The 115,343-nt window shown below is 40.0% G+C and carries 97 protein-coding genes and 1 tRNA gene (1 of these 98 cut by a window edge); 30 read left to right on the forward strand and 68 right to left on the reverse strand.

The features are described 5' to 3' along the window. Positions 1–39 precede the first annotated feature (39 nt). Complete coding sequence (locus tag ABJD64_RS02220; protein WP_348176963.1) at positions 40–1,446, reverse strand: MATE family efflux transporter; 1,407 nt, start codon at positions 1,444–1,446, stop codon at positions 40–42. Positions 1,447–1,751: 305 nt separating this feature from the next. Between ABJD64_RS02220 and ABJD64_RS02225 the strand changes: the two genes are divergently transcribed. Continuing rightward, positions 1,752–2,162 (forward strand): hypothetical protein, encoded by a 411-nt coding sequence (locus tag ABJD64_RS02225; protein WP_348176965.1) that lies wholly within the window; start codon positions 1,752–1,754, stop codon positions 2,160–2,162. 39 nt (positions 2,163–2,201) lie between these two features. Here ABJD64_RS02225 and ABJD64_RS02230 read toward each other — a convergent pair whose 3' ends face one another. From ABJD64_RS02230 to ruvB, 3 genes are all read right to left on the reverse strand, one after another. Continuing rightward, on the reverse strand, positions 2,202–4,244 hold the full coding sequence (locus ABJD64_RS02230; protein WP_348176967.1) for a M3 family metallopeptidase: 2,043 nt from the start codon (positions 4,242–4,244) through the stop codon (positions 2,202–2,204). 82 nt (positions 4,245–4,326) lie between these two features. Beyond that, positions 4,327–5,256, reverse strand: a complete 930-nt coding sequence (gene queG / locus ABJD64_RS02235; protein ID WP_348176969.1) for a tRNA epoxyqueuosine(34) reductase QueG — start codon at positions 5,254–5,256, stop codon at positions 4,327–4,329. Positions 5,257–5,259: 3 nt separating this feature from the next. Beyond that, positions 5,260–6,288, reverse strand: a complete 1,029-nt coding sequence (gene ruvB / locus ABJD64_RS02240; protein WP_348176971.1) for a Holliday junction branch migration DNA helicase RuvB — start codon at positions 6,286–6,288, stop codon at positions 5,260–5,262. Between the two features lie 116 nt (positions 6,289–6,404). On the opposite strand from ruvB, the gene ABJD64_RS02245 reads away from it, so the two are divergent. From ABJD64_RS02245 to ABJD64_RS02255, 3 genes are read left to right on the forward strand one after another with little or no spacing between them, the layout of a single operon-like run. Beyond that, positions 6,405–7,421, forward strand: coding sequence for an FAD:protein FMN transferase (locus ABJD64_RS02245; protein ID WP_348176972.1), 1,017 nt, complete (start codon positions 6,405–6,407; stop codon positions 7,419–7,421). Between the two features lie 54 nt (positions 7,422–7,475). Then, complete coding sequence (locus ABJD64_RS02250) at positions 7,476–8,210, forward strand: class I SAM-dependent methyltransferase (RefSeq protein WP_348176974.1); 735 nt, start codon at positions 7,476–7,478, stop codon at positions 8,208–8,210. 1 nt (position 8,211) lies between these two features. Beyond that, positions 8,212–8,958 carry a ZIP family metal transporter gene (locus tag ABJD64_RS02255; RefSeq protein WP_348176975.1) on the forward strand — a complete coding sequence of 249 codons (747 nt, stop codon included), beginning with the start codon at positions 8,212–8,214 and terminating at the stop codon, positions 8,956–8,958. Here the strand turns inward: ABJD64_RS02255 and ABJD64_RS02260 are convergent. Together ABJD64_RS02260 and ABJD64_RS02265 are read right to left on the reverse strand one after the other, a co-directional pair. Next, a complete protein-coding gene (locus tag ABJD64_RS02260) occupies positions 8,955–9,479 on the reverse strand; it encodes a hypothetical protein (RefSeq protein WP_348176977.1) in 525 nt (174 codons plus the stop codon). The genes ABJD64_RS02255 and ABJD64_RS02260 overlap by 4 nt on opposite strands. Before the next feature lie 409 nt (positions 9,480–9,888). Then, the gene (locus tag ABJD64_RS02265) at positions 9,889–12,879 is read right to left on the reverse strand and encodes a tetratricopeptide repeat protein (protein WP_348176979.1); all 2,991 of its coding nucleotides are present in this window, start codon (positions 12,877–12,879) and stop codon (positions 9,889–9,891) included. 362 nt (positions 12,880–13,241) lie between these two features. On the opposite strand from ABJD64_RS02265, the gene hisG reads away from it, so the two are divergent. The 9 genes from hisG (at position 13,242) to ABJD64_RS02310 (ending at position 21,000) form a co-directional block, all read left to right on the forward strand. Beyond that, positions 13,242–14,099 carry an ATP phosphoribosyltransferase gene (gene hisG / locus ABJD64_RS02270; RefSeq protein ID WP_348176981.1) on the forward strand — a complete coding sequence of 286 codons (858 nt, stop codon included), beginning with the start codon at positions 13,242–13,244 and terminating at the stop codon, positions 14,097–14,099. After that, positions 14,096–15,376, forward strand: coding sequence for a histidinol dehydrogenase (gene hisD, locus ABJD64_RS02275; protein ID WP_348176983.1), 1,281 nt, complete (start codon positions 14,096–14,098; stop codon positions 15,374–15,376). The genes hisG and hisD overlap by 4 nt, the downstream gene beginning before the upstream one ends. A 2-nt stretch (positions 15,377–15,378) precedes the next feature. Continuing rightward, positions 15,379–16,425 (forward strand): histidinol-phosphate transaminase, encoded by a 1,047-nt coding sequence (gene hisC, locus ABJD64_RS02280; protein ID WP_348176984.1) that lies wholly within the window; start codon positions 15,379–15,381, stop codon positions 16,423–16,425. Further along, a complete protein-coding gene (hisB, locus tag ABJD64_RS02285; protein WP_348176986.1) occupies positions 16,422–17,555 on the forward strand; it encodes a bifunctional histidinol-phosphatase/imidazoleglycerol-phosphate dehydratase HisB in 1,134 nt (377 codons plus the stop codon). The genes hisC and hisB overlap by 4 nt, the downstream gene beginning before the upstream one ends. Continuing rightward, the gene (hisH, locus tag ABJD64_RS02290; RefSeq protein ID WP_348176988.1) at positions 17,552–18,139 is read left to right on the forward strand and encodes an imidazole glycerol phosphate synthase subunit HisH; all 588 of its coding nucleotides are present in this window, start codon (positions 17,552–17,554) and stop codon (positions 18,137–18,139) included. Before hisB ends, hisH begins: the two co-directional genes overlap by 4 nt. Before the next feature lie 122 nt (positions 18,140–18,261). Then, positions 18,262–18,981: a 1-(5-phosphoribosyl)-5-[(5-phosphoribosylamino)methylideneamino]imidazole-4-carboxamide isomerase gene (gene hisA / locus ABJD64_RS02295; RefSeq protein WP_348176990.1), complete on the forward strand. Its 720-nt coding sequence runs from the start codon at positions 18,262–18,264 to the stop codon at positions 18,979–18,981. Then, a complete protein-coding gene (hisF, locus tag ABJD64_RS02300) occupies positions 18,971–19,726 on the forward strand; it encodes an imidazole glycerol phosphate synthase subunit HisF (RefSeq protein WP_348176992.1) in 756 nt (251 codons plus the stop codon). Before hisA ends, hisF begins: the two co-directional genes overlap by 11 nt. A 68-nt stretch (positions 19,727–19,794) precedes the next feature. Then, positions 19,795–20,385, forward strand: coding sequence for a bifunctional phosphoribosyl-AMP cyclohydrolase/phosphoribosyl-ATP diphosphatase HisIE (gene hisIE / locus ABJD64_RS02305; RefSeq protein WP_348176994.1), 591 nt, complete (start codon positions 19,795–19,797; stop codon positions 20,383–20,385). A gap of 123 nt (positions 20,386–20,508) precedes the next feature. After that, the gene (locus ABJD64_RS02310) at positions 20,509–21,000 is read left to right on the forward strand and encodes a nuclear transport factor 2 family protein (protein ID WP_348176996.1); all 492 of its coding nucleotides are present in this window, start codon (positions 20,509–20,511) and stop codon (positions 20,998–21,000) included. Between the two features lie 131 nt (positions 21,001–21,131). Here the strand turns inward: ABJD64_RS02310 and ABJD64_RS02315 are convergent, their stop codons facing one another. The 5 genes from ABJD64_RS02315 to ABJD64_RS02335 all read right to left on the reverse strand — a co-directional run bounded on the left by ABJD64_RS02315 (position 21,132) and on the right by ABJD64_RS02335 (position 28,901). Beyond that, positions 21,132–21,578 (reverse strand): GreA/GreB family elongation factor, encoded by a 447-nt coding sequence (locus tag ABJD64_RS02315; protein WP_348176998.1) that lies wholly within the window; start codon positions 21,576–21,578, stop codon positions 21,132–21,134. Beyond that, positions 21,578–22,600 (reverse strand): hypothetical protein, encoded by a 1,023-nt coding sequence (locus ABJD64_RS02320; RefSeq protein ID WP_348177000.1) that lies wholly within the window; start codon positions 22,598–22,600, stop codon positions 21,578–21,580. Before ABJD64_RS02320 ends, ABJD64_RS02315 begins: the two co-directional genes overlap by 1 nt. Then, a complete protein-coding gene (locus tag ABJD64_RS02325; protein WP_348177002.1) occupies positions 22,597–23,997 on the reverse strand; it encodes an aminopeptidase P family protein in 1,401 nt (466 codons plus the stop codon). The genes ABJD64_RS02320 and ABJD64_RS02325 overlap by 4 nt, the downstream gene beginning before the upstream one ends. 131 nt (positions 23,998–24,128) lie before the next feature. Next, positions 24,129–25,604, reverse strand: coding sequence for a SusD/RagB family nutrient-binding outer membrane lipoprotein (locus ABJD64_RS02330; RefSeq protein WP_348177004.1), 1,476 nt, complete (start codon positions 25,602–25,604; stop codon positions 24,129–24,131). Positions 25,605–25,631: 27 nt separating this feature from the next. Beyond that, entirely contained in the window at positions 25,632–28,901 is a 3,270-nt protein-coding gene (locus tag ABJD64_RS02335; RefSeq protein ID WP_348177006.1) for a SusC/RagA family TonB-linked outer membrane protein, read from the reverse strand. 480 nt (positions 28,902–29,381) lie between these two features. Here ABJD64_RS02335 and ABJD64_RS02340 point away from each other — a divergent pair, with 480 nt between their 5' ends. Next, positions 29,382–31,799 (forward strand): FtsX-like permease family protein, encoded by a 2,418-nt coding sequence (locus tag ABJD64_RS02340; protein WP_348177008.1) that lies wholly within the window; start codon positions 29,382–29,384, stop codon positions 31,797–31,799. 69 nt (positions 31,800–31,868) lie between these two features. On the opposite strand, the gene ABJD64_RS02345 is transcribed toward ABJD64_RS02340, so the two are convergent. The 8 genes from ABJD64_RS02345 to ABJD64_RS02380 form a co-directional block, all read right to left on the reverse strand. Further along, positions 31,869–32,924, reverse strand: coding sequence for a proline racemase family protein (locus ABJD64_RS02345; protein ID WP_348177010.1), 1,056 nt, complete (start codon positions 32,922–32,924; stop codon positions 31,869–31,871). A gap of 10 nt (positions 32,925–32,934) precedes the next feature. Then, the gene (locus ABJD64_RS02350) at positions 32,935–34,179 is read right to left on the reverse strand and encodes an FAD-dependent oxidoreductase (RefSeq protein WP_348177012.1); all 1,245 of its coding nucleotides are present in this window, start codon (positions 34,177–34,179) and stop codon (positions 32,935–32,937) included. Positions 34,180–34,238: 59 nt separating this feature from the next. After that, on the reverse strand, positions 34,239–34,601 hold the full coding sequence (locus ABJD64_RS02355; RefSeq protein ID WP_348177014.1) for a four helix bundle protein: 363 nt from the start codon (positions 34,599–34,601) through the stop codon (positions 34,239–34,241). Positions 34,602–34,666: 65 nt separating this feature from the next. Continuing rightward, the gene (locus ABJD64_RS02360; RefSeq protein WP_348177016.1) at positions 34,667–35,668 is read right to left on the reverse strand and encodes a 4-hydroxyproline epimerase; all 1,002 of its coding nucleotides are present in this window, start codon (positions 35,666–35,668) and stop codon (positions 34,667–34,669) included. Positions 35,669–35,720: 52 nt separating this feature from the next. Next, positions 35,721–36,683: an ornithine cyclodeaminase family protein gene (locus ABJD64_RS02365; protein WP_348177018.1), complete on the reverse strand. Its 963-nt coding sequence runs from the start codon at positions 36,681–36,683 to the stop codon at positions 35,721–35,723. Between the two features lie 43 nt (positions 36,684–36,726). Then, a complete protein-coding gene (locus ABJD64_RS02370; protein WP_348177020.1) occupies positions 36,727–38,472 on the reverse strand; it encodes a DUF885 domain-containing protein in 1,746 nt (581 codons plus the stop codon). Further along, positions 38,469–40,049 (reverse strand): aldehyde dehydrogenase (NADP(+)), encoded by a 1,581-nt coding sequence (locus ABJD64_RS02375; RefSeq protein WP_348177022.1) that lies wholly within the window; start codon positions 40,047–40,049, stop codon positions 38,469–38,471. The genes ABJD64_RS02370 and ABJD64_RS02375 overlap by 4 nt, the downstream gene beginning before the upstream one ends. A 127-nt stretch (positions 40,050–40,176) precedes the next feature. Then, positions 40,177–41,097 carry a dihydrodipicolinate synthase family protein gene (locus tag ABJD64_RS02380; RefSeq protein ID WP_348177024.1) on the reverse strand — a complete coding sequence of 307 codons (921 nt, stop codon included), beginning with the start codon at positions 41,095–41,097 and terminating at the stop codon, positions 40,177–40,179. Positions 41,098–41,383: 286 nt separating this feature from the next. On the opposite strand from ABJD64_RS02380, the gene ABJD64_RS02385 reads away from it, so the two are divergent. Together ABJD64_RS02385 and ABJD64_RS02390 are read left to right on the forward strand one after the other, a co-directional pair. Next, positions 41,384–42,262, forward strand: a complete 879-nt coding sequence (locus ABJD64_RS02385) for an AraC family transcriptional regulator (protein ID WP_348177026.1) — start codon at positions 41,384–41,386, stop codon at positions 42,260–42,262. An 8-nt stretch (positions 42,263–42,270) separates the two neighbouring features. After that, positions 42,271–43,545, forward strand: coding sequence for a S28 family serine protease (locus tag ABJD64_RS02390; protein WP_348177028.1), 1,275 nt, complete (start codon positions 42,271–42,273; stop codon positions 43,543–43,545). Positions 43,546–43,934: 389 nt separating this feature from the next. Here ABJD64_RS02390 and ABJD64_RS02395 read toward each other — a convergent pair whose 3' ends face one another. Both ABJD64_RS02395 and ABJD64_RS02400 read right to left on the reverse strand, forming a co-directional pair. Then, positions 43,935–47,210 carry a glycosyl hydrolase gene (locus ABJD64_RS02395; RefSeq protein WP_348177031.1) on the reverse strand — a complete coding sequence of 1,092 codons (3,276 nt, stop codon included), beginning with the start codon at positions 47,208–47,210 and terminating at the stop codon, positions 43,935–43,937. A gap of 258 nt (positions 47,211–47,468) precedes the next feature. Continuing rightward, positions 47,469–47,684: a helix-turn-helix domain-containing protein gene (locus ABJD64_RS02400; protein ID WP_348177033.1), complete on the reverse strand. Its 216-nt coding sequence runs from the start codon at positions 47,682–47,684 to the stop codon at positions 47,469–47,471. A gap of 135 nt (positions 47,685–47,819) precedes the next feature. Here ABJD64_RS02400 and ABJD64_RS02405 point away from each other — a divergent pair, with 135 nt between their 5' ends. Both ABJD64_RS02405 and ABJD64_RS02410 read left to right on the forward strand, forming a co-directional pair. Next, positions 47,820–47,999 (forward strand): hypothetical protein, encoded by a 180-nt coding sequence (locus ABJD64_RS02405; protein WP_348177035.1) that lies wholly within the window; start codon positions 47,820–47,822, stop codon positions 47,997–47,999. Between the two features lies 1 nt (position 48,000). Beyond that, positions 48,001–48,180 carry a hypothetical protein gene (locus ABJD64_RS02410; RefSeq protein ID WP_348177037.1) on the forward strand — a complete coding sequence of 60 codons (180 nt, stop codon included), beginning with the start codon at positions 48,001–48,003 and terminating at the stop codon, positions 48,178–48,180. A gap of 206 nt (positions 48,181–48,386) precedes the next feature. Here the strand turns inward: ABJD64_RS02410 and ABJD64_RS02415 are convergent, their stop codons facing one another. From ABJD64_RS02415 to ABJD64_RS02430, 4 genes are all read right to left on the reverse strand, one after another. Next, positions 48,387–49,670: a hypothetical protein gene (locus ABJD64_RS02415; protein ID WP_348195235.1), complete on the reverse strand. Its 1,284-nt coding sequence runs from the start codon at positions 49,668–49,670 to the stop codon at positions 48,387–48,389. Between the two features lie 220 nt (positions 49,671–49,890). Then, positions 49,891–49,965: transfer RNA gene (locus tag ABJD64_RS02420), tRNA-Val, on the reverse strand. 89 nt (positions 49,966–50,054) lie between these two features. Then, positions 50,055–50,297, reverse strand: a complete 243-nt coding sequence (locus tag ABJD64_RS02425) for a hypothetical protein (protein WP_348177041.1) — start codon at positions 50,295–50,297, stop codon at positions 50,055–50,057. Positions 50,298–50,339: 42 nt separating this feature from the next. Then, positions 50,340–51,113 (reverse strand): class I SAM-dependent methyltransferase, encoded by a 774-nt coding sequence (locus ABJD64_RS02430; RefSeq protein WP_348177043.1) that lies wholly within the window; start codon positions 51,111–51,113, stop codon positions 50,340–50,342. Between the two features lie 77 nt (positions 51,114–51,190). On the opposite strand from ABJD64_RS02430, the gene ABJD64_RS02435 reads away from it, so the two are divergent. Further along, entirely contained in the window at positions 51,191–52,375 is a 1,185-nt protein-coding gene (locus tag ABJD64_RS02435; RefSeq protein ID WP_348177045.1) for a GWxTD domain-containing protein, read from the forward strand. Next, positions 52,354–53,133, forward strand: coding sequence for a 23S rRNA (guanosine(2251)-2'-O)-methyltransferase RlmB (gene rlmB, locus ABJD64_RS02440; RefSeq protein ID WP_348177047.1), 780 nt, complete (start codon positions 52,354–52,356; stop codon positions 53,131–53,133). Before ABJD64_RS02435 ends, rlmB begins: the two co-directional genes overlap by 22 nt. A gap of 1 nt (position 53,134) precedes the next feature. On the opposite strand, the gene ABJD64_RS02445 is transcribed toward rlmB, so the two are convergent. Next, positions 53,135–54,208: a mannose-1-phosphate guanylyltransferase gene (locus ABJD64_RS02445; RefSeq protein ID WP_348177049.1), complete on the reverse strand. Its 1,074-nt coding sequence runs from the start codon at positions 54,206–54,208 to the stop codon at positions 53,135–53,137. Between the two features lie 235 nt (positions 54,209–54,443). Here ABJD64_RS02445 and recQ point away from each other — a divergent pair, with 235 nt between their 5' ends. The 4 genes from recQ (at position 54,444) to ABJD64_RS02465 (ending at position 59,742) form a co-directional block, all read left to right on the forward strand. After that, positions 54,444–56,633 carry a DNA helicase RecQ gene (gene recQ, locus ABJD64_RS02450; RefSeq protein ID WP_348177051.1) on the forward strand — a complete coding sequence of 730 codons (2,190 nt, stop codon included), beginning with the start codon at positions 54,444–54,446 and terminating at the stop codon, positions 56,631–56,633. Between the two features lie 80 nt (positions 56,634–56,713). Beyond that, positions 56,714–57,991, forward strand: a complete 1,278-nt coding sequence (purD, locus tag ABJD64_RS02455; protein ID WP_348177053.1) for a phosphoribosylamine--glycine ligase — start codon at positions 56,714–56,716, stop codon at positions 57,989–57,991. A 91-nt stretch (positions 57,992–58,082) separates the two neighbouring features. Next, positions 58,083–59,252, forward strand: coding sequence for a regulatory iron-sulfur-containing complex subunit RicT (gene ricT, locus ABJD64_RS02460; protein WP_348177055.1), 1,170 nt, complete (start codon positions 58,083–58,085; stop codon positions 59,250–59,252). Between the two features lie 4 nt (positions 59,253–59,256). Next, positions 59,257–59,742: a gliding motility lipoprotein GldH gene (locus tag ABJD64_RS02465; RefSeq protein WP_348177057.1), complete on the forward strand. Its 486-nt coding sequence runs from the start codon at positions 59,257–59,259 to the stop codon at positions 59,740–59,742. A 2-nt stretch (positions 59,743–59,744) separates the two neighbouring features. On the opposite strand, the gene ABJD64_RS02470 is transcribed toward ABJD64_RS02465, so the two are convergent. Then, positions 59,745–63,770, reverse strand: a complete 4,026-nt coding sequence (locus tag ABJD64_RS02470; RefSeq protein WP_348177059.1) for an AAA domain-containing protein — start codon at positions 63,768–63,770, stop codon at positions 59,745–59,747. A 146-nt stretch (positions 63,771–63,916) separates the two neighbouring features. Next, positions 63,917–64,888 carry a helix-hairpin-helix domain-containing protein gene (locus tag ABJD64_RS02475; protein ID WP_348177061.1) on the reverse strand — a complete coding sequence of 324 codons (972 nt, stop codon included), beginning with the start codon at positions 64,886–64,888 and terminating at the stop codon, positions 63,917–63,919. A 49-nt stretch (positions 64,889–64,937) separates the two neighbouring features. On the opposite strand from ABJD64_RS02475, the gene ABJD64_RS02480 reads away from it, so the two are divergent. Further along, on the forward strand, positions 64,938–65,543 hold the full coding sequence (locus ABJD64_RS02480) for a peroxidase-related enzyme (RefSeq protein WP_348177063.1): 606 nt from the start codon (positions 64,938–64,940) through the stop codon (positions 65,541–65,543). Here ABJD64_RS02480 and ABJD64_RS02485 read toward each other — a convergent pair. Both ABJD64_RS02485 and prfA read right to left on the reverse strand, forming a co-directional pair. Beyond that, entirely contained in the window at positions 65,540–66,943 is a 1,404-nt protein-coding gene (locus ABJD64_RS02485) for a hypothetical protein (protein ID WP_348196014.1), read from the reverse strand. The genes ABJD64_RS02480 and ABJD64_RS02485 overlap by 4 nt on opposite strands. A 2-nt stretch (positions 66,944–66,945) precedes the next feature. After that, positions 66,946–68,016 (reverse strand): peptide chain release factor 1, encoded by a 1,071-nt coding sequence (prfA, locus tag ABJD64_RS02490; protein ID WP_348177066.1) that lies wholly within the window; start codon positions 68,014–68,016, stop codon positions 66,946–66,948. Positions 68,017–68,170: 154 nt separating this feature from the next. On the opposite strand from prfA, the gene ABJD64_RS02495 reads away from it, so the two are divergent. Then, positions 68,171–68,719, forward strand: a complete 549-nt coding sequence (locus ABJD64_RS02495; RefSeq protein ID WP_348177068.1) for a hypothetical protein — start codon at positions 68,171–68,173, stop codon at positions 68,717–68,719. Here ABJD64_RS02495 and ABJD64_RS02500 read toward each other — a convergent pair. The 3 genes from ABJD64_RS02500 to pheS all read right to left on the reverse strand — a co-directional run bounded on the left by ABJD64_RS02500 (position 68,716) and on the right by pheS (position 72,638). Continuing rightward, a complete protein-coding gene (locus ABJD64_RS02500) occupies positions 68,716–69,579 on the reverse strand; it encodes a universal stress protein (RefSeq protein ID WP_348177070.1) in 864 nt (287 codons plus the stop codon). The two genes, ABJD64_RS02495 and ABJD64_RS02500, sit on opposite strands and share 4 nt — an antisense overlap. A 112-nt stretch (positions 69,580–69,691) precedes the next feature. Continuing rightward, entirely contained in the window at positions 69,692–71,563 is a 1,872-nt protein-coding gene (gene asnB, locus ABJD64_RS02505) for an asparagine synthase (glutamine-hydrolyzing) (protein WP_348177072.1), read from the reverse strand. 49 nt (positions 71,564–71,612) lie between these two features. Next, positions 71,613–72,638: a phenylalanine--tRNA ligase subunit alpha gene (pheS, locus tag ABJD64_RS02510; protein WP_348177073.1), complete on the reverse strand. Its 1,026-nt coding sequence runs from the start codon at positions 72,636–72,638 to the stop codon at positions 71,613–71,615. Between the two features lie 218 nt (positions 72,639–72,856). Between pheS and ABJD64_RS02515 the strand changes: the two genes are divergently transcribed. Continuing rightward, a complete protein-coding gene (locus tag ABJD64_RS02515; RefSeq protein ID WP_348177075.1) occupies positions 72,857–73,828 on the forward strand; it encodes a spondin domain-containing protein in 972 nt (323 codons plus the stop codon). A 9-nt stretch (positions 73,829–73,837) separates the two neighbouring features. Here the strand turns inward: ABJD64_RS02515 and ABJD64_RS02520 are convergent, their stop codons facing one another. The 33 genes from ABJD64_RS02520 to ABJD64_RS02680 form a co-directional block, all read right to left on the reverse strand. Then, positions 73,838–75,229: an undecaprenyl-phosphate glucose phosphotransferase gene (locus tag ABJD64_RS02520; RefSeq protein ID WP_348177077.1), complete on the reverse strand. Its 1,392-nt coding sequence runs from the start codon at positions 75,227–75,229 to the stop codon at positions 73,838–73,840. 217 nt (positions 75,230–75,446) lie between these two features. After that, a complete protein-coding gene (locus tag ABJD64_RS02525; RefSeq protein WP_348177079.1) occupies positions 75,447–76,418 on the reverse strand; it encodes an SDR family oxidoreductase in 972 nt (323 codons plus the stop codon). Continuing rightward, a complete protein-coding gene (locus ABJD64_RS02530) occupies positions 76,415–77,359 on the reverse strand; it encodes a glycosyltransferase (RefSeq protein WP_348177081.1) in 945 nt (314 codons plus the stop codon). Before ABJD64_RS02530 ends, ABJD64_RS02525 begins: the two co-directional genes overlap by 4 nt. Positions 77,360–78,385: 1,026 nt before the next feature. Continuing rightward, entirely contained in the window at positions 78,386–79,624 is a 1,239-nt protein-coding gene (locus ABJD64_RS02535; protein ID WP_348177083.1) for a glycosyltransferase family 4 protein, read from the reverse strand. Between the two features lie 30 nt (positions 79,625–79,654). Further along, complete coding sequence (locus tag ABJD64_RS02540; RefSeq protein ID WP_348177085.1) at positions 79,655–80,161, reverse strand: serine acetyltransferase; 507 nt, start codon at positions 80,159–80,161, stop codon at positions 79,655–79,657. Further along, on the reverse strand, positions 80,162–81,580 hold the full coding sequence (locus ABJD64_RS02545; RefSeq protein ID WP_348177087.1) for a hypothetical protein: 1,419 nt from the start codon (positions 81,578–81,580) through the stop codon (positions 80,162–80,164). Next, the gene (locus ABJD64_RS02550; protein ID WP_348195239.1) at positions 81,580–82,266 is read right to left on the reverse strand and encodes a DUF6418 domain-containing protein; all 687 of its coding nucleotides are present in this window, start codon (positions 82,264–82,266) and stop codon (positions 81,580–81,582) included. Before ABJD64_RS02550 ends, ABJD64_RS02545 begins: the two co-directional genes overlap by 1 nt. 625 nt (positions 82,267–82,891) lie before the next feature. After that, on the reverse strand, positions 82,892–84,406 hold the full coding sequence (locus ABJD64_RS02555; RefSeq protein WP_348177091.1) for a polysaccharide biosynthesis C-terminal domain-containing protein: 1,515 nt from the start codon (positions 84,404–84,406) through the stop codon (positions 82,892–82,894). 20 nt (positions 84,407–84,426) lie between these two features. Next, positions 84,427–85,503 carry a CDP-glycerol glycerophosphotransferase family protein gene (locus tag ABJD64_RS02560; RefSeq protein WP_348177093.1) on the reverse strand — a complete coding sequence of 359 codons (1,077 nt, stop codon included), beginning with the start codon at positions 85,501–85,503 and terminating at the stop codon, positions 84,427–84,429. 168 nt (positions 85,504–85,671) lie between these two features. After that, a complete protein-coding gene (gene pseI, locus ABJD64_RS02565) occupies positions 85,672–86,736 on the reverse strand; it encodes a pseudaminic acid synthase (protein ID WP_348177095.1) in 1,065 nt (354 codons plus the stop codon). Further along, on the reverse strand, positions 86,711–87,607 hold the full coding sequence (locus ABJD64_RS02570) for a methionyl-tRNA formyltransferase (protein WP_348177097.1): 897 nt from the start codon (positions 87,605–87,607) through the stop codon (positions 86,711–86,713). Before ABJD64_RS02570 ends, pseI begins: the two co-directional genes overlap by 26 nt. After that, a complete protein-coding gene (pseG, locus tag ABJD64_RS02575; protein ID WP_348177099.1) occupies positions 87,583–88,623 on the reverse strand; it encodes a UDP-2,4-diacetamido-2,4,6-trideoxy-beta-L-altropyranose hydrolase in 1,041 nt (346 codons plus the stop codon). The genes ABJD64_RS02570 and pseG overlap by 25 nt, the downstream gene beginning before the upstream one ends. Then, entirely contained in the window at positions 88,620–89,930 is a 1,311-nt protein-coding gene (locus ABJD64_RS02580) for an aminotransferase class III-fold pyridoxal phosphate-dependent enzyme (protein WP_348177101.1), read from the reverse strand. The genes pseG and ABJD64_RS02580 overlap by 4 nt, the downstream gene beginning before the upstream one ends. Before the next feature lies 1 nt (position 89,931). After that, on the reverse strand, positions 89,932–90,702 hold the full coding sequence (locus ABJD64_RS02585; RefSeq protein WP_348177103.1) for a glycosyltransferase family protein: 771 nt from the start codon (positions 90,700–90,702) through the stop codon (positions 89,932–89,934). Next, on the reverse strand, positions 90,684–91,562 hold the full coding sequence (locus ABJD64_RS02590) for an aldo/keto reductase (RefSeq protein ID WP_348177105.1): 879 nt from the start codon (positions 91,560–91,562) through the stop codon (positions 90,684–90,686). Before ABJD64_RS02590 ends, ABJD64_RS02585 begins: the two co-directional genes overlap by 19 nt. Further along, the gene (locus tag ABJD64_RS02595) at positions 91,549–92,088 is read right to left on the reverse strand and encodes a GNAT family protein (protein ID WP_348177107.1); all 540 of its coding nucleotides are present in this window, start codon (positions 92,086–92,088) and stop codon (positions 91,549–91,551) included. The genes ABJD64_RS02590 and ABJD64_RS02595 overlap by 14 nt, the downstream gene beginning before the upstream one ends. A gap of 243 nt (positions 92,089–92,331) precedes the next feature. After that, positions 92,332–92,997 (reverse strand): class I SAM-dependent methyltransferase, encoded by a 666-nt coding sequence (locus ABJD64_RS02600; RefSeq protein ID WP_348177109.1) that lies wholly within the window; start codon positions 92,995–92,997, stop codon positions 92,332–92,334. A gap of 2 nt (positions 92,998–92,999) precedes the next feature. Further along, a complete protein-coding gene (pseC, locus tag ABJD64_RS02605; protein ID WP_348177111.1) occupies positions 93,000–94,196 on the reverse strand; it encodes a UDP-4-amino-4,6-dideoxy-N-acetyl-beta-L-altrosamine transaminase in 1,197 nt (398 codons plus the stop codon). Positions 94,197–94,200: 4 nt separating this feature from the next. After that, positions 94,201–95,205 (reverse strand): UDP-N-acetylglucosamine 4,6-dehydratase (inverting), encoded by a 1,005-nt coding sequence (pseB, locus tag ABJD64_RS02610; RefSeq protein WP_348177113.1) that lies wholly within the window; start codon positions 95,203–95,205, stop codon positions 94,201–94,203. Position 95,206: 1 nt separating this feature from the next. Further along, complete coding sequence (locus ABJD64_RS02615) at positions 95,207–96,319, reverse strand: Wzz/FepE/Etk N-terminal domain-containing protein (protein ID WP_348177115.1); 1,113 nt, start codon at positions 96,317–96,319, stop codon at positions 95,207–95,209. Between the two features lie 197 nt (positions 96,320–96,516). Then, complete coding sequence (locus tag ABJD64_RS02620) at positions 96,517–99,060, reverse strand: SLBB domain-containing protein (protein WP_348177117.1); 2,544 nt, start codon at positions 99,058–99,060, stop codon at positions 96,517–96,519. A 34-nt stretch (positions 99,061–99,094) separates the two neighbouring features. Then, the gene (gene cysQ / locus ABJD64_RS02625; RefSeq protein ID WP_348177119.1) at positions 99,095–99,868 is read right to left on the reverse strand and encodes a 3'(2'),5'-bisphosphate nucleotidase CysQ; all 774 of its coding nucleotides are present in this window, start codon (positions 99,866–99,868) and stop codon (positions 99,095–99,097) included. A gap of 54 nt (positions 99,869–99,922) precedes the next feature. Beyond that, positions 99,923–101,203 carry a GTP-binding protein gene (locus tag ABJD64_RS02630; RefSeq protein WP_348177121.1) on the reverse strand — a complete coding sequence of 427 codons (1,281 nt, stop codon included), beginning with the start codon at positions 101,201–101,203 and terminating at the stop codon, positions 99,923–99,925. Positions 101,204–101,314: 111 nt separating this feature from the next. Then, positions 101,315–102,220, reverse strand: coding sequence for a sulfate adenylyltransferase subunit CysD (gene cysD / locus ABJD64_RS02635; RefSeq protein WP_348177123.1), 906 nt, complete (start codon positions 102,218–102,220; stop codon positions 101,315–101,317). 3 nt (positions 102,221–102,223) lie between these two features. Beyond that, positions 102,224–102,811, reverse strand: coding sequence for an adenylyl-sulfate kinase (gene cysC, locus ABJD64_RS02640; RefSeq protein ID WP_348177125.1), 588 nt, complete (start codon positions 102,809–102,811; stop codon positions 102,224–102,226). Then, complete coding sequence (locus ABJD64_RS02645) at positions 102,808–103,242, reverse strand: DUF2061 domain-containing protein (RefSeq protein WP_348177127.1); 435 nt, start codon at positions 103,240–103,242, stop codon at positions 102,808–102,810. Before ABJD64_RS02645 ends, cysC begins: the two co-directional genes overlap by 4 nt. A gap of 323 nt (positions 103,243–103,565) precedes the next feature. Then, positions 103,566–104,816, reverse strand: a complete 1,251-nt coding sequence (locus ABJD64_RS02650) for a nucleotide sugar dehydrogenase (protein ID WP_348177129.1) — start codon at positions 104,814–104,816, stop codon at positions 103,566–103,568. Positions 104,817–104,894: 78 nt separating this feature from the next. Beyond that, positions 104,895–105,839, reverse strand: a complete 945-nt coding sequence (locus ABJD64_RS02655; RefSeq protein WP_348177131.1) for a UDP-glucuronic acid decarboxylase family protein — start codon at positions 105,837–105,839, stop codon at positions 104,895–104,897. Then, positions 105,839–106,396 carry a dTDP-4-dehydrorhamnose 3,5-epimerase gene (gene rfbC, locus ABJD64_RS02660; protein WP_348177133.1) on the reverse strand — a complete coding sequence of 186 codons (558 nt, stop codon included), beginning with the start codon at positions 106,394–106,396 and terminating at the stop codon, positions 105,839–105,841. The genes ABJD64_RS02655 and rfbC overlap by 1 nt, the downstream gene beginning before the upstream one ends. Positions 106,397–106,400: 4 nt before the next feature. Further along, complete coding sequence (gene rfbA, locus ABJD64_RS02665) at positions 106,401–107,261, reverse strand: glucose-1-phosphate thymidylyltransferase RfbA (RefSeq protein WP_348177135.1); 861 nt, start codon at positions 107,259–107,261, stop codon at positions 106,401–106,403. Next, the gene (rfbB, locus tag ABJD64_RS02670) at positions 107,258–108,319 is read right to left on the reverse strand and encodes a dTDP-glucose 4,6-dehydratase (protein WP_348177137.1); all 1,062 of its coding nucleotides are present in this window, start codon (positions 108,317–108,319) and stop codon (positions 107,258–107,260) included. Before rfbB ends, rfbA begins: the two co-directional genes overlap by 4 nt. A 285-nt stretch (positions 108,320–108,604) precedes the next feature. Then, the gene (locus ABJD64_RS02675) at positions 108,605–109,081 is read right to left on the reverse strand and encodes a DUF4920 domain-containing protein (protein WP_348177139.1); all 477 of its coding nucleotides are present in this window, start codon (positions 109,079–109,081) and stop codon (positions 108,605–108,607) included. Further along, positions 109,078–110,184 (reverse strand): glycoside hydrolase family 3 N-terminal domain-containing protein, encoded by a 1,107-nt coding sequence (locus tag ABJD64_RS02680; protein ID WP_348177141.1) that lies wholly within the window; start codon positions 110,182–110,184, stop codon positions 109,078–109,080. The genes ABJD64_RS02675 and ABJD64_RS02680 overlap by 4 nt, the downstream gene beginning before the upstream one ends. 126 nt (positions 110,185–110,310) lie before the next feature. Here ABJD64_RS02680 and dxs point away from each other — a divergent pair, with 126 nt between their 5' ends. From dxs to ABJD64_RS02695, 3 genes are all read left to right on the forward strand, one after another. Next, positions 110,311–112,224 (forward strand): 1-deoxy-D-xylulose-5-phosphate synthase, encoded by a 1,914-nt coding sequence (gene dxs / locus ABJD64_RS02685; RefSeq protein WP_348177143.1) that lies wholly within the window; start codon positions 110,311–110,313, stop codon positions 112,222–112,224. Between the two features lie 396 nt (positions 112,225–112,620). Then, complete coding sequence (locus tag ABJD64_RS02690; protein WP_348177146.1) at positions 112,621–114,018, forward strand: transporter substrate-binding domain-containing protein; 1,398 nt, start codon at positions 112,621–112,623, stop codon at positions 114,016–114,018. Between the two features lie 89 nt (positions 114,019–114,107). Then, complete coding sequence (locus ABJD64_RS02695; protein WP_348177148.1) at positions 114,108–114,554, forward strand: hypothetical protein; 447 nt, start codon at positions 114,108–114,110, stop codon at positions 114,552–114,554. Here the strand turns inward: ABJD64_RS02695 and ABJD64_RS02700 are convergent. After that, positions 114,551–114,796 carry a hypothetical protein gene (locus tag ABJD64_RS02700; RefSeq protein ID WP_348177150.1) on the reverse strand — a complete coding sequence of 82 codons (246 nt, stop codon included), beginning with the start codon at positions 114,794–114,796 and terminating at the stop codon, positions 114,551–114,553. The genes ABJD64_RS02695 and ABJD64_RS02700 overlap by 4 nt on opposite strands. 30 nt (positions 114,797–114,826) lie before the next feature. Then, a protein-coding gene (locus tag ABJD64_RS02705) for an alpha/beta fold hydrolase (protein ID WP_348177152.1) crosses the window boundary here: on the reverse strand, positions 114,827–115,343 show its 3' portion. 320 nt of this gene lie beyond the right edge of the window; 517 of the gene's 837 nt are visible here — the last part of the coding sequence; the start codon falls outside the window, past its right edge; it ends in the stop codon at positions 114,827–114,829.

Genomic DNA, 115,343 nt, shown 5'->3' on the forward strand with positions numbered 1-115,343 from the left:
AAGTTCAAAACTTTGGAAGCGTTTTTCATTTTATGATTCTTAAACTTTTACCAGCTTCCACTTGCCTAATCTAAACCAATAGATACAGGCCGCAGCGTGAAGCGCAAAAGCTATTGCTACCGAAATCATTGCACCTAGAAATCCATATTCCAAGTGAATGGCCAATGCATAGGCCAAAGGAATCTGAATAAACCAGAAGAATATGATATTCATTACCACTGGTGTTTTGGTATCACCGGCACCATTGAAACCTTGGCTGATCACCATGCCGTAAGCAAACGTGATGTAGCCTACACAAATTACCCGCAAGGCCAGAGCCCCATAATCTCTCACCACAGTTTCATCTGAAAATAGTCCGACAAATTCGTGTGCGAACCAGAAGAATATGATGGATACAACAAACAAGAAGGCTGTATTCAGATGCGCTGTTTTCCACACTGAGCTTTCCGCCCTTTCTGGTTTTTTTGCGCCCAAATTCTGACCCACAAGTGTCGCCGCTGCATTGGCCATTCCCCATGAAGGCAAAATGGTGAATACGATGATTCTAAAAGCAATCGTATAACCTGCCAGTGCAGCACTTCCAAATTCGGAAATAATCCTTACCAGGAATATCCAGCTAGCAGACTCGATCAAAAACTGACCCATGCCTCCCGCGGCAATGTTAAAAATACTACGAACAGTATTCCATCTGATTTTCACATTTTCGATCGTCAATTTTATAATCCGTTCCCCACCGAATAGCCCAAGCAGCTGATAAAATACACCTACAGAACGTCCGATAGTAGTGGCTATCGCTGCGCCTTCGACTCCAAAGCCAGGAATTGGCCCCAAGCCAAAAATGAATAAAGGATCAAGAACGATGTTGAGCCCATTGGCAATCCAAAGTGAGCGCATGGCCATAGAAGCGTCTCCTGCACCTCGATATATACCATTGATAAGGAACAGGAGCATGATACTGGCATTTCCGCCTAACATAACTCGTGTGTAACCAGCTCCTTGAGCAATTAATTGCTCCGAACCACCCATGATTCGCAGGATGTCCTCGGCGAAAATAATACCGAAAATACTTATTACAACTGATAGTGAAGCAGCAATCAATATAGCTTGAAAAGCTGCATTTCCTGCTCGTTTAGGGTCTTTTTCGCCAATACGTCGTGCTACTACTGCAGTTGCGGCCATACTCAGACCAATGGCGATAGAGTACACAATCATGACTACAGATTCAGTAAGACCCACGGTAGCTATGGCATCCACGCTTACCTTGGCAACGAAAAAGACATCAACCACGGCAAATAAAGATTCCATGATCATTTCCAGCACCATAGGCACAGACAATAGAAATATCGCCTTGTTGATGCTACCGGTAGTGAATTCTGTTTCTTCGCCTTTTAGAGCAATAAGAAAATATTTATAACCTTTTCGAAGGTTTTTGAGCAAACTTGTCATTATTAAAGAAGTAAAGTGTTGATTAAAAGAAAATTAGCTGGGGTCTAAGTGGCCTTAGACTAAGGTGCAAGCCGGTGCGGCTATAAACGCTATGGTTTTCTTTTGTAACTTCATGATGGTGCTAAGGTAAATCTAATTTTGTTTAATCCAACTATTTGAATTTATTTTTGTTCTGTTACAACCACTTAATGACAAAATGTGTTTAAATGATAAGATGAATTCGACAGGTAAAATAATCGACTAAATTAAGTGTATGATTATGCCATGGAGATTCTAGGTAACGAGTAAAAATCAAATTAGACTACATGAAAATTTTAGGTTTTGCATTTCTAATCTTGGCTATTGCAGGCTGTAATGATCCTGGTCTGGATTGCTGTGCAGGACCAACGGAGGTTAGCCTTGGTGAGCCATTTTCAATTACAGAGGGAGAAACGGTTGATGTAGCAGCATCCATAGTTAATATTAAATTCACCCAATTGGTTAGCGATTCACTTTGCCCGGAAGATGTGGAATGTGTGACCCAGGGTACTTTAGCCATAGTGATCAACATAAATGGTACGGACAAAAATCTCTCAATCGGAGATGCAAATAATCCTCAGACAGAATACAAGGAATACATCATTGAACTACAAAAACTTATTTACCCGACCAGTCAAGATGAAAAAGCCAACATTAACTCGACCTACGCTGTTCAGATGACAATCACCAGACAATAGCTGTACAAAACCACCCTCAACGAGTTTGCAATTACCTTTTTATCTCAACCCACTTCTTTCCAATAGTGCATCAACAGTTGGTTCCTGACCTCTGAATCGCTTGTACAATTCCATAGGATGCTCACTTCCTCCCTTCGATAATATATTCTCTTTAAAGGAATCAGCTGTGGCTTTGTCGAATAGTCCACGCTCCTTAAAAACAGAAAATGCATCGGCATCTAATACCTCAGCCCATTTATAACTATAGTAGCCAGCAGCGTATCCACCCTGAAAAATGTGACTGAACTGGGTACTCATGCATACACCTGGAATAGGGTTGAATAACTCCGTTTTTTTCATTGCTTCTTGTTCGAAGGCCGCTACATCAGAGACAGCAATATCGTCGTGGGTCAAAGAATGCCAGGCGATATCCATCAAACCAAAACTGATTTGTCGTACGGTCTGATAAGCTTCATGATAATTAGATGAGGCTTTAATCTTTTGTATTAAGTTCTCTGGTATAGACTCGCCGGTTTCATAATGCATAGCGAACAGATCCAGGCACTCTTTTTCCATGAGCCAATTTTCAAGAATCTGAGAAGGTAATTCTACAAAGTCCCAGTATACACTTGTTCCGCTCAAGGAATTATACTTTCCATTTGCCAGCATTCCATGGAGGGCATGACCAAATTCGTGAAACAGTGTTTCAACTTCGTTGTAGGTAAGTAGCGATGGTTTAGATTCAGTTGGAGGGGTAAAATTACAGACGATTGAGACTATCGGTCTTTGGTCTGTTTCGTTTTTCCACTGACCTCGGTATGAGGTCATCCAGGCTCCTCCTCTTTTGCCTGGTCTCGGGAAGAAGTCTGCGTAGAAGATCGCAATATGTTTGCCTGATTGGTCTTCAACTTCATAGGCCTGCACATCTTTATGGTATACAGGAATTTCGTCATTCTTTTTAAAAGATAGACCGTACAATTTTTTAGCTACTTGAAAAATACCTTCTACCGCCTTTTCCATTCGAAAATAGGGTCGTAGCATTTCATCATCCAACTGATACTTTTCATTCTTCAGTTTTTGAGAATAAAACGCCCAGTCCCATCGCTCCAGCTCTATATCGTCGCCAAGCTGTTTTACATAGTCTTTGAGCTCTTCTACCTCTTTTTTAGCCTTTGGTAATGCCTTTTCTAAAAGGTCATTAAGAAAGTCAAGTACCTTTTTTGGCTTTTCAGCCATTCGTTCTTCGAGTACATAGTCTGCGTAGGTATTGTACCCTAGCAATTCGGCTATTTCGTATCTAAGTTTAATTATTTCTTTTACGATTTGCTGATTGTCTAAATCATCTCCTTTAAATGCCTTAGACATGTACGCCCTATACATTTTTTCTCTGAGGCCACGATTTTCTGCATATTCCATAAAAGGGAGAAAACTAGGAGCCTGTAAGGTAAAGAGCCACATACCCTTATGACCCTTTTCTTCTGCTGCAAGTGCAGCGGCATCAATAGCTCCTTCCGGTAATCCAGCTAAGTCCGCCTCATTTTCCAGTATAAGCTCGTAGCTATTGGTTTCGGCCAATACATTTTCACCAAATTTAAGCGAGGCCATAGCCAGGGAGTTGGATAGTTCTCTGTATTTCTTTTTGTCCGCTTCATTGAGATTAGCTCCACTCCTGACGAAACCTAAATAAGTCTTTCTCAGGAGCATTTGATCTTCTTGGTCCAGGTTCAAAGTGGATTTGCTATCATAAACAATCTTTACCCTTTCAAACAATTTGGCATTTTGCATGATTTCATTTCCAAATTCTGTGAGCAATGGAGAAAGCTCGTTGGCCAGGGCTTGCATCTTATCTGAGGTTTCGGCAGAATTGAGATTAAAGAATATTTCTGCTGCCTGATCTAAATCTCTGCCGCCTCTTTCTAGTGCAACTATTGTGTTTTCAAAATCTGGCGTATCCTCTGCCTCGGCAATAGCCTTGATCTCGCTGCGAGATTTTTCAATTAGCTTCTCTATTCCAGGCTTATAATGTTCTAACAGGATTTGCGAAAATGGGGGAACGCCAAAAGGAGTGTCAAAGGATTGTAATAGTGGATTGTTATCGGCCATAGAATTTCAATTAAGCGTCGGCAAAAATATATGAATATAGAATCAAAACTGGTACGATAAAGATCAAATAGATGTTTGATCTTTATTCACTTTTTCGAAGAAACTCAAGATTTCTTTTTAAACCGGAGTACTTAGTTCTTTTTACTGCCGATCCTTTGAAAATTTCTCTGAATAGCTCTTCGGTCATTTCTTCCCAATCCGAAGATTTCATTTCTCCCAGTCTTTCATGAGGAGTAAAATCGGGCACTTGATGGGGCTTCGAAAATCTATTCCATGGGCATACATCCTGACAAATATCACAACCAAATGCCCAGCCTTCCATCTGACCTTTGAATGAGGTGGGAATTTCATTTTTCAACTCTATAGTGAGGTAAGAAATACATTTACTTCCATCCACCACATAAGGAGCCGGAATGGCATCGGTAGGACAGGCATCCATGCAGCTGGTGCAAGTACCGCAGTAGTCTTTAATCGGTCCATCATAGTCGAGCTCAACGTCGAGGATAATTTCAGCCAAAAAGAAAAACGATCCCATTGAGCGGTTGATTAGCAATGAGTTTTTACCAACCCAGCCTAACCCAGCCTTAGCCGCCCAGGCTCGTTCGTGCACAGGTGCAGAGTCTACAAATACTCTGGCATTCACCTCCCCAATTTCTGCTGTAATGTTCTGTAAGATTGTTTTGAGCTTGGGCTTAATAATGTAGTGATAGTCCTTGCCAAAGGCATACTTCGCGATTTTTACCTCATTGCCTTTATTGACATCTTCCTTAGGATAATAGTTATAGAGAAGCGAAATGACGGATTTCGCGCCATCTACCAACTTAGTAGGGTCCAAGCGTTTATCGAAGTGATTAGCCATATAAGTCATCTCCCCGTGCATGCCTTGATTCAGCCATTTTTCCAGACGCGGAGCTTCCTCCTCTAAATATTCTGCTTTGGCAATACCGCAGAATTGAAAGCCCTCTTCTGCAGATTTTTTTTTAATGAGTTGTGTGAGTTTGGAATGCTCCACCAGTTATTCAAACAAAGTTCCGGTTCTTGACGGTGGTACGATTTTCAGATGCTTGTAAGCCAACTCAGTAGCTTGTCGGCCTCTGCTTGTACGCTTCAGAAAGCCTTCCTGAATCAGAAAGGGTTCATAGACTTCTTCGATGGTATCCGCTTCTTCGCCACAGGCTGTTGCTATTGTAGAAATGCCAACAGGCCCTCCCTTGAATTTGTTAATAATGGTCGACAAGATACGGTTGTCCATTTCATCGAGTCCATTGGCATCCACATCTAAGGCTTCTAGGGAGAATTGGGTGATGTCTTTGGTGATTGTTCCATCGCCTTTGATCTGTGCAAAGTCACGAGTCCTACGCAACAGATTATTCGCTATCCTTGGTGTACCTCTACTTCTTCTGGCCAATTCCGTTGCTGCATTCTCTTCAATTTGCATGTTCAAAATACCAGAGGATCTTTTTACAATCGTAGAGAGTAATTTGGAATCATAATATTCCAGCCTGGCATTGATACCAAACCGCGCTCGAAGCGGTGAAGTCAGCAGGCCTGACCTTGTCGTTGCACCGATGAGGGTAAATGGATTGAGGCCAATTTGTACTGATCGGGCATTGGGTCCTGAATCCAGCATGATGTCTATTTTGTAATCTTCCATAGCTGAGTAGAGATACTCTTCAACTACAGCATTGAGTCTATGTATTTCGTCGATAAAGAGGACGTCATTGGGTTCCAGGTTGGTCAGCAGACCGGCCAGATCACCAGGTTTGTCTAGAACCGGGCCTGACGTCACTTTAATGTTGGATTCTAATTCATTGGAAATAATATGGGAAAGCGTGGTTTTGCCCAGCCCAGGAGGGCCATGAAGTAAAACATGGTCTAAGGGCTCTGATCTTTGTTTGGCCGCCTGTACGAAGACTTTGATGTTTTCAACTACCTTATGCTGACCGGTAAAATCATTGAAAGATAGCGGTCGTAGGGCTTTTTCAAACTCTACTTCTTCGGAGTTCATCCCCTCATCATCCGCGTTCAAATAATCTTCCCTCATCGTACTCAAAAATTTTTACTAAAATAAGGTATTCGGCGCATTCTGACTGAAATGATGGTTCAAAATGGATCGTTTGATATAAATAATCTTTCTTTGCCTCCGGAAAAAAAGAAACCATGCAGAAAAGAAGAATATTACTGGTCGTTCTTGCAGTTGGAATTTTGATTGTTTATCGACAAATCAATCCTATTGAAACTCAAGTGCTTCAACATCTTAAGGGAACAACCATGGGGACAATTCCCTATTCTATTAAGTACCTGGCCGGTGAGGAGGAAATTTACCAATCTGAAATAGATTCGATTCTGGTGGCTTTCAACCAATCTCTGTCCACATACATCCCTGATTCGGAAATTTCCAAATTCAATCAGGAGGATACCATCATCTTTGAAAAGAATCTCTTCTACCCTGTACTCGAAATGAGCCAGGAGATGTTCGAAAATAGTGAAGGAGCCTATGATCCAACCATTGGGCCATTGGTAAATGCCTGGGGATTCGGCCCAAAAAAGAAATCTGTTTTAGATAGTGCGTTCGTTGACTCGCTGCTACAAATTGTTGGTTTTGAGCGAGTTGTATTTGACAAAACTTCAGCGATCAAACCAGCAAATACATATTTAGATTTTAGTGCCTCAGCTAAAGGTTATGCGTTGGATGTCATTGCTCATTTTTTGCATGGCAATGACATATCCAATTATATGATTGAAATTGGCGGAGAGGTAAGGTGTCAAGGCCAAAATATCAACAACAATGTTTGGAAGATTGGAATAGAAGAACCGAATATGAACCAAGTTGGAGGCAATCCTTTCGCTACCGTGTTTGTAAAAAACAGATCACTCGCGACCTCCGGTAATTACAGAAATTATTATAAGGAAAATGGTAGAATTATCGCGCATACCATTAGCCCTTTTACCGGCTACCCGATTTCACATTCGTTATTAAGTGCCTCCATATTTGCCCCCAATTGTACTCTGGCTGATGGATATGCTACCGCATGTATGGTCATGGGATTGGAAAAATCTATCCGCATGATTGAAAGGTTGAATGGCGTAGACGCTTTTTTTATCTATTCGGGTGAAGACGGCACGTTGAAGTCATATACTACGGCAGGTATCGAATCTCAGATTGAGGTTCTCTAGTTGCCATCACATTATCCCTTATTTTAGCATTTATGTATAAGTAATTGCATTTGCATGTCAAAAAAACAATGGTTCGATGAATGGTTCAATACCATCTACTACCACATTTTGTACAAACACAGAGATTATGAGGAGGCGGCCAAATTTTTGGATCACTTGATCAACTATTTTAAGATCGTGCCTAACGCTAAGATTCTGGATTTAGCTTGCGGAAAAGGCAGGCACTCAATTTACCTAAATAAGAAAGGCTTTGACGTAACGGGCGTAGATCTGTCGGAAGAGAATATAAAATTTGCTAGCACCAAACAGAACGCATCATTACACTTTGCCGTTCACGACATGCGGCACGTTTATGCAGACGGGGTGTTTGATTACGTCTTCAATCTATTTACCAGTTTTGGTTACTTCGATTCCAAGGAAGAAAATTTGAATGTGATAGATGCTACCATCAAATCCCTTAAGCCAAAAGGAAAATTTTTATTGGATTTTTTAAACCCATATGTGGTAGTGAATAATCTCGTTCATGAAGAGGACAAAACCATCGAAAATATTCACTTTCGAATTGAAAGGAAATATACGGAAGATGAATTTCTTTTAAAGAATATCGCAGTCGATGATCACGGTCAACACTACGAATTTCAAGAAAAAGTTAAGGCTATCAGAAGAACAGATTTTTTAGCGTACTTTGATAAAATCAATTTGAAGGTAATAGATATATTTGGCGACTATGAACTTTCCGAATATCGAAAAGAAGAATCTCAACGACTTATTTTTGTTTTAGAAAAATAGCATGATAATCAATTCCATCATTTTGTTTCTTTCTGCCATGATAGGTGGATTGTATGCGTTGAAGGTGACAAAGACAAAAGAGTCACAGGTCAAAAGCATATTGGTTTTTGCAGGATCTTTTTTGTTTTCGATTACCATAGTACATATTCTTCCGGAGCTTTTTGAAACCCACAAAGACCAGTTTTATATTGGTATATTCATTCTTATTGGGTTTTTCTTTCAGCAGATTCTGGAGTACTTCACCAGTGGAGTAGAACATGGGCATATGCATGTTCACAAACATGGTAATGAACATTCGGCCTGGTCGGGCTTTTCTTTGATGGTGGCGCTATGTATTCATGCATTTTTGGAAGGTACCATATTGGCTCATCCGGATGTCATTCATGGTGCACACAGTCAAGGCACATTACTTACAGGAGTAGTATTGCATAAGATTCCTGCTGCATTAGCGCTGATGACGGTACTCTCATGCCACTATAACCAGAAAAAAAGGCAGATGATCTTGTTGCTCATCTTCGCGTTGGCGTCCCCTTTTGGCGTTCTTGCCGGACATTGGTTGGAGCCGGCGGGCCTTATCAGCGAAGAAGGCATGGTCATGCTATTTGCGTTTGTGGCTGGCAATTTCTTGCATATTTCCACAACCATCTTCATCGAATCGAGTCCTGAACACCAGTGGAACTCCAAAAAATTGATCATTAGTTTACTTGGAGCAGGATTGGCTATTTTGTCTGAATCCTTTTTTAGTTAAAAGAGGTAAGAAACCCCAAAAGAAAGAGTGATAGGTGTAATGCCTTCGCCCGTTAGGAAATCAGTTCGAAATTTAAGCGGGATGAACAGTTGATCAGAAACAGGAATTTTGTAGCCAACACCGATTGCTGCGGTAAACACTGAAAATTCATCAAATGAATTGTTTCCCAATCCCCCTTCCAAAAAACCATATTCTCCAAATTTGTATCTTGCCAGGAGCATGACACGTGTAGCAGAAAAGTGAAGTTCTTGAACGCCAGAACTAAAAGGACTTTGGCGTGTGAGCCAGAAGTATTCAAGATAGCCCACCTCGGCACCTACAGCAAGGTCATCATTGAGATCATAAATGCCTTGAACGTATCCACCATAGGCCACTTGTCCCCAGTCTTCAAGGGACTGTTCAAACCATTTTTCTACGTCCATAGCAGAGTAGCCTACTGTCGCATACGCTTCGAGGCTTATTTGAGAGTGAACCGTTAAAGTTGAAAAGATCAGTAGTAAAGTGTATAATAACTTCTTCATGGTTTTAATTATTTAGTTGCAAGATTCTACGGTTACGTTTCGAAACTGAAAACTTATACAACAGTCCCCAGAGCATGCCAAGTCGCTTGAAGGATAGACCAGGTCACAATACCCTTGCTTCGAGAGGCCTTCTTTAATATCCTCAGTGAAAACGGATTCGGAGGTTAAAGATTCCCAACTTCCAAAAGAAGAACTTGAACAGGAGGTTCTTCTTTTCTCGTATGAGCACTCGAAGCATTCATTTTCTTCGTCCTCGGTACAACTAACCAATAAAAATAGCACAAACAGAATGAGCAGTGGTGAATAAATAGGTTTCATAGGTGTAGTTTTTTAGTGAAGGTATCCCCTTAAATTTCAAACCAATAACACACAGGTTTCAACCTTTAGCACTCAGGTAACATGTCATTTTTTAACCGCTTTTGAGCAGTTCATTGGGCAGAATGCCAAAGTGACTTTTGAAACTTTTTGAGAAATAGGATAGATTTTGAAACCCAACCGTGTACGCCACTTCTGAAACTGTGGCCGCCTGCTTGTTCAAGATTGACCAGGCCAGTTTTAACCTAAATATCCGAATCATTTCAGAAACGGATAAACCAGTAATGGATTTGACCTTACGATACAATTGTACACGACTCAAATTCATTTCTGCCGCCAGCTGTTCTACCGAGAATTCTTCATTCTTAAGGTTGTCAGAAATATAATTATTCATTTTTGACATGAACATATCATCACTCGAGAAGACGCCGTCGATTGATGGTTCGCTCACCAGCTGATGTTTCAGGTATTGGTGTACATTTTTTAGCTTTTGAAGGACATTTTGTACTTTGAACTTAAGTTCCAGGGAGTCAAACGGTTTCATCAAATAGTCTATTGCGCCAGCTTCCAACCCTTCTATTTTATCTTCCCGCTCTACCCTGGCGGTAAGCATGATGAAAGGAATATGATTTGTGATCTCATCTCCCTTAATTCTTTTGCATAATTCGAAACCGTTCATTTCAGGCATCATCAGATCACTGATGATCAAATCAGGCATGTGCTCTTTAGCAAGGCTAAATCCACTACTGCCATTATCCGCTTCCAAATAGTCATAAATGTTTCCCAAGGAATATTTGATATAGTTTCTTAGTTCGTGATGATCCTCCACGATCAGTAAGACAGGTCTTTCTACCAGGAGTTCTGGTTCAAGTTCAAAGGCCTCTTCGTTGGACGTAAGGTTTATGGTGGGAGCAGCTGACAGTGAATCTTGAATATTAGAAGAGCGTACTATTTGTAAAGGCAATCTTACTTTAAACGTGCTGCCTGAGCCAAATTGACTTTCCAGCCCAATAGTTCCGTTCATCAGATTCGTCAATTCACTTGTGAGCGATAGACCAATTCCGGTCCCCAATTGATTGTCGGATTTTACATTTTCGGATTGAAAAAACCTCTCAAAAACTCTTTCTTGGTCCTTTTCCTTTATTCCAACACCGCTGTCCTGCACCTTTATTGAAAGGTGAGAGTTTTGTTTATCAAAATGAATTTCAACCAGAATACGCCCGCCGGAAGGAGTGAATTTGAAAGCATTGGAAATTAAGTTGTACAAAACGATTTCAATTTTTTCGGGGTCTGCTTCACAGTTCACGTCCAGGCCATCTAGCTGGTATTCATAATTTATGTTTTTGTTTTCTGCCATCGAAGTGAATGACATCACGATTGGTTGAATAAAGTGGGCCAAAACGGACTCCTCGGTTTGTAATGATAATTTACCTACTTCAAGTTTAGAAAGACTAAGAAGCTGATCTATCAGCCGCTGCAATTTGAGTGCATTGTGTTTTGCGAGTGACAGCACTTTTTTGTCATTCCCTTTAAGTCTGGAGATCAGATCTGACAATGGACCTATAATCAGGGTAAGAGGTGTGCGAAACTCGTGAGTAACATTTGCGAAAAATTTGGATCTTATTTTTTGAGTTTCTCTTAATTCTTTTGAGATCAACTCTTTAGATCTGATTTTGAGTTTATAGGTATAGATAATGAAGAATAAAATTAGCAGGAGTAAGACCACCCCTGCCAAGTACAAACTTCTTTGTCTGGATTGACTTTCGAGAAGCACTTCTTTTAGCTTGTTTTCATTGTCGAGTTCTGAGATGCGTTTATCTTTTTCCAGCGACTCATATTTTTCTTTCAATTCTGCGATGTGCTGAACCTTTTGAACGCTAAATATACTGTCCTGAAAGGCCTGACTTATTTTGTAATAATAAAGAGCAGAGTCCGCTTGACCATTTGATTCAAAAATTTCGGAGAGTGCTATCGTTGTCAATTCCATAGATTCTTTCGATCTTATTGACCGAGCCATTTGGTAAGCTTCTCTGGCATAGGAAAGGGCATCTTTCCATATGGCCAGGCTATTAGATATGCGTGCTTGTTGTACCAATGAAACAATCAGGTCTTCCTTGTTTTCAAGGTCTCTGCGTATGGTTAGTGCTTGTTGAGAATAGGAGCTTGCCTGTTTATGTTCTTTTTTGTTTAGATATAATACAGACAGATCATGATAGATAGCACCTATATTTTTTTGATCTCCCAGTTCGACGTACTGGCTCAAGGCCAGATGGAAATGGGTATCAGCAGAATCCAACAGCTTCAATCTGTAGTAGGTATTTCCCAAATTCAGGTAGGCGCTAGCGAGAATCCTCTTATTTCCAAGTGTTTTCTTTATTTCAAGGCTTTCATTTAGATAGGCCAATGCCTGTTTGTAGTCTCCAAGTTGCTCATAAACAATGCCTAGATTGTTCAAAGAACCTGAGATACCTTTCGTGTCATTCAATCCTTTTCTAAATGTCAGGCTCTTTAGGTGATTGGCTATACTGCTATCATATTGTGCCTTGTTGTACCACGTGAGGCCAATATTGTTATAATAATTTCCCTGGAGAAGACTATCATTGATTTCTCGTGCAATTGTTAACGCTGATTGATAATAAAATAAGGAGCTGTCATATTGAGCCTGTCTTCTAAAAAGTACCCCAAGATTATTATAAGACTGAGATACCAGTTTTAATACACCAAGTTCCTTTCTAATGTTTAGGCTTGCCAAATAGTGATGCCGAGCCGAGTCGTATGCACCTCTATTTTGAAAATAGACGCCAATGATATCGTGCGATTTGGATTCATGTGTTTTAAATCCGTAAGCATCGGAAATTTCAATAATTCTTTTCGAAAGCGCGTAAGCTGTTTCCGGGTAGTTGTAAACGAAGTAAATCGCATCCTTGATCAAGTTCTTGATATCATCTTCTTCATTAGCGGTGGCAATTTTTGACTGTATGGTGTCAGGAAGTACCTTGGATTGAGAATAACACCAGGAACACCCGGTAAGAGTGAAAAACGCTATCAATAATGTAAGTCGCAACAAGGTGTTCGTTGAAAACAAGTTGACCAAATTTGAGAATCCTGTTTGGATAAATAGCTAATCTAATTTATACAAATAATACAACTTATTTTGCATTAAGTACAATTTAATACAATAGACACTCCATCTTATACACTCATCTTGCCTTCAGCGAATTAAAAAATAGTTTTTTTCTTTCCTTGTTTTCCACAATTCCTGTCTATGTTTGCATCTCAATACAAGAAAATCATGAACATCAATAGGCAACATCATCACCATCATATGATCGCACAGACGAGGTGATATTGCTGTTTCTATAAAAATATCGAATCCCGTCTGAGTTAAATTGGACGGGATTTTTTTATGCCCAAATTCAGTTTACTCAGGCACTAACAAAATAAAAGATGAGTAAACTTAAAATTGCAGTTCAAAAATCAGGAAGGTTAAATGAAGACTCTATCAGTCTGCTCAAGAACTGTGGAATCCATATCGACAATGGCAAAGACCAGCTCAAAGCCAGTGCCTCCAATTACCCGCTTGAAGTCCTATATCTGAGAAACGGAGATATACCTCAGTATGTAGAAGATGGAGTAGCAGATTTAGCCATTGTTGGTGAGAATCTCCTTGTTGAAAGTCAGAATGATATAGAAATCGTAAGAAAACTGGGATTCTCAAAATGTAAGCTCTCCTTAGCAGTACCTAAAGATGTGCAGTACGATGGGGTGCAATTCTTCGACGGGAAGAAAATTGCTACTTCCTACCCCAATACGCTTAATCAGTATCTTAAAAAAAATAACGTTAACGCCGAAATTCACCTCATCAAGGGTTCCGTCGAGATAGCTCCTAATATTGGTTTGGCGGAAGGTATTTGTGACTTGGTGAGCTCCGGAAGTACACTTTTCAAGAACGGGTTAAAAGAAACAGATACTATTCTTACCTCAGAAGCTTGTCTGGTCAAAAGTAAAAAGTTAAACGCTGAGCAAAATGCTCTGTTAGACACCTTATTGTTTCGACTTGATGCAGTTCAGAAGGGAAAGAAGTCAAAGTATGTTCTTATGAATGTACCCAATGATAAGCTAAAAGTGGTAATAAAACTATTGCCTGGTATGCGAAGCCCAACTGTACTTCCGTTGGCCGAAGAGGGCTGGAGTTCTGTGCATTCTGTGATTGAGGAGGGTAAATTTTGGGAGGTCATTGACCAGCTTAAGGCCGCCGGGGCCGAAGGATTGTTGATTGTTCCAATTGAAAAAATGGTACTATGATTTTAGTTAAAAACCCTAAAAGAAAAGAATGGGAAAAGCTCACTCGCAGACCTGCGCTGAAACAACAAAATTTGGATCAGTTGGTCGATGAAGTTTTTCAGGCCATTCGGGAAGAAGGAGATCGGGCGGTACTGTCTTATACCAAAATATTCGACAAGGCCGAAGTTTCAGGCCTGAAGGCCACCTTGGACGAAATTGACGTGGCTTGCGATAAAGTTTCTGAAGATCTGAAAGCGGCCATTCGCCTAGCAGCTGACAATATTGAAAAATTTCACAGGGCACAGACCTCTCCTGTGATTGAGGTAGAAACCATGCCTGGTGTAAGGTGCTGGCAAGAGACTCGTGCCATAGAAAGAGTGGGAATCTACATTCCTGGTGGTACGGCACCCTTGTTTTCCACCGTGTTGATGTTGGCAATCCCAGCACAAATTGCTGGCTGCAAAGAGATTGTTTTGTGTACTCCGCCAGATAAGAATGGACAGATCCACCCTGCGATATTGTTTGCTGCACGACATGCTGGAATCACACAAATCTTTAAGGCGGGAGGAATTCAGGCTATTGGCTCCATGACGTTTGGAACCGCGAGTATTCCCAAAGTCAACAAAATTTTTGGTCCGGGCAATCAATACGTGACCGCTGCTAAACAAAGGGCGACCCAATTGGGTGTTGCTATTGACATGCCAGCCGGCCCTTCAGAGCTTCTCGTTTTGGCTGATGAAACAGCCAGCCCTGAGTTTGTTGTTTCAGATCTTTTATCGCAAGCTGAGCATGGTGTGGACAGTCAGGTGATTTGTGTGTTGAAATCTGTCGGTCTGATACCAAAAATCCAAGAGGAATTGTTAAATCAGCTACCCACATTGCCTCGAAAAGAAATAGCCAGAAAAGCGATTGAAAACTCGAAGTTGATCCTAATAGAAGACGATCAGGACTGCCTGGATTTTATCAATGAATATGCGCCGGAGCATTTTATTTTATGTGTAGAAAATGAAAGCTTTTACCTCAATGGATTAGTGAACGCAGGTTCGGTTTTTATTGGAAACTATACCCCAGAGAGCGCCGGAGACTATGCATCCGGGACCAATCATACACTTCCTACAAATGGATTTGCTAAATCATTTAGCGGAGTGAATCTTGATGCTTTTTCCAAGAAAATCACCTTTCAGAAAATCTCTAAAGAAGGGATTAAGCGGATAGGGCCTGCCATAGAATTTATGGCAGAGGCTGAACAGCTGAAAGCGCACAAACTGGCAGTAACAAAACGCCTGGCTAAATTATAGTTATGGATTTTACTAGACTTGTAAGACAGAATATACTGAACTTGAAGCCATACAGTTCTGCTAGAGATGAATTTGATCATGTCGCAGAAGTGTATCTGGATGCCAACGAAAACCCATTTGATAATGGTGTCAACCGATACCCGGACCCCTATCAAAAGGCCGTCAGGGTGCGCCTAAGTGAAATCAAGAATATACCGGTTGAGAATATCCTATTGGGCAATGGCAGTGATGAGGTTTTGGACCTGATTTACAGAGCGTTTTGCGAACCGGGATTGGACAATGTTATTTCACATAATCCCAGTTATGGCATGTATCCTGTATTGTCGGGGATCAATAATGTTGAACTTCGTAAGGTTGATTTAGAAAAAGATTTTAAGCTTAATGCGCAAACGATGATTGACGCTTCGGACGAAAATACCAAGCTGTTTTTTATCTGTTCGCCCAACAACCCATCCGGAAATATTTTGGCCAAAGAAGAGGTCAAAAAGATATTGGACCTTGATCAAGGACTGGTAGTAATTGATGAAGCTTATATCGACTTTGCGGATGCGGATTCATGGTTGACAGAGTTGAATAGTTACCCGAACTTGATCGTTTGTCAGACCTTATCTAAAGCCTGGGGAATGGCAGGATTGCGAGTGGGTATGTGTTTTGCCGCTAAAGAAATAATTAGCGTACTCAATGCCATCAAGCCACCTTATAATATCAATGAACTTTCTCAACAGGCAGCTTTAAAAGCATTGAATAATGTTAAAGCCTTTCAGGCAAACTTAAAAGTTATATTGGACGAGAAACAAAAGGTAGAAGAAGCACTTGGCGGGTTGGGGTGTATTAAGCAGGTCTTTGATTCGGACGCCAATTTTGTTCTGGTGAGGGTTGATGATTCAAAGGTGCTTTATGACTTCTTATTAGAGCGGCAAATCATTGTTCGAGATCGTTCTAAAGAATATTTGTGTGGTAGTTGTTTACGACTGACCATTGGTACGCCAGAAGAAAATACGAAATTGCTAGCTGGAATTGCTGAATACGACAAAAAGAAATTGAGATGAAAAAGGTACTTTTTATAGATAGAGACGGCACTTTGGTCATCGAACCTCCAGTGGACTACCAGTTGGACTCACTAGAGAAACTAGAGTTTTATCCGGGTGTGTTTCAGTGGATGGCCAAGATTGCTAAACTTGGATATGAGCTGGTAATGGTGACTAATCAAGACGGTTTGGGTACGGATTCCTTTCCTGAAGAGACCTTTTGGCCTGCACACAACCAGTGCATGAAGGCTTTTGAAAATGAAGGTGTAGTTTTCGACGCTGTCAAAATTGACAAGAGTTTTCCGGCAGATAATGCAGCAACAAGAAAACCAAGGACAGGTTTACTTACGGAATATTTGGAGGGAGACTATGATCTTGCCAATTCCTTTGTCATTGGAGACCGAATTACAGACGTAGAGCTAGCCAAAAACCTCGGGGCCAAGGCCATTTTCATATCTAATGAAGAAGGACTTGGGGCTGATGAGGTTACTTCTAAAATCGATGAGTTGGAATCGAGCATTGCCCTAACTACCACAGATTGGCAGGATATATATGAACTAGTGGCGCGTGGTTCAAGAACTGCTGCCGTAAAGCGGACAACTAAAGAAACAAACATAGATATCACTGTGGAATTGGACGGTACCGGCCAATCTCAGATCGATACTGGAATCAAGTTTTTTGATCATATGCTGGATCAGATTGCCAAACACGGTTTGCTTGATTTAAAAGTAATCGTGAAAGGCGACCTAGAGGTAGACGAACACCATACAATAGAAGACACCGGAATAGCGCTGGGAGAAGTAATTGCTGAAGCACTTGGGAATAAAAAAGGGATAGAGCGATATGGATTTTGTCTTCCGATGGACGATTGCTTGTGCCAGGTGGCATTGGATTTTGGCGGAAGAAACTGGATTGTTTGGGAGGCCGAGTTCAAAAGAGAAATGGTAGGTAAGATGCCAACCGAAATGTTTTTTCACTTTTTCAAATCCTTTTCAGACGCTGCCAAATGCAATTTGAATATCAAAGCAGAGGGAGACAATGAACATCATAAGATCGAAGGCATTTTCAAGGCTTTTGCAAAGGCAATAAAAATGGCAGTGAAGCAAGACAAAGACAAAATGATTTTACCTTCAACCAAAGGCATGCTATGAGTAAAGTTGTAATTATTGACTATGGAGCCGGCAACGTGAAGTCCGTGAAATTTGCTTGCGAGCGTTTGGGATTGAACGCTGAATTGAGCAACGATGTCGAGGTAATTTCGTCTGCCGATAAGCTGATTTTTCCTGGTCAGGGAGAGGCAAGCAGTTCGATGAAGGCTTTGGAAAAACATGGTTTGGTGAACGTAATTAAAAACGCCAATCAGCCTTTCCTTGGCATTTGCCTGGGTATGCAAATGATGTGTGAGTACTCAGAAGAAAACGACACGAAGGGTCTGGGCTTATTCCCCTTACCGGTAAAATTATTTCCGAGTAACGGGCTGAAGGTCCCACATATGGGTTGGAACGAAATTGAAAACCTAAAGACTCCTTTGATGCGTGGGTTGAAGGAGAAGGAATTCATGTATTTTGTGCATTCCTATTATGTGCCTGATTCGGAGTGGACAATCGCTCAGGCAAGTTATCCTGAAGCTTTTAGTGCAGCGCTGCACAAAGACAATTTTTATGGCTGTCAGTTTCACCCGGAAAAGAGCGGTGAATTGGGTCAGCAGATTTTGAAGAATTTTATTGAAATGTAAACCAATGGGCCGATGATACGGTGAAACAATGATTTAATGGTCAAATGAAGTAATGGATCATAGAACCATTAAACCACCACTAAGTCATTGAATCATTAATTCATTAAATCAATCACTGAATAATGAGAATAATACCAGCAATAGATATCATAGATGGTAAGTGTGTAAGGCTGACCAAAGGAGATTATGATCAAAAAAAGATTTACAATGAGAACCCGTTGGAAGTAGCAAAGATGTTTGAAGGAGCAGGAATTCGGTATTTGCATCTGGTGGACCTAGATGGCTCTAAAGCTAAGGAAATCAGGAATGCAAAGGTACTAGATGATATAGCCTCAAAGACCAGTTTAAAAATTGATTTTGGTGGCGGGATACGCAGTGATCAGGATATCAATATTGCATTCAATGCTGGAGCAAGACAGGTGAATTTGGGAAGTGTAGCATTAGAAAACAAACAGCTATATGAGCAATGGCTAAAAAAGTTTGGCAGCGAAAAGATTATTTTGAGTGCGGATTCTACGAACAGAAAAATTGCTATTAATGGTTGGCAAGAAGAGTCTGAAGTGGATTTGTTTGAGTTGATAACCGAATATGAGTCATTGGGCAATAAGTATATTGTTTGCACCGACATTTCTAAAGATGGCATGCTCGAAGGAATTGCGGTGGATCTGTACAAAGATTTGATGAAGACTTTTCCAGGTCAGAAAATTATTGCCAGCGGAGGTGTCAAAGATATTTCTGACGTAGAGGCCGCCGCAGCATTGAAGATGGACGGAATTATTATTGGGAAGGCCATTTACGAAGACCGAATTACATTGAAACAACTTGAAAAGTATGTTGACTAAAAGAATTGTACCATGTCTGGACATCAAAAATGGCCGCACGGTAAAGGGTGTGAACTTTGTGAATTTGCGCGATGCAGGTGACCCGGTGGAGTTGGCTGCGCTATATTCCGAACAAGGTGCCGATGAGCTGGTTTTCCTGGACATCACAGCAACTGGCGATGGACGCAAAACTACCGCAGAGTTGGTCGAGAAAGTAGCCGAAAAGGTCAATATCCCTTTTACGGTCGGAGGTGGTATCAAATCTGTAGAGGATGTATACACACTCTTGCACAAAGGAGCTGACAAAATATCGATTAACTCCTGGGCCGTGAAAGAGCCTACCGTTTTGGACGAACTGGCGGCACAGTTTGGAAGCCAGTGTGTGGTCTTGGCTGTAGATGCCAAACAGATCGATGGACAATGGAAGGTTCACTTGGTTGGCGGTAAAGTACCAACAGCAATTGACTTATTTGACTGGGTAAAAGAAGCTGAATCAAGAGGAGCAGGAGAAATACTATTCACCTCTATGGATCATGATGGCTCCAAAAATGGTTTTGCCAATGAAGCGCTGGCCAAAATATCGGACTTGGTCAGCATACCAGTAATTGCCTCTGGTGGCGCAGGTAGCATCCAGGATTTTGCCGACACATTCACTTTAGGTAATGCAGATGCGGCCTTAGCGGCGAGTGTGTTTCACTTTAAAGAAATTGAGATCCCCGTTTTAAAGGGGGAATTAAAAAAGCAGGGAATTGCAATAAGAATATAATCAGTCAATGGTCAACAGCCCATAGTCAATAGCTATGGTCTATTGACTATGGACTAAAAGACTACAAGATGAACATAGACTTTGAAAAAAATAACGGTTTGGTACCGGCCATCATTCAAGACGAAAACACCAAGAACGTTCTGATGCTTGGATATATGAATGAAGAGGCGCTCTCCAAAACTCAGGAATCCGGGAAAGTGACCTTCTTTAGTAGAACTAAAAAACGGCTGTGGACGAAAGGTGAAGAAAGCGGAAACTTCTTGGAATTGAAAAGCATGAAGTTAGATTGTGACAATGACACTCTACTCATTCAGGTCCAACCTGTAGGCCCTACTTGTCACAAAGGAACTGATACTTGCTGGGCGGAAGAAAACAAGTCAAATTTCAGTTTTCTATCCAAATTGGAAGCCGTGATCAAAGATAGACATGATAATCCCGATGAAGAATCTTACACATCGTCATTGTTTAAAAAGGGTATCAACAAGGTAGCTCAGAAAGTGGGAGAGGAAGCGGTAGAAGTAGTGATCGAAGCCAAAGACGACAGCGAAGAACTATTTCTCAATGAGTCGGCCGATTTACTCTATCATTATATGATTTTGCTTCGGGCCAAAGGTTATGATTTGGAGGATGTAGTGAAAGTGCTAGAGAGCAGGCATTGAAAGCTGCCGTTTATAATTAGTGCTAACCACTCTTCCATGCTAGTTTGCAGCAATCCAAAAAGAGACGGATCTATTGTCAAGACAACCGGCCAAAGGTATTTTTATAAGTAAAATCAAAAGCTTATGCGACATACCTTAGTGCTAGTATTTGCCCTGTTTGCATTTAATCTCTCTGCGCAAAACCCGGAAGAACGGCAAGTGATGGACGTGGTAAACCGGGTATTTGAAGCTATGCGTAGGAGTGATAGTACTCTGCTCAAATCCAGCTTCGTTCCCCAGCCAGCCACATATACTATATTTCAGAACCAGGCCGGTGAAACCCAATTTCGAGAAGGAGATTTACAAAAATTTATTGAAGCTGTAGGTAACCCCAAGGAAGATGTTTGGAACGAACCCATTTGGAATGAAAAGGTACAGATCGATGGATCGCTAGCAGCTGTTTGGGTAGACTATGCCTTTTATTTGAATGACCAATTCTTGCATTGTGGAGTGGATGCTTTTCAGTTGGTGAAAACACTGGAAGGGTGGAAAATTTTCCATTTAGCTGATACAAGACGAAAAGCTGATTGTGAAGTGCCTGAGGACGTGAGACAGAAATATGAGAAGAGTCGCTGAGCAGCTAGGTTTCTAATATGACCTATGAGCACTTACACATCCACTCAGTCTCCAAAACCAAATTGAAAAAAAGAATTGGACATATTCAGTCCGAACTAGTGAGGAGGATAAAGCAAACTCTGGATGATATTTTAAGATATTGATAATATCTCTACTTCATTGCTGATCCATTTAAAACGATCTCCAACCTTTTTGTTCAACATCGTCTGAGCTATGGGAGAAATGGCAGAAATAACCATTATCTGCTTTTTATCAACGGTTACAGCACCCAAGCTTGATGCAATAAAAAACATTGAGGTTGAAGTTTGGACCAATGCCCCCAATTCTACTTTTAGACAAGTCTTATCCGGATCGATAGCAGAGAATGCTTTCTGCATATTTATCAACTCGGCTAATTGACGGGCATGCAAATCTCGTTCTCTCTGACTCATGGCTCGCCCTGTCTCGTACTTGTCTCCGGCGGAGGACTTGGTTTCGTTGTTGGCAGAGGCTTGGGCTTCTGCCATGCCTTGTTTTGCTATTGAAATTTTTTCTTTCAATAGGTTAAGACATGCATCGTATAATTTTTTCTTGTTCATTACTCGGCAATGAGCTGAGCTATCCTTCCATCTCGACCCGCAGCCCAGATGGTGCCATCTTTTGATACATCTAAAGTATGATAACCGGTTCCTTCTATTTTGGACCAGGATTTCCCACCATTGTCAGAAGTATAGCTGGCCGCAGGACCGGTAGAAATGAGCTGATCTTTAGACAGATATCGAACAGAGGATTGAAAAAGTGGAAACGAGTCGGCCAGCTTCCAATTGGTGGCACCGTCTAAAGTAAGAATTACATTTTTAGTGCCTTCATCTTCTTTGGTGTAATCCCCGCCTACTGCGATGCCAGTATTTTCATCATAGAAATCAATAGAGAAAATGCCTTGAGATCCCCCTCCCTGGATGATTGGGGTGTAAACCACTTCCCAATGCTCACCCTTGTCCTGTGAATAAAAAACTCTAGAAGTCGCTGCACCTGATCCAATCCATACGGACTCACCTTTGACTGTCAAATGACTCCCGCTAGCAGCGAAGCCACCGAACTCACCTTCGTTCATTTCGGGAAGTTTGTCCGGATGAATGCGTTGCCAGGTATCTCCTCCATCTGAGGTTCGCATCAAAAATAACTTACCATGAACCGGGTCTCCACCCAATATGCCTTCCGTTTCATTCCAGAAAGCTATGCCATCATAAAAACCCGAATCATATGCATTGACAAGCGCTTTTTTCCAATGACGACCACCATCTTTAGATTTGAAAATATTGGATTGTGCACCTGATCCGGCACTCATGAGCACGATTTCATCTTTGGTCAATACTTCTACATCTCTGAAATCCAGTGAATCTGAATCTGGAATGAAGACCTCTTCCCAATTGAGTCCTCCATTTTCTGTTTTTACTACCGTACCATTAGTGCCAGACACCCAGATTATTTTTTCATTTAAAGCCGAAATACCTCGTAGTGAAGGGTTCCCTTCCAGGGAAAATTCTTCCCAGGTATAGGTAGTCTTCGATGGTTGGCAGCTTATTAGTATTGTAGCAAGGATGATTATCGTGTTTTTCATGATTCTAAGGCTTGTTTTCTAACTTCTTCCACATCTTTCACTGTTTTGGCTATCGGTTTACCGAGTAAGTCTGCACCATTTTCAGTGATGACAAAATCTTCCTCTATACGGATGCCTCCAAAGTCTTTATAGGTTTCTAATTTATCATAATTCAGAAACTCTGCATTCTTATTTTCAGCTTTCCACATATCGATCAATTCAGGAATGATGTATATGCCTGGCTCAACAGTAATGACAAACCCAGCTTCCAATTCTTTACCTAAACGCAGTGATTTCAATCCAAATTCGGTTCCTTTTTTTACGGTGTCTGAATAGCCTACATAAGGCTCCCCTAGATTTTCCATATCATGCACGTCCATTCCCATCATATGACCCAGTCCACACTGGAAGAACATGGTATGCGCTCCAGCTGCAACCGCCTCTTCGGGGTTGCCTTTCATAAGGCCGACTTCAGTAAGTCCTTCTACCAATACTTTGCAGGCTTTGAGATGCACGTCTTTATATCTTACCCCAGGTTTCAGAGCAGCTATGGCGGTTTCATGTGCGTTCAGTACGGTTTGATATATCTCTCGCTGGCGCTCGGAGAATTGAGATGACACAGGAAAAGTTCTGGTCATGTCTCCAGCATAGCCTGAGTGTATTTCCGCTCCAGCGTCGCACAAGATCAAATCTCCGTCCTTAATTATATTGCCGTGGTAGTGGTTGTGGAGTGTTTGCCCGTCTTTGGTCAGAATCACCGGAAATGAAAGTTGGCCTTCTCCTGCTAGTGCTACCTGATTTACTCTTGCCGCTATTTCCGCTTCTTTCATGCCTGATCTGGCATATTGCATAGCGGCCAAATGCATGTCGGCAGTAAGGTCCACAGCTTTATGCAGCTCTACAATTTCTTCAGCGGTCTTGACATTTCTTTGTGCTATGATGGCCTTGATTAGCGACACAGACTCGCCAGACCTGATTTCACCAACAGATTTGCCTGTCCATTCGGCAAGTTTAGTTACGTGCTCTTCTCTATAGGGGGGAGTAAAATGAATTTTTCGTCCATCGGCAATAGCTTTTTTGATAACAATTTCGATCTGTTTATTCGGAGCGGTTTTTGTGATACCACTTTTTTCAGCCAATGAGGAAATGGTAGGCTGCGGCCCGGTCCATACAATATCATCGATGGTCAATTCGTCACCCAATATCAGGTCTTCTCCACTATCGCAATCCAAAATGGAGGTAAGCCCGGGTAGCGAAACAGCACAAAAGTAGAGGAAGGAACTATCCTGACGAAAGTGATACCAGTTGTCCTTAAAATTCATACTACTCTCTTCGTTTCCTAGGAGCACGATGAGCCCACTGCCTACGTCTTTTTTTAATCTATTTCTTCTTTGGATGTATGTGTCTTTGCTAAACATGGATACTGTGTTGTTATAATTTCAAATATAATATAAAGCAGGATGCGGCTGGTCTTTGGGTATAGAAAAAGGTCGCCAAATACTCGGCGACCTTAATGCAACATAAGTGATCTTATGAGAAAACTACTTTCTTAATTTACATCCCACCAGACTTTACCTGTCAAGGTGTTTCCATTTTCCAGTCTACTGATGGCGGCTGCCGTATTCTCAGAATTTAACAAAACCTCGTCATTAGGATAAAGCATTCTATTTGCAAGGTCGAGCGTCTGTGTTCCATTGAGAGGCTGCACGAGGACTGGGAAATCCAATCTACGGGCTTCTGAAAATGCTTCAGATCCATATGGAAAATGAGCGATATACTTCTGAGTTCCTATTCTCTCTTTCCAGTTGGCAGAGGAATAGACAATGTCAGGTCTGGCCAGATAGGTAGCAACGTCAGCCGGGTCTACGTCCCAATACTCCATGGAGGCTGTAATTCCCTGGGTATAGTAAGCATCAGCAGAACCTGTAATGACACCTCTTTCAGCGGCTTCAGCCAATAAGAAGGAAACTTCAGCATAGTCCATCATCACATAAGGCCATTGTGTATCGGCTCTTTCGTCCCAGTATCTAAATGCCCAACCTAAATACGAGTAGCTCCATTTGCTTTGATCTAAATCAGCCCAGGATTTATCCGAGATAGGAAATCCTCTGAACGTACCTCCCGGCCCCCAGTCATACATTTGAAATCCTCTTCTTGGGTCTTCCACGGCATTTACTACGTCAGTATAAGTTTGAGCTATTACTACATCATCCCAGGCAGCTTCTCCGTCATTTCTTCGGAGTGGGCTTCGGAAAGTCTCATTTTGAAACTCATAGGTCACGTTTTGTGCATTAGAGCTAATGAGATTAGTAGCAGCAGCTTCCTGCACGGCGGTTGTGCCGAGCGTAGAATTTGCGTCAATCACTCGCATTCCCATTCGTAGTTTCAACGAATTGGCAAATCTTTCCCATGCATCCATATCACCATCGAAAATAACATCAGAGTTACCAAACGAACCTGCAGAGTTGTCTATAGTAGTGACTACACTAGAGATTCTAGCGATCAAATCAGTATAGATAGCTTCTTGCGTATCATAAGTTGGCTGAAAATTCTCACCTCCTTGCAGTGCATTGGTATATGGGACATCACCAAACTGATCTGTGATTTGAGTCCACGTCCAAATCTCAAGAATTTCTAAAACCGCTTTTCTGTTAGTTTTTACGGCTTCATCATCCAAAGAATATGGAGGCGTTTCGATCATTTTCGCGGCCTCTCTCATTCGGAGCATCTGATTGTAGTAAGTATTCCAGTAGGCATTGAACATGCTTCCTCTGAAATTGTAAACATTTTCATTGGTATAAAAATGCTTCACAAAGTACTGAGCCAGGGATCCGGTTTCGTTGGCGAATAAATCACTGGTGAATACATATCGATTCATAATTGAACCTTCAACTCCTGTCAGGATAAAGCCTGGATCCACAACTGTGGGGTTTTGATCGTTAGTGTTGATCTCATCGAAATCTCCTGTACAAGAGACCGTAGCGATTACCATTAAGGCAACTAACCATTTATTAAATATTTTCATAATTTCTTATTTTATGTTTTTAGCAAATTAAAAGTCGGCAGTTAGCTTAAAACCGTAGGTTCGCTCTCTTGGTAGCATACCCCAGTCAAACCCTTGCACGTTGCCCACACCATAGGATATCTCCGGATCAATGTGATCTGTGCCTCGCTGGAGAATGGCCAGATTACGTCCCACCACCGATATTGAAACACGGTTGAATGGTGTATCACCAATGATAGATTTTGGCAAGCTATAGTTAAGAGAGACTTCTCGTAATTTTACATAACTGGCATCAAGTATAGAGGCTGATTCAGGGTTTTCACCATCGTTGTGCGCTGTATGGGCGCTGATCCTTACATCGTTAGGTTGGCCGTCGCTGGTCACTCCTTCAAGGATTACCCCGCCTTGCGCAGGATTGGCTATCTGATTACCATTTCCGTCATCAATCGTTTCGTGATAATCATTTCGGATAGGGTTGCCTAGGTCATTTGTGCCCACTGTTTCTGCCAGGATACCGGTAGTTCTGCCCCATCTGTGGCTTTGAGAAAATATTTCGCTTCCCTGACGAATGTCGAACAATACGTTAAGACTTAGACTTGCATAGTTCAAGGAAGTGCTGATACCTGCTTCCCAGTCCGGAACTACACTTCCTAATACTTTAGGGTCTGACATAGCATATGTTCCGTCGTCTTCGATAACTCTATTGCCGGCACCATCATAGACATAGTCACGGCCGATAAAGCTGCCAAAGTCTTCTCCTACTCTGTGCTGCTGTTTGAGTTCATATAAACCACCCAATTCAATAGCCTCAATACTTTCAGGCAAATCAGTCACTTTACTTGTGTACTTAGAAAAATTGACGTTGATATCCCATGAAAATTTTCCGAGTTTGACTGGCGTAGCGTTTAGAGCCAGTTCTATGCCTTTGTTCTCAATTTCTCCAGTGTTGGTGTAGTAACTGAAAAACCCTGACGACCCTGCAATCGGCACTGCCAGCAGCTGGTCAGAACTTTTTCTGTTGTACCAGGCAAAATCAAAACCTACTCTGTTTTCGAAGAAATTCATTTCCACACCGAACTCAATGTCTTTCGTGGATTCAGGTTTTAAGTTGGCGTCGTTGATATTTCCTTGCATGTAGTAGGAAGGATTATTTCCATACTTGTCTCCAGCCGTATAGGTATATTCAGTGTTCGTGCGGAATATACCTGCCGCATTACCTGTTTTGGCATAACTCGCTCTGATTTTACCAAACGATATAGCGGAGATTGAATTAAGTGCGTCCAATTCAGAAAACACAAATGATAAGGACGTTGAATAATAATCGAACGGGTCATTCAAGGTAGAAGTCCACTCTTTTCTGTAAGTCCCTTCCAGGTATACCATGTCGGCATATCCGAAATTGGCAGAACCATAAATGGCCTGATCTTTTCTTAATCTGTCATACTCCTGGTAAACGATATTGTCGCTTGCTGAATTTGAAACAGCATAAACTCCAGGTACTACCAAACCATCTCTGGTTCCTAGTCTTGAAGCTTCCCAGTTTTCTTGTCTGAAATTAGCACCTAACAACCCACTTATAGAAAATTGGTTGTCAAAGTACTTTTCGAAATTTGCAAAAAGATCATAGTTCTGTTGCTTTTCAACATCCCTTCTGACCCAGTATCCAGGATATGCTCCTCTGCCGACAAATTCTACAACTCCTCCTTTGGCAATACGGAATTCTCTGGTGAACTTAGTGAAATCTAAACCTGCACGCCCTGTGATGGATAGCCAATCAAGTGCCTGGTAGGTAAGTTCATATTTGCCATAGAATCGATCTCTGTTGTCGTTTTGCACGTTTTCATTACGTGTCCAGTAAGGGTTGTCCCAATAGGCAGGGCTTGAGTCGTCATAACCGTTTCTATTCCAGGATCTTTGGACACCATCTACATTTTTCCAATCCTCCATTCTGGATAAATCCAACTGTCTCTGATGCCAGTTGCCAAATGAGGCCATGATACTTACACCGTCGTTGTCGGAGTATCCTGTGCCTGCTCTTCCTTCCGCAATGGACCTGACTATATTGGCACTGAAGGTTGATCTCAATTTCTCAGTAAATTGTGTCGAAACAGAAGCATTGAACGTTCTTCTTTTTAGTTCACTGTTAGGTAAAGTGCCATCAACTCTGTAATCAGTAAAACTCGCTCGGAACGTATTTTTTTCTGAGCCACCTTCTACTGAAACGTTGTTGTTGAATGCTACACCGGTATCAAACAAATAATCGATACTATTAGGCGAAGCCACCCAAGGTCTGAGCTGGCCAAAATTCTGAGTATCTGTTGGATCCCAGCTGTCCCAGTGTCTTACCATTTGGCCTTCAAACCTTGGGCCCCAGCTTTCATCGGCGTAGTATTCTACCATGTCCTGACCATCAAAAGATGCCCAGTCTGCAGGATGATTCGCTGGATCATAATTGAACGTATTGAATGAATCCGTGCTGTATCCGCCGCCATATTCATTTTGATATCTTGGCAAAGTAGATTTGTCAATTTGAGAGAATGTCACTCCAGAACTGATGGTTACTTTCGCTTTACCGGTTGCTCCTCTTTTTGTTGTAATTAGAACTACGCCATTGGCTGCTCTGGAGCCATACAGTGCTGAGGCACTTCCTCCTTTGAGAACAGATATGGTAGCGATGTCATCAGGGTTAATATCTGACGCAGTATTACCAAAATCATATCCACCACCACCGGATAGCTGACTAGACGAATTGTAAGAGGAGTTATTCACGGGAATTCCATCTACCACAAAAAGTGGTTGGTTGTTTCCTGTCATCGAACTATTTCCTCTAATAAGGATGTTGGTTCCTCCACCCATGGTAGACGCCGCTCTTATATTTACACCGGCAATCTTACCAGAAAGAGATCGGACAAAATTATCTTCCTTGGCTGTACTCACAGCGTCACCGCTAACTTCCTGTACTGCATACCCAAGAGAAGCTTTGTCTCTTTCGACACCGAATGCTGTAACTACTACTTCTGATAGTTGCTTGACATCTGCGGTCATGGCTACATCGATGGTCGATCGTCCACCGATGTCAACCCTTTCGGTTGCCATACCAATGAAGGTGAAAATTAATGTACTGCCCCCGGAAGGTACTTCCAGGGAATAATTACCGTCAATATCCGTGACGGTTCCTGCGGCGGATCCCTCCACCAAAACTGATACACCCGGGAGATTATCTCCGTCCGATGATACAGTTCCTTTGATCGTGCTTTGTGCCCACACGCTCGACACCATCGCACATACGACGGATGTCATGAGTAAAAACTTTTTCATACTTAATAGTTTAGAATTAATACATAGCATCCCCATGCCGATCGTCATCGGGAATGGACATGTTTTGAATGGTAGGGCTGAAAAAACTCAGCTAATGGATGCGCAAATATTATGGCCTACGGTTGTGATTGACTTCTTCTAAGTCTTTCGCATGGTAAAAGAGAACAAAAAATATAGTAGAATTTTATACTATTTTGACCTATGGGAATACATATTTGGTAAAACAAGCAAATGTCTTCTATATACTGTTGTTCGATTTATAAAAATCAGAATAATGTCTTCTCAACCAGCTAAAAGTCAGTATATTATACTGTATTATTATAACCGTACTTGATACGATTTTATGCTTAAGTTTTTCACTTTAGTGAGGGTATTGTGTTAGTTATCAGATGTTTAATTTTATTTACTCTTTTTAGGGTTTCCGCAGAGCTCGGTGTTTTTTCAAAAAGAAGTTTTATCTTTTACTAAAACCTAACCAACATGACTGATTTTATTAAGACCGCCTTTCGAGTTTTAAAGAAAGATCTTGGCTACTCGATCATCAATATGCTTGGCCTGTCTTTTGGGCTAGCCTTCGGCTTTTTGATCTTCATATATACTTCTATTGAAAGCTCGTACGACAAGCACTATCCAAATTCAGATCAGATTTATAGGATTGGTATATCTTATGACATTGGGGGCAATGTCGATCAGTTTTGTAACCTTGCAAGGCCTATAGGTCCGTCTATGAAAACGGAATTTCCTGAGATTTTGGCTCAAACCAGGGTAGCAGGCTACAACGGCCTTTATGACCATAAGGCCTTTTTTGAAAACAACGACAAAAAAAGAGTAAAGAGTAAACATGTTTTTAGTGCTGACTCCACCTTTTTTGATGTTTTCAAGAAATCGTTTATTCCCGGATCAGACTCAGATCCACTTTCTCGCCCTAAATCTGTTGTTCTTAGCCAGGCACTTGCCACAAAGATATTTGGAGATGAGTCTCCCTTACAAAAGCTGATCAAACTGGATGGCAAAATTCCTGTTACCGTTCGAGGCGTATTTATAGAAGGCCCAAATACGAAAACACATCTTCCTTATGAGGCAGTATTGTCCTGGGATTTGGGTTCCAGACAAGGAGAAGAGAATGTTTGGATTGGTTGGCATGTATATACTTATGCCTTATTCAAAGATGGATTTGAACCTTCTATGCTTCTCAAAAATTTTAAGACTTTCAAAGATAAGTATATGCTCAAGACCTTGGAGCAGTATAGTGCAGAAGCAAATCTGATACTTCAACCTCTGGAAAGTATTCATCTCAACTCTGACCTGACCTGGGAGGCTTATGAAAATGGTAATTCAAACGACGTGCTGGTTTTTTCTGCTGTGGCTTTGTTCTTAATTCTTATCACTTCAATCAACTATGTCAACCTGACTACGGCCCGTGCATCGATCCGTGCCAAGGAGATTGGTATAAAGAAAGTCATGGGTTGCAGAGTGAGGTCATTGAGAGGCCAGTTTCTCACCGAATCCATTGTAATGGTCATTTTGGCAGCGATATTGGGTTGGGTAATTAGTGCATTGCTATTGCCATCATTTAATAGCATAACAGATCAAAACATTGGCCTAACCTATCTCATACAACCTTTTACCATTATGGTATACTTAGGGGTATCTGTTTTGATTGGACTCCTTTCGGGATGGTACCCGGCTTACTACATGAGCGCCATTTCAGTTGCTGTAATACTCAGGGGTCGGTTTTCATCATCTCATCGCGGTATGATATTAAGAAAAGGGTTGATCACCTTTCAGTTTGCTGTTTCAATAGCAGTAATTGCCAGTACAGTTTTAGTTATCCGCCAGTTGGATTTTATAAGCAGTAAAGATCTGGGGTTTGACAAGGAAAATGTAATGGTTATAGATGTAAAAAATGACCCGACTGAGTCAAAACTGGATGGACTGCTGCACAAGCTTATATCCCATCCCAATATTTTAAGTGCAACTTCTACTCAAAACATTCCGGGTTTTGAATTGAATCAGACGCTCTTTGATATTCCCGATAAGGAAGGAAAATATAATTCGACTGGAGGTCAATTTATTGAGGTCAATGGGGATTTTTTGGATGTGCTAAAGATGAAACTTGCAAAAGGGAGAAATTTCTTTGCAGATTCCAAAAAGGACTTATTAGGAAGTATCATGCTGAACGAGGCGGCAGCAGAACAATATGGGTGGAAGGCAGAAGCACTGGGGAAAAAAATCGGTGTTGGTAAAGATTCTCTTGGCAATCGAATATTGTATGAAGTCATTGGGGTGGTGGAAGATTTTCATGTTGGGTCCTTACACAATAAGGTTCAACCCATTGTGATTTTTCATCAGAGTAATGCCGGAAACTATGTCATGCTTAAATTAAACAGTATGGAAATAGGCGAGACGGTCTCCTATATCACTCGAGAATGGGAATCTTTTGATTCAGATGCACCCATGGATTATTCTTTTTTGGATCAGAATTTTCATTCGTTCTATGATCGGGAGAATAAGCTCTTTGCCATTCTCACTTACATTTCTATTTTGATCATAGGAATAAATGCGCTTGGGTTGCTTGGTCTACTTTCTTATAGTGTCAAACAAAAACGAAGGGAGATAGGCATCCGGCGAGTGCTTGGGTCCAATTTTATTCAGCAGCAGCGTCTCTTGGTCAAAGAGTATATGTGGACGCTCATCGTAGGAGTTGTTTTGGGATGCTCAGCATCCTGGTATTTGCTGAATGGCTGGCTGCAAAATTTTCACTACAGAATTGGTTGGCAAGGCTGGGAGTTTGCTTTTGCTGTATTGCTGGTCGTATTGGTAACCTTGTTTGTATTTGCACTCATTTTGAAGAGGACGCTTCGCGAAAACCCAGCGCATGTATTGAGGCATGATTAGAAGAATTCCATAATTCGACATTTCTGGAAAAATCAATATAAGATCAACTTGTTGATCTTATATGAAATCTCATCTCAAAATAAACCCGTCCTTCAGCGGATCATTGGGGTCAATCAAAAATTCGTTTTGTCCTACAATATGGGCTGTGCCTTCTACTTGAGGAATTACGGCATCGAAAGGTCCGTACTTTTCTTCTTTGTGTACCGAACCGACAAAAGAAGAGCCAATAATGCTCTCGACAGACATAGTCTCTCCAATATTCAGGTCTCCTCTTTTATGATGAATAGCCATTCTGCCCGATACGCCGGAGCCGGTGGGAGACCGGTCTACCTCGCCCGCTGCGAATATGCAGACGTTTCGAGAATCAACACCTGCAGTATGAGATTCACCTGTGAATATGGTGCCGTAGAGTTCACTCATTTCGGGCTCGAACGGATGAATAATCCGGTCATTGGATTCGATAACGGCATGTTTGATAGCCATCCCTTTCTCGATGAGTTGGCGATAGTTCTCAGGCGTCATGTCAATGCCAAGCTCGTCTGCATCTACATAGGTGTAGAAAGCGCCTCCATAGGCCAGGTCATATTTGACTTGGCCAATTCCGTCTACCTCTACTATGCAATCCTGGTCAGCCACAAAGGAGGGTACACAATGGAAATATACTGAAGTTACTGTCCCACCTTCAACTTTGGCATAGCTATAGATTCTTCCACAAGGAGCGTCGATGACAACTTGTGTTTCCGGTTCTTTGACCTTGACCCAGCCCATTTGTACGGCTAAAGTTGTTATCGCGATTACAGCATGGCCGCACATCGTGCTGTAGCCTTCGTTGTGCAAAAAGAGAATGCCGAAGTCAGCTTCGTGATCATTTGGTGGAATAAGTATACATCCATACATGTCTGCATGACCTCGTGGCTCAAACATCAAGGCCGTGCGAAGATGATCATGATTCTCTTTCATGTATCTTCGATAATCGAGCACAGAATTGCCATTCAGTTCGGGCAGGCCGCTGAGTATTACTCGAAGTGGTTCGCCCCCGGTGTGCATATCTATGGTCTTGATCCGGAGCCAATCTGACGGAGACCGAAAATGTTGATTGGATTGAATGTTGTCGAAAGTGCTCATAAAATCTTGTTCAGCTATAGCGCTCTACTTTTAAAAGAGTATCGTCAATATGTGGTTTTTCTTCTTGGGCTAACTCAGCCACTAGTTGTCCGGTTATCGGTCCCAGCGATATACCCAACATGGCATGACCTGTAGCTACAATCAGATTATCAAATTTTTTGGTTTTTCCAATATATGGCAAACCATCAGGTGAGCAGGGGCGCAGACCAGCCCAAACCGGAAGTCCTTCAAAAGAACCTTCATCAAATTGGGGGAAATAGGCAGGAATTGATTTTTGTAGCCCTTTTATTCGACGAGGGTTGATCGATAAATCAAGCCCGTTCACTTCCATTGTACCTGCGAAACGTAAACCCCCTTGCATAGGAGTAACTGCCACCCGAGCTTCCGTAAGAATAGAAGCAGTTTCTGGCATGACTGGCGGGTTGGGCAGGGTGAAGCTATAACCCTTGCCTCCTTGCACCAGAATTTTTACTCCTAGTTGGTTCAAAAATTTGGCCGACCACGATCCCGTGGCTACCACGAATTGATCGGCATCAATTTTAGCATCAGAAGTGAGAAGTGCCGAAACCTTGCTGCCATTTTTTTCAACGCCAGTAACCTGGGTATTGAACTTAAAAACAACACCTTTCGCTTCCAGATATTTCTGAAACTCAGCCATAAAAGTATTAGGCGTAAACCAGGCGTCGTTTTTGAAATGCACAGCACCTACGGTATCAATTTCGAATCCAGGATTGAGCTTTTCAGCCTGAGCAGAGGTGAGTACATCAACGTCTTGTCCGCATTTCCGGGCCAGTTCAGCTACCTCGGCTTCCTCGTCAAGTATATGCTGCGACTTACAGTACATCAGCAGTCCCTTTGAACCAAATCCCGGATCTATTTTCGTTTCAGATAGTATATCTTCAATAAGTGTGCGGCTTTCGTCGAGCATTTGATTGAGGACGGGGACAGCCTTTTCAACACGACTTTTCGTAGCGGCTCTGTAAAAGTTCCAACCCCATCTGGCCAGATCAATGTCCAGACTTGGTTTGATATAGAAGGGACTTTCCGGATTGGTCATCCACTTCAGACCCTGTGATATAATTCCGGGAGAGGCCAAAGGAATCATATGACTTGGACAAAAATAACCGGCATTGCCAAACGAGCAGTTGTCAGATCCGTCACCTTCGTCTATAATGGTCACATCGAACCCTTGCTGGTTCAAGTAATATGCCGAGCACAGCCCGATCATCCCGCTACCTATTATTGCTGTTTTCAATGATTTAATTGTTTAATGATCTAATTTCTAATGAACCAATGATTCAATGATCTAATGTTTTAACTCTTTCTTGCATTCTTTCTGGCTTTGGACACAACTTTTACTATCTCCGTGCATTCTTGCGTAAGCCAATTTAATTTTTCGTCTTTTGACATTTCAGATTCGTCGATTACTTCCGACCAAAACAAAGACTCATCTGCTTCTTCGACCACAATCGACACCTTAGCAAAGAACTCGGCCTGAGATCTTGCATTACATGCTGCACGATAGTTGGCAGCAACAGAAGTAGCTGACCTTAATAACTGCCTGCCAACGACCCTGCTGCTATCTGTTTTTCTTAACCTTTCATAGAACCAAATAATCTCTATTGAGAACTTTTTCGTTCGAGCTTTGAATTTTTCAACGAACTCAACTTTATCCATGTTTAAACTTTACAGGATAATGCCTTCATTGAATCATTTTACTCCCTTTACTCATTAATTCATTGTCAGATGACTTGGAACCCATGAGCATATGGATCATCATCGTCGATGATAATATTGTTGTACCCTGTGACTTGTGCCCAACCCTGAATACTGGGAACAATGGCAGCCTTGTCACCGAGCTGAGTTTCTTCTTCTACTCGTCCTATAAATTTAGAACCTATATAGCTTTCGTGAATAAACTCTTCACCTAATTTTAATTTGCCCTTGGCATGCCATTGGGCCATTCTTGCTGAGGTGCCAGTACCGCATGGAGATCGATCAATCGCCTTGTCGCCATAGAAGACGGCGTTACGCGCTGTAGAATCGCCATCCATCGGTTCACCCGTCCAGAGCATGTGTGTAAGACCACAAATCGTCTCATTTTCCGGATGAACAAAATCGTACTTGCCGTTTATTTTATTACGAAGTTCCTGGCTCCAGCGGATTAAATCACCTGCAGTATTTTTGTGAACTCCCTCAAAGTTCTTTTGAGGATCGACGATGGCATAGAAATTTCCACCGTATGCTACGTCGAAGGTCAATTTTCCTAAATCTTTGCTTTCGATGGTTAGATTTTCGGCGGCCAGGTAAGATTTAACATTCGTGAGTTTTACCCACTTCACCTTTTTTCCTTCTTGTAGGTATTCAACCAGTACCAATCCCGCCGGAGTTTCTAATCTCAATTTTCCAGGTGTTTTTGGAGATATCAATCCTTCTTCTATGGCAATGGTTACTGTCCCAATCGTACCATGACCACACATGGGCAGGCATCCGCTGGTCTCGATAAACAAAACGCCGACATCATTTTGTGGGTCAGATGGTGGAAAGAGAATACTTCCTGACATCATGTCGTGACCTCTGGGTTCGAACATCAGACCTGTACGGATCCAATCGTATTCCTTCAGGAAATGCTGACGCTTCTCACTCATGTTTGCACCAACCAGGTCGGGACCACCGCCTGCTACTACTCGAACCGGATTGCCACAGGTATGGGCGTCTACACAAAAAAATGTCTTTCTAGCCAATGGATTAATGATTAAATGTTTTATTAATTCAATGATTCAATGATTCAATGATTCAATGATCTATTGTTTTTAGTTGTTTACTTTTTTCATACGCCAGGTTGGCGGCAGCCAGATCTTCCAAAGCATGTCCAACGGACTTGAAACACGTTATAGCTTCTGAAGATCTTTTTACCTTCTTTTTATCTTGTGCCAATTGAAACAGGTCAGCCTTGATATCTTCAACTTTGAATGTTCCATTTGCGATTGGGATGGCTAAGTCACCGGTTTCTTTGCTTGCACCTTCGATGTTGTCGACATAAACGTCCGTCCTTTCCAGTACCTCATCATCCATTTCGCGCATGTCAGGTTTATAGGCGCCTATCATGTCCAGATGCTGTCCAGGTTTTAAATACTGTCCAAGAACCAGTGGTGTAGGACTCAATGTCGCACAACTAATGATATCTGATTGCTTCATGCCTTCTTCGATGGTAGCGATCGTGTTGACTGTTAAACCGGGCAAATTAATTGCATCAACAATGGTCTGTGCCTTCTCTTCAGATCTGCCCCATACGAGGACTTCTTTGATAGGGCGTACAGATGTGTGCGCTTTAATGAGTTCTGCCGATAGTGCACCCGTACCTATGACAAGCAATTTGGAACTATCCGGATTGGAAAGGTACTGAGAAGCCAATGCGGAAGCCGCAGCTGTTCTTTTGACAGTCAACTTCTTGGCATCCATTAGAGCTTTTGGCGTGCCGGTTTGAAGGTCGAAGTAGATGTAAAGCCCCTGAATAGAAGGAAGGTTGTGCTTCGAATTGTTTGGGGAAACGTTTACAATTTTAACCCCAAGATTGTCCCCATTGTCCCAGGCCGGCATGAGGAGCAGCGTAGATTCAGGACCTTCTTTCGGGTTTGGGTATTGGTGATGGTGCCGCATCGGAATATTGTATTCCTGCGCAAATGCGTCGTTGATTTTAGGTATCAACTCCTCGTAAGTCAACAACTCCTCCAATTCCTCCGCTTCTATATATTTCATGTTTCAATGCTTTAATGATTCAATGAATTATTAATCCATTGAATCATTGGCTCAATATATCATTGATGTACCTCTCAACCATTCTTTCCATGATCTCCAATGTCACGGTGCCTTGAGACAGAATTAGATCATGGAATTCACGAATGTCAAATTGATCTCCCAATTGGTCGGTAGCTTTTTTTCGCAAGGCCTTTATTTTTAGCTCACCAATTTTATAAGAAAGTGCTTGAGCAGGCCAAGAAATGTAGCGATCCGTTTCCGTAGTAATTTCATGGATGGACAAGGCCGTATTGTTGGCCATGTATTCCATGACCTGATCTCTCGACCAGCCTTTCGTGTGTATCCCGGTATCTACTACCAATCTACAGGCACGCCACATTTCATAGGTTAATCTCCCAAACCTACTATAAGGGTCCTTATAAAAACCGGCTTCTACACCGAGAAATTCTGAATACAATCCCCAGCCTTCGCCGAAAACTGAAAGGTAAAGAGACTGTCGGAATTCCGGTAAGTGAGATAATTCACGAGATAAGGCCTCCTGCAAGTGATGTCCCGGCACGGCTTCATGAAAGGACAATGCCTCCAGTACGTATAGTGGTCTGTTTTCCAGCGCATAAGTATTTACCCAATACTGTCCGGGCTGGTTGGCTTTTAGTGAACCTGGGACATACCGTCCTCCGGTATATTTCGGAGCCAAATGATCAGGAACCGGATTGACTGTGTAAGGTTGGCGGGGTAATTTTCCAAATAGCTGAGGTAGCTTGCCATCCATTGACTTAGAGATCCATGCAGCCTCTTTCAACAGCTCTTCCGGGCTCTTGGCGTAGAATTGAGGGTCTGTTCTCAGAAATTGTAGAAAGTCGGTAAAACTTCCCTTGAATTTGACCTCTTCTATGATTTCCATCATTTCCGACTTGATTCGTGCCACTTCCTGAAGGCCGAGGCGATGAATGGAATCGGGACTAAGTTCCAGGGTGGTGAAGTACTTAATGCGTTGTTCGTAAAACTCTTCTCCGTTCGGCAGTTCGCTTGCACCAATGCTGGTTCTGGTTTTTGGTAGAAACTCATTGGTCATAAAATCCGAAAACTGCTGATAGCCTTTGATGACTCCATCAGAGATGGCTTTTCGACCGGCAGTTAAGATCTCCGCTTTATCAGCATCCGCAAGCTGATCGGGCAGATTTTGAAATGGCTTATAAAAAATACTTTTTTCTATGTCAGCAACAATATGATCGTCATAGGTTACTTCATATCCATTAAGAATCACCTGAGGTTGCACCATCCCGGTTTCCAGACCCTTTCGCATGAGCGAAATATGCTGATCTACATATTTTGGAAAGGAATTGAGAACACTAATGTAATTGATGTAGTCTTTTTTGGATGTAAAAGAAAAGGCATCTGCTGTGAAGGCAAATGCAATATGAAATCCGTCATCAGCCAATATAGGATTTAGATATCCTTTCAAATCGTACTGAGCAACCAGGTCTTCTTGTACAAACTGAAAGAGCTGAAGCGTTATCTGGTCTTCAAAAGTGAGCCTCGACTGGTCAATGGCCTCCAGTTGTGACACGATATCTCTGGCGAAGTCAGCTCTTTTCAGGATGGCTGCTTCACTCATGTCAGGGAGACTGGTGTAGTTGTCCGAAAGATTCAGAAACTCTTGTTCCTGAAAAGCCTCATTAGAGGCTATGATTTCAAAAAGTTGGTCTTTTTCAGAAATAGAAGGACTCGCACAGCTATAAATTAGCTGCGCAAGTACTATCCAATAGATGTTTACTCTTCTGGTCATAAACCCTGGTTAGTCCGTTGGCCGTCTACCTCGCGCCAAACGTTGTTTGGGTTATTATCTTTCAATTCATCCGGTAGCATGGTTTGCGGTGCACTTTGATAGGCTACAGGCCTGGCAAATCGCTTGATGGCGTCAGAGCCTACGGAAGTAAACCGGCTATCTGTTGCTGCCGGGAACGGTCCACCATGTTGCATAGATCCGCATACTTCCACACCAGTAGGCACGCCATTATAAATTAGCCTTCCGGTTTTCTTTTCAGCGCTATGGATTTGAGTTTCGAAGGACTTGAAGTCATCGTCAGAACCCATAAATGTGATAGTCAATTGTCCATGTAACTGAGCGATAACCTGATCCAGTTCGGCCTGATCTTTACATGATACCACAATGGAGTAAGGACCAAATACCTCCTCTTGTAGGTTAGGATTGGCCAGAAAGTCCTTGGCAGATACCCTCGCGACGGCGGGACTAGCACCATTGCGAGGGGTTTCCACACTATTTGAACTAATTAACTTCACTCCGTTTTGGGTCAATGAAGATTCTTTGTTTTTGTTGAAGTTTTTGGCAATGCCTTCATTGAGCATGGCCGATGGCTGGATGCCAGATATTTCACTGGCCAAAGTCGTAGAGAATTGATCCAGATCTGAACCTTCCAAACCAATCAATAACCCTGGATTGGTACAGAATTGGCCTACGCCCAAGGTAATTGACCCGGCATAGGTTTTGGCCAATGCCTCTTTTTCAGCATTCAATTTTTTAGGTAAAAAAATCACGGGATTGATACTGCCCATTTCTGCAAAGACTGGAATAGGCTCATCACGCTCAATCGCCATTTTGTATAACGCCATACCTCCTCCGAGCGATCCGGTAAAAGCGACAGCTTTAGTTTTTGGGTGCTTCACCAGGGTAGTACCCAACCCGAATCCATCGGCTGCCAAAGAAGAGTAAACGCCATCTGGCATTCCTGTTTTTTCGGCTGCTCTACTGATGGCATCGGATACCAGCTCATTGGTATGCAGGTGAGAGTTGTGTGCTTTTACCACCACCGGGCATCCGGCTGCCAGTGCCGATGCGGTGTCTCCTCCAGCCGTAGAAAACGCCAGAGGGAAATTGCTAGCTGTGAATACCACTACAGGACCAAGGGGTCTCAGCATTTTTCTGATGTCAGGTTTCGGTAGGGGCTCACGGTTAGGTTGTGCAGTGTCAATGGTGGCTTCTACCCATGATCCTTCTCTCAACAGAGAAGCAAACAGTTTTAGCTGACCCATGGTCCGGCCTCTTTCGCCTACTATTCGGCCTTCGGGCAAAGCGGACTCCTGCATGGCTGTCTGAACAAGCTCATCACCGAGATTTAATATTTCATCCGCTATAGCTTCTAAGAACTGAGCCCTTTGATCGGGCGTAGTATTGCGGTACGTGTCGAATGCGCTTTCCGCTTTCTGCATGGCAGACTCCGTTTCTTCCTGAGTAGCACCAGTGAATTGGTCACTTCTAATCTCTGCGGTAGCTGGGTTGAAAGAACTTAGGCCTGTTGCGCCTTGATTTGATAAACTGAAACCGATCCTGTTTTTTCCGTGCATGTGGTTATTTTAATTTTTTTAAAAATATGACGTCATTGCGAGCAAAACGTGGCAATCTATTTTATCCCTAAGTGGTCAAGATTGCTTCGTCGTTCCTCCTCGCAATGACGTTAATATATTTTACGACTTATACGGCCAGGCTTTTATACTCAGGCAGTACAGGTCTCGATTTGATACCGGCATCAATGATAGCCAATACTTCTTCTTTTTCTTTTCCAATCAAAGGCAAGCGAGGAGCTCTAACATATTCGGTTCCTATTCCGGCCGCTACTTCTGCCAATTTGATATACTGTACCAACTTAGGGTGCAAATCAAGTTCACATAATGGCATGAACCAACGATTGATAGCCACGGCTTCTTCGATTCTTCCACTTTTCATCAATTCATAGATGGCTACCGTTTCGGCTGGGAATGCACAAACGAGTCCACCTACCCATCCGTCGGCACCATTGACTAAAGTTTCGACAGCAAGCGTGTCTACACCGCAAAGCACGGCAAATCGATCGCCAAATTTTGTCTTCAATCGCGTAACGTTAGTTACATCTCTTGTCGATTCTTTGATCGCCTGAATGTTTGGTATAGATGCCAGCTCTTCAAACATTTCAATGGTCACCTCTATTTTATAATCTACTGGATTATTGTAGATCATAATAGGTAGAGAGGTAGCTCCAGCTACAGCCTTGAAATATTCTACAGTTTCTCTATCGTCTGCTTTGTAGCGCATAGGCGGCAAAAGCATCAGGCCATTTGCCCCGTTACTTTCGGCTCTTTTCGCAGCAGCGATTGCACCTCTTGTACTTTGTTCTGCTATATTGATTACTACAGGAATGTCTCCTTTAGTCACCTCAATAGTTGTTTTGATCAACTGATCTTTTTCTTCCTCTGTTAGTGTGCTTGCCTCACCCAATGTACCGCCCAGGATCACACCATGAATGCCTGCCGCCAATTGAACGTCCAGGTTCTTTTTGAATGCGTCGAGATCAAGGTTGTCATTTTGATCGAACTTTGTCGTGATTGCCGGGAATACGCCTTGCCAATTTATCTTCATCTTTTTTAGAGTTTATTTTTTGGTCAAATGAACACAGCGTATAAAATGCCCGAGTATCTGCACAACCTCTGTATTCTTTTTTCCAATTTAAAATTTTTGTAAAAGTAGACCAAGCTAAAATCTGCGACTTATCAATATTTGATTGATCCTAATATTATTTTGACCATATATAAGGGTTTACTTTGATATTTATGTATAAATAATATCTTTTGTAGTCAATTGTGTTTCATTATGAAGCCGATTGATCTCTGAAGCAGCTATTTAGAAAATGAAAAATTGATCAGATATGAAGGTATTACCATTTAAAATTCCAAAGACTGATGATTCATCTTTTAGAGTACAGGTGGACCAGATGCCGTACTTTTATGATATCCTACATCAGCATCCGGAATCTCAAATTACTTTAATAGTAAATGGTCACGGCACCGTTATTCAGGGAGACTACATTGGCAATTTCCAGGCAGGAGATGTTTATATATTTGGAGCCAATGTGCCACATGTATTAAAGAGCGATCCGGTCTATTATGAAGAAGGAAGTACGGAAGAGTGTCATGCCATATGTGTTTTCTTCGATTCCGAAAGCTTCGGTAGGGACTTTTTTGAATTGCCTGAGATGCGAAGCGTCAATGATTTTATGCGGAAGAGTGTCCGAGGGCTGAAATTGCACGGCGATGCCAAAAGACGGGTCTCTAAGATTATTAATGAAATAGAGGAGCAGGACGGAATTACTAAAATCATTTCTTTGCTCAATATTTTCAACCTGCTTAGCCAAACCGATGAGCATCAATGGCTCTCAAAGGAACCGCACAATCTTAATGTAGACGAGTCTGAAGGCAAGCGCCTGAATGATATCTTTCAGTTTACCATGAAAGAATATCACCGACCAATTACGCTGGATGAGGTGGCTGAGGTAGCTAACATGACCCCTTCGGCTTTCTGTAGATACTTCAAACAGCGAACGCGCAAAACGTATGTGAGTTTTCTCAATGAACTTCGGGTGGCGCACGCTTGCAAACTCTTGCTCAACAAAGAAATCAACGTAACTGAGGTTTGTTATCGATCGGGTTTTGTGAATCTCTCTAATTTCAATAGAAAGTTTAAGTCCCTGACCAACCATACGCCTTCACAATATCAGAAGGTACATTTCCAGGAACAACTTCTTTAAGCATTACTATGATTTTAAAATTATCGATGGCCGTGTTGATATGCCTATTGTTGACACAATGCCACTCTACGCAGCAAATTGAAGCGGATGTAAAAAATAAGATTTTGGAGTTGTTTCCCGGATCACAAATAGAGGCCATTTCATTTGAAGCGCCCTATGCGGAGGCATACGAGATAGTGCTACAGCAATATCTTGATCATGAAAAACCCGAGAAGGGCACTTTTGATCATCATATTTACTTATATCATGTAGGTTATGACAGGCCGGTGCATTTAGAAACCGGCGGCTACGATGCCTATTTGGCTGAGCGCGAAATCAGTAAGAATCTCGGACTTAATCTGATCCTTGTAGAATATCGGTTTTATGGAGAATCGAAGCCGGATACCATTCCCTGGGAGTTGTTGACCAATGACCAAGCCATTGCAGACTACCATAGAATCAATCAGGCATTTAGAAAGATCTACAAAAAAGGAAAATGGTTGACTTCCGGTATAAGCAAAGGAGGCGAGACCGCCATGATTTATAAATCCAAATTTCCTAAAGATGCTGATGTGGTGGTGCCTTATGTAGCGCCCATCATATCTGACACCATAGATATGCATCCCTGGGAACATGTGGCCAGCGTGGGGACGGCCGATTGCAGGAAGAAGATCAAAGACTTTCAGAAAAGCATACTCACTCAGAAGTCGGAAATGTTGGAGCTAATGAAAAGTAAGGCTGAAGCAGACTCACTTACTTTTGCCATAGGAAATGAAATGGCGTTGGAATATGCCGTATTGGAATATCCATTTTCTTTCTGGCAATGGAATGCCGATTGTGCCGGAATTCCGGAGAGCAGTGTGTCAGCTGAGTCTCTTTTCACTCATTTAGAAGAAGTGTCCAGTGTTAAAAACTTTGCTGATCAGTCTTATACGTCCGGTCACGCTTCCTATTATCAGCACATGCGAGAGTTGGGCTACTATGTCATGGATACCAGTGGACTCAGTGAGTGGTTGAGCGCCGATTTTTACAGTCACAGAATATTCGCTCCGAAAGACGTAGATCTTAGCTACAATCCCAACTACATGAAAGAAGTAAGAGAATATGTAGAGAACAGTGGAGAAAAGATGATCTGGATTTATGGAGGACTGGATCCCTGGGGTGCTTGTGCCGTCGAACCCAAAGGAAAAAGCACCATGAAATTTGTGAAGCCGGATGGTACGCATCGGACGAGGATCAAAGACTTGGATTCACTTCAGCAAAAGCAGATTTATGACTCGCTGAGGGTTTGGTTGGAGATATAAGAAGTAGTATTCATGAGGCCGCCTTTGCAAAACAACCTCATGAATTAGGATCAAGAATCGTCCAAACAATATTTCTGAAAAACGCCCTTCTAAAAGTACTATTTATCTTCATTGGCCTCAAATCATTTTAGGTTTTTAATTCTCAAAAGCAGATAAGAAATAAAAACTGTTTGAGTCATGAATACTTATAATTTCAATTGATGAATCAATATGACGAGTTTTTTTATTTCCTGATTTTGAGAATTAAAAAGTGTTAAAAAATGAATATGGCCTAGATTTTTGCTCCACTTTTCATCAATGGAAAAGTGGAAAATAAAGACCACTCCAGATGTCGGAATATTCAAGCCTATCCTAAACTTTCACACGCGATCCATGAACAAGTGATCATATCAATCCAAATGTGTCAAATTCCCTGGCGTATAGGGCGCACCTGCTGTCCTTAGTTTACGCTTGAACGCTACCATTTTCACTTCCAGAATTTCTTTCGTGGCCTTATAGACCGGCTCCAGTTCTTCTGCAGTAAGCTTGAACATATCTCTGTGCGTTTGAGTCGGGGCGGCAGTAGAAGCACCTTGCTCCCAGGCCAATGAGCCTGATCGACTCGACAAGGAGGGCACTTGCCCTTGATCCAATTTGGCAGCTACGGGATCTCCGTTGACGAGAATGTCCAACCCTTTGACTTCGTCGTCGATGGCATTGAACTCACCAAGTAATTCTGACTGTGCGATAGACGTGGCCAAAATGGCCGCCTTCATCTGCATGAGTTCTCCCTGAATTTCAGACAGTGCTTGCTGCACACTTTTGACTCTGCCTCTGAGCTGCCCAGCCATGGTCATAAACTCTACCAGCTCTTTTCTGTCCGTTGCCGGAAGTGTGGCATTGTTGAGCGGAATTAGATTGAAGGACTGAGTTCCTAAGACAGTTTCCGAACCGTCGACAAACGAAGACATAGTCACCGAATAAATACCGGGAGCTACCATAGTGCCTTCGTTCACCTCAGCCCAGGGGTTGTAAAATGCCGGTTTATTAAGATTGACCGGGTTCTTGGGCGTGTTGCGCAGGTCCCATTTCAATCTGCTGATTCCTGCAGAAGGTTCAGCAGTCAATTTTCTAACAATTTTACCCTCGGCGTCTTTCACAGCAAAAAGCAGCGATGGTTTTTCCTCTTCTTTTTCTGCCTTCAGCGCCTCATAAGAAGGGAAATAATTGTCAGCCCCACGCTTTAAATTTTCAGCTTCTTTTTCCTTTCGGATATCAGCTCTTGATTTGATATCCTCCTTGAGGTAGTACGTGAAAATGACTTCTGATCCCAGGTTTTCACCCATGAAATAATTATCTCCCTGAGTGGCCGCACCTTTCAAACCTAAAGGATAGGCATACTCGAACAACAGTCCATTTCTTACCGAATAGAGTTCGGCCTTTTTAGTCAATGTACTGCTCACATTTCTCAAAGAGGAATAGTCGTCCAGCACATAAAAACCACGTCCGAAGGTGCCTAGCACTAAATCATTTTCATCTGCCTGAATGGCCATGTCACGGACAGCAATCGTTGGCAATCCGGCCTTTAGCTGCTTCCACTCTTTTCCACCGTTGTCAGAAAAGAAGGCACCGAATTCAGTGCCGGCAAACAGCAGATTGGCATCTACTCGATCTTCTTCCAGGCAGTAGGTCGAACCGCGCGCTGGAAGATTGGAGCTTAGGCTCGTCCAGGAAATACCCTGATCGGTGGATTTCAAAATATAAGGCTTGAAATCACCTCGTTTATGATTGTTGAACACCGCATAGATGATCTGCTCATTGTGCTTCGAGGTATAAACCATGTTGACATAGGTATTGGCAGGAATGCCAGGGAAGGTAGACTTCTTCAACCAGGATTTTCCGCCATCTTTAGAGATTTGGATCAATCCGTCATCAGTACCCACTACCAGCAAATTTTCATTGACCGGCGACTCCGAAAACGCAACGATGGTACCGTAGGGAGACGTGGAACCATTTTTCGATACCGCGTCGACACTCCAGATTCTGTCCATCACCTTCAGTTTGTTTCTGTCTATTTGGGCAGTCAAGTCGTCACCCAGTACTTCCCAGCTGTCACCACGGTCATCACTACGGAAGAGTTTGTTGGCGGCAAAGTAGAGTCTTTGCGGTTTGTGGTTACTCACTTGCAGCGGAGCATCCCAGTTCCACCGGTATTCGTTCTCCCCTTTTCTTTCCTTTGGCTGAATGCCTTTGAGCTCGCCGCTTTGTCTGTCGTGTCGGCTTAGTACGCCATATTGGGCTTGCACATAGCTGATATCCGGATTGGTAGGATCGACCTGGGTTTCGAAGCCATCACCACCCTGTGTGATATACCAGTCCTCATTCACAATACTGCTTGCGCTTACGGTTCGAGACGGTCCACCCAGACTGTTGTTGTCCTGGGTACCACCATAGATATGATAGAAAGGTTTGGTGTTGTCCACAGACACCTTATAAAACTGAGTGATGGACAAATTCGCTTTGTAAGACCAGTGTTTGCCCGTGTTCCACGTTTCATAAACGCCGCCGTCGCATCCGGCGAGCATGTGTCGGGTATTATTAGGGTTAATCCACAGGCAGTGATTATCAACATGCTTATTGTCTTCACCTACATTATTAAAGGTTCGTCCGCCATCGGAAGTCACCTTCATCCAGGTGTTCATGCTGTACACTTTGTCGGGATCAACAGGGTCGGCTATGATTTCCTGGTAATAGTTTCCACTGGAGGTGTAACTGCTTCTTTTCTCCCATGATTCGCCTCGGGTGGTAGAAATATAAAACCCACCCTCACCACGTGCGGCCTCGACTATCGCGTAGATGTATTCCGGATTGGCTGGCGAGATGGCTAGCCCAATTCTGCCTAAATCCACTGAAGGTAATCCGCCGGTGATCTTTTTCCACGTTGCACCGCCATCCGTAGATTTGTGGACACCCGAACCCGGGCCACCACTGATATAGGTAAATACATGTCTTCGTCTCTGATGCGAGGCTGCATAGAGCACATTTGGATCCCTGGGGTCCATGTGGACTTCGTTGACACCGGTATGCTCATTGAGATGGAGTACCCGATTCCAGCTTTTTCCTCCGTCGGTGGTTTTGTACAGTCCGCGGTCACCGCCTTTGCCCCACAGCGGGCCCACAGCGGCCACATAAACAATATCTGAATTGGTAGGGTCCACCACAATAGAACCGATGTGCTCAGAATTTTTCAGCCCCATGTGCTGCCAGGATTTGCCACCGTCCATAGATTTATACACTCCGTCGCCATAGGCCACACTTCTCTGGTTGTTGTTTTCTCCGGTACCCACCCAGACCACATTATGGTTATTCGGGTCCATGGTAACTACACCGATAGAGTAACTGCCTTGGTCGTCGAAGACCGGCTCATAGGTATTGCCGTTGTTGACAGTCTTCCAGACACCGCCGGAAGCAACGGCAACGTAATATTCTGTGGGGTCATCAGGGTTCACAGCAAAATCTGCAATCCGACCTGACATCAGCGCCGTGCCTACATGTCGGAATCTCAGTCCATCGACTGAAGTTTCACTAAGGATAGATTTGGCTGTATGGTTAGAAGAAGACTTTCTTCTTTGGGCGCTGGACATCAGCGTTCCCAAGACAAGGAGGAGGGTTAAGAGTTGTTTCATGTGTATAGTACGATTTTATTGGTCACATGGAACCTCCAAATGCATAATACTGACTGGTTAAGGAGTCAACTACTGACATTGTCGGTTTCATGTGTATACGAATTGATTGTAATCTTTTGGGAAAGGTAAATCAATCAGCTGAATTCTTGCAAATCAAAAAAGTGAGCGGTGATATAGTGGGGTGGGTGGGGCGGACCCGTCTCGGTTGAGCACTATTGTGTATACAATAACGCCTGACATCAACATTCTGCAGTATTGCTAATCGTTTAAGCTAACATCCTTATGAATCTCCTTCAATACCTCACAAGGATCAACATCAATAGCCAGAGCGATTAGAAAAAGCTCTTTGGCTCGAAGATGAGTACTTGGGTTTAATGTAAGTTCACTTAAGCGCGCCCTACTAATGCCAGTTCTGGTAGAAACAGCCGCTTTGCTAATTGATTTTTTTGCTAGGTATAGCCCTAAATCTGTCATGTTTATCAAGAATACAGAGCATAAATTTAGAATGTTGTTCAATCAATTTAGAAAATCTTGATTTTTTCTTGTACGAATGTTGAGATATCTATATTATTGCAAGTTTATATGTCAATAATATAGAAAAACTAAATTTTGAATCTTGAAAAAACACCCCAAGTCGACCTAAACCAGACCATATCTGGTCAACTAAAGAATGCAGCTGCGATTTACGAGCTGGTAGAAACCATGAGGCAGCAAAATGATTGGTTATCAGCAATCAATCGAAAATTGGAAGACAAGGAGGGAGAATTTGGGTCGTCAAACAGCAACTAAAATGGATCGAAAACTCACTAAACCCGAACTCAAGCAGATAGTTGCGTTGCAGCAGGAAAAATTGAAGGCCACCGAAGAGTTGGTTCGTATCCTGAAGAAGCAGAATAAACGGATTGCAGGAGTCAATAAGCAATTGATCAAAGAGCTGCATGGGTTTGCGATGAAATATGGAGGGGAGTAAGTGGAAAGGGGGGCAATTTGTACCTACCCTTTCGAAAGCTCCATATCCCTTCTTTGCATATCCCATTATATGCCGCACTAACGGCACAATCTGTTAAGTATTATTCGCCTTTGGCTATTGGATTGATAAATAAAGCAGCGACGCTCAAGGTGAAAACAAGTATACCCTGAGGCCGCTGCTCTTCCAAAAATCAGACAGCCGCTACACTAGCGGCTCACAATCCCCAGGACTTCCATCATCTGGGGCTGGTCTTCCAAGGCAATTTTGGCAATGGCCTTGAAATCACTGATCCATTCTTCCAGTTCCCCGGTAGCCTTATCCCGCTGATCGGTGGCTTCCTGCGCCTCTCCGCTCTCTTTCTTGAAGACCGCCAGCGCCTCCTCTGCCTTTTCGATCATACCCAAAGCCTCGGTCATCTTAGCCTCGTCGATCCCAAAAGCAGCCATGGCAGTTTTGTAACTCTCTTTGGCCAGCAGGTTGGTATAAAAGACCTTGGCTTGTGCCAGGGCGGAGGCATTCGTGCGTTTTCTAGTACCCTGCAACTCTAGCGCCTGAAAAGCTCCCATGTCATTTTTGAAGGCGATCCGGGCAATCTTTAAGTGTGGCATGTATGATGCATTCAGTTGGTCGCGGGCTTCAGTCATATGCTGTGAAGCCTCGGACTTGTCCCCATACTCTTGTACCTGCCTGGTGTATAGGGTTTGGGTCTGGTCCAGCAGGGCCTTGCCGGCCTGTAGTTTTTCGGCGGTGTAGCCAAACAAGCCTATGGCCTGATTGACCTCTGTGTTGTCGATTGCATTGTGAATGGCAGTGTTGCTGTCGGACAGCAACTGCTCGATTGATTTACTCATCGTATTGATTTTTATGGTTAGAAAATTGATTGATAAATGCCAATGGGTAAAAATGTTGTTGTCATGATGCCCGACCTTGGTGATATGGGAAAATGCCTTTGCGTCACTGATTAGTGTGTTTGCTTCATTGTAAAATCCATCTGTATCACGGAAAAATGGGTTTGTGTCAGAGGAAAATGCATTTGTATCATAAAGAAATGCGTTTGTGTCACTCAGAAATGTATCTGTGTCACAGAAAAATGCATTTGTGTCGCTTGGAAATGCATCTGCGTCATGAATAAATGTGTTTGTGTCACTCCTAAATGCGTTTGTATCAGTAGGAAATACGCGTGCACCAATGTAGATCTGCGAGATTCGCGGCTCCTCTCGGATTCCACAGATTCTTTGGTTGATTTGAGTTAGGCTCATGTTTTGCAAATGCCAGTGTGCTTGCAAATTCCTCCTGTCGGATTCGATTTTTCTTTCTGACCTTTCGGAGATCATAAAAAAGGAGAACATCTTATGATATTCTCCTTTAGATGTGGGTCGTATTGGATTGTTCATACGCACCAGACATGCGCTTATTCCCTCACGAATCGCTTCGCTTATTTTCCTCATACGCACATCCATGCGCGCAAACCCCTCGTGATTGCTCCGCAATTCGAACCGTTAGTTCCCATCCAAAAATGTGTATAAAAAAAGACAGACCTATCGGACTGTCTTATGATGTGGGTCGTATTGGATTCGAATCGGGACGCCGAACCGCAACGACCACCGTCCTGTCAAGGTGGTGCTCTAAACCAGATTATTTGTGAAATTTGAAACCGGTTACCTATAAAGAAACAAAAAAAGACAGCTCTTGCGAACTGTCTTCCAAATGTGGGTCGTATTGGATTCGAACCAACGACCCCCGCCCTGTCAAGGCGGTGCTCTAAACCAGCTGAGCTAACGACCCATCTTCTTGAGGCAAATCTATACAAAAACCGGCCTTTCACAATGTCTTTTGCTTGCCTGGAAAAAATAATTTGAAAAATCTGTTTTTACCTAAAAAGTAACTCCTACCCAGTGGATAAATAAGATCAATCCCCACATGGCTACGGCCAACACGCCGGTAAAAACGATCATGGACAGAAATCCTTTGAAAGTATTGCTAGCCTCTCTTTTACTACGGTACTGGCTGGTGAAGTCAAAGGCAATATGTTCATATCCTCTCTCCTGATTTCGGGGAGATTCATGCTGAAATTTTTTTCTGGTACCGCCTTGCCACGGTTTATTGCCCCATGCCATATTGATTCTTTAGGGTTTCAAACAGGTTTCATTCTAGCCCTGCTATTTTGTAACGACGCAGAAGAGATCAAGATTGTCTTCATGCTGATCTCGAAGGAAATAATCAGTTCTGTCAATTTCAGTTACCAGGCCTTCGTCCTGTTTCTGCAGGTTGTTTCTGTTCAATCGGTTCAAAAGATCATACGGGATTCTGAGGAGAGCGTTTGGAAGTTTGTATTGTAGGTTGAATATGTCGAACCTGGTGATCCTTGCTACCGACGCTCGGTTTTGCTCATGATATTCCATGACCTTGTCATTGCCGGCGATGCCTTTCATTTCTACCTCGGAGAAAATACTGCCTGCCAAATCTTTCAGCTCCTTATTGGTGTATTCTCTTTCGTGCCATGGGTTTCTGGAAAGCGACATTTTAATATTGGGTGTGGTAATGACCGCCCGGCCTCCGGGTTTCAATACGCGATGAATCTCCTCTAGAAAAAGCTTGTCATTCCTGATGTGTTCAATCACCTGAAAGGTAATGACCGTATCGAAGTAGTCGTCCTCGATGCCATCGAAAGGGGGGAAAACGGCTGTTCTGAAGTCGACAGAAGGAAACTCCGGCTTTAGTTTATCAATGACCTCATCAATCTTATCCAGTGCCACATATTCTTCCGCCTGAGGTGATAGCACCGCAATGCCGCGTCCTTCTCCACAGCCGGGTTCAAGCACTTTTCCTTTCATATACGGTATTGCTTCATAATAAGCTTGCAGCAATCTTTGGTGGATCGGGTTGTCGGAAATGATTTTGTCCGAAGCTATTTCTGTAGTGTATGTTGCCATAGACGGCAAAAATAAGTCAAATTTATACGTTAGTGTCCAAATTGATTTATATTAGTTTTATGTGCATTTCCAAAAATATGACTAGGACATTAATCTTCTTTTTTCTACTGGTGATTAGCTCAAATCTGCTGGCTCATGACCTTACGAAAGAAAATTTCAATTATCTATATAATCATGATCCGGTCAAAATCAATTATCAGATAGCCAAGCAAGATTCGTTGTACAAGTTGATTCTTACCTTTCATTTGGTGAAGGTGCTACCATCGGATAGTCTAGTTGGATTTGAGCTGTCTGAGCAGCGTAAAATTAATTCGATTCGCGAAGATTTGATTAAACCGATTTCAGTCAAAGTAGATTCTGGTTTTATTAAGAATGTAATCGAATTGGATTTTTACGCCAGCAATGAAAGCAACTATCTGGTGGTCAGGTTTTCTTTTCTAGGTAAGCCTTATTTGTATGGAATCCCAATCAATGAATCTCTCGCTTTTCCTCTTTCCAATATCATCTATGGCTCAGATGCAGAAGCCATGTTCTACAATGGGCATAAGAAACTGGATTCGGTTTGGTTTGAAGATATAGATGACGATAGCGAGAACGAGCAATTTTATGCGTATTTGTACAAGGAAGATTTTCCTGCTGCCATACCGCCAATGGTAGTGGATGGTGCCCAAGGTGGGGAGCTTCTTGAAATCAAAAGAATGATTTCTTTTCAGCGTGGCATGATGCTCAATGAATCTGATTATCTCTATTTTGTACAAAAAGATACTGCATCCGATAAAGGGGTATCTATTCTCAGTCACAAAGAACACTATCCCCGTACCAAAAAAGTTGAAGAGTTGATAGAAACTCTTAAGTATATCTGTACCGGAGATGAGTTTAAAGAGCTGAACGAATCTGAGGACAAGAAACTAGCCTTCAATAATTTTTGGCTCAATCATATAAATGATAAAAAACGGGCCTCAGAAACCATAAAAAAATATTTCCGTTCGGTGAAGTTTGCCAATGCGCTGTTTTCAGATTATAAGAATGGTTGGAAAACTGATCGAGGCATGATCTACATTGTTTTTGGTCCGCCTGAGGAGGTAACCAAAAAGGAGGAGGTAGAAATATGGAAGTACAAGACCTTCGACGGAGATTTAAAGTTTACTTTTGCCAAAACACGCAACTTATTTGTTCAACACCACTATTCCCTCATTCGTGAGAAGTCACTTAACAAGGCGTGGTTTAAGGCAGTACAAAAATGGAGAACCGGAGATTTGTAAAAAAAACACCTCAAAGCGAAGATAGAAATGCTGAAAACATGATTTTCGGTACGCGAGCAGTGATCGAAACTATCAAATCTGGAAAAACCATAGAAAGAATTTTTCTCCAGAAAGACCTCAAAAATGACCTGACTCAAGAGCTGGTTGAAATGCTAAGAGGCGCTATGGTGACGGTTTCAAGAGTGCCCGTAGAGAAACTAAATAGACTGACAAGAAAGAACCATCAGGGCGTTGTCGCCTTTGTGTCTCCGATAGATTTTGTAACGCTTCACAACATTGTAGCCAACAGCTACGAAAATGGCTTGGCTCCATTGGTACTCATTTTGGACCGTGTGACAGATGTCAGGAACTTTGGTGCTATTTGCCGTTCAGCAGAGTGTGCAGGTGTAAATGGAGTCATCATACCTTCGAAAGGAGGTGCAATGATTAATTCTGATGCTGTTAAAACTTCTGCAGGGGCATTAAGTCATCTTTCTATTTGCAAGGAAGATAGTCTTACTCATGCCGTCAAGTACCTTAAAGACAGTGGGTTTCAGATTGTAGCCTGTACCGAAAAGACTGACAAAATGGTATTTGAAGCTGATCTGGCAATACCCACAGCTATTATCATGGGATCCGAAGAAGATGGCATATCAGACGAACTACTTAACGCTGCAGATGATAAACTGAAGATTCCAATTGTAGGGCAGATCGACTCCCTCAATGTATCCGTTGCAGCAGGGGTGATCTTATTTGAAAGTGTAAGACAGCGCAGCTAGTTTAGAGATACTTATCCCCTTTCTTACTTTTGACCTGAGCCACGTAGTCTCTAAATTTGGTATCCTGATCTTTTTTACAAATGATGAGCACGTCATCAAAGTCTCCGACCAGGTAGCCATCTAAATTGTCAAGTACAAGCAATCTTTTGGTTTCAGACTTGATAATGTTGTTTGTGCAATCCCCAAGTATAACCTCACCGTCTACGACGTTGTCGTTGCCATCCTTTTCTCTGATTTCATGAAGAGAATTCCATGAACCCAAATCTGACCAATCAAACGTGCCTTGAACGACATGAACCTCTTTTGATTTTTCAAGAATGCCATAGTCAATAGAGATATTCTCACACTGAGGATAAATTTTATCAACGTAATCCTTTTCGCTGCTCTCGTAATACTGCGAGTCTCCAGCTTCAAATGCTTCGGCAATGTCTGGCAGGGATTTTTCAAACGATTCGATAATAGCTGATATTGACCAGACAAAGATTCCGGCATTCCATACAAAATCCCCGCTTTCCAGAAATTTCTTCGCGAGCGAGAGCTCAGGTTTCTCTGTAAATGTCTTCACCTTTTTTACTTCCGAATCATTTTCCAGATATTGGATGTATCCATAACCTGTTTCAGGTCGATTGGGTGTAATTCCAACGGTGAGAAGTTTACATGATCCGTCAGCCGCATGTATGGCAGTCTTAATAACGTTAGTGAAGTTTTCTTCCTGAAAAATGGCATGATCAGCTGGTGTGACCACCATTATGGCATTCGGGTTTTTCTTCTTAATCTTATAAGCAGCATAGGCAATACATGGGGCGGTATTTCTTCTTGCAGGCTCACCAAGAATGTGTTCCTCATTCAAGTCAGGAAGTTGTTCTTTGACCAGGTCTACATAGATGTCATTTGTTACTACTAATATGTTATCTTTGTTAGTGGTTGGTAAGAATCGTTGGTATGTCATTTGCAGCAAAGACTTGCCGTTGCCTAAAACATCAATGAATTGCTTTGGCTTAGCGTTTCGGCTATAGGGCCAAAATCTGCTTCCAACACCACCGGCCATTATTACTACAAATATGTTTGAATTCATCCCTTTTGATTTTGGAAGACAAATATGAAGGAGAATAATGGTAAGTGTAACTAATTGACTAAAGAATTAGTAAAGAGATTGTGGTAGGATCATGCCGATTACGTTGATTATATCACGGTATTTTAGTAATTTAAGTAATAATTAACCAGCGACCGGAAACGAAATTTTGCATAGCTAACTCAGGTTAGCTCGTTTTTTGTTAAATTATGTATCCGGTATATAAATTGAGAAGAAGATGATTGCATGCCAGGTGGATGAACTGAGGGGAAAACTGAAAGAAATATTTGGCTTTAGTAATTTCCGAGGTAACCAAGAAGAGATAATCAACAACCTACTTTCAGGTAGAAATACATTTGTATTGATGCCCACGGGTGCAGGCAAGTCACTATGTTATCAATTGCCTGCTATTATCAGTGAAGGCACAGCCATCGTCATATCTCCATTGATTGCTTTGATGAAAAATCAGGTAGATCAGCTCAACGCTTTTGGGGTGAATGCCAGGTTTATGAATTCCACCCTCAATAAAACAGAAATGAGACGGGTAAAAGAAGATACGCTGTCCGGTGCAGTGAAACTTCTTTATGTCGCACCTGAATCTTTAACCAAGGAAGAGAATATTGAATTTCTTGGACAAGCCAATATTTCATTTGCCGCCATCGATGAAGCGCATTGTATATCCGAATGGGGGCATGATTTTCGTCCTGAGTACCGAAAAATAAAATCAATCGTTGGTCAGTTTGGTGATATACCCATCATTGCCCTCACTGCTACAGCTACTCCAAAAGTACAATTAGATATTCAGAAGAATCTGCAGATGGAAGAAGCAGATGTCTTCAAATCCTCATTCAATAGGAAAAACTTGTACTATGAAATTCGACCTAAGGTTGATGTAAAAAAGCAATTGATCCGTTTTGTAAAAGAGCAAAAAGGAACTTCTGGTATTATCTACTGCTTAAGCAGAAAGAAAGTGGAGGAGATTGCAGAATTACTTAGAGTGAATGATGTGAACGCTGCACCCTATCATGCAGGGCTTGATGGCGCGCTGCGTATGAAACATCAGGATGGCTTTCTTAATGAAGATATAGATGTAATTGTAGCTACCATTGCTTTTGGTATGGGGATTGACAAGCCTGACGTAAGATTTGTGGTTCATTATGATGCCCCTAAATCATTGGAAGGCTACTATCAGGAGACTGGTCGCGCCGGTAGGGATGGCTTGGAAGGTAAGTGTATTCTTTTTTATACCCTGGATGATATCATCAAACTAGAGAAATTTAATAAGGACAAACCGGTAACCGAAAGAGAAACAGCCAAGTTGCTTCTGGAGGAGGTGTCTTCCTACGCAGAATCTTCTGTTTGTAGAAGGAAACAACTGCTACACTACTTTGGTGAAGAGTATATGGACCCTGACTGCTCAGAGCAAGGCCTCTGTGATAATTGTGCACATCCCAAGGAGATATTTGAAGGAATGGGATTTATTGAGCACGTAATAAATGCCGCCATAAAAACAGAAGAACGCTTCGGGATTAAACATTTGGTAAATGTAATAAGAGGCATTGAGAGCCAGTATGTAAAGAGTTACAATCACAGCAAGCTAGATATATACGGTATAGGAAAAGATGAAACAGAAGTATTTTGGAGGTCGGTAGTGAGACAGACTTTGCTTAATGAATTTCTGGCTAAAGACATTGAAAATATTGGCATATTAAAGGTTACTGCCAAAGGGCACGATTTTTTAAAGAAGCCATTCTCTGTTGAATTGTCAAGAGATCATGATTATACCGTGGAGAACCTTGATCACGACAATGGAGTTGACGCCACAGGCAAGGCCTACGACGAAGACCTATTTGACATGCTCAAAGCCGTAAGAAAGAAAGTGGCCAAGCAGAAGAACCTCCCCCCATATGTGATCTTCCAGGACCCGTCTTTGGAAGAGATGTCAACCTCATACCCTACGACTAAAGAAGACCTTGCGCAGGTGAATGGTGTAGGAATGGGTAAGGTGATGAAATTTGGGAAGCCTTTTCTAGATACGATCGCCAATTATGTCAAAGAGAATGATTTAGAAACAGCTTCCGACGTTGTTATCAAATCAGCAGTTAATAAGTCTAAAATTAAAATATTCCTAATTCAGCAAATTGATCGAAAAGTAGATCTTGAAGAAGTCGCAGAGTTGAAGAATATTTCGTTTGATGAAGTGCTGACAGAGATAGAAAACATTTGTTTCTCCGGAACTAAACTCAATCTTGATTACTACATCGACCAGTTTATTGATGACGACCGCCAGGATGATCTTCTCGATTATTTTATGACGGCTGAAACTGATGATCTTGAAACCGCAATGGACGAATTGGAACAAGATGGATATTCAGAAGACGAAGTTCGTTTAATGAGAATTAAATTCATGTCCGAATACGCCAATTAGGCTCCTATTAAATTCCTTCAATTTAATCACCGATTCATGAATTGGATTAATTTTGCTGTCTCGTAAAATCGAATCAATTCATGAACGTACTAGTAGTAGGAGCCGGAGGACGTGAGCATGCCCTGGCCTGGAAAATAAAACAAAGCCCTAATTGCAATGATCTTTATGTGGCACCAGGAAATGCCGGGACGGCAGCGATTGCTAACAATCTTGAAATTGGAGTCAATGATTTCGAGGAACTTGGCGAGGCAGTCTTAAATAAAGGAATTGATCTGGTCATTGTGGGCCCAGAAGAACCATTGGTCAAGGGAATCCGCAATTACTTCAATGCGCACAACCAACTAAATAATGTTTTGTTGGTTGGCCCCGATGAGGTAGGAGCACAATTAGAGGGTAGTAAGGATTTTTCCAAGGATTTTATGGTCCGCAATAAAATACCAACCGCAGGATCACTTGCAGTCACCGCAGACAATCTTTCCGAAGGATTACAATTCCTAAAAAAATTGGAAGCTCCTTACGTGCTCAAAGCTGACGGATTAGCTGCGGGGAAGGGCGTTATTATTACTTCAGATATTCAGGAAGCCGAAGACTCTCTTAAGAAAATGCTGGATGGTCAGTTTGGGGCTGCCAGCCAAAAGGTTTTGATAGAAGAATACCTGCATGGCATTGAACTTTCGGTATTTGTACTTACAGATGGTGAGTCTTACATGACACTTCCCGAAGCGAAGGATTACAAAAGAATTGGAGAAGGAGACACGGGGCCAAATACCGGCGGAATGGGTGCTGTATCGCCTGTATCTTTTGCTGATGCCGCTTTTATGAAAAAGGTAGAGGACAAAGTCATAAAACCTACGGTAGAAGGATTGAAGGCAGAGGAGATTCATTACATAGGATTTCTTTTCATCGGCTTGATGAATGTAAACGGAGAACCCTTCGTAATAGAATACAATGTTAGGATGGGTGACCCCGAGACGGAAGTAGTGTTGCCGAGAATTGAGTCGGATTTACTTTCCCATTTGACTGCTGCCGCTAAAGGAGAGCTTGGAAAAGAACAACTTGAAATAAAAACTGAAACAGCAACCACAGTAGTGGCTGTAGCTGAAGGATATCCTGGTTCTTATGAAAAAGGCAGATTAATGTCAGGATTGGATCACAATTTTGAAGGTATAGTTTTTCATGCAGGAACCAGTGCATCTAATGACCAAACAGTTACTAATGGGGGTCGGGTAATTGCATCTACAGGACTAGGGTCCGATATTCAATCGGCTTTAGACCAATCTTACGAAAATCTCAAATTAATTCACTGGGAAGGTATGAATTTTAGAAAAGATATTGGACAGGATTTGTTGTCACTTTAGCAATCTTCTTGTTCGAAAAAGATACCGTCGTTTCATAGGAATGAGGATGACAAATCTTCACTATATTTAAGGCTAATAAAAGCGAGGATAGATGTCGGGATGCAGTACTTGCAGTACATTGACTGCTGCGGATGGAAGTATTAAAGGATGTAAAAGTAATGGTGGTTGCAGCACCGGTGGCTGTAACAAATTGAATACGTTTGACTGGCTTTCAAATATGGAGGCTCCTGGCAAATATCAGTTTGATATTTTTGAAGTGCGATTCAAGAATGGTAGGAAGGACTTTTTCCGAAATTCAAATGATCTGGAAATTTATCCTGGAGATCCGGTAGTTGTAAATGTACCGAATGGTCATCATGTGGGATACGTATCCTTACAGGGAGAACTAGTCCGCCTTCAGATGCAAAAGAAAAAGGTTAATAACGACGACGAAATCCGTAGTATCTATAGAGTCGCTTCTCAAAAGGATTTGGAAAAGTTTGAATCTGTTCAGAAAAGAGAAAACCCAACCATGTACAGGTCTAGGGAGATTATCAACGAGCTTAAGCTCGAAATGAAATTAACAGATGTCGAATATCAGGCCGATAATTCCAAAGCAACATTTTACTATTCGGCAGACGAACGTGTTGACTTTCGCGAACTAATTAAAAGACTTGCAGGGGAGTTCAAAATACGCGTGGAGATGAGACAAATCAGCCTCAGGCAAGAAGCAGGACGACTAGGAGGTATTGGCTCGTGCGGTCGTGAATTATGCTGTTCCACCTGGCTTTCTGAATTTAAAAATGTATCGACTTCAGCTGCTCGTTATCAAAACTTATCACTTAATCCAAGCAAACTATCAGGGCAATGTGGTCGCCTTAAGTGCTGTCTGAATTACGAACTCGAAACCTACATGGATGCACTTAAAGATATTCCTAAAGTAGAGACAGGGTTGCTGACGGATAAGGGAGAGGCGCGATTGCAGAAGACAGATATATTTCGAAAGATCATGTGGTTTGGGTACAAGAATGACAACGCGTGGATAGCCCTTGATACTGAGCGTGTAAAGGAGGTTCAGAAGATGAATCAAGAAGGGAAAAAGCCTGAAACTTTGCTCGAAGATAAGGTAGGTGGAGAAGATAGAGAGTCGCATGCATTGAATAGTGATTTGGAGCGCATGGATAAAAAATTCCGAAAGGGAAAAAGCAAAACAAAAAATAAGAATCGTCGTCACAAAGGACGAGGCGGCAACAAGAAGTTTAACAATAAAAAAACAGATTAAACATATGCTAAAAACTACCTCCTACATTTTGGTTATGGCCAGTCTAGCTTTGACGATGGCATCCTGCAACAGCAATATCGTTATTGACGAGCAATCGGATATTCAAGAAGGACTATGGCATCTGGACTCTTTAGTTGCATTTGAATTTGATATTGAGGATACTGCGTCTATTTATCAAATTCAGTATAATGTGAGGTATGCAGTGAATTATCCTTATTACAACCTGTTCTTGAAATACTATTTGGAAGATTCTACAGGCGAAATATTATCTTCAGAGCTGCAGGAACTGATTCTTTTTGATAAGAAAACGGGAGAGCCCATTGGAGAGGGATTGGGTGACTTGTTTGATAGAACTGTGCCCATTTTTAAGGATCAAAAATTTTCGTCTACCGGGCAGTATTCATTTAAAGTGAAGCAGTTTATGCGGATGGAGCAGCTGCCAGGTATACTGTCATTTGGAGTAAAAATTGAAAAACCAGAAGATGACTAGCGTTAGTCTTTAATCGATCGAGAAATCATTCGATTGATTCGTTCTTTTACATGCTCCGGATCAATCCAATATTGTCTGCTAGAGATGATGTTGAACGTCCAATTTTTTTGTTTCAATGTAAAGAGCTTGTATACATGGGAAGCCTTAATTGATATATCTTGGTGATATAGATCATCATCAGTGATGAGGGCTGCCAGGTATTGATCTTTGTACTTTAGTGCCAAATCTACAAATGGCAAAGAATGGTCCATTTCTAAAGAATTAAAATGCTCGAACCCAAGACTTTCTATTCGAGTCTTTAAAAACCAATTGGATGAATGGTTGTCTGTTGATTTTTCAGCAGGAGGTAGTTCCTGGTTGGATATGGCTCTTGCATATTCAAGATACTTTTTAAGTAGCTTGGGTCCTTCATTCTTGCTTTCCTCCACATGCAATTGCTGTGGCACAATACTAGTAACCAAATAGATCTTTTGGCGTGCTCGTGTGATAGCAACGTTAAGCCTATTTTCGCCACCTTCGGCATTTAGACTGCCAAAATTCATATTCATTTTGCCATTCAGGTCTGGTGCATAAACGGTAGAAAAAATGATTACATCTTTTTCATCTCCTTGTATATTCTCAATGTTTTTAACAATCAAAGTGTCTGGTATAATGAAATTGTTCTCAAGTGAGAATTCCTCAAGAAAATCAAGAATATACATTTGCTGGGCAGCATTGAAGGTAACAACTCCAATTTCTACTTTGGGATCTTTCTTCAGAAGAGTCTGAATAATGTTAGCGACTTTTTCCGCCTCTTCATGATTAGTATTTTTCTGCCAAAAGCCTTCAACCTTCACATAATCAATGGCGGTTTGTTTCGCATTGAGATCATTGAAATCAGGAAGCATTTTCAGACGCTGACCGTAGAAATGCTCATTAGAGAAGCGGATAAGATCCAGATTCTTGCTTCTATAATGTCCATTGAGTTGAACCTGCATAAGATACTGATTACCCAAATTGAGCAGAGAATCAAAATCTAATTCAACAATATCTTCGTTGTTCTCTTCTTCCCATCGAACCCTATAGAGGTCATTGGGACGTAGCTGTTTATCGTCTCCTGCTATTACCACTTGTTTGCCTCGAAATATTGCTGGTATGCCTTTTTCCACGAAGCATTGAGAAGCTTCGTCAAAAATCACGAGGTCAAAAACTTTCTCCATAGGAAAGATGGCAGAAGCTGATTCTGGAGAAGCTAACCAGCAAGGTATCAGGTCAAAGACTTCTCTGGGATAATTAGCAATAAGTTTTCGAACGGGCCAGATACGACGTTTTTTTGTCACCTGATGGTAAACGTCGCGATAAGTTACTCGATTATTGAGGCGATTATACTCTACATTTTTATAAACCTTTTCACGTGATTTGAGCAGAAGGATTTCTACACTCATGCGCAACTTATCTTTCACACACTCCTGGAGTTCCGTTTGAAGATCTTCAAATTTTTGAGAAGAAACGGAGCGAAGAATAGGATACTTTAATTCTATGTGCTCAATCCAGGCAAGTCTGAGACTGTTGTCAAACAACTGCCACCAGCTAACATCATGTACTCTGGGTTCTTCTTCTTGAAGTTTTTTGATAATATTTAATTCATCTTCTGAAAGTTGGGTTTGCAATTTGTCAAACTCACAGAGTGAATCGAAATCCTGTTTTAGAGAAATAAGTAAGTGTTCTATATCCAACTGGCCTGCAAAAATCAATCTGAGCTGAGGAATAGAGAAGTAAGTTTCCCACTCAATCAGTTTTCTTCCAATAGGCTCGAGAGCTTTGAGCAAATTCGAGAGCTGGTTGGTGTACTCGGATTGATTAAGCGAAAGCGGTGAGATGTATTCATTCATGTGCCGAATACCATCAAGTGTTTGTTGGGATTCAGCAGCCTGTTTCTGATAGAAAAACCAATTTTTGATTTCAACTTTACGGTACGATTCGGGAAATGGACTTAAGGCTGGCTCATTTTTTAACAAGCTTAGATTATGTTCCAGGTTGAGTCTGTTGTCAACTTTTTGAACCAAAGTTTCGAAACCTGCTTTATCACTTTTCAGTCCATTACTGACCAGTACCCGTGTAATGAATATTTTATCTTTAGAGAACAATTTCCAACGGAGCCATTTGAAAATACTTTTTCTTGCGTCCAGACTACGATCTAGTGCCTCCTGAAAACGCCCCAATTCCTCTGACTTGAGTGTAAGTTCTGATCCCTCTCCGTCATAACTTTGCATGACCAGTCGTTCTACTTCTACTAACCGGTCCTTGGACACAGAGCGCTGAACATTCCTCAAAACCAGGGCGAGGGCGTTGTATACATGAGGATCTTTAAGTACAGAAATAAGGTGCTTTATCTCATCGTATTTTTTGACAATTTCAACGGTATCCTCGAAAGATACTTTTTTTCCGATTGCTTTTTCTGTGACCGTTTCAAGTACACTGATATATGGCTCGATTTCCTCAAGATGTTTTGAGATCAAAAGCAGGTCGGACACCTCATAGTTTGCAAAGGACTTTCTGCTATGCCATGGATGATGTTCGTTGAGAAATGATTCTCCATATTTAGCAAAACTGCTCAACCTTCTTTTGAACACATCTATCTGACCAAATTTGAAAGTTCGATATTCCAAATTGAGACCTATGGCGGGGTCATGCGGATTAGAAGTTAAGTACAACTCCTTAATGGAAAGGCCACATTCGGTTTCATCAAATAAGCTGGTTTTGAACTCCGAAAGCTCCTCATCTAGTTGATCAATCCTTCGGCTTGTTTTTAGAAAATTTCGTTCTAGCTGAATGGCGTCAAGAGAATTGTTGACTGATTGATAATCCTCAATTCGGTCAATTTGTCCTTCCAGCTGTTCGTAAATTGATTTTCGGTCGTTTTTGAAATCGTGCAGCAGCCCAATGAAATCGTTGAGCTCTTTCTCCTTGAGCCTTTCGAATACAACATCCAGTGCGGCTCTTTTCTGACTTACAACCAGTACATTTTTTCCACGAGCAATGTAGTCAGCAACCAGATTACAAATCAACTGTGATTTGCCTGTGCCAGGTGGACCCTGTACTACGGCAGAGTTACCCTTTTTAATAGCCTTGATTACATTCTCCTGATAGGCATCCATCTTAAAAGGAGTAAAAGTTTGGTCTTCTTTTACTTTCTTCAAAAAACGATAGTAGGAAGTGTCCTTGCTTAGTTCTTCATCGAGATTTCGTTCTGCAAAAAAATTCTCAAGCGATGATAATTTTGGGTGATCAATAAGCGTAAGGTAGTCTGGTACCAAATAAGAACCAGCCTGAGGGAAAATGCCTACCACAGCTTCAGGAAACAGCTTGAGTACTCCATCTTTTTCTGAGGATTCTAAATCCGCTTTTTTATAAGGCTTGAAGGAAGTGAGCTGATCGGTGAAATTATCCTGATTAAAGTTTACCTCAAGTTTTTCTTCCTTTAGTAATTCGTATAGATCTGTGCGAAACCCCTTACTTTCTTTGTCGAAGTCATCAAATACCCTTTCAAGGAGGTTTTCATTAGCCGGCAAACCATTGAAATAGGCATAAGCGAGAAGAAAGGACTTATTCATCGTCACGTTTACATCCTTTCGACTGACCAGATACCATTCTTTTTTGTCGTGCTCCAGGGCTACAGGAAAGAACATGAGTGGGCACCTGGATAGCGTGCTATCCGAAAACTTTCCTTTTATAAACGGCCAACCCACATATAAGTCTTTGGCACCGCGCTCTTCGAAAATCAGATGATCTTCGCGTTTGAGTTGTTTGAGTTTTTGGGATAATCGGTTGGCATCTTCGTCTCGGCTGTTTTGAATCTCACAGAGTGGTATTTTGGCCTTTCTGGCTAGTACATCCTCTAGTATACGAAAGGAGGGTTCATTGCGCGCAAAATCGAATTCATGAATGTCTATAAACTGGCCAGCTGGCAGCTTAGGGAGGAAAATAGATCGGCTATTTCCGGACAGATTAGTAAGCCTTCGCAAGTAGGACTGAAGTATTTCTCTCATTAGAAATTCTGTTCATCAACTGTTCCCGGGTTAGCCCACGGGTATGAGTTGGCTAAAATTGTATTCATTCGACTAGGCGTTGGGATATTAAACCCCACTTGGTGGGTAAAATAGAAAAGGATATCGATTTTCCCTAGAGAGAGAGCTCATTCTGCACCAGAAGCTTCAATATAAGGGGCCATTATTTGATAAATGGAGTCAGAAATGATATGAATTTTTTTTAACTCTTCAATAAATCGGTAGTCTCCATGTTGCTTTCTATATTTTACGATGGCACGACTAATTGGGTAAGAGATGTACGGATGTCTGGCTAGTAATTTGATTGAATCTTGATTGATGTTAACTTTTAGTATGTCTGTCGCTTGAATATTAAAATGGGTTTTGATCTTTTGATGGATATCATTTTTGATTCCATAAACTTCTTTGAGCTGGCTCATATGTGTAAATCCCCCTAGTGCCTTACGGTATTTAATTATTCTGGATGAAAGTACAGGTCCTATCCCTTTAATCTGCCTGAGTTGTGCTGTGTCTGCTAGGTTCAAATCAATTTTAATGATTTTCTTTTTAGTGGCTCTTTCTTTAGTAATACCTTTCGAAGGCAATGTTTTAAGGGTTGATGAGCGCCTTGCCTCAGGTAGAATGATATAATCATAATTGGCCATGACCAATTCTTTGTTTATGCCATATATTTTCAGAAGATCCTTCTTTTTTCTAAACGTACCCCCTTTCTCTCTATAGTTGATTATCCTGTGAGCTATTTTTTTATCAAACCCTAGGGCAATCCATTGATCAAATGTGATCTTGTTTGGGTTGAAAGAAGTGAGGCTAATGATGGGTTCTTTTTTAGCTTTTATTTTGGACCTGGACTCCTCAAGCCAGGCTTGGAGTATTCTTGCATCCTCCAAATTGTTTTGTTCATCTTGACCTTCCAGAATTTTACGTAGAATGCTTGGAACAGAAAGGATTAGAAGGACTATGGGTATCAGAAGAATAAGTCCGTTAGTTTCAGCAGAAGAAAACCCAAAGAATACCCTGATCTTACGTTTAAGTTTGACTATCACAGCATACAAATGACATGAGGAGTGATATTTCAACTCTAGACTGCCGTGAAATTGCATATTATATTTTTTGTGACATAAAGATTATATTGAATTCAAAAAGGGAAAAATGGCTTGGATTAAACAAATTGATTATAAGGATTCCACCGGGAGGTTGAGAAAAATTTATGATCGGATAAAAGGGGAGGGAGATTATATAGATAATATTTTGAAAGTGCATGGCCTGAGACCTTTCAGCCTGGAAGGGCATATGGCACTATATAAGTATGTCCTCCATAATCAAACAAATTCATTGCCTGTTCATTTATTGGAAGCTATTGGCGTTTACGTGAGTTCCTTAAATCAATGTACGTACTGTGTTGATCATCATTTTGAAGGAATGAAGCGTTTGCTGAAAGACGATGAGAGGGCACATAAGATATTGGAGTCATTAAATAGCGATCAGCCGTGTGATGCATTCGAGAGGAAGGAATGTACCATATTTGATTATGCAAGAAAACTTGCACTCAACCCTGCTGAACTAAAAGAGTCTGATTTGCACAAAATGAGGGAGGAGGGGTTTGATGATGGTGAGATTTTAGAAGTCAATCAAGTGGTGAGCTACTTTTGCTATGCCAATCGTACGGTCTTGGGGCTAGGTGTGAGTACAGATGGAGATATTTTAGGCCTGTCTCCAAATGATCAGTCTAATGATAGCAACTGGTCTCATTCTTAAGGAATGGAGTCCTTTCTTTCGTAGGCACCTATATCTGGTGCGGCATCGCGAACGGTTCCAAGCAGATCATGAGTAATGGTCGAGATTAATGCACTATCTCTGGCGCTAGAAAGAGAGTCAATTTGATAGTTGAATGTATTAGGTGAGTAGAACCCTGGATAGTTATTGTCCTGACTAATATAATTACCTATATCTACCCAACTACTTGCTGAAGAGCGGATAATATTCCTTTCGATTTTGACATCTTCCATCGTACTCGCCGAGAAATCAAGAGCCAATTCCTCGTCCTCTCGTCCCCAAATAATAGAATTACTGAGTCTAAGGGTAATGTCATTGGCATATAGTGAACCATCGCTGAATTCAAGAAAATTTGTAAATCCAACGGAAGCGCCCTCACGCGTGAAATCATTGGGTTCATTTGAAAAGGTGCAGTGCTCAAACGAATAGTTTCCCCCCGCGAAACCCGCTAACAATTGATTTTGACAATGGAATATTTCCAAGTTTTGGGCGGAGATTTCTCCAGCATAAGCGGCAATACCTGATTCTGACATGTGCTGAATTGAGGTATTACTAATTTGTACTTGCGCACCTTCTCCGTTGCTCAGATTAATAGCGAGAATCATTCCATTGGTTCCATTTTTGATTATCGCATGGTCAATGCTATTGCCAGTGCTTCCTGGAAAAAAGAAAAGGCTACCCCACTGACCGGGAGCAACACTGTATTTTTGATCTAATCTGGTGTTTCTTATTTCTACCTTTTCTTCGGCAGTTCCCTCGATAAGCAGTGTGCCGGCTATCGTAAAAAAGGCATCATTGTCAATGAAAATTTTTGTTCCGGCCTCAACTGTCAACTGACAGCCTTGGCTCACCCATGCAGAATCATAAATAACATAAGGTCTGTCTTTCGTCCATGTAACATTGCATTCTATTTCCCGGTTATTAATGAAGATGGCATCCTGTCCCCACGAAACTAGTTTGATGTTTTCTGATCGACCGTTGTATTCTACGGTGATTGAGTCCTTGACCAGAAAGGGGAGACTTTGATCATTGGTGTCAATCAAGACTTCTACTAAAACCAGTAAACTGTCTTTGCCGAAGATTACTTCATTCTCAAATCCTTTACCTTCTTTACCATTCACCACCATGGTATATGGAGATTGGTCATCATTTCCTAAGTACATACGACTCACGTTGATTGCCTTGCTATTCCGATTGTAGACTTTGAATCTTTTGGTAATACTCCCTACACTGCTAAAAAGTGTATCGAAGGTCACGGTATCTGTAGAATATGATAGCTGGATACTAGTGTCAGTTGATAACTCTTCGGTCATAGGCTCACAACCCAGCATGACGCAGAGAATTAGGATTGATGGCAGTATGAAATGCTTGATTACTTTCAATGTTATACTTCTCCGTCTTTCAACTTCTCAGCGTTCTCTGCTATACGAAGCTGCTCTATAAACTCGCCAATTTCCCCGTCCATTACAGTTGGTAGATTGTGTTGAGAATAACCGATTCTATGATCTGTAACACGCCCCTGCGGATAGTTATACGTTCTGATTTTGTCAGATCGATCTCCGCTGCCCACCATTGATTTTCGTTGAGCGCCCACTTCATCATTGTGTTTCTTCAATTCAATATCATAAATACGACCTCTCAATACTTTGAGCGCTTTGTCCAAGTTCTTTAACTGACTTTTCTCATCCTGACATGATACAACAAGACCGGTTGGGATGTGCGTTAATCTTATAGCCGAATAAGTAGTATTTACAGATTGGCCACCCGGCCCACTAGAACAGAAAGTATCCTTCCGCACGTCGTTCATATCAATTTGCACATCCACTTCTTCCATTTCTGGCAGTACGGCTACCGTGGCAGCTGAAGTGTGTACACGACCCTGTGTTTCGGTAGCTGGTACTCGTTGCACGCGGTGTACACCTGATTCAAATTTTAGTTTGCCATAGACATCTTCACCTGAGACCATGCTCACGATTTCTTTATATCCACCTGAACTTCCTTCAGTAAGGTCCATCACGCCAAGTTTCCAGCCCTGTTTTTCACAATAACGCTGATACATTCTAAAAAGATCCCCTGCAAATATGGCGGCTTCGTCACCTCCTGTTCCGGCTCTTATTTCAAGGATACTATTTTTATCATCGTTTGGATCTTTTGGAATTAGCATCTGTTTGATTTCCTCTTCCATTTGGGCCTTCTTAGGCTCCAATTCATCTAATTCCAATTTGGCCATTTCTCGAAATTCAGGGTCTTTTTCTGTTTCCAGAATTTCTTTAGAGCTGGCTAAATTCTCCAGAACGTTTTTATATTCTTCATATTTATTGACAATCTTCTCAAGATCTTTGTACTCCTTGCTTAGCTTCGAATAATGTGCCATGTCTGACATAGCATCAGGTTGAACGATAAGTTGCCCGACCTCTTCGAATCTGTGCTTGATCTCTTCTAGTTTCTCTACCATTTTCAACAAATTTGAAAGCAAATCTAATAAATACTCTGCTGCTAATTAGTCAATTATTGGATTCCCAACTCCTATTCTTTTGATAAATGAAATCTATACTCTGGAAAAACCGTAAACCCTTTTTTAATCAGTCTTACGTTGCGAAATTAGCCATATGAATAAGTGCTTACTCTTACTCTTGTTTGCCATTTCTTTTTCTTGTCTTGCGCCAGATGAAATAAATATTTCTGTTGATACTGATACTGTGATCATGGATCAATTGCTTAAATCATCAATAGCTCCACAAGAGCATTATCAAATAAAGAAAGAGGTAACACTTGATGGTGAGCAAGAGGTCGTGATTCTATCTTTTGATACATTGATTTTAATAAAGGACTTGAAGTCGATTACGGAATCTTCTTTTGCCAGATTGATAAGATCCACCAATTACAACAAAACCAAAATTGAAAAGGGCTGGCTTTATGAACGGAAAATTAAAGAGAAAAAAGGACCCGTTTCTGTTAGTTTTATCCAGGACGATGATGTTCGTTCGGCTTTGAAAGTAAGATTTAAAGACAAAAACTTACTTTATGAATCTGATAAGAAGATTGAGTTGATATTCGAAAAGGAAAGATTATCTCAATATCAAATTTCGGGTAGCAGAAAATTAGTGGGTATGAGATTGTCCAGTTATTCTATCAAAGCGACTATTGTACAGCCTTAAATTTTCAACAGAGCCTCGAAAAAGCCCATGTTTTCGGACTTGTTTTTTACGACTAGACAAGCAATATCTCTGTCATAACTGATCAAATTGACCGCTGTGCTTCCTTTGAGCATTGAGGCTAATTTTGTTCTTCCCCTCGACGCAACTATAATTAAATCGGCCTGACGGTCTTTTGCCATTTCATAAATGTTGTCTGAGGGGTTTTGATCATCATCTAATTCGAATATTACTTCATATTTGGACTCATCTATAGAATGGTTCCTTTTGAACTGTTCATATTCCCGCCTTTTATTCTTATCCATAATTTCGGCCATTTCTTCATACGTTTTGCCGGTATGCGTATAGCCCGTTGGGACAAAATAAACATGGTGTAGCAATACCTCCACATCTGCCTTTTCTTTGATGTTCAACGCAGCGTCGAGTGCTGTAACTGCGCTCGCAGAAAAGTCTAATGGAATAATTACTTTCGACAGTTTTAGCTTTGCTGTAGCTGGCACGAGAAGTACTGAGCACTGAGCTTCATTGATCAATCTTGCGGCGTGCTTTCCAGTCGATTCTGTTTTAGGTTTTATACCAAGAATGACCAAATCGACTATTTTGAATTCTGACCATTTCAATATCTGAACTGCATTTTTTCCCTGATGGATTTGCATTTCCGTTTCGCAGTTCGCAGTGAAATGATCTTTTATTTTTTCCTGGAAGTACTTTTTAATCTTTAGGCTGAGGTTCTTTTGTGCGATATGTACGAAATACACCTTTTCACAACCAGCAAGCTCAGCGATCATAGAACTGTATCGAATGATGTGTTCGTCGAGTGAAGAAGAGTCTAAACAGACCAGAAATTTGTTTAAGTTTTGCATGCTAGTTGATTTACATAAAGTCGAATGGAATAAAATTAATCTAATTCTTTAATAATTAGCACCGTTCGCCAATTGATTTTTTTAATATGTTCTCAACACATTTGCATGAATGCTAGAGGTATTTTGAGTGCCATTTTTGGAAAACATATAGAGCCCAAACTCTGGCGTGACTATCTTCGGGATTTCCTGAGAAGAGCTGTTTCTTGAGTGACTCAACTTCATCCCATTTAAATAATCCCTGTCCTTCAATTTTATCTTTGTCAAAAAGGTGTTGATCCAGCTCACTTTTGAGCGAGGTTTTGAGCCAATTTAATAATGGCATTTCAAATCCTTTTTTAGGCCTGTTGTATAGCTCTTTGGGAAGTACGTCTCGAAATGTGTCTTGCAGAATTCTTTTTCGCATGGATTGAGTGATTTTCATTTCCTCAGAGAGGCTGAATACGAAGTTGACTAATTCATGATCAAGAAATGGAACACGTACCTCGAGGCTGTTGGCCATAGACATCAAATCTACTTTTTTGAGCATGTCATTTGGGAGAACGAATTTTGAGTCTAACCATAAGAGGTCGTTTAACCTGGAATAGTTGGCCATTGATTCCATCCATTGATCTCTTTGAGAATAATCTGATTGAGTATCCTTCATCAAACGATGTACCTGTTTTTGATTGGCAAAAGATGCTAAGAACCAATACCTTTCCTTACGAGACATTTTCATCGCATCGGTGAATTTCACTATTTGTCTTACGCCATTGCCAAAGAAGCTGGATCTTGATTTTGGAAGTATTCGAGCTAGCGGACCTGCGAACGCCATAAGAGCTTTGAAATTTTTGTCGTTTTCTATTTTCCACCAAGCGGCATGCTTGTTGTAGCCCGAAAAAATTTCATCAGCACCATCTCCAGATAAGGCTACGGTTACATGCTCTCTTGTTTTTTTGCTTAGTAAATAGACTGGAATGGCCGAAGAGTCTGCAAAGGGCTCGTCAATATGATCGACGATGGTTTCTAAATGGGCGGTAATTTCCTCATTTGTTAATTTGAATGTAGTGTGATTGGTCTTAAACTTTGAGGCTACCAACTCAGCGTAGCTGGTTTCGTCGAAAAACTTGTTGCCTTCAAACCCAATGGAAAAGGTACTTAGCGATTTGGTTTGTGTTGAAGCTAGTGCAGTGATTACACTAGAGTCAATACCGCCACTGAGAAAGCATCCCAATGGAACATCGGCTATCATCCGACGCCCAACGGACTGTTCCAAAAGATTATGAAGCTTTTCTTTTGCAGAGGCGTAAGTCAGTCCCTCTGTAGTTTGAACCTTTGGAATATCGTAGTATTGAAACTTGCTTACTGCCCCATTTTTAATTTCCAGATAGTGACCGGGTTCCAGTTTTTGCACTCCCTTAATCATTGTAAGTGGAGCAGGTGTATAGTTAAGTTGGAGGTAATAATTAAGTGCCTCCTGATTAATATCTTGTTCGATACCGTAGGCAAGTATGGAACTCATTTCTGAGCCAAATAGAAATTTGAACTCGTCTATGTAATATAGTAATGGCTTGATTCCCAATCGGTCTCGTGCTATGAATAGGGACTTATCGACAGAATCATAAATGGCAAATGCAAAAAATCCATTGAGTTTCTCAAGGCATTTTTTCCCTTCCTGAGCGAATAAATGGATTAGGACTTCGGTATCAGAATCAGACTTGAATTGAATACCTTTTGAGACCAGCTCTTTTTTTAGAATCTGATAGTTGAATATTTCCCCATTGAAGGCGATTACATATCTACCATCAAGAATTTCGAAGGGCTGATTGCCATTAGGACTCGTGTCAATGATTGAAAGTCTGCGATGTCCCAGTCCGACATAATGGTCGAAGTAAGTTCCATGATTGTCTGGTCCACGATGTCCCAGAGCCAAAGTGGCTTTTTCGAGATTGGTCAAATTGAATCTGCCGACTTCGTTATATGCTAAGATACCGGTGATGCCACACATAGGAATGCTAAGAGTTTACAACTGGAAAACTAGCAATAAAGTATGTCAGTTAGAAGGTTCCCTGGAACTGTCTTAGAAACCTAACGTCATTTTCAGAGAAGAGCCTCAGGTCGTTAATTTGATATTTGAGCATAGCAATTCTTTCGATTCCCATACCAAAAGCAAATCCGGTGTACTCTTCAGGGTTGATACCGCAATTAGCTAGTACATTGGGGTCAACCATACCTGAACCGGCTATTTCCACCCATTTGGTGTATTTACATACATTGCAACCTTTGCCCTGACAGATGAAACAGCTGATGTCTATTTCAGCACTTGGCTCTGTAAAAGGGAAATAGGAAGGCCTGAATCTTACTTTGGTATTTTCACCAAACATCTCTTTTACAAAATGATACACTGTCTGTTTGAGATCTTTGAATCCTACGTTTTTGTCTACATAAAGCCCCTCGACCTGATGAAAGAAGCAATGGGCTCTTGCCGATATGGCTTCGTTTCTATACACACGACCAGGCATAATTGAACGAAACGGAGGAGTACTACCTTCCATCATTCGAATTTGCACATTAGACGTATGAGTCCTTAATACCTTATCCGGATTCTTTTCAATGAAGAATGTATCCTGCATTTCTCTAGCCGGATGATTTTCAGGAAAATTTAATGCAGTGAAGTTGTAGAAGTCTTCTTCTATTTCTGGCCCACTGGCAACATTAAAGCCCATTCTCTCGAAGATCTCTATGATTTTGTTACGTGTGATCGTCAATGGGTGAACGCTTCCATTTTCATTAGGCACGTTGGGCAATGTAAGATCTATGCCTTGGTTTGAAGCCTCGCTTGTGCTATTACTCAGCGCATCGGCCAAGTCTTTGAATTTATCCTGAGCGAGTGTTTTGAGTTCATTCAATGCTTGTCCAAATGCCTTTTTCTGTTCGTTAGGAACATTTTTGAAATCATTAAAAAGTTCGGTTACGACACTTTTCTTGCTAATGAATTTCATTCTGAACTGTTCCAATTCATCAGCTGCTTTAGCCTCAGCAGCTTGTATCATGGCTTTGTATTCTTCTACCTTTTCGAACATACGTTTCAATTTGAATTTGCGAAGTTAATATGGTTTAAGCATATGTCTAACTTAAAGTCAACTACTTTTAGTTTATCCCACTAGATATAAACATACCCACCAATGCATCGTGGCCAAGGTGTAAGACCTGATTTGTTATTCTTTCGTGATATTTACGTAATCAAATTGCGATACTTATGCATTAGCTTTAAGTCGTTCTATTTTTTAAAATTAACATTATGAAAGAGATCAAATTATTAACTGTGCTCCTACTATTTGCTTCGATCTTTTCCTGCGATGATTCTGATAATGGTGAGCTTACTGTCGTTCAGGTTTTCCCAGAGCAAGATGCGATCGATGTTTCTTTGGACGCAGTTATTGAGGTAACATTTAATAGGGCACTTGATCAAAACACATTAGAAAATGCGATAGCCTTATCAAACAATGGTTCTCAGGTAAGTGGTGTGATAAGTTATGATTCAGAACTATTCAAATTGATTTTTAAACCGAACACAGATTTAGAGTTTAAAAAAGAATATGTAGTTGAATTGTCCAGTGTCATTAGAGACGAATCTAATAATGTACAAACCATGTCAAGTTGGTCTTTTACTACCCTTGAAGAGACAACTCCTGCCAAATATAGAGTTACATTTAATGCTACCTGGAGTTCCGCAACTCACCCTACCGATTTTCCATCTAATCCTCACTTTTCTGGTTTGATAGGGATGACGCACGTAAGTGCAACATCTCTCTTCGAAGTGGGTACTCAGGCGACGGTTGGAATAAAGAACATGGCGGAAACCGGTTCAAAAAACAGCCTAACAACAGAAATTGAGCAGATGATAACCGATGGAAACTCACAATTTCTTATTAGTGGTGGAGGAGTAAGTCTTTCGCCTGGTTCAGTGTCCACTGAATTTGATATTAACTTCTCGCATCCAGTGGTGAGTGTAGTATCCATGATAGCACCGAGCCCTGATTGGTTTATTTCCGTTCACGATTTAAGCCTTCATGTAGATGGCAAATGGGTGCAGGAACTTACCGAGTCGGCAGGTAGTTATGATTCAGGAACTGACAGTGGAACTACCTTTACTTCTGCGAATCAACCCACTGATCCTTTAGAAAACATATTCTTAATCACTAATTCACCACTTGGCTCGAACGGAGTAGTTGTTCCATTGGGATCAATGACATTTACAAGAATAGAATAATCGATAATATTAGTATGCCTTCTCAGTTTTGAAGACAATTGAGTATACAGTCATGATGATAATTTTAATATCAAACCACAGACTCCAATTTTTGACATAAAATCTATCTAGCTTGACGCGACCATACATTTCGCTAAACCTAGAAGTCTCCCCCCTGTATCCTTTGGCTTGAGCTAATCCGGTCACTCCAGGCTTTACCGCATGACGTTGAATGAATCGGTCGATCTTCGGGGAATATTCTTCATTGAGCTTGATCGGATGTGGGCGTGGGCCCACAACTGACATGTTGCCAAGGAAAACATTGATAAACTGAGGTAATTCATCTAAACTGGTTCGTCTTAAAAAAGAACCGGTACGGGTAACACGCGGATCGTTTTTTGTTGCTTGTTTGGTATCTGCTTCATTATTGACAATCATTGTTCTGAATTTCCAACAAGGGAAGTATTTATTGCGTCTTCCATGACGGTTTTGGATAAAGAAAATTGGCCCCTTAGACTCGAGTCGGATTGAGATGCCGATCAAAGGAATTAGCCATGAGAGTATAAACACCATTACAAACGATGAAAACAAAACATCAAATGCCCGTTTGGCGATCCTATTGATCATTCGATCCAAAGGAATAGAACTTACATTTAGAACAGGTATACTGCCGTACTGTTGAACCTCCAATTTTTTATTGCCGACCTTGCTAAAATCAGAAAGCAATTTTATGGTAATCAAATTGTTTTCCGCAAAATCGATTAGAGGCTTTACATCTTGTTCGAAAAGCTTTGGTAAGCAGCAAAAAATGACATCAACACCATTTTTCTTAACATACTTCGGAACATCTTCAACAGGGCCTGTTACTTCTGATTGTTCTGTTTTATGATCAAAGAACCCTTTAAATACATAGCCTATTTCAGGATTATTTTCCAGATGTCTTTTAAGATTCCGTCCGATAGGTCCATAACCAACTATTACAACGTTTCTAATATTATATCCTTTGGTTCGATAAAAACGCAGGATATTTATAAAACCTACTCTCCATCCCACGATTAGAATTGAAAAGATTAGGTAGGTGTAAAACAGATGCTCTCTGGAATAGAAGTAGGCTCTTGTAGAAGCCCACATGGTGAATACAACCGCTAGATTGATAGTCAATCCAAGAAGAATCTGCGAGATGTAATCTACAACACTTCGTTCACGGTCAACGCGATCAAGCTTGGTTACAAAAAAGATAACAACCCAAGTGATATTTAGAAATACAAAAAGAAAAGGATATCTGTCTCCCTGAAACCAAAAAGTGTTGAACCTGACATAATTGGCTACAAAAAAGCCAATGTTCAAAAACAGTAAGTCAATGAATAAAAATAAAGCAGGAAAATATTTAGAAAATCTCCTTCTCCGCATCTTAAGGCACATGAAGTTGTTTTGGGGATGCTAAGATAGTTAAAAGTATGTGTAATTCTTAGTAGAAACTGCCCAACTTGTTACATTTTACTGTCATTTCTAGTTATTTAAAATCTGTATTGATCTATTGAGATGAATATTGAAATTCTATTATTACACTTCAACAACATACATTTTGAATTTTTCATTATTTGGAGAGCGAAAGCATATAGATTTTATTGACATGCCTTTAGTATAAATCTTTGTTGTTGCAATCATTTTTCCAATCCTTTAGAGCAGATTCTAAATCAAATGAAAAATTAAACCCCATGTCAATAATTTTTTGTGAATCAATATTTGTTGAAAAATATAATTTTTGAATTCTTCTCGGGTGGATTGAGTTTTTCATTCCAAGCTGATTCAGCATCAAAAAAAACCTTGACACGGGCATTAAAAGCCAAAGCGGTAATGTTGGAATCATTGCTTTCAATTGGAAAACTCCTTTGAATTGTTTCACAATTTGACCTATCTGATAATCAACAATAAAAGCAAAGTTATAGATTTCTCGTAATTCTAATTTTGATAAATAGATGAGACATTGACATACATCTTTAACATAAACGCAGCTTTTCACTGTTGTTTTTCTTCCCACATACCCAAATCTATTGGATTTGATACCGTAATATAACCTAGTGAAGTTTCCTCTTTCATTCTCACCAAATACAACCGAGGGGCGTAAAATGCCATAACTTTTCAAATTGTCATTTTCAGCCCAACACTGAATTTCTTTTTCGGCCAACAATTTACTGATTCCGTATGCCGTATCTGGTGCAGTAAGGGAGTTCTCATCTCTTCTTTCCTCTCCAGCCTTATAAACCATCATGGTACTTGTGAAAAGTACTTTTTTTATTTGCAGCCGATCACACAAATCCAATACATTTTTAGTTCCGATGTAGTTGGTTTCGAAGTATTCTTCCCAACTGAACCCTGGCTCTTTGCATAGCGCAGCAAGGTGAATACAAACCTCATACTCTTCGGACAAATTAAATTCGGCTATTTGGCGAATATCCCAGTATTGATATTTCACTCTTTTGTCTTCAAAGCCACTAGCTGGCTGAATATCCAAAATTAGTATGGACCCTGTATCGACAAGATTCAATAGAGAGGTTATCAAATGTCCTCCGATAAACCCTCCGCCTCCCGTTATAAGATAATTTTTCACCGCCAATAATTTTTATTCATACTGATTCTATATTTAACCCCGTTAGGTAGGTGTTTTTCAATTCTCCCCAACTTAAATGCTAGTAATTTCAAAAAGGTCCGTACTAAAGCCGACGGTATCAGGAGAAATTTGGACGATTTAATAAGAAATTTGATTTCTGAAATCACGAATTTTACACCTTCACCTCCCGCAGTACCAAAGTTGTTTTTGACCCATTTCTCCCTACTGTAAAATACACCGACATCGAAATATCTTTTGAACTCTTCCAGCATGGTATAACTATGCGAATGGTGGACGCATGCTTGGGCGCAATAGGCAATTTTATAACCTTCAAGGATCAATTTAGCTGCTATAGACATATCTTCTGCAAAGATGGTATCTTCAGGAAAACCTCCGGCACTGTTAAAATGTGCAAGCCTATATGCAGCGAATGAATTAGACATAAATGCAGTTTTGATACCTAGTACTAAAATATCTTCTTTTGACTTTATTTTACTTGTGTTGGGATAATTAAATAAGCGAGCGTGTTCCTCTAAAGGCTTTGCATTTTTATTAGGCAGTTGTCTTCCACAGACGGCTGCAACATTCTGATCTGCAAACGGTTCAACAATGTTGAAGAGAGAGTCTTCTGTAGCAAGGATAGCGTCTTGTGTAAGAAAAACGACTAAATCGTTTTCCTCTTGAATCATTTTTACTCCTAGATTCCGGGTACCACCATGGTTGAATTTTTCATTTGATAAAACATATACGTCCAGTTCATATTGTTTGGTCAATTCAACAGTTCCATCATTGGAACCCGAATCGATGATAAGAATTTTATTGGGTTTAATTGATTGCTTCAGCAAGGCTTCAATCCAGTCCTTCCATAATTTTCCCGCATTGTAAGTTGGGCATACAACAGCTATTTGATTGTTCGCAAGAGAATGAGAGGGTCTAACCATTATTATTAAAAGTACTATTTTTAGGCGAAACCGAGGTTACTAAACCCAATGACTAAAATTTCATTTGGTTCCGGATTGTGATATTTTATTACAAGAAAAGTCGTCAATTTTTTTGGACAACGTTCAACAGGTGCACGAATATCCTGAAATGTTTTGATAACATTTATAGTGTTTTTTACCTCATCTTTTGAGGTATCAAGCTCGAGTAACACATTTTTAACCAAAGCAAATAAATAATAGTTAGTATAATGGTCACAATTGGGAGGCAAATGTAAGTAATAAAGAATGCTAATTCTGTGATTATGACTATTGTATAATGATATTTTTGTGGTTTTGTAGCTTGTCTATTCTTGTAGCCTATCCATTCTTCGGACAGCTTTTTAATATTAAATATTTCAATCATTTATTACTATATCCTCGTTCTTAATTGCTGGAAATTTGGAGAGTATTTCATCGGGTGGCGTTCCACTATTAATGCCAACTGTAGTGGACCGAGTCCGCCTAGTAATTCGTGTGGGTGGTTTAGATTGTAATCTTGTTGCCATTTTCTAGATAATACTCTGAGCTGATCGATACTCTCGAAAATATATGCATCAAGTATGTCTTCTCCGTATAATCTATTGAATCGTTCTACATATGCATTTTGGGTAGGCTTACCAGGTTGTATAAAACTAAGTGTGATGTCTTGCTTCTCGCACCATTCCTTGAGACGATGAGAGATGAATTCCGGTCCATTATCTACCCTGATTCGTACTCCTTGAGTACTTTAATGATTTGTGTTTCGCTAGATCGTGTCTTCTTCAAGTCTGTTCACAAAATTATCTAAATTTTACATTTGTAAACTGTCTGATTATTGGGGAAGGCTACACCTCCAAACGAGTACCTTTTTCAACCTGGTTGATCGCAAAATCTATTTTCGATTCTGTAAACTTTGATTTTTCCATCTATTTTAATGTTAAGATTTAAAAGCCGATTTCTCTAATTTGTTCTGTCCGATTTTTTATTAAGCTCAAGCTTTGTGGCTCGCTAATCAATCGGATTATTATTGTCGCTAAGAATTTCTGTATAAATATCGTTTAATCTGCCTATATGATTTCTCAATGAATACGGGTTTGACCAGTATTTTTCATAGGCATTTTCCCCAAGTTTATCGACCTGTTCATTTGACTTCAACTGCTGCATTTTGTCCGATAAGCTACCCAAATCACCTCCTCTGAACCAAAGTCCTGTGACTCCATCCTCAACCAAATCCCGGGCAGCACACGTGTCTGGTACGATGGCAGGAATGCCCAGAGCCGCCGCTTCCAGTACAACAAGCCCTTGAGTTTCGTACCATACCGATGGGAGTACTAGCACCCTACATTGCTCCAATGCTTCTGTCACCTGATCTCTCTTGAGCCAACCTGTAATTTCAATTTCAGGATATTTTTGAGCTACTTCAGCCATCAGCGGCCCTGCTCCTATCATTTTTGCTTTTACCTCGGCTTTCTGCGCTCCTTTGGCAAATAAGAAAGGGCCTTTTTGGAAATCTATCGAACCCACGCTAGTAAAAACTTGATGGTCGATGACATGAGCTCGATCTTTTTTGGAGATTCTAATGGGATTTTCAGCGACATAGATATGAGCATCTTTCGGTAGATATGGCTTCAATATTTTTTCACTGAAATTTGAAACTTTTATAAAATTTTGGAAGCCGCCAGGAACCTTTGAAATTTTTTTTTGCACGAACTGTCTAAGCACACGCCATATTTTTTGTAGTCTGGATTGTTTGTCGCAATTGCTTAACAAACAATTCGTGGATAGGGGTTTTAATTTACAAATACTCTTCTTTTGATAGTTATAGAATGCCCCATTCGGGCAGGCAGTAAAATAATCGTGCAGGGTGATGACATTCTTAAACCCCATGGAATGAATTGTAGAGACAAAAGAAGAGGATAAAGATTTAACCCATGTATGAACATGAATGATGGTATGGTTACGATCTAGAGTTTCTAATAGTTGTTGGAATTTGCGTTTGGCCTTCAGATTCCAAATGCCCTGTATCATTGCCTTGAAAATATTGGGTTCTTTTACTATCCATTTTTGATTTAGCCAAATTACTTCAACATTACTATCCTTTAGGATTTCGTCTATCGGCCCAACGGCACAAAAGAAAATTACTCTATGCTTTTTTGACAATTCGACAGCACTCATGATTGCCACCTCGCTTGCACCACCATTTACATATCCAAAATCATTAACGACAACAACTGTTTTTAAATCCATAGGATCTGGTGGTCAAATATATTGCACCTCTTATTTAAGACGTTTGATGGCCTTTGCAGGATTTCCTACAACAACGGTATTTGGTTCCACATCATGAATAACAACACTTCCCGCTCCGATTTTTGCATTATCTCCAATTCTAATGTCACCCAGAATAACGGTATTTGAGCCTATTTCTACATTATTTCCAATGTACGGACTCGGGCCTTGAGAACCATCGTCCATCATTTTGCATCCGATGGTAGTCGAATGACGCAAATGAACATTTTTGCCAAGAATTGATTGATCATTAATAACAAGAGCAAAACCGTGTTCTATTTTTAGTCCTTTTCCTACTTTCGTGGCTGCTCGAAGTTCAACGCATAATAAATCTTCAACCAATAATCGGTAAAAAATCATAATTGGAATTCCAAAATACCACAACAGACTTCTCTTTCTCTTTGCAAAACAGTGAGTGATTCTAAACAGAGCCAGGGTAAGAATAATTTTTATATTTCCTTTGTTTCGTGAGGCATCCTGGAATATATAGTTTAGCATCTAGGCTTGGTTATAAGGTTTACAAACTGAAGAAATCGCCATTTCAAATGCACTTGTTAATTTTTGCAAGTTATCATTTTTCAAAACGCCAGAGTCTGAGTAAGGGTCAGTCCAATATCCTTTGGCTGAGTTTGCAAATAAATTCTTGATTACAAGCTGATCTTTTTCTATATCAATATCTGCCGTTATCAATTCCAAGATAATTTCTTTTAACTTGGAAATATCATTGCAGTATCTGATCATAGAAAGTTGGTTGAAATAAAGAGGAGAAAACATAATTGCTGGTACACCAATCATGCCAGCTTCATAAGCGGCCGTACCTGAAACAGTAAAGACCAAATCACATTTTTCATAGATTTCAAAAGAGGAATTGTTGTGTTTAATCAATCTTACTCCTGGAATTTTTTTAATCTGCCTGTATAATGACAATCCTTTAGCTCCTAAGCCATTTGGATGCTCTTTAACGATCAAAGTGAAATCAAAAGGGAGTGACCTTCTTATATCTTTTATCAATTTTAGTTGATCATTGAAAAAAGATGCATATACATCAATGGATGCCTCGGGTTGTACGTGTATGCCGTAGTAAGCAATCTTAGATTTGATATTTTCAATTTTTTCATACCTAAACACTTTATCCAGGACAACTGAATAGACCAACTTTCTCAAATTCAGCTTGATTCTGTCAAATAGGGGATGGTATGTCAAATGATTGGTAGAACCACTTTTCATTTGCTGTGCTCTACGTCTTAAAGATTTTGCTATTTTAGCAAAATTCAAAATTTTTGCCTTGTTGTTGAGGTGAAAATATGAGGGGGCATTTCTTTCTTTTTTAAACTTCTCTAAGTATTGCCCTGCTTCCTCTTCGTCTGCCTTGTTGTTTAAATTCACCAAATGCTGTTGCAGGTATCCATACGTAAATATTACCCTGTCACTAGGATATCGCATATGTCTCGGAGCTATAACATCTATATTCATTGAACAAGCAATCATATAGACCATTAATTCATTGAAATTTGTGGGCTCTCCGATGATTAGATCAATTTTATTGTTAGCTAAAAATGATTTAATATCTCTGTAGTATAGATAAACGAATTCGTCGATGTCTTTGCGATTATTGAGAAGTACAAACCTGTCCATAATGAGACTTTGAAAAATATTTAAATCTACCTTTCCCTCTAGATTTACAATTTCCTTTCTAAGCGCTTCTTTTTCTTCCTCATTAACAAAGTCCTTTGACGTATAGACTAGTTGCTTTATTCTTTCTTCTTGTATCCCTTCCTCAAGCAGATAATTAGTCCAATAGTCATTTGTTGTCATCCAAAAGCAATTCAAGTTAGGCTTGGCAAACCTTTCGGATATTTTCAAAAAAACCTTTGTTAAATCAAAAATGGATAAAAATGCGATATTAATTTTTTTCATTACTTCAGGTTTGCTTCTAGTTTTCTTCTATTGCTCTGATCATAGATTAGTATTGCTATTGCAAGCAAAATTAGTATGCGTCCTATATTAGTTGCAATAAAAAAAGCATCAAAAGCCCCTCCCAAGATCATCGAATTGTATGTTTTGTAAATGATGTAAATTAAATATATGCGTATTAAACTATTAGAAAATATTAATCGCTTAAATGACATAATAATATATCCAAAGCCCTTCCCAAGAATATACAGTACCGGTAGTACAAATATTAATGGAAAAGTCACTAAAATTATTGCGGGAAATGCTCCAGTATAGAGGTATTTGCCATTTTTAATAATATTATAAATAAAATCTCCTTGAGCAGATTGAGCCATTAGATATCTTAGTCCCGTGTATCCATCTGTTTCTAGAGAAAACACATTTCTTATCTCCTGCCAGATATGATTGCTGTCAAATTGGTTATTTACTATAATGTCCTGATATGTTTTCCACCAAATTTCACCCTGAAGAATAAAGACACGCTGGAATAAGTAGGAAAAAATACCATACTTTCCATAAAAATCACCGTCTAACGAATAGGTTGAACTCTGAATTAGAATGGCTCCGGCAAAAAACAAAATACTTAGCCCTCCCCACTTTACAACTTTTTTCCAGTTAAATGATTTCTGAAACCCGAAAAAAACGGGCACTATTAAAAAATTAGTGATTAATGCAAGTAGAGCAGAAAATTTGTTGCCAGAAAGTACAAAAAACAGAATTAATAACGCAAATTGAATTAAAGGTAGATTCGCTGAACCTGTTCTCACTTTCTCAAAAGCAAAGCAATACCCAATTAAAAAGGAAATAAACAAAAAATTACTCAAGAGAGTATAAACGACCGGAATCGGTTCAATCATTTTCCAATAGCTGGCTCGATCCATACTATTGAGCAAAGGAACTCCCGTTTTTAGAAAAGTTAAAAAATATATAGCCAAAGATACCCAACAAAATAAAGATATCCACCTAACCTTACTGGAGTCAAAGCTAAGTTTAGCCCTCTCAGTATCTATTTTATTTGTATATCCTCTCCTGGCAAGAAAGGTTCGAAGGGATTCAAAAAAAACAATTAAACAAATTACCAATGCTGTTGTTGCATACGAACTGTAGGACGTAATTTTGAGTTCAAATATGTATATCCCACCAAAATCTAAGGCATACACCGAACAAAGTATCCAGAATGAAATAATAAGCAAGTATAATATTGGCAAGACATGTAAGCCATATTGCCTAATACTATAGTTCATATATAGCATATATAAGATAAAGGCGATCGTATTAATTAGGATGAATTGCATTGTTTACATTCAGAACATTCATAATATTTTCCCTTTCATCTTTTGACAACACGATTAGGTATCCAAGAAGAATGTATATTACTAGCATCAATACGACCTCAAAAGCTAAGGTAAATAAAGACGTCACATCGAAATGCATGCAAATGACATAGCAAATTGCCGTATACAAAACAAAAGAACCTATTGGTCTAATCAACTCATTCAACAATTCTGTTGCGGAAACATCAAATATTTTTAAGAGATTATATAAATACGGAACTGACATCAAAAAATAAGATACCGTGGTTCCTATAACCAATCCTAATAATCCATATTGAGGTAAAAGACTGATACTAATTATCAAATTGACCACACTCCCGAATACAGAGTAGGGAATTAAGCGTTTTACATGCCCGCTTCCAACGATCATTGTAGAACCAATTGATAAAATTTGACTAAAAAAATACTGGCAAAGAAGTACAATACTAAGCGGTGCCAAGTACTCATAGGATGGCCCTACCCAAATACTAAGGAAGGTTTTTATCAAAAAAATACAAATAATAATCAATGGTATCATGATAACCAAGCTCCATTTTGTTCCTTTCAAAAACAATTGCTTCATATTATCAGTCTCATTCTTCGCATTCATTTTGGCGGTCAAAGGTACTATAGTTGAGTTTAGTACCGAACTAACTGCACCCATCGTGTTTGGCATCTTATTAAGAATGTTAAACATGGCTAGATTTGAGATGGGCAACATAAAACTGATCAGTAACTTATCTGTTTGGTTGTAAATTAGCCCAACAATCTTACTTACAAATAAATATTTGGCGTACCCGAAGAGGTGCACGATAACACTCCAATCTAATTTAATCTTATATCTAAATTTTGTAGGGATTATTTTAATCGCAACACTATATTCTATGATACATTTAACCAAATAGATTGTATTAAATAATATCACATACTGAAATAGATCATTTCCTTGATTCACAGCGAAATAAATTATTAGGAAATTACTTAACAGAAACAGGAAATTAATGGCCTTCAGAACACGAAACTTATGGACTGAAATCAAAGTAGCTTTAAGAGCAAGTGATAAAAACTGTAGTGGGAATTGTAAAATATAAATATTGAATAGGCCCTTGGAATACTCTCGAATATTCTCAGGAATATTAAAAGGAAAAACACCAAATACATTGATAACCGTAAAAAATACTACAGTTAATAAAAGGCCAATACAAAAATACATTACTGCGCCATTCCAAAAGTACTTGGAATATTTATTAAAGTCATTAACTGCCTCATACCCTGCTAGATACTTCAATAGAGCGCCTTCTAAACCCAAATCCAAAAAGGATAAAAGGCCTGTTGCTGAAAACACCAACAACAAGGTGTAAACTCCAAATAAATCCTCTCCAATTCTATCCAGCAATATGGGAACCAGTAAAAACCCAAACAGGAGAGTTGCCACCATATCCAATCCATTGATAAGCGTATTACCTAATATTTTCATTTCTCTCCTTCAATACATGATTAACTGTTTTCAAGATACTGCTGTAGATAGTTTAGCACCCTCCGTCCAACTTTTCCATCTGGGTTGTTTAAGTATCTTTTTATCAGTTTTTCACGAGACTCATCAGGTATGTTTGATGAAAACTTATTTTTAATAAACTCTTTAATTTTATCATATAATTCAATATCTGAAGAAACTGTTTCAAATGCACTGTATTCATGAAATGGCAAGATTCCTTCTTTAAAGGAATGCACGGATTCAGAAAAAAAAGTATAAATGGTTGGTTTCCTTAATACAATGGATTCAATTAATGCTGTAGTTTGAAACCCTACAACTAAATCTGAATTAACCAATAACTGGTTTGATGAAGCCGACCCGGTAAGCACTTTCAGGTTTTCATAACCATTGAAATCATTTTCAATTTCTTCAATATCCAGCTGCTGTGGGTGGCATTTAATGATAAAATTGACCTCGCTGTTCTCTTGCGCAAGTCTTTTTATTTGCTCATGACATTGATTTCTTAAATCAGACCATGTTAACCCTGCTTCATACATATGTGAAGGGATGTATGCGTCCAATTCGTAAGTATAAAATAATACTGTAGGATTTCTTTCCTCTTCAAAAAGATTTAGTTTTTCAGGCTTCAAGGACATCAAGAGATCTGAACGCGGTTGTCCAATAATCTCAATATTATCTGGTGAGACTCCACAATTAGACCAAAATTCTTTTTGATTCTCTGACCAGACAATAAACTTATCAGAAATAGGTGGATAAAGGTCCTTAACTTCTAAACAATGGTTGACAAAATAATATGGAGAGATAGTTCCTTCTTTATCAACTACAACAGTCGGAACATTCTCATTTTTGGAGACGTGAATAAATTCGCGTATCCAATAATACGCATCCGAAGGAGTAAGTATTATATCAAAGTTTAACCTTCTATATAATGTTCTGAATATGATCTTCGAGATTCTTTTTGCATATCTTCTTTCTGAAGAAACTGAACTATCATCATATGGAAGTTTTCCTGCCCTAATGTCAACTGGGAAAAGAGAAACAATAGGTGCAAAAAGATTTCTTGGATTTATGACGATCAAATTCAGATCGGTTGAATCGCTTGCATTAATTAGTGCTTGTATGTCTTGATCATAAAAGTGATTTACTGCAAGAATAGTTTTTTTTCCACTTTGGTTGCGAGGGATACTATACATGTACATAAATGCCTTTACATAATGATAGCAATGTTTTAATAATCTCACCATAGCTCAATCTTCCAAGTTAAACATTTCTTTTTTTAGAGGAGTCCCTCTTTCAAGCGCCAAAGAAATTGTCTTTCCAATTATCTGATCATAATATTTAGGGTGTAGACCATATCCTGGTCTGATGGATCTTATGTGTTCTTCAGTAATAATTTCGCCAGCTTTTATGTCTTTAACTATGAAGAGAGATCTGGCAAATTTTCTATTTTTTTCTACTTTCTCTGATAACTCATAAGTTACATTTCCAATTGCCTTTTCGGCTTCACGAACATTCTTAACCATTTCGGCAAATTCCGTTTCGTCCAAAGAAAAATCCGAATCCGGTCCTCCAATCGATTTATTCAAAATAAAGTGCTTTTCAATAATTTTAGCACCCAAAGTAGTTGCAACAACCGGAACCAGTCCCCCATATGTATGATCAGATAGTCCAATTTGAACACCGAAGCTATTTTTTAAATCAAGCATTGTATTCAAATTAGCTAATTCTATAGGTGCTGGATATGAAGATGTACACTTTAATACTATTATTTGATCGTTACCAACTTCTCTACAAGTGTTTATTGCCAGTTCTATATCCTCCTTAGTTGCTATTCCGGAACTTAAAATAATGGGTTTCCCCTTTTGTGCTACATACTTGATGAGCGGAATATCTTGAATTTCAAACGATGCAATTTTATATGCTGGAGCATTAAGCCTTTCAAGAAAATCAACGGCTGTTGTATCAAAAGGAGATGAAAAACACACTAGCCCTTCTTCCTTTGCTACGGCAAATAGTTTCTCGTGCCAATCCCAAGGTGTGTAGGCTTCCTTATAAAGGTCATACAATGTTTTCCCATCCCATAGTGATCCTTGATTGATCTGAAAATACTCATTGTTACAATCAATTGTAAGTGTATCTGGTGTATATGTCTGGAGTTTTATTGCATCGGCTCCAGCTCTTTTTGCAGCTTTTATAGTATCTATTGCCAGTTGCAAATCCTGATTATGATTTGCAGATAATTCAGCTATAATAAAAACATTAGAATTATCTGTTATTTCATAACTATCAATATGAATCATCGAATTTTTCATTTACTTTAAAAATAAGCCCCTTACTATTTCTGATACTTTCTAGTATCAGAGCTCCATTTGAAACTTTGACAATTGGTTTTCCTTTTTCCATACCAATAATTTGTCCATTTGACATCTTTGAATTGTAGCCCATTTCACAGAAGGTAACTTTGTCTATAATAATTTTGTTTTCATTGAGAAAGCCAAAAGCTCCTGGATACGGCCTCGCTAATGCTCTCACCCAATTGTTAATTCTTTCCCATTGCCAGTTCCAATCAATCCCACCATCTTCTGGAGTCCTTTTTTCAAAAGTAGTTGCTTTTGAATCATCTTGATTTCTCATACTTATATTGTTCGATATAATATCTTTCAATACTTGTTTGACCATTTTTGGATACAAAAGATTAAATTTATCTAATACATTCGCTCCTGTCATCGTTTTAGAAATATCAATTCTTCTTTGCATCAAGATTGGTCCTGTATCACAACCCTCTTCAATTATATGTGCGGTCGCACCAGTCTCATTTTCGTTATTGATGATAGCCCAAACATGGGGAGTACGTCCCCTGTATTTTGGTAGGAGACTACCATGAAAATTCACAGGATACTTTGCTCTTGATATTACATCTTTTTCAATAATGAATAAGTAATTGATGGACAAGAAAATATCAAAGTATTCGCCTCCTAAAAACTCTACTAACCTTCCTCCTCTTGGATTCCCAACAAATGTACGAATTCCTTTTCTATTGGCTAAGTCAATGATTTCATTAGAATTCTTGTCTGTTGCGATAAATTCTGGTTCTACAAAATCCAAGCAAAAGTCCAAAACTTTTTTACCCAGATCACCAGAAATCAATAAACCAATTTTTAGTTCACTAACTTTTTGAAACATCTTAATAACCTATAGTTTGAAAGTCCATCAATTATCATTTTTTGGTTTTCGACACATAATTTTAATTGATTTAAAAAACCACTGTGGCTTACCTGACTGAATATTGTATCTTTTGTCAGGTGATTTCCATTAATGAAAACATCTGAATTCAAAAATCCATTGTAAATCGATTTTTGATTATCCGTATAATAACCCGATATCACTGGTAATCTGCAGGCTATACACTCCAACAAAATACCACTTGAGGGTACAATTCCAAAATCAGCTTTCTTCATAGCTAATATCATGTCATCAGTAGATAAGTTTGTACTTACTACAAGCCTATCAGAATTTTTCTTCATCATTTTTTGACATTTCTCCCAGCAAGAATTCGTCCGACTGACTATGAGATGAATTTTCAATTGCGTATGACTCAACAAATATTTAATATAATGATAGGAGAGATTTTCATGATCCGCACCACCAAAACATACAAACGCTGAATTAATAGAATCCAATGATCTGCGAAACTCTTTTGCGATTGATAAAAAACCCGATCTCAAAAGTGCATATTCAGGACCTAATGCAAACATAGTTTTTGATGAGTCTGTAGTATAATCTAATGAATCTAAAGATGGAGCGTGATTAATAATCAGATCAGCAAGATACTGCCCTTTTCCTTCATCCTCGATGATGACCGACTTCACATTGTAGTTTCTTAAAGTTGTCTGATATTTTGACCTAAACCAATACCCATCTAACACCACAATATCAACATCATCAATAACCCCAACTAAGTCAAACTGCCATTCTTCATCTCCTATGTCGTCTGGCTTACGGTAGTTTAATTTGGGGAGCTTTATAAGCTGATAGCCTCTTTTTTTTATAATTTCTGTTAATTCTTGATTCGGATCTGACATCGCGAATATAATACTGAAACTATTGTCCAGCATTTGAGCTAAGGAAATACACCGGTAAAAATGGCCCAATCCGATTTCAGCATTGGCATCTACCCTAATTAATATCTTTGAATTCAATTTAATCTTTTAAATCCCCCATGACAGACTGGTCCTTCTAACAGATCATCTATACTCCTCTCTCCTTCAATACATGATTTTATGGAATCAAAAACGGGTTCCAGTGCCAAAAAATATTGATCTACTTTCTCTTGTGTATGGGCAATTGAAACGTATACACAATTTGAGGCCAAAATTTCCTTTTTCAGCATCTCTTGTGTGATAAAGGTTTTATATTTTAGCCAATCAGGTGTATCCAGGCTAAAGCTCGTCAAAGAAGCCAGTCCACTTGTTTCCAAAGGAAGTCCATAATTATCACCTAATTCTTTCCATTTCGTTGTAATATCGTTTCCAGTATTGGTAATAGTTGACCAGGATTCTAATTTCTCCATTACATCTAAAGTTGCCAAGGCAGCTGTAGGACCAATTCTTTCCGTCCAAAAGGTACTACTAATAAAAGTCTTTTGGGCTGCCTCCATAACTTCTCTTCTACCAACTACAGCTGTAATTGCATAACCATTTCCCATAGCCTTACCAAACATCGCAATGTCGGGTTCAACTCCATATTGTTTATGCAAACCACCAAATGTTTGCCTAAATCCAGAAGTACATTCGTCAAAAACTAGTACAATTCCATTACTGTCTGCCAAACGTCGAACTTCTTCAAGAAATCCTTCCTCCGGTCCTTGATTTCTTGAAACTTCCATTTTTATACACCCTAAATCAGGGTTCTCTTTAACAATGGTTCTTAACTCATCAATATTGTTATAATTAAATGGAAACACTGTCCCCTTTAAATGTGCAGGCACGCCAAGAGGGTTTAACCCCGGCAACAGGTGTCCGCCAAGACCATCATTATCACCCAAATTAGCAGATAAATACCAATCGTGCCATCCATGATATCCACAGATGGCTACTTTATCCTTTCCTGAGGCTGCTCTTGCAATTCTAACCGCAATAGCATTGGCTTCTCCTCCACTTCTGGCAAATCTAACCATGTCAGCCCAAGGGTTGAGATCAACGAGTCTCTCAGCTAAAAAAACTTCTTCTGGACAATTAAAGGTTGACATATTACCCTGCTGAATAACTTTCTTTACAGCATCATCAACCTCATCATGACCGTAACCTAGGATATTGGTTCCGATTCCCATGATACACATATCCAAATATTTCTTTCCATCCAGATCAACGATTTCACAACCTTTGGCTTCTTTGAAATATGAAGGCCATGCATCTGGTAAAAACATTTCAGGCCGTTTAGATAGTAACATTGTACCACCTGGAATTAGAGTTTTAGCCTTTTTGTATAAATCTTGTCCTGTTCCCATGTCAATTAGAAATGTCTTTTTTTAATGATTTTAGATAGCCTTCGTTCCGGATATATTTTTGATTCGTAAATTCATTCTCATTGGCTTCGACGTACTCAGCGTATTCTCGCCAAGATTTATCACTTCCTAGTCTATTCAACAATGTAACTATGGCATCAAAATCTGCTTTTTCATCAACGGTCATTCTAATATGGTTCATATTACGAGGTGAAGCATAATTATCTGTTTTAAATAATTGCCCTCCATTAAATGAGCCATTCTTTCTGATGTATGGAGTTACGTGTTCTCTATCTGAATTCAACTTAGCCTCATTCCATGCACGCTCCAGTGCATCGAAGGTCATTACTTCGATATCTTGACCATCGGGAAATTGCTCTTCTAAAATATTTGTGCAATAATCTAACTCCTTTGAAATCATCATCTCAATGATATCCCCCATCAACTGAGGGTCAATAAGTGGGCAATCAGAAGTTATTCGAACTACAATATCTGCCTTTTCTTTCTTAGCTGCATGGTAAAACCTATCCAAAACATCGTTGGTAGATCCTTGAAAAGAATTCACGTTATACGATTTCGCAATGTTCAGAATTTCTTGAACTCCCTCCTCGTTAGTTGTGGCCACGATCACTGAATCGGCTTGGCTCACTTGAATTAGCCTTTTAAGATGGATCGACAACAGTGAGTCCCCGTTTATCTTTAGCATTACCTTACCTGGAAGTCTTGTGCTCCCAACTCTCGCCTGTGTAATAAGAACTACTTTTTTAGATTCCATGTTGATGGATTTAATAAATTAACATCTTCGACAGAAATATTGTCTATTTCATCAAAAAAATTCGAATCAATATTCCCTGAGCTCCATTCAAGATTTAATTCTAATTGTTGGACGGAATCCACTCCTATTAATACTCCGTCTATATATTCCTTAGATAGAACATATTTTATGGCCAACTCTCCTAAGGGACAATGAGCAGCTGAAGCAATTTTTCGAAGCTTGTCCAAATAAACACCCAAAGATTGTAAATCAGCAGGGAGATGGTTTTTCTTCATAAAGAAAAGACCTTGTAAAAAAGTAGATCGAACATGTACAGTCTTACCCTGATCTTTAAACTTCTTCAAAATATCACCTTTTTTTGATTCATTGTCCAATAAATTAAAGGGCGCTTGCACAATATTAATTGTATCATCATTTAATAATTCATTCATTTCATCATTGGAATAAACAGACACTCCTAGATTAGAATAAACTTTTCCTTTCAGGCTCAATAGATCCTGGTAGGAATCTAAAGCTCTCATCATTCTATACATTTTATATGAATGGAATAATACAGTCTCCACTTTCTTTGATTTCAAGCGCTTCAGACTTTGATTTAATGATGTTTTCCAGTCTGAATCGTGAGAAGCTAATTTTGTTATGAGTTTGAACTTATTGTTGCTCCCGTTAAGATAAGAACCAATTACACTTTCCGAATTACCATAAACAGCTGCGGTATCCAAAGCTGAAATATCATTTTTTCCAGCCAGATCCAAAATTTTATACGCCTCCTCTTTATTAACCTTTCCATCGTAATTGTTAATCCCATAGTTCAGTCCAAACTGCACTGTACCAAGAATTAATTTGCTACTTGTGTTCATAACATATAGGATTGAACCTAGCCATTCTTATATTATTACACCATTTACCGTCGTGTAATGCATGTAACTTATACACACCTTCAATTTCAAATTGTAGTTTTTTATATAATTTTAAAGCTGCCTCGTTATCTTCTATTACACCTAGTGTGACCTTTCTTAAATTAACTTGGCTCGAGAAACAGTATTGAACAATTGTTTCAATTGCTTCTTTGGAATACCCTTTTCCCCATTCTGATTTATCGCCTATCATTATGCCTAACTCACCAACTTTGTTCTTCCAATTGATTGGGTCTATTTTAATATTCCCAATATGTTTGTCGCCAACATTGATAGCCCAAAATAGAATTGATTTATTTTCAACATCTGATAAATATTGATTCAATTTTTCTAAAGTATAATCTCCTCCAGATTCAAGATATTTAAATACTTCAAAATCATTCATCCAATCAACATATCTTTGACTAGAATAAGATGTATCCAACGGTTTAAATATTAATCTATCGGATTCTAATACGGTTGCTTTCATTTTATATAAAAACTTTTTATAGTTTCAATTTCAAATTGTAGTCATCCTTTTTAAAAAGTAGAAACCTTGGCAAGGAATGCATTAGGGTTGGAATTCCTCAACTTATGGTAAACTTTAAGTCTCTTCACTGTATTATTCGTACAGCATTTTATCAAAATTTGAGAAGTGTCTGATTCAGGAATTCGTCCACTTTGGCATACAATTCCATAATCCAATTCTAATTGCATTGCACCAAGTACCCATTTACTTGTAAGAGACATGAATGTCTTTTTTTAATAAAGCTACTGAATATAAATTTGAAAATTCCTCATTTGCATCTGGCTGGTCGTTATTATAATTATAACAAGATTTATCTAATAAATGATACAATTTTGTGGCGGAAAAAATTTCATCATAGTTCTGTTTGAAAGAGTAGGCATTGAAATCATCAATATGATGGTATTTGTTTTTTAGAGTTGTTTCTGAAAAGAAATCGACTAATACCAAATGGCCTCCATTAGAAAGTACTCTGTCAATTTCTGAAATAGCTTTGAGAACTAGACTTCTATCAATTACATAAAACACGAAACCCATTATTACTAATTCTACACTTCCTTCAGGTATCATACCTAAAGAATCTGCGGTAGTATTAATGAGATTTACGGAAGGATAATGCCTATTTCCATAGGCAATTGCCATAGCTGAGGGCTCAACTCCAGTGACTTTTTTTGCATTCAATTCCTCCTTGATTCCCTGCAGCCTGTAACCCGCTGAAGCTCCTATTTCCAATACATTATTACAATTTACCTGGTACTTTTTAAGTAATTGAATGACACTATCAGCTTGAGGTTTATAATTCTGTATATAATTTTTATTTCTCTCGAACCAAGCGTCGGCTTCATACGAAATAAATGCTTTTTTTTGTTCCATTTTCACTGATAATAACGTTTGATAGACAATATTACATATTCTATTTCTGAATCAGACAAGCTCGGATACATTGGAATACTGATGCAATTTTTATAATACTCTTCGGAGTGATTTAAATCTCCTTCTTTCCATCCCAATTGACGGTAGTATGGCATCAAATGGCAAGGGATGTAATGAATTTGAGTGAAAATATTTTGCGTTCGCAGGAAATTATACAAACCAAGTCTATCCTTTACCTCAAGTACATATAAATGATACGCATTACCTTCAACATTACCAGATTGACGTTTTATAAAATCATCATTTTTGAATGCATCAAAATACATCTTAGCAATCTCTCGTCTTCGCTTCAATCCTCTCGCAGCACGATTTAGCTGACTTACCCCAAGAGTTGCTTGAAAATCAGTTAGTCTATAATTATAACCTAGTGATTGCATTTCCATATACCATCCTGGGTAATTATCATTTTGTTCATCTTTCTCAATTCCCTGAGCGAACGTGCTACTATTTAAAAATGCCGAATCACTTTTAACCATTCCGTGAGTTCGTAAGCCTAATAACTTTTTGTATAATGTTTCATCATTTGTGGTAATCATTCCTCCCTCACCCACAGCGATATGTTTTACTGGATGAAAAGAGAACACAGATAGATCGGAATAAACTCCATTACCACACTTCTGCACCTCTTGTTTGCTATCGGTGAAGTATCCTCCAGGTGCATGGCAGGCATCTTCAATGATAAATAGGTCATACTCATCGGCCAATCTTTTACAAGCCTCCAGATCAACAGATCTCCCAGCAAAGTCAACAGGGATTATGCCTTTGTATGTTCCAATTGGCGAAGCTTCCAATAATTTCCGCACTTCGTTCAAATCGATCAAATATGTTTCAGGGTCGATATCTGAAAATATTACCTCCCCTCCACAATATCTAACGCAGTTAGCGGAAGCTGCAAAAGTAATTGGAGTAGTTATTACTTTATCACCAGCCTTAACACCCATTGCTTTTGCACTTAGGTGCAAGGCAGCAGTACCATTTGATATAGCCACTGCATACTTACACCCTACGTAATTTGCAAAAGCAAATTCAAACTCTTTGATTTTTGGTCCCTGAGTAAGATAGTCTGATTTTAATGTAGCTACTACAGCAGCTATATCTTCATCTGTTATTTCTTGACGACCGTATGGAATTGGGTTCAATGGCTTAATAATTTGGGGTTACATGTATTTTAATTAGTTCTTTCAAGCTCTCAATGGTCTCCCAACTCTCGTTTTCACCTGAATTGTAGGTAAAACCCTCCTCTACTTTCGTAGCATCAAATTCTTCTATAAATTTCTGCCTATCCCAAGATGGATGGCTAGGTATGATTACATAATATTCACCTAAATCATAGGTATAAAATGAATCAGAAGAAGTAATCATTTCTTCGTGTAGTTTTTCTCCAGGTCGAATGCCTACTACAGGTTTTTCACATTCGGGCCCAATAGCATTCGCTACATCCAATATCTTGTATGATGGTATTTTTGGGACGAACAATTCACCTCCCCATGCATTTTTCAGAGCATGCATTACCATATCCACTCCTCCTTGTAATGAAATATTAAATCTAGTCATTCCCGGATCTGTAATGGGTAATGTGCCATCTTTCTTTTTTTTCATAAAAAAAGGAATAACTGAGCCATTTGACCCCATAACATTTCCATACCTCACCACGGAAAATCTTATTGGATTCCAGCCTTTGATATTATTGGCGGCAATAAATAACTTATCAGAAGTAAGCTTAGTTGCGCCATATAAATTAATAGGCGCACAGGCCTTATCAGTGGACAAAGCTACTACGCGCTTAACCCCTGTTTCCAGTGAGGCATGAATTATGTTTTGAGCCCCTCCAATATTTGTTTTTACACATTCATCAGGATTGTATTCTGCTATAGGAACATGCTTCATGGCCGCTGCATGAATAACGTAATCGATTCCTTTAAAGGCTCTAACAACCCTATCTTTATCTCTAACATCTCCAATTAAAAATCGCAGTTGTGGATACTGATCCTCCGGGTACTCTTGAGCCATTTGGAATTGCTTCTGTTCATCCCTACTAAATATTACCACTTTGCTAATATCGGGATGCTTAGTGACAAGCTCTTTAGTGAGAGCTTTTCCTAAGGAGCCAGTGCCTCCAGTAATTAAAATTGATGATTTCTCGAACATGTTAAGACTCTGTTATTTGTTTAATAATATTGACAATTGGTTCTTTCAAAAGAACGTATGAGACACCAATTATTAGTCCAAATAAAGTAAACCCTAAAATTACAACTATTTTTCTGGCACTACTTTTAATTGGCGGCACACTGACCGGTTCAAGTATTTTGAAAACTGGTGTCTCCTCTTGAAGTTGTAATTTTGTTTGTTCTAATCTTTGAGATATAGAATTATAGACGTTGAAGGCAATATTTTTTTCGTCTTGCAACATGTCATATTTTGTCTGCTGTCTGGATGTTGAAATATTGATATTTTTATCGTTAAAATCTGCCAAAGCAGCTTGAGCATTTATAAACCTACTTTTTGCGTCATCATACTGATTTTCAACAAAGTTTAAGTTTGATTTAATTTTTTCGATCTTATATTCGGTTACCTGCTTCTTTAAGAGATCAATTACATTTTGATTCAGATCAGCAGCAGCTCTGGCATCTGTGAGTTTTGACGTACAATACAAAAGTCCTGTCTCCTCATCAAGTGTTACTCCAATTCTGACTTTGTTTGCTTCAATATTTTCCAACTCTTCAGCACTTAGCATAGTGTATGTGGTTTCTCCATCGGCTTTCTGACTGGTCTTATTATTGCTTTTTACAATTAATTTTCTAATGGTCCCAGGTAAACCAATGGTGTAGGAGAGGATTGATTCGACTAAAGTATTATCATAGTGATTTTTATAATAATCTGGAAGGGTGGTCGTAATCCCGTCCTGTTCAAAAGTCAATTCCATCGAAAGTAGTTCAGCTTGAAATGTATTACTATTGACCAATTTCGGATAGAGCATGGGCGGAATTGTTCCGGATTGCATCCCTGACAAATCTAGTCCGCCTAAGCCTAACGACCCTCCAAATTTCTGCAATAGTTCGCCCGCACCGCCTGCCTGTTGTTGTGTTTCAGGCATAAGGACGGCAGTGCTTGTATATTGAATAGGACTAAATAACGCTACAAAAAAACCTAGTAGCACAAAAAGGCAAGTTAATTTAAATACCCTGAATTTGTTAAACCAAATAGTTTTGGCTAATTCTAACAAGTCTAACTCACCCACTTTATTATCTTCTGATTTGTTCAAAACCAACCGTTTAAGGAATTAATATAAAACTTCATGTTTAAATGAACTGGCATAAGCTATAAATAACCACAAAAGCGGGGCAATTCCATGGACTTTTGCATTAAACCTATTTCCAGTCCAAATCATTTTAAAAAACCCGACTAAAACGAATTCGAATTGAATGATTCTATGTTTTTTTTCCTCGAGCATTTAATAGACTAATTTACAAGTCGATCGATAACTAGCGCTAAAGTTGCAACACTAGAGCCAATTGCAACCCAAGCTTGAGCTGTCATTGGAGTTCTTTCCGGCTTTCTCGGTACTACAATTTCCGCTCCGGGTTCTACTTTTGGATATGAGCGAAAAAACAAGAAACTCTTAGTTTGTGCAGAAAGACCATTAGCGTATACGACATACGATTTAGATTTTTTTGCATCCTGATCGAATCCCCCTGCTGAAGCAATGAATTTTTTGAACCCATAGCCACTGTCATGTCTGACATTACTAGGGTAAAGCACTTGCCCTCTAACTCGAACAGTTTGAAACTCCCTAGGAATACTCAGTATATCTCCTTCTCGTAATATTAGGTCATGCTTACCACCGGGATCTTTGAGAATCTTATCCAGTTCGATTCCAATTGACTCCTGTTGCCTGAAAATATGTGCGCTATCAGAAAAGATCGTGTCCTTTTTAAAAAGGTAGGTTAAATCTTCTCTTCTAATTTTAGCAGCATCATTACCAACTGTTTCTTTGAGCACAAGCGTTCCATTTTCATCTTCGATGAGATCTTCTCGCGGCACAAAAAATTCGGTTCTTCTTATCAGCGTAGCTCCTTTAGCATATGCAAAACGAGTGAGGCCACCAGATCTATTCAGAACGGAGGATATCTTTTCGTCTTTCTGATCAAGTGCATATACTCCAGGGTATTTAACTTCTCCATCTATCCGTATTACCTCTTGGTCGTCAAAAAATGGGCTTCTTCGAACCACTACTAGATCAAACGGTTGAAGAACGAACTTGGAGGCGTCTTTAGACAATCCAAGGCTCTTACTAATGCCGAAATTAAATATTTCTGCAGTGTTATTGAAATCTTTTGCACTATCGGGGTTAATTCGTCGAGCTACTTCAACAAAAGATTTGGAGGCAGATTCCTTGAACCCCCCGGCCAAGTATATTAGATTTTCTACGGTCATACCTTCGGTGTAGGAAAACTTACCAGGCAACTGAACTTCTCCTTCTATAACGAGATGGTAATCTTCCTTCAGGTCATATATTGATTGAAATTTAACAATATCGTTACTTTGAAGTGCTATCGATTCTTCGCCGTTTAAGACTTTCTTGGGATCGAAAGCAAAACTTAATAATGAAAAATCTTTATTCTGTCGAATGATTACTCCTCGCTCTAAAAAGGCATCTCCCTTTAAACCATCGGCTTTGTGTATTAAGTCTAGCAAGGACATCCCTTCTTTTAATTCGTATTCCCCCGGGTTCATCAATGGGCCTTCAATGGTCACACGATTAATATATTCGTTGCTGATCTCACTGACGAATATTTCGTCACCATTCTGGATTTTAAAATAGCTTATACTGTCTAGATCAATAGACCGAACAGTCTTAAAATTCTTTTCGATCCTTCGAAGGTTTATCACTCCGCGATAGGCCAGGTTAGTGTATCCGCCTGAATAGGATAGAAGATTTTCATAAGTTTCTCCTTCAAGTACTTCATAAATTGCCGGATTTTTCACTTCGCCATCAAATATTACTCTGTTCTGATAGGGTTTGATAATTATCACATCTTGATCTTGTAAGGTTATATTTTGACCTGTACCCTCTACCAAAAATTTGTAGGCATCGAAGGTCGAAACCAACTCCTGTGATCTATAAACTTCGATTAGTCGAAAAGAGCCATCTTCCGTAGGGCCACCAGCACTGTACAATGCGTTAAATACTGTACCGAAAGAAGAGAGGGTATACGTTCCAGGCTGTTTTACAGAACCGATGACATGAACATTGATTGACCGTATTTGTCCTAAAGTAACATCAGCAAAGGAGCCTTGACCTATAGAACTATATATCCTTTTCAATCTTGATATTACCTTTGTTTTGGCTTGTTCCACCGTCAGACCGGAAACATAAATGGGGCCAAGATTGGGAATTCTAATCGAGCCTTCAGGCGATGCCATCAGTTGATAGGTTTGCTCGGAGGCTCCCCAGATGTCAATGACCATTTCATCGCCGGGTCCAATCACATAATTTTTTGGTGTAGGCATGTTCAATCCAGGCTCAAAAGTGAGTTTGCTATTCTCGAAAAAATCCATTCCAAAAATTTGCAATCCTTCTTCTAATTCCGTAGAATCCTGGAGTAATTTATAAAATGGATCATTGGGATCTAAGGTAAGCTCGTCCTCATCTTTCTCATCGTTTTCTTGCTCAATTTTGGATTTCCTAAGGTTGGTTAGAGCATCTTGATTGTTAGTCTCGGACTTACCACTTCCACCTTTAACTTGTAATATTCTGGATTTTAATTTTTGGATTTGAAATTCGCTCATTCCTCTTGACTTGGCCATAAGTATGAGCTGGTCTTCGGTGAAGCCACTTGCTTCCACTTTAGCTATAAACGTTTGAATCTGTTCATCTGATAGATCATCAATTTCAATGCTTCCAATATTCTGTATACTAGGAGTTTCTTGAGCAAATGTGCGATGCTCACATAGAAAAAATGTCAGTGCAAGCACCAACACAGAAAAAGAAAGGGTTTTCATATAGGACTAAAATTTTCCGCAAACTTAGTTAAAACTAATTACTCTTACTGCATGTCGCTAGAAAATGTGGATTGAGGAGATTTTCTTTATTATAGGCTACTGAAGCATTGGAATTCTTAATTAATATTTTACCTCCAGCTTCTGTAACTACGGCATGAGCGGCGGCAGTATCCCATTCCATGGTTGGTGCAAACCTTGGGTAAAGGTCAGCTTTACCTTCTGCAACAGCTAGTAACTTCAATGAACTACCCATGCTTACAATTTCCGGGTCATTCAATTGATCTAAGTAGGTCTGAGTCTCATCGTTGAGGTGGGAACGTGAGGCTACCACTTTTATTCCTGAATCATTTTGCTGAAAACAGTTTACAGAAATACCACGAGTTCCATTTTGGTCTTCTAAAAAGGCACCCTCATTTTGACTGGAAAAGTACAGTTTGTCTTGAACTGGTACTTGAACTACACCCAACACTGGTTTGTTTTGATGAATGAGAGCAATATTGACTGTAAACTCGCCATTTTGCTTGATGAATTCTTTAGTACCATCCAGTGGATCAATCATCCAAAAGTATTCCCAGTCCTTTCTTTCTTCATAAGGGATATCTCTTCCTTCTTCACTAAGAATAGGCAGTTCCGTTTTTTTGAGTTCTGCGACAATAGCTAGATGAGAAGCCTTGTCGGCTTTGGTCAATGGTGAATCATCAGCTTTGGCTTCAACAGAGAAATCGCCAGATTCATAGATCTTAAGTATTTCTACTGCGGCTTTCTTGGCCGCGACTTTGGCTACTTCTAGAAGTGGTTGTAAATCCATTTTTTTAGCTTTTAGTCTGTGACCATTAGCAAAAAGCCAATAGCCAACAGCCAATTAAACAATCATCCCAGCGGCTACGGTTTCATTTGTAGCTTCGTCAACCAAGATCAAACTGCCTGTGATTCTATTCTTTTTGTAGGAATCTGCAAGCAAAGGCTTAGTGGTCCGCAATTTCATTTTGCAAATATCGTTGGCCGTGATGTCCTTATCCTTTTCGTTTCGGTGAAGCGTACTGATATCTAATTTGTAGCTAATTTCTTTAATCATAGTCTTGGCTTCAGCTGTTGTATGTCTTAAGAGGTATTTTGCTCTTGGCTTTGGACCCTGAGGGTTCAGCCAACATATCATGGCTTCAATGTCTTGCATTGGTTCCGGTTTATTGTTGGTTCTTACAATCATGTCACCCCGGCCAACATCTATATCATCTTCTAGCTGAATAGAGACTGACATCGGAGCAAAGGCTTCTTCTACTTCTCCATTGAAAGTATCAATAGATTTGATTTTAGAACTGAAACCGGATGGAACTACTGTAACCTCATCGCCAGGCTTGAAAACCCCACTGGCAATACGACCAGCATAACCGCGGTAATCATGGTACTTATCATTTTTTGGCCTAATAACTGTTTGCACTGGGAATCTGCAATCGATGTGGTTATGGTCACTGCCAATATGAATATTTTCCAAGGTATAGAGTAGGGTAGAGCCTTCATACCAGGGCATGTTTTCACTTCTATTTACCACATTGTCTCCATTTAAGGCTGATATAGGTATAAAACGAACATCTTTCACCTCTAGCTTGGATGCAAAGGCTTCATAGTCTTCTTTGATCTTTTCAAAAACTTCCTGACTGTGATCAACTAAGTCCATTTTATTGACGCAGACTACTACATGTGGGATTTGCAACAAAGATGCAATGATTGAATGTCTTTGAGTTTGCTCGATCACTCCTTTTCTAGCATCTACTAAGAGTAAGGCACAGTTAGCTGTCGAAGCTCCTGTCACCATATTTCTGGTGTACTGGATATGGCCTGGGGTGTCTGCAATGATAAATTTTCTTTTAGGTGTCGCGAAGTATCTGTAAGCAACATCAATTGTAATTCCTTGTTCACGTTCGTCTTTCAATCCGTCGGTGAGTAATGCTAAATCTGTGTGTTCTAAACCCTTCCTTTCGCTGGATTTAGCGACCTGATCTAGTTGATCTTCGAAAATTGATTTAGAGTCATAAAGCAGACGACCAATCAAGGTACTCTTGCCGTCATCCACACTACCTGCCGTAGTGAAGCGGAGAAGTTCCATGTCTAGGTAAGAGTTGTTATCGTGTTTTTTGTTTGCCATTTTTTTATAGCTTTTTGCCGTTAACCATTGGCCATTGGCATGATTTCAATTTTTTTAATTTATTTCTCAATGAGTTCAATTGCTTGCTTAACTCATTTTTAAAAAGCCATTCTAAAAATACCCTTGCTTTTTCCGATCCTCCATTGAGGTCTCGGAGCGCTTATCATCTTCTCTGTTCCCGCGTTCTGTTTGCCTTGCAGATGCTACTTCATCTACAATTTTTTCAAGCGTGTCGGCATCTGATTCATCTCCTCCGGTGATTGTAATATCTCCCAATGTTCGAAACCTTATTTTCTTAGTTACTATTTCTTCATTATCACCAATTTGGATATAATCTGAAACTGGCAACCAGGTATTGCTTCTTCGAATCACTTGCCTTTCATGAGCGAAATACAAACTAGGCAGAGCAATATTTTCAGACAAGATATACTGCCATACATCCATTTCTGTCCAGTTGCTTAGAGGAAATACCCGAAAGTGCTCTCCTTGATGACATCTACCATTAAATATATTCCACAATTCCGGACGCTGATTTTTGGGATCCCATTGCCCAAATTCATCTCTATGAGAAAAGAACCTTTCTTTGGCTCTGGCCTTTTCTTCATCTCGTCGGGCCCCTCCAATACATGCATCGAAGCCGTGCTCTTCAATCGTATCTAATAGGGTTACTGTTTGAATGGCATTTCTATTGGCATTCTTACCTTTTTCTTCAGCCGCAGCACCGTCGTCTATTGATTTTTGTACCGAGCCCACAATAAGCTTTACGCCTAATTCCTCGACATACTTGTTTCTGAAATCCATGGTCTCAGGGAAATTATGACCGGTATCCACATGTACAAAAGGAAATGGTATTTTGGATGGGAAAAAGGCTTTTCTTGCTAAATGAGCTACACAAATTGAATCCTTGCCTCCAGAGAATAAGATGGCTGGGTTCTCAAATTGAGCGAATACCTCTCGCAGAATATAAATGGCCTCTGCTTCGAGTTCTTTGATGTGTGTGAGGTTATAGTTACTCATTATCTATTTGATTTTTTCTATTATGTGGTCATATATTTTCTGAACCCCTTGCTCAACGGTCAATTTGTGAGATTTTATTTCAACATCGGGGTTTTCAGGAACCTCAAATGGAGAGTCAATTCCAGTGAAATTTTTTATTTCTCCTTTTCTGGCTTTTTGATAGAGGCCTTTTACATCTCTTTTTTCACATTCTTCAATAGGACAGTTTACAAATACTTCGACGTATTTGTTACCCATTTTTTTACGAACCTTATCCCTTTCTTCTTTGAATGGAGTAATGAAGGCAGTAAGAACCACAGTGCCGGCATCTACGAACAAATTAGAGACTTCTGTGATTCTTCGTATATTCTCTCTCCGACTTTCGTCTGAAAAATCAAGATCTTTGTTTAGACCACTTCTTATATTATCCCCATCTAGAATGTAGGTATTAATTCCTTCGTGGAAAAGTTTGCTTTCCAAACCACTCGCCAATGTTGATTTGCCAGACCCTGATAAGCCTACAAACCAAATGAGTAGGGGTTTGTAACCCAATTTTTTTATTCTGTCTGTTTGGGTGATTGCATGACTATGTGGGATAATATTTTCTGTCATGACGCTGTTTCTTTTTCTCTATTGTCTAGACCAAGATTGATTCTGTACCAGATTTCTTCATGACCGTAGTAGAACCCCATCTTTAAAACCGATTCAATCAGTGCTATCCAGGTGGCTTTTTCTAATGCACCTTCATGAGCACCAAAGAGTACTAGAGCTAGTATAAAAGTTGTTCCGGAAGCGATCAATCGCCAGGTTACTGCCTTTGCAATGTGGCGCATTTTTGAATTTAAATTTGTACTTAGTTTAAACCAAATACGCTCATGAAAATAGTAAAAAATAATTTTCACAGAAGTTTCAATAGCTGTTAGCCATGAGGCCAAAGCTAGTTCAGCCTTGCCAAAAAAAGCTAAAGTCAATGAGAATGTGGTTGCAGAAGCAACTATTCGCCATGTAATCGATTTTGTTATATGTCTGACCCTACTGTCCATGATTGTTGATAATTTAGATAAGAAAAATTGAAATAGATTCTTCCTGACATTGCATCAGGCAATTAACAAAACATCAACAGCAGGTTGTTGATTGGTGCGTTCTGTATGTGAATAAAGTTTTCAATTTCCTATCCGTAGGGTTAAATGAGCCGCAAACTTAGTCACAAAATGTTAATGTCAAAATAGATGAGAATAAAAACTGCAATTCGAGTTGGATTAAACTTTTAATCGTCATTCTGAGACCTAATTTTTGGCAAGCTCAAAAATTAGGTCTCAGAATGACGTTCAATCGACTAATTAGGTATTTGACACATCACAAAACGCTACAATGAGCCATCAGAAATATTTTGAGAAAGGATACCTTTTACATCATAAATCACCGCATCCTGTCCTAACTCAGACCAACTAATCGATTCAAACTCATTATGTGCGACTGCGAGTATGTAGGCAGAATATTCAGAAGAAATATTATCTTTTAACTCGTACCCGTACTCAATCATGACCTCATCTCGGTCTGCCAATGGGTCGTGTACACTTACATTGATACTGTATTGCTCAAGTTCTTTTGCAATATCCAACACCTTGGTATTACGAATATCAGGGCAATTTTCTTTGAAGGTCAAGCCCAATATTAAAACTTTGGAATTGACGACTTCTAATTTCTTATTTGCCATCAGTTTTACGACTTCTTGAGCCACATGTTTACCCATGTTGTCATTAATTCTCCGGCCGGCTAGTATCACCTCTGGCAAATACCCAAGGCTTTCCGCCTTGTGTGTGAGGTAATAGGGGTCAACGCCAATGCAATGTCCTCCTACAAGACCTGGTTTGAAAGGAAGGAAATTCCACTTTGTGGCAGCAGCTTCCAAGACCTCATGTGTGTCGATTCCAATTCGGTTAAAAATTAGGGCCAGTTCATTAACAAAGGCTATATTGATATCTCGTTGTGCATTTTCAATTACCTTGGCCGCTTCTGCTACCTTGATAGAAGATGCCTTGTGGGTACCGGCGGTAATAATAGAAGCATAAAATCGATTAACTGATTCCGCTATTTCAGGTGTACTACCACTTGTTACCTTTTGTATGTCTTTTACACCTCTTTTTTTATCTCCAGGATTGATTCGTTCGGGTGAATAGCCACAGAAAAAGTTCTTATTAAACTTTAGCCCAGAGCACTTTTCAAGAATGGGCACGCATTCATCCTCAGTACACCCTGGAAAGACGGTGGATTCATACACAACAATGTCTCCGTCGCATAATTGTTTCCCAATAAGGGTCGAAGCACTTCGCAATAACGACAGATCTGGGTTGTTGTTTTTGTCTATAGGAGTTGGCACAGTCACGATATAGAAGTTGGCCGCTGCCAAATCCTGTTCGTCACTTGAAAATTGCAGATTTGTATTCTTTGCCAGATCAGCACTGTCAATCTCACCTGTCCGATCATACTTATTGTTTAGCTCATCAATTCGCTTGACATTTATATCATAACCTATGATAGCATATTTTTCAGATGCAGCTACGGCTAATGGTAATCCAACATAGCCGAGGCCAATTATTGCAACTCTATATTCCATATAACATTAACTTTTTTACATTAACCATTAACTTGATACTTATTCAAAAGTGAATGGTTAAAGTCAGGAGTTGTTATTTCAAACCTTCACTTTTTTCATGAAGTATTCAAGTGTTGGTTTCAATCCCTCGCTTCTTGAGAATTTAGGTTCCCAATCAAGAATTTCTTTTGCCTTGCTAATATTTGGTTGACGCTGTTTGGGATCATCCGTTGGCAATGGCTTATATGCTATTTTAGATTTGCTTCCTGTGAGTTTCAAAATTTCTTCAGCAAACTGATTAATTGTGATTTCACTTGGGTTTCCAATATTGACTGGATCAGGGTAATCACTCAATAGTAGGCGGTAAATGCCCTCAACCAAATCATCTACATAGCAAAATGAACGAGTTTGAGACCCATCACCAAACGCTGTCAAGTCTTCTCCGCGAAGGGCTTGTCCTATAAAGGCAGGAAGGACGCGCCCATCATCTAAGCGCATTCTGGGTCCGTAGGTGTTGAATATTCTTACAATTCTTGTTTCTACACCATGGAAAGTGTGATAGGCCATTGTTATCGCTTCTTGGAACCTTTTGGCTTCATCATAAACACCTCTTGGCCCAATAGGGTTGACATTTCCCCAATAGTCTTCCGTCTGCGGATGAACCAAAGGGTCACCATATACTTCAGATGTAGATGCAATAAGCATTCGTGCTCCCTTGGCTTTAGCCAACCCCAATAAATTGTGCGTACCCAATGAGCCGACTTTCAATGTTTGGATTGGCATCTTTAGGTAGTCGATTGGACTTGCGGGTGATGCAAAGTGCATAATGTAGTCCAAATCGCCAGGAACATATACAAATTTTGAAACATCGTGATTGTAGAACTCGAAATCTTCTCGATGAAAAAGATGTTCTATATTATCCAGAGAGCCTGTAATCAGATTGTCCATGGCAATCACGTGACAGCCTTCTTGCAAAAATCTATCACAAAGATGAGAGCCAAGGAACCCTGCACCTCCAGTAATCAATACTCTTTTTTTAGTCATCAGTAGTTAAAGTTGAGTGTGGTGTCTTCTATAGATTTGTACACCAAATCTTTGTCTGACATAATAAGTTGATTGCTCTCCATTTGCCATTCTACGTCAATCAATGGGTCATTGTACATGATTCCTCCTTCGTGTTGAGGAGAGTAGAAGTCATCAATGGCATAAAAGATTTCCGCTTCATTTGATAATACCAAGAAGCCATGAGCAAATCCTTTTGGTACAAATAACTGGTTTTTATTCTGTGATGATAAGATGATTGAACGGCTTTTGCCAAATGTTGGTGAGCCCTTTCTTAAATCTACAATTACATCTTGAATTTCTCCACTAGTTACACTTACTAATTTGGCCTGTGCTTTCGGATCTTGCTGAAAATGCAAGCCTCTGAGTACACCATATGAAGATTTTGAGCGATTAAATTGAACAGCTTGAAATTTCACGCCTGTTTCGTTGTGAAACGCTTGTTGATTAAAAAACTCATAAAAGTATCCTCTGTCGTCCGGGAATAATTTTGGCTCAATATAGAATGCTCCGGCCAAATTTAATTCTTCTATTTTCATATTTTTATTTCAATAAGCTCATCAAATACACTCCATAGCCACTTTTGATAAGAGGAGCGGCAATTTTTTCTAGTTGTTCGTTTGTGATGAACCCCATTTTAAATGCTATTTCTTCTATACATCCTATTTTTAGGCCTTGACGTTCTTCAATAACTTGCACGAATGAACTTGCTTGATTCAATGAAGCAAATGTTCCAGTATCAAGCCAGGCGGTACCCCGGTCAAGTATTTGAACTTTGAGTTTATTTTTTTCTAGATAAACGTTATTCACTGTAGTTATCTCAAGCTCTCCTCTTGGGCTTGGTTGAATAGAATTTGCAATTTCAATTACTTCATTATCGTAGTAGTATAGTCCAGGAACCGCATAATTTGATTTTGGTTTCAGAGGTTTTTCTTCAATGGACAATACACGAAATTTACTATCGAAATCTACAACACCGTATCGCTGTGGGTCTCCTACATGATATGCAAAAACTACACCCCCATCAGGATCATGGCATTCCTGCAATTTTTTAGATAGACCGGAGGCATAGAAAATATTATCGCCCAATATCAGAGCCACTTTGTCACTTCCAATGAATTCTTTTCCAATGATAAATGCTTGAGCTAAACCTTCTGGTCTTTCTTGAATGGCGTATTCGAAAGTACAGCCAATTTGCGAACCGTCTCCTAGTAGCTCTTTAAACAAAGGAAGGTCTCGTGGAGTTGATATGATCAATATTTCTCGAATGCCCGATAGCAATAGCGTTGACAACGGGTAGTAAATCATCGGTTTATCGTAAACCGGCAGTATTTGTTTGCTGACAGCTACAGTTAGCGGATGTAACCTGGTTCCAGATCCTCCAGCTAAAATGATTCCCTTCATGTTGTTTGATATTGTTTGTTGTAGTAATTTTTATACTCTCCTGATGTGATGTTCTGCATCCAGCTTTGATTAGATAGATACCAATCTACCGTCTTAGACAGACCAATTTCAAAAGTTACCGATGGTTTCCAATTAATTTCTGACATCAATTTGGAGGCATCAATGGCATATCTTTCGTCATGCCCAGCCCTGTCTTTTACGAAGGTTATCAGTTTTTTAGAATGGTCTTTTGGATTATCTAGTTTGGCATCAACTATATCACATAGTGCTTGTACAAGATCAATATTTTTCCATTCATTCAATCCCCCTACATTGTATGTTTCACCATTTTTGCCATGGTGAAAAATATTATCAATGGCTTTTGCATGATCAATTACATATAGCCAATCTCTTACATTCTCTCCTTTTCCATAAACAGGGAGAGGTCTGCTGTTGAGAATATTATTAATACAGAGTGGTATCAGTTTTTCCGGAAATTGGTTTGGGCCATAGTTATTAGAACAATTCGAAATTACCGTTGGCATCTTGTAGGTATTGGCATATGCGCGTACAAAGTGATCTGAGCTGGCCTTGGATGCTGAATATGGCGACTGGGGGTCGTAAGCAGTTGTTTCAAGAAAGAAACCACTTTCTCCAAGAGATCCATATACTTCATCTGTAGATATATGATAGAAGAGTTTATCTTCCAAATTGTCTTTCCAAAGAGATTTTGCCGCATTTAGAAGGTTTAATGTACCGATCACATTTGTCTGTACAAATGCCATGGGATCCGATATCGATCTGTCTACATGCGACTCTGCTGCCAAATGGATGATGCTGTCAAACTTATGTGTTTTAAAAAGTTCAAGTACTGATTTCTCATTGACGATATTTTCCTTTATGAAATGATAGTTCTTTGCCGAAGAAACATCATGAATGTTTTCTAGATTTCCAGCATAGGTGAGGTCATCTAAATTGAATATTTCATACTCTGGATATTTTTTTACAAACAACCGAACCACATGAGACCCAATGAAGCCGGCTCCCCCTGTTATTAGAATTCTTTTGTTTTTTTTCATTTATGCCTATTATCTTATAAAGTAAAGGATTGTTATTGCCTTTATTCTTAGTCTAAATTTTTCTTGCTCTTTGCTAGCATTAAAATTGACCATAGAAAATTGATGGTTGGCTTATTATGCAATAGCTAAACTTACCTGCTCACTGCTATTGAGAGCTTACAACCCTGCTGCGGAAGCTCCAGCCAAATTATCCTTTCATAAATTGATTCCTAACTCCTACAGACCTAAATTAAGGCTGTGAGGCTTTTGGGCACAAAGCTAGCTATTAGAATTTGAAATGAGAATTTAATCTTCAATGATTACTCCGCTGGCAACAAAATTAAATTCCATTTTAGGTGAAGTTATTGATGCGATGTACTCCGGCGATTCTCCAGCATCCTGAGCATAGTGCTGAAGTTCTTCCACGGACGTCTCTTGTTTAATGCAATACCCCTTTATTGTAGCGACTTTTCCTTCAACTCCTGATTTGGGAATAAAGAAGCCATAATCTTTGAATGTCACTCTGAGAGGATTACCATTATCTGTTTTTAGTTGCATCCAACAACCTTTAACCGCACAGGTCTTTTCTATTTGAGCAGTTAGCGTAAGAGCAACAGAATCTAGATTTCCCATAAGAGAACTTAAATTTGATATGTCAGAGCTGCCGGCTGAGTCGAATGCCTCACCATATGTTTTAAGACTCTTTTGTTCCCCCGCGGGATCTTTTTTTGTGCAGCCCATGAGAATGAGCACTGTTACAGAAAGCAATATTATTTTATTCATCTGAATTTAGATTTGAGTTGCATAATGCGGTTGTAGGATTCTTTGATACGCTCTGTAGTGATTTCACCAGAGCTAACATAGTCCTTTATGATTGCATGAATTTGTGAAGGAGACCTTCTTTCATTTCCGGGAACGTTGTTGGCAAAGAGCATGACATCGACTCCAGCATTTATTGCCATTTTGATGGACTCCTCAAACCCGTAATTCTTTGAAATAGCGTGCATTTGCATATCATCGGTAAAAACGACTCCTTCGTAATTCAACACACCTCTTAGGATATTACTGATGACATAAGGTGAGAGCGTGGCCGGCAATTTGGAAGGGTCCAGGTGTTCATTGACGATATGTGCAGTCATTATGCCATCTACTCTTCCAGAATCCAGAATCCATTTATATGGCATGAGTTCCGAGAATTGCCAGGTATCGCTTACATCAGCAACTCCCAAGTGGGAATCATTTCTTGAACTTCCATGACCAGGAAAATGTTTTAAAACGGTTATTACCTGATGAGTTCTATGAACATCGACGACTGTTTGGGCATGTGAGGCAACAATCTTTGGATCGTTAGAGTAGCTTCTTCCTAATTTAGCAATGACGGGATTGTCAGGATTAATTGAGACGTCAACATTTGGTGCATAATTGACATTGAAACCAAATTCACTGAGCGTAGAGGCAGTATTTTTAGCATAGAATGCTGTAGTGTCCAAATTATTCAGTTGTCCCAGCTCGCCTGCCTGTCTTGTGACTGGAAATCCATATTTTGGTTTCAAACGGTTTACTCTTCCTCCTTCTTCATCAATGCTAATAAATAATGGAATCTCAGCAGCTTCTGTAAGCATTTTTATGGTCCTTTTCAATTGCTTTTGAGGGTGTTCAACATTGATGTTTTTTTCAAATAGAATTACCCCACCTACTTTTCCATTCTTTATCTCCTCAAGTATTTCTGCTTCCTTCGACAGATAAGAGAAATCCCCAATTCCTGTCAATATCAACTGACCTATCATTACATCGAGGCCTACAGAATCTTCAATAACCTCTGGTTCTTGGCCAAAAACGTTTATCGCGAAAATAAAAAAACAAGAAAGTGTTAAAAATCTATTCATACTTCAAACCTAAATTTTGGATGCAATATAAATAACTAAATCTGTTTACTTTTGCAGGCACTTTGCGTTTTTGCACATATTATGCCACTTTTTGGCGCTTTGAAATTATAACAGTACTTTTAGTTTATGCAAATCGAGCCTGGTAAGTTACTCGCCCAAATCAACTCTCCTGCTGATATGAAGAATCTGGATGCTGTCCAACTGGTCAAGCTGTCTGAGGAACTTCGTCAATATATAGTGGATGTAGTTTCTGTATATGGTGGACATTTTGGAGCCAGCCTTGGCGTAGTAGAACTCACAGTGGCCTTGCACCATGTCTTTAATACACCAGAGGATCAGCTTGTTTGGGATGTTGGACATCAGGCTTATGGACATAAGATTTTAACTGGTCGTAGAGATCAATTTCATACTAATAGGTTTTATAAAGGACTTTCCGGATTTCCCAAGCGCAAGGAAAGTGAATATGACGCGTTTGGTGTTGGGCATTCATCCACATCGATCTCTGCTGCGTTGGGTATGGCTGAGGCTTCTCGTCATAAAAATGAAAAAGACAGGCAGCACATAGCGGTGATAGGTGACGGAGCGATGACCGGTGGAATGGCATTCGAAGCAATGAATCATGCCGGGGTGTCTAATTCAAACCTACTTATCATTCTTAATGACAATTGCATGTCTATTGACCCGAACGTGGGGGCACTTAGAGATTATCTTACTGATATCACCACTTCTAAAACGTACAACAAGATGCGTGATGAAGTATGGAATATACTAGGGAAAATCAGCAAATTTGGCCCTAACGCGCAAGAGATTGGATCTAAAGTAGAAAGTAGCGTCAAGTCCTTTTTGCTGAAGCAAAGCAATCTGTTTGAATCACTCAACCTTCGGTACTTTGGTCCAATCGATGGGCATGATGTGAATCATTTAGTAAGTGTACTCAATGATCTAAAAGATATTCCAGGACCCAAAATACTGCATTGCCTAACCAAAAAAGGTAAGGGGTACTCTTTAGCTGAAAAGGATCAAACCAAATGGCATGCGCCAGGTACGTTTGACAAATTCACCGGCGAGATATACAAAAAAGTATATGAAACTCCACAACCACCAAAGTACCAGGAGGTCTTTGGACATACGATTGTTGAGTTGGCCGAGAAAAATGATAAAATCATGGGAATTACCCCAGCTATGCCTTCTGGCTCTTCTATGAATATCATGATGAAGGCCATGCCGGATCGCGCTTATGATGTTGGGATAGCAGAACAGCATGCGGTTACCTTCTCCGCAGGCTTGGCAACACAAGGATTGATTCCATTTTGCAATATCTACTCCACGTTTATGCAAAGGGCATATGATCAGGTTATTCATGATGTCGCTATACAAAATCTCAATGTGGTATTCTGTTTGGATAGATCGGGGTTTGCTGGAGCAGACGGGCCTACGCATCATGGTAATTATGACTTGTCATTCTTCAGATGCATCCCAAATATGATTGTATCAGCACCGATGAATGAGGCTGAACTCCGTAACTTAATGTATACAGCGCAGCTACCCGACCAGGGTCCTTTTTCAATTAGGTATCCAAGAGGCAACGGCGTAATGTCAGATTGGAAAACCCCATTTGAAGAAATCGAGATAGGCAAAGGGCGCAAGTTAAAAGATGGTGAAGATCTCGCTTTTCTAACCTTAGGCCATATTGGAAATTATGCTACCGATACTTGTTCCAGATTGCAGAAGGAAGGGATAAAGACAGGCCATTTCGATATGCGTTTTGTTAAGCCTCTTGACAAAGAAATGCTTCATGAGATCTTCAAAAAGTATAAATATGTGATAACCGTTGAAGACGGCTGCTTACAAGGTGGGTTTGGAAGTGCGATTCTCGAATTTATGGTAGACCATGACTATCAAAGTAAAGTTTTGAGACTCGGAATTCCAGATCAAATAGTGGAACATGGCACGCAGATGGAATTACACAAAGAGTGTGGGTTTGACCCTGAAGGCCTATACCTCTCTGCCAAGAAACTTTTGACCTTTGAGGCGGTTTAATTCTCACAGCATCTAATTCTACAAAATCGAATCAATCCGATTATATTGATTACTGAGACCAGGCTCAACCTTTTTTTCTTTGGATATCCTGGGCTTTTGACTTGACCTTAATGGTAGACCATCTATGGCATTGCCATACTGAGTGCTATGCTAGTTATTTCATTTGATTATGATTTAATCTTTTTTAATAGGATTCCGTATTTGGTGTTGAGGTCCCTATCTAAAATTATTAGGTAGTTAGTTCGATCATTAAGTGATTGGAAAAACGTATATTGTATTTCAGTGTCAGGCTCTCTTATGAGAAAGATAAATCAATATTTAATTGCTTGTTTTCTAGTCATTATTACTTCCCTATCTGCGTGCAAACGTTCTAGTATAGAAAAAATAAGTTTTGGTATGCAAGCTCAGAATGAAGATTCTACATTCGGCTATGACCCAGAACAATTAATGGGAATTGATTTTGATCAGATTAAAGAAAGAGGATATTTAATCGCTATTTTGGATAACAGTTCTACCGGCATGTTTCTTTATCGTGGTGAACCTATGGGCTACGAATATGAACTTCTCTCTCTTTTTGCGAAAAGCATAGATGTTGAGTTAAGATTTGATGTCACACCTAGTTTGGAGGATGGATTTAGAAAACTCAATGCAGGACAAGGGGATATATTGGCTTATAATCTCACCGTGACCAAAGACCGTCAACGATTTATGGACTTTACCTTGCCTCACAACTACGTACGGCAAGTTTTAGTGCAAAGAAAACCAGCTGAATGGAGAGATATGAAGCTGCATGAAATTGATAAGACGTTGCTGCGTAACCCTATAGATTTGATAGGGAAAGAAGTTTATGTTAGGAAAAGTTCATCCTATACAACTAGATTACGACATTTGGCGGAGGAGATAGGGGGAGACATACTGATAATAGAGGAGGAAGAGGAACTGGAAACAGAAGCACTAATAGAATTGGTGGCCAACGGGAATATTGAGTATACGGTTGCTGATGAGGATGTTGCTTTAGTGAATGCGAGATACTTTCCGATTCTTGATGTTCGAACAGCTATAAGCTTTCCGCAGCAGATTGCATGGGGTGTACGAAAGAATTCACCAGTGCTATTAGATACTCTTAATAATTGGATTGGAGAGATGAAGCGCACCAATGAGTACTATGTACTGTACGACAAGTATTTCAAAAGTACCCGGAAAAGCAAGAAGATGGTAGAAAGTGATTTCTTTTCTAAGAACTCAGAGCGATTATCACCCTACGATAGCATCATCAAGTTGGGGGCCGAAAAAATCAACTGGGATTGGCAATTGCTTGCTGCTCAGATTTCCAAAGAATCTCGATTTGATCCAAAAGCAAAGTCATGGGTAGGGGCAAGAGGTCTCATGCAGGTTATGCCAAAAACAGGAAGATCTTATGGAGTCAGAAATTTATACAACCCGGTCCAAAACTTAGAAGCTGGCGTAAAACACATTCTTTGGCTAAAGGAGGTGTGGAAGGATATTAATGAAGAAGATGAAAGAGCCAAGTTTGTATTAGCCTCTTATAATGTGGGACAAGGCCATGTACAAGATGCAGCTCGGCTAGCAGAAAAATATGGGCAGGACCCTAAAGACTGGAATGCGGTCTCAAAATATCTAAGATTAAAATCCAAAAAGAAATATTACAATGATCAGGTTGTTAAATTCGGATACTGCAGAGGTGATGAGCCCGTGGACTACGTAACCGACATACTCTACAGATACAACCGTTATTTGCAGTTGGGAGCAGGTACAGTTGCCATCTCTAATTAGAACCGGCAATTGGAATACTTCTAATTGATAACAGAAATGTTCTATTTAGGTATTATCTTTAGATTTCTTAATTAGTCCTAAACGTTTTTATGAACGCGCAACTTCATCAACTCTACATTGAGTATATCAAATCTAGAAAGATTAAAATTCCAGAAGATCAATTCAATTATTTAGCAAAATTATATCCAGCCTTGTTGGTCTGCATGAGCGATGGCGTGCTTGATAAGGAAGAATGGGATGGGATTGTAATGGCGACAAGAGGACTCTCTGCTGAATTTGTAAAATCTCCTAGTGATGATCGCGATATGATTGCAATGTCTTTCAGGACAGAAATCAGATACCTGCTTGATAATGTAGATAAATGGAACAAAAAGTTTCTCAATGCACTACATGATAGCATCAAGGACAATAAGCTTGATCAGGAATTTATCATGGAAACAATGTATCTGTTTGCAAATATCACAGATGGAATATCTGATGAGGAGCAAGAAGCGATAAATAAACTCGCTCATCGATTAGAAATAGATCACGTTTAAATTTTAGGCAGCCTCACTTGGTCCAAATAGAACAGAATTCTATTTGACTCATAATTGAGCGGAGCGATTTTAGTGATTTCCACTGATTTGTGATTGATGAAAACTTCGAAATAATTTCCTTCTAATAAGAACAAATTGACCTTATATTCATAGTACCTGATATCGGTCACGAACGTTCCATTTTTGTAAATATGTTGAACCTGATCCCCTAGGGTCATGTTCAGAAATTGCACCTGGGTCATTTTATCATCATGTTGTTAATATCAATATAACTAAAAATCGAGAAAGTCTTTTAGTGATTTGTCGAATATTAGATCATGCTTTTCTTGAAGAATTTCGTCTAGGTGGTTATGATATTCATTGAAAGAAGTAAGATTATTGTGTTTTCCTCCGTGAATAGGTATCAATCGAGTGGTCAATGGTGCTTCTTTGCGCAATCGAACACTAGATCGGTATGGAATTAGCCCATCTTTCGTACCATGGATAATATAAACTGGGCATCTCACATACTTAATCCAGATATCCGTTCGGATGTGATACTTGAGTAAAATAGATAATGGTAGGAAGAATAACCATCGTGAGGTGAGCTGTGATAAACTATAATAAGGTGCATCTAAGATGAGCATTTTTGGTCGATTTTTCGAAGCGAGCTTGGCCGCGAAACCCGAGCCCATGGATCGACCATATATCACAATTTTTTTCTCCGGATACCAGGCCCTTACCTGGTTATAAACATATTGACTATCTCTGTAAATGGCCTTCTCTGCACGTTTTCCTGTACTTTTTCCG

The organism is Reichenbachiella sp. (assembly GCF_039944555.1).
Taxonomy (GTDB): Bacteria; Bacteroidota; Bacteroidia; order Cytophagales; family Cyclobacteriaceae; genus Reichenbachiella.

Bases quoted from the DNA above. Each gene is read 5' to 3' on its own strand.
- hisB (WP_348176986.1), top strand. From the start codon at position 16,422: ATGAAAAAGGTACTTTTTATAGATAGAGACGGCACTTTGGTCATCGAA.
- asnB (WP_348177072.1), bottom strand. From the start codon at position 71,563: ATGTGTGGCATCACCGGTATCTTAGCATATAACGAAGTCGGCAGATTC.
- ABJD64_RS02385 (WP_348177026.1), top strand. From the start codon at position 41,384: ATGAAGGTATTACCATTTAAAATTCCAAAGACTGATGATTCATCTTTT.
- ABJD64_RS02545 (WP_348177087.1), bottom strand. From the start codon at position 81,580: ATGAAAAAAATTAATATCGCATTTTTATCCATTTTTGATTTAACAAAG.
- recQ (WP_348177051.1), top strand. From the start codon at position 54,444: ATGATTGCATGCCAGGTGGATGAACTGAGGGGAAAACTGAAAGAAATA.
- ABJD64_RS02655 (WP_348177131.1), bottom strand. From the start codon at position 105,839: ATGACTAAAAAAAGAGTATTGATTACTGGAGGTGCAGGGTTCCTTGGC.
- rlmB (WP_348177047.1), top strand. From the start codon at position 52,354: ATGGAGAACCGGAGATTTGTAAAAAAAACACCTCAAAGCGAAGATAGA.
- ABJD64_RS02590 (WP_348177105.1), bottom strand. From the start codon at position 91,562: ATGAACACAAGTAGCAAATTAATTCTTGGTACAGTGCAGTTTGGACTG.
- ABJD64_RS02520 (WP_348177077.1), bottom strand. From the start codon at position 75,229: ATGTGCCTTAAGATGCGGAGAAGGAGATTTTCTAAATATTTTCCTGCT.
- ABJD64_RS02645 (WP_348177127.1), bottom strand. From the start codon at position 103,242: ATGGACAGTAGGGTCAGACATATAACAAAATCGATTACATGGCGAATA.
- ABJD64_RS02370 (WP_348177020.1), bottom strand. From the start codon at position 38,472: ATGACCAGAAGAGTAAACATCTATTGGATAGTACTTGCGCAGCTAATT.
- ABJD64_RS02230 (WP_348176967.1), bottom strand. From the start codon at position 4,244: ATGGCCGATAACAATCCACTATTACAATCCTTTGACACTCCTTTTGGC.
- pseB (WP_348177113.1), bottom strand. From the start codon at position 95,205: ATGTTCGAGAAATCATCAATTTTAATTACTGGAGGCACTGGCTCCTTA.
- ABJD64_RS02325 (WP_348177002.1), bottom strand. From the start codon at position 23,997: ATGTTTAGCAAAGACACATACATCCAAAGAAGAAATAGATTAAAAAAA.
- ABJD64_RS02700 (WP_348177150.1), bottom strand. From the start codon at position 114,796: ATGACCCAGGTGCAATTTCTGAACATGACCCTAGGGGATCAGGTTCAA.
- hisA (WP_348176990.1), top strand. From the start codon at position 18,262: ATGAGAATAATACCAGCAATAGATATCATAGATGGTAAGTGTGTAAGG.
- ABJD64_RS02225 (WP_348176965.1), top strand. From the start codon at position 1,752: ATGAAAATTTTAGGTTTTGCATTTCTAATCTTGGCTATTGCAGGCTGT.
- ABJD64_RS02320 (WP_348177000.1), bottom strand. From the start codon at position 22,600: ATGAAAAACACGATAATCATCCTTGCTACAATACTAATAAGCTGCCAA.
- hisF (WP_348176992.1), top strand. From the start codon at position 18,971: ATGTTGACTAAAAGAATTGTACCATGTCTGGACATCAAAAATGGCCGC.
- cysC (WP_348177125.1), bottom strand. From the start codon at position 102,811: ATGACAGAAAATATTATCCCACATAGTCATGCAATCACCCAAACAGAC.
- ABJD64_RS02340 (WP_348177008.1), top strand. From the start codon at position 29,382: ATGACTGATTTTATTAAGACCGCCTTTCGAGTTTTAAAGAAAGATCTT.
- ABJD64_RS02390 (WP_348177028.1), top strand. From the start codon at position 42,271: ATGATTTTAAAATTATCGATGGCCGTGTTGATATGCCTATTGTTGACA.
- ABJD64_RS02310 (WP_348176996.1), top strand. From the start codon at position 20,509: ATGCGACATACCTTAGTGCTAGTATTTGCCCTGTTTGCATTTAATCTC.
- ABJD64_RS02675 (WP_348177139.1), bottom strand. From the start codon at position 109,081: ATGAATAAAATAATATTGCTTTCTGTAACAGTGCTCATTCTCATGGGC.
- ABJD64_RS02345 (WP_348177010.1), bottom strand. From the start codon at position 32,924: ATGAGCACTTTCGACAACATTCAATCCAATCAACATTTTCGGTCTCCG.
- ABJD64_RS02410 (WP_348177037.1), top strand. From the start codon at position 48,001: ATGGATCGAAAACTCACTAAACCCGAACTCAAGCAGATAGTTGCGTTG.
- ABJD64_RS02540 (WP_348177085.1), bottom strand. From the start codon at position 80,161: ATGCTAAACTATATATTCCAGGATGCCTCACGAAACAAAGGAAATATA.
- ABJD64_RS02260 (WP_348176977.1), bottom strand. From the start codon at position 9,479: ATGAAGAAGTTATTATACACTTTACTACTGATCTTTTCAACTTTAACG.
- ABJD64_RS02630 (WP_348177121.1), bottom strand. From the start codon at position 101,203: ATGGCAAACAAAAAACACGATAACAACTCTTACCTAGACATGGAACTT.
- ABJD64_RS02600 (WP_348177109.1), bottom strand. From the start codon at position 92,997: ATGGAACAAAAAAAAGCATTTATTTCGTATGAAGCCGACGCTTGGTTC.
- ABJD64_RS02315 (WP_348176998.1), bottom strand. From the start codon at position 21,578: ATGAACAAGAAAAAATTATACGATGCATGTCTTAACCTATTGAAAGAA.
- rfbB (WP_348177137.1), bottom strand. From the start codon at position 108,319: ATGAAAAAAAACAAAAGAATTCTAATAACAGGGGGAGCCGGCTTCATT.
- ruvB (WP_348176971.1), bottom strand. From the start codon at position 6,288: ATGAGGGAAGATTATTTGAACGCGGATGATGAGGGGATGAACTCCGAA.
- pseI (WP_348177095.1), bottom strand. From the start codon at position 86,736: ATGAAAAATTCGATGATTCATATTGATAGTTATGAAATAACAGATAAT.
- ABJD64_RS02570 (WP_348177097.1), bottom strand. From the start codon at position 87,607: ATGTTTCAAAAAGTTAGTGAACTAAAAATTGGTTTATTGATTTCTGGT.
- ABJD64_RS02650 (WP_348177129.1), bottom strand. From the start codon at position 104,816: ATGGAATATAGAGTTGCAATAATTGGCCTCGGCTATGTTGGATTACCA.
- ABJD64_RS02335 (WP_348177006.1), bottom strand. From the start codon at position 28,901: ATGAAAAAGTTTTTACTCATGACATCCGTCGTATGTGCGATGGTGTCG.
- ABJD64_RS02365 (WP_348177018.1), bottom strand. From the start codon at position 36,683: ATGAAATATATAGAAGCGGAGGAATTGGAGGAGTTGTTGACTTACGAG.
- dxs (WP_348177143.1), top strand. From the start codon at position 110,311: ATGCAAATCGAGCCTGGTAAGTTACTCGCCCAAATCAACTCTCCTGCT.
- hisH (WP_348176988.1), top strand. From the start codon at position 17,552: ATGAGTAAAGTTGTAATTATTGACTATGGAGCCGGCAACGTGAAGTCC.
- ABJD64_RS02620 (WP_348177117.1), bottom strand. From the start codon at position 99,060: ATGAAAACCCTTTCTTTTTCTGTGTTGGTGCTTGCACTGACATTTTTT.
- ABJD64_RS02245 (WP_348176972.1), top strand. From the start codon at position 6,405: ATGCAGAAAAGAAGAATATTACTGGTCGTTCTTGCAGTTGGAATTTTG.
- ABJD64_RS02470 (WP_348177059.1), bottom strand. From the start codon at position 63,770: ATGAGAGAAATACTTCAGTCCTACTTGCGAAGGCTTACTAATCTGTCC.
- ABJD64_RS02250 (WP_348176974.1), top strand. From the start codon at position 7,476: ATGTCAAAAAAACAATGGTTCGATGAATGGTTCAATACCATCTACTAC.
- hisD (WP_348176983.1), top strand. From the start codon at position 14,096: ATGATTTTAGTTAAAAACCCTAAAAGAAAAGAATGGGAAAAGCTCACT.
- ABJD64_RS02430 (WP_348177043.1), bottom strand. From the start codon at position 51,113: ATGGCAACATACACTACAGAAATAGCTTCGGACAAAATCATTTCCGAC.
- ABJD64_RS02435 (WP_348177045.1), top strand. From the start codon at position 51,191: ATGACTAGGACATTAATCTTCTTTTTTCTACTGGTGATTAGCTCAAAT.
- ABJD64_RS02595 (WP_348177107.1), bottom strand. From the start codon at position 92,088: ATGAAAGCAACCGTATTAGAATCCGATAGATTAATATTTAAACCGTTG.
- ABJD64_RS02465 (WP_348177057.1), top strand. From the start codon at position 59,257: ATGCTAAAAACTACCTCCTACATTTTGGTTATGGCCAGTCTAGCTTTG.
- ABJD64_RS02475 (WP_348177061.1), bottom strand. From the start codon at position 64,888: ATGCAATTTCACGGCAGTCTAGAGTTGAAATATCACTCCTCATGTCAT.
- ricT (WP_348177055.1), top strand. From the start codon at position 58,083: ATGTCGGGATGCAGTACTTGCAGTACATTGACTGCTGCGGATGGAAGT.
- ABJD64_RS02425 (WP_348177041.1), bottom strand. From the start codon at position 50,297: ATGGCATGGGGCAATAAACCGTGGCAAGGCGGTACCAGAAAAAAATTT.
- ABJD64_RS02255 (WP_348176975.1), top strand. From the start codon at position 8,212: ATGATAATCAATTCCATCATTTTGTTTCTTTCTGCCATGATAGGTGGA.
- hisC (WP_348176984.1), top strand. From the start codon at position 15,379: ATGGATTTTACTAGACTTGTAAGACAGAATATACTGAACTTGAAGCCA.
- pheS (WP_348177073.1), bottom strand. From the start codon at position 72,638: ATGTTCGAAAAGGTAGAAGAATACAAAGCCATGATACAAGCTGCTGAG.
- ABJD64_RS02480 (WP_348177063.1), top strand. From the start codon at position 64,938: ATGGCTTGGATTAAACAAATTGATTATAAGGATTCCACCGGGAGGTTG.
- cysD (WP_348177123.1), bottom strand. From the start codon at position 102,220: ATGAGTAACTATAACCTCACACACATCAAAGAACTCGAAGCAGAGGCC.
- ABJD64_RS02400 (WP_348177033.1), bottom strand. From the start codon at position 47,684: ATGACAGATTTAGGGCTATACCTAGCAAAAAAATCAATTAGCAAAGCG.
- ABJD64_RS02500 (WP_348177070.1), bottom strand. From the start codon at position 69,579: ATGCAAAACTTAAACAAATTTCTGGTCTGTTTAGACTCTTCTTCACTC.
- ABJD64_RS02375 (WP_348177022.1), bottom strand. From the start codon at position 40,049: ATGCACGGAAAAAACAGGATCGGTTTCAGTTTATCAAATCAAGGCGCA.
- ABJD64_RS02690 (WP_348177146.1), top strand. From the start codon at position 112,621: ATGCAAGCTCAGAATGAAGATTCTACATTCGGCTATGACCCAGAACAA.
- ABJD64_RS02380 (WP_348177024.1), bottom strand. From the start codon at position 41,097: ATGAAGATAAATTGGCAAGGCGTATTCCCGGCAATCACGACAAAGTTC.
- hisG (WP_348176981.1), top strand. From the start codon at position 13,242: ATGAGTAAACTTAAAATTGCAGTTCAAAAATCAGGAAGGTTAAATGAA.
- ABJD64_RS02535 (WP_348177083.1), bottom strand. From the start codon at position 79,624: ATGGATTTAAAAACAGTTGTTGTCGTTAATGATTTTGGATATGTAAAT.
- ABJD64_RS02445 (WP_348177049.1), bottom strand. From the start codon at position 54,208: ATGAATTCAAACATATTTGTAGTAATAATGGCCGGTGGTGTTGGAAGC.
- rfbA (WP_348177135.1), bottom strand. From the start codon at position 107,261: ATGAAGGGAATCATTTTAGCTGGAGGATCTGGAACCAGGTTACATCCG.
- cysQ (WP_348177119.1), bottom strand. From the start codon at position 99,868: ATGGATTTACAACCACTTCTAGAAGTAGCCAAAGTCGCGGCCAAGAAA.
- ABJD64_RS02555 (WP_348177091.1), bottom strand. From the start codon at position 84,406: ATGAAAATATTAGGTAATACGCTTATCAATGGATTGGATATGGTGGCA.
- ABJD64_RS02330 (WP_348177004.1), bottom strand. From the start codon at position 25,604: ATGAAAATATTTAATAAATGGTTAGTTGCCTTAATGGTAATCGCTACG.
- ABJD64_RS02395 (WP_348177031.1), bottom strand. From the start codon at position 47,210: ATGAAACAACTCTTAACCCTCCTCCTTGTCTTGGGAACGCTGATGTCC.
- ABJD64_RS02530 (WP_348177081.1), bottom strand. From the start codon at position 77,359: ATGGTTAGACCCTCTCATTCTCTTGCGAACAATCAAATAGCTGTTGTA.
- hisIE (WP_348176994.1), top strand. From the start codon at position 19,795: ATGAACATAGACTTTGAAAAAAATAACGGTTTGGTACCGGCCATCATT.
- ABJD64_RS02580 (WP_348177101.1), bottom strand. From the start codon at position 89,930: ATGGGAACAGGACAAGATTTATACAAAAAGGCTAAAACTCTAATTCCA.
- prfA (WP_348177066.1), bottom strand. From the start codon at position 68,016: ATGGTAGAGAAACTAGAAGAGATCAAGCACAGATTCGAAGAGGTCGGG.
- ABJD64_RS02695 (WP_348177148.1), top strand. From the start codon at position 114,108: ATGAACGCGCAACTTCATCAACTCTACATTGAGTATATCAAATCTAGA.
- ABJD64_RS02355 (WP_348177014.1), bottom strand. From the start codon at position 34,601: ATGGATAAAGTTGAGTTCGTTGAAAAATTCAAAGCTCGAACGAAAAAG.
- ABJD64_RS02515 (WP_348177075.1), top strand. From the start codon at position 72,857: ATGAAAGAGATCAAATTATTAACTGTGCTCCTACTATTTGCTTCGATC.
- ABJD64_RS02495 (WP_348177068.1), top strand. From the start codon at position 68,171: ATGAATAAGTGCTTACTCTTACTCTTGTTTGCCATTTCTTTTTCTTGT.
- ABJD64_RS02585 (WP_348177103.1), bottom strand. From the start codon at position 90,702: ATGGAATCTAAAAAAGTAGTTCTTATTACACAGGCGAGAGTTGGGAGC.
- ABJD64_RS02220 (WP_348176963.1), bottom strand. From the start codon at position 1,446: ATGACAAGTTTGCTCAAAAACCTTCGAAAAGGTTATAAATATTTTCTT.
- rfbC (WP_348177133.1), bottom strand. From the start codon at position 106,396: ATGAAAATAGAAGAATTAAATTTGGCCGGAGCATTCTATATTGAGCCA.
- purD (WP_348177053.1), top strand. From the start codon at position 56,714: ATGAACGTACTAGTAGTAGGAGCCGGAGGACGTGAGCATGCCCTGGCC.
- ABJD64_RS02680 (WP_348177141.1), bottom strand. From the start codon at position 110,184: ATGAATAGATTTTTAACACTTTCTTGTTTTTTTATTTTCGCGATAAAC.